Raw genomic sequence first — 114020 nt, forward strand, 5'->3', positions numbered from 1 at the left:
TCCATTGACCGCCCCCGCGGCATGGACATCACCGTCGTTACCACAGCCAAGACAGATGACGAAGGCCGCGCGCTGCTCAAGGCGCTTGGCTTCCCGTTCAAATCCGAAGATAAATAATCTACGTAACAGGTCCGTTCGGCGGGCATGAAGTGTTGAAATCTGATTTCACCCCTTCAGTGCCACGCGAAGGAAACCGTTACGAGGAAGGGCAAGCGCCCAAATGACAATGACAGATCCTGTCGCAGACATGCTTACGCGTCTGCGCAACGCAAACTCGGCACACCACGACACAGTGTCCATGCCGTTCAGCAAGCTCAAGGGCCACATCGCCGACATCCTCAAGGCACAGGGTTACATCACTGCCTGGAAGGTTGAAGACGCTGAGGTTGGCAAGAAGATGACCATCGACTTGAAGTACGGACCTGCACGCGAGCGTTCAATCGCCGGCCTGCGCCGCATTTCCAAGCCCGGACTGCGCGTTTACGCAAAGTCCACAAACCTCCCCAACGTGTTGGGTGGGTTGGGTGTCGCCATCCTGTCGACGTCTTCAGGTCTTTTGACCGACCGTCAGGCTGCCAAGAAGGGCGTGGGTGGGGAAGTCCTCGCCTACGTCTGGTAGTAGAGAGAGAAGGGAAAGAACTATGTCACGTATTGGACGTCTCCCCATCTCCGTGCCTGCCGGCGTCGAGGTCAAGGTTGATGACAACCTGGTTTCCGTCAAGGGCCCGAAGGGAACGCTGGAACTCACTGTTGCCAGCCCCATCACGGTTGCACTCGAAGAAAGCACCGTCACGGTCAGCCGCCCCAACGATGAGCGCAACTCGCGTTCACTCCACGGTTTGACTCGCACCCTCATTGACAACCTGATCATCGGTGTCACTGCTGGCTACGAGAAGAAGCTGGAAATTGTTGGTACCGGTTACCGTGTAGTCGCCAAGGGCAAGGACCTGGAGTTCGCTCTTGGTTACAGCCACCCGGTTGCCATTCTGGCACCCGAGGGCATCACACTGACAGTCGAGAGCCCCACTAAGCTCTCCGTGTCAGGCATTGACAAGCAGCAGGTGGGCGAAGTTGCTGCCAACATCCGCAAGCTGCGCAAGCCCGACCCGTACAAGGGTAAGGGCGTACGCTACGCCGGCGAAATCATCCGCCGCAAGGTCGGAAAGGCTGGTAAGTAACATGGCACTGTCCGTAAGAGGAAAGTCCAAGGCCGCAGCACGCGGCCGTCGTCACCTGCGCGTTCGCAAGCGCGTCAGCGGCACCACTGTACGTCCGCGTCTCGTGGTCAACCGTTCAGCCCGCCACGTATTCGTGCAGGTCATCGATGACACCCAGGGGCTGACCCTGGCGTCGGCATCGACCCTGGAAGCCGATCTGCGCGCCTTCGACGGCGACAAGACCGCCAAGGCCAAGCGCGTTGGTGAGCTCGTTGCAGAGCGTGCCAAGGCTGCCGGCATTGAAGCTGTTGTCTTCGACCGTGGCGGTAACCGCTACCACGGCCGTGTCGCAGCCATTGCTGATGGCGCACGTGAAGGCGGTCTGGCACTGTGACCGAGAACATTAACAAGGAGAACACTGTGTCAGAAGCAACTGCAACTGACGGTGCAGCCGCGAAGACCGAGACAGCTGCAGGCGCCGATAACGCCCGTGGCCGTGGCGGCCGCGACGGTGCTCGTGGAGGCCGCGAAGGCGGTCGCGACGGTGGCCGTGGCCGTGGGCGCGACGGTGGACGCGAGGCTGAAAAGAGCCAGTTCATCGAGCGCGTTGTCAACATCAACCGCGTTGCCAAGGTTGTCAAGGGTGGTCGTCGCTTCAGCTTCACCGCGCTCGTCATCGTTGGTGACGGCAACGGCCTGGTTGGCGTCGGCTACGGCAAGGCCAAGGAAGTTCCCGCAGCTATTGCCAAGGGTGTTGAAGAAGCCAAGAAGTCCTTCTTCCGCGTTCCCATGATTGGCAAGACCATCCCGCACCGCGTACAGGGTGAAGCCGCTGCCGGCGTCGTTCTGCTGCGTCCGGCTGCTGCTGGTACAGGTGTTATTGCCGGTGGCCCGGTCCGCGCCATCCTGGAATGCGTTGGCATCCATGACGTGCTGTCCAAGTCACTGGGTTCCTCCAACGCCATCAACATTGTTCACGCAACTGTTGCTGCCTTGAAGGGCCTGGAAGATCCCAAGGCTGTTGCGGCTCGCCGCGGCCTGCCTTTGGACGAAGTTGCTCCGGCTGTGCTGTTGCGCAATATGCAAAAGGCAGGTCTGTAATGACTACACCGAAGAATGTTCAGGTTTCCGAAAAGAAGCTGGAAATCACTCAGGTTAGGGGCGTCGTTGGCGCCAAGCAGTTCCAGAAGGATACCCTTCGCTCACTGGGTCTCAAGCGCATCGGTCACACTGTTGTCCGCTCGGCTGACGCAGTGACTGTTGGCATGATCAACACGGTTCCGCACCTGATCAAGGTTGAGGAGACGAAGTAAAGTGGCTGAGAAGACTACTGAAACTGCTGAAAAGCAGAACGCACTGAAGGTCCACCACCTGCGTCCCGCACCCGGTGCCAAGACGGCTAAAACCCGTGTCGGCCGTGGTGAAGGATCCAAGGGTAAGACCGCTGGTCGCGGTACCAAGGGTACCAAGGCCCGCTACCAGGTCAAGGCTGGCTTTGCCGGCGGCCAGTTGCCGCTGCACATGCGCCTGCCGAAGCTGCGTGGCTTCAAGAACCCGTTCCGCGTTGAGTTCCAGGTTGTAAACCTGGACAAGCTGAACGAGCTCTTCCCCGAAGGTGGCGTTGTCACCGTCGAGGCATTGGTTGAAAAGGGCGCGGTTCGCAAGAACCAGCTCGTGAAGGTGCTCGGCACCGGCGAAATCACCGTCAAGGTTGATATCGCCGCCGACGCGTTCTCCACCAGCGCAGTACAGAAGATCACTGCTGCAGGTGGCACCACCACTGAACTGTAGAAAGTTCACAATTGCGCACATCTAGCGACTAGACTCTTGGTGGGCGGAGCTCATGTTCCGCCCGCCAGGGGTCTTTCGTTTTGTTGGGCGTGTGTCATTTTGGGCGAGTCTTCGGGTTTGTTCGACGGTCACAGTTTCAAAGAGAGTCAGATCACCCACTAGACTCTTTCCTTGGGCTTCATTTCAGAAGCCAACGCCATTACTAGACATCAGGAGGACGCTTGCTATCCGCATTTGGCCGCGCCTTTCGCACGCCTGATCTGCGACGCAAGTTGTTGTTCACGCTGGGAATTCTTGCCATCTTCCGCCTGGGTGCTTTTATCCCCTCGCCTGGAATTGATTACCGAAATGTCCAACAGTGCGTGAATGCTGCTGACACAAGCCAGGGCATCTACCAGCTCGTCAACTTGTTCAGCGGCGGCGCCTTGCTGCAGGTTTCCATTTTTGCCTTGGGCATCATGCCCTACATTACGGCGAGCATCATCGTGCAGCTGCTGCGTGTTGTGATCCCCCGCTTCCAGGAACTGCACCTTGAAGGTGCACAGGGCCAGGGACAACTGACCCAGTACACGCGTTACCTGACCATTGCCTTGGGCTTGCTCAACGCCACAACCCTGGTGACACTGGCACGGTCCGGGCAACTCTTTTCCGGCTGTGGTGCCGCTGGAAGTCCTGGCGCGTTGATCCCCAACGACAACTTGGTCACGATCCTGCTGCTCATCATCACCTTGACCGCCGGTTCCGGCTTGATCATGTGGATGGGCGAGCTCGTCACCGAAAAGGGCGTCGGCAACGGCATGTCCCTGTTGATCTTCGTTGCCATTGCGGCAATGTTCCCTACCTCCTTGGGCGCCATCCTGAAGACCCAGGGTTGGGGCACCTTCCTGATGGTCATGGTCATCGGTCTGTTGGTTGTGGCGCTGGTCGTCTTTGTTGAGCAGTCCCAACGACGGGTTCCTGTTCAGTACGCCAAGCGCATGGTCGGCCGCCGCACCATGGGCGGAACCAGCACCTACATCCCGATCAAGGTCAACATGGCCGGCGTTATCCCGGTCATCTTTGCCTCCTCGATGCTGTACCTGCCGGCTCTCGTGGCCCAGTTCGCCACACCGGCAAACGGGGCAGATGCACCGGCCTGGATTGAATGGGTCAACAACTACCTCACCCGTGGTGACCACCCGATCTACATGTTGATGTACTTCCTGCTCACCATCGGGTTCACCTACTTCTATGTCGCGATCACCTTCAACCCCGAAGAAGTCTCCGACAACATGAAGAAGTACGGCGGGTTCATCCCCGGCATCCGTGCGGGACGTCCCACACAGGACTACCTCCAGTACGTTATTTCACGCATCACGCTCCCGGGCTCGATGTACCTGGGCATTGTCGCCTTGATTCCGCTCATCGCCCTGGTGATGGTCGGAGCCAACCAGAACTTCCCGTTCGGCGGCACCTCCATCCTCATTGTTGTTGGTGTTGGTTTGGAGACGGTCAAGCAGATTGATGCGCAACTACAGCAACGTCACTACGAAGGGCTACTGCGATGACAAGAATGCTGATTATTGGACCTCCCGGGTCAGGCAAAGGCACACAGGCCGAACGAATCTGTGGGGAGCTTGGCATTGTTGCCATCTCCACCGGCGATATTTTCCGCGCCAACGTCAAGGGTGAAACACCGCTTGGCCTGGAAGCGAAAAAATACATCGACAACGGTGACTTCGTCCCTGACAGTGTCACCAACCGGATGGTCCGTGATCGGCTCGCCCAGGATGACGTTGCTGACGGGTTCCTCCTGGACGGCTACCCGCGCACCTCACCCCAGGTGGATGAACTCGACGACATCCTGGCCGCCGCTGAGGCAAGCCTCGACGTCGTCGTACAGCTGACTGCCGACGACGAAGAACTCGTCAAGCGCCTGTTGGGGCGGGCACTGGAGACGGGTCGCAGCGATGACACCGAAGCGGTCATCCGCCACCGCCTTGATCTTTACCGTGAACAAACCGAGGTTGTAGTGTCCCGCTATGCGGAGCGCGGCATTCTGGCCAAGGTTGACGGTTTGGGCGAGATGGACGACGTGACGGCACGCCTTATGGACGCCATCAAAAACGTCTAGCCTGCCCCACTTGGCAGGAAGCAATATCAACGGTGCCGCACAGGTGCCGGGTTGTGAAGGAGGGCTCCTTCCCGCGTTATTGGGGAGGAGCCCTCCGGCATTTTGACGAAAGGGTTCTTACATGGCGTTTGGCCAGCAAAAAATTGAATACAAGACCATCGACCAGATGCGCATCATGCGCCGCAGCGGGCTCATTCTTGACGCTGCGCTGAACACCACCATTGCTGCCGTCGCCCCGGGCGTCACGACAGGTGAATTGGATGCCATTTTCGCCGCGGAGCTAAAGAAGGCCGGGGCCACCTCAAACTTCCTTGGCTACTACGACTTCCCGGCAACCATCTGCACCTCCGTGAACGAAGAAGTGGTCCACGGGATCCCCGGCCCGCGTGTCCTCGAGGCCGGTGACGTGATCTCCATCGACGGCGGCGCCATCGTTGAAGGCTGGCACTCCGACTCCGCCCGCAGCACCATTGTTGGCGGCCCCGCAGCCGAGGACCCGGCCGACCGCCGCCTCAGCGACATCACCGAGGAAAGCATGTGGCGTGGCATTGCCGCCATGGCCACCGCCAAGTACGTTGGCGACATTGGCGATGCCATTGACGAGTACGTCACCTCCCAACCTGGCAAGGAACTGGGCATCCTGGAAGATTACGTCGGCCACGGCATCGGCTCCGCCATGCACATGCCCCCGGACGTGCTGAACTATTCGTCCAAGCACCGCGGCCCCAAGCTCAAGCCCGGCATGTGCCTGGCCCTTGAGCCCATGTTGGTGCGCGGGGGGCTGGAAACCATCACGCTGCAGGACGACTGGACAGTTGTCACGGCTGACAAGGCCCGCGCGGCCCATTGGGAACACTCCGTGGCTGTCCACGCCAAGGGCATCTGGGTCCTGACAGCGGCCGACGGCGGTGCGGAGCGGCTTGCGCCGTTGGGCGTCACCCCCGTGCCGCTGGACTAGGCACCAGCCCCCTCTGTTCTGGGCCTCTGCTCTGGCCCACTGCTCTGGCCCACCCTTTTCTGCAACCAACCAACCCGCAGTTGTGGTCGCAAAACACCTCGAATTCAAGTGTTTTACGACCACAACTGCGGGTTGGTTTGTTTTTGGGCGGGCACTCCTCGAAGGTGCGCAGGGGCCCGGCCCCTGGACGGGGTTGGCAAGGGGCTGAGTGGCTCAGTTTTGATGTGGCACAACAATTTTAGGCGTGTTTGCCTGCCGTCCACCTTGCCGCCACCAAAATGGACATTGCACTCCGTAGTTTGGTCACTGAAGCCGAAGGGACACACGCCGACAGGGTGTGGACTGCCCCTCTGACCACCATTGCAAGGAGTGCCAACATATGCGCATCTATGCCCACCGAGGGGTTTCAGCGCACCTCCCGGAGAACACGCTGTCCGCTTTTTCCCGTGCCGTTGAACTGGGGGTTGACGGCATCGAACTTGACGTCCACCTGTCGGCAGACGGGATCCCGGTCGTCATTCACGACGACACAGCCGACCGCACCACCAACGGCACGGGCAGCATTACGGAGTTCACGGCCCGCCAGCTGGGCCTGTTGGACGCAGGCGGCGGGCAATATGTGCCCACGCTCGCGCAGGTGCTGAAGCTGGCCGCCGGCAAGGTGCGTGTCAACATTGAACTCAAGGACGCGGCCTCTACAGGGCCGGTCGCTGAGGTCGTGGCAGGCATTGCCGGACTTGACTGGTTTGCCTCATCAGCGGACTGGAATGCCCTGGCCGAATTGGTCGGGAAGGTTCCCGAAGCAACGGTGTACCCGCTCTGCATCGGCAGGCTCGACAAGCTCCGCGCGCTCCTGCCGGGTGACACGGGGGAGGAAGAATTTGCCGCGCGCGGCCTGCCCGAAGCCATTGCCTTTGCCTTGAACAACAACGGCGAAGGCGTCTCGATCTGGGAGGGCGGGCTGGACCAGGAGGACATTGAAACCATCCACGCTGCCGGTCTCCTGGCCTGGGTCTGGACAGTCAATGACAGCGAGCGTGCGCGTGAGTTGTTTGACATGGGCGCGGACGGGATCTGCACCGATGATCCGGAGCTGATCCAGGCCGCCAGGGCTGCGGCAGCGGAGGCAGTGCAGGCCTCGCAACGCCCGGTTTCGGTGGGCAGCTAGGGACATGGCGCAACTGGCCACCACAGCCCTGACGCCGAATCCCGGCGGCAGCCAACAAAAGAGCGGGGGAGTGGTCCTGCAGCGCAAGCGCCGCAGGCCATGGAAGTCGTGGCTGTTGTTCCTGCTTTTTGGGGGGCCCAACGTGGCCCTGTTGATCATCTTCACGTACAAGCCGCTCGTGCAGTCGCTGCAGTACTCACTGTTGCAATGGAACATCGGATCGGCAACCGCGCGCTTCGTGGGGATTGGCAACTACGTCAACTGGTTCACGGATCCAACCACTGTCAACGTGGTCAGGGTTACGGTGGTCTTCACCCTGGTGACAGTTGGGGGAGGCATGGTGATCGGTCTCGCCGTGGCCCTGTTGCTCAATAGAAAGCTGCGCGGCACCGGGCTCGCCCGCACAGTCGTTGTGGCACCCTACGTCCTGTCCGGGATCGCCGTCGGCCTGCTTTGGCTGTTCGTGTTTGATCCAAATTTTGGTGTGATTGGGGCTGTCCTGGGCGCCTTAGGGATTGCTTCACCTGACTGGTACAACGACCCGCAGTGGGCACTGCCCATGATCATCATCGTGTACCTGTGGAAGAACCTTGGCTATGTGGCCTTGATTTACCTCGCAGCGTTGCAGGCTGTGCCGCGGGACCTGCTCGAAGCCGCCAACTTGGACGGTGCCGGGGCCTTCTCCACCTTCCGCAACGTGGTGCTGCCGCTGCTGGGACCGACAACGTTCTTCCTCTCGATCACAACCCTGCTCAGTTCGCTGCAGTCCTTTGACATCATCCAGGCCATGACGAAGGGCGGCCCGCTGGAGGGCACCACCACCATGATGTACCAGATTTACCAGGAGGGTTTCGGGGCCGGCCAGGCAGGATATTCCTCGGCCATCGCAACCATCTTGTTCCTCGTCCTGCTGGCGGTCACGGCTGTGCAAATGCTGTATGTCCAGAAGAAGGTGCACTACTGATGAGCCTCGATGAGAGAGGGAAAACCATGGTGACGCCTGCTGACATGCGGCCGGGCACGGCCGGCAGCGGCACGGCCGGCAGGGATGCCCGAAGGTCGGCTGCGGCCAAACCCCGCGTCGGCGGCTACCTGTTGATGCTGCTCGCCGTCGCAACCATGATTCTGCCGCTTGTGTGGATGATGCTGGCAAGCTTCAAGGAACAAACGGAAATCTACACGGTCCCGATCCAGTGGTTGCCGGAGAGCTTCGACCTGTCCAACTACATTGGGGCCCTGGATGCGGTCCCCTTTGGCAACTTCTTCATCAACTCCCTGATCACCACGATCGTCGGTGCCGGCTTGAAGATCATGCTGGGTCTGACCACCGCCTACGCCGTCGTGTTCCTGGACTTTCCGTTCAAGAAGTTTGTGTTTGGCCTGGTGGTCTTTGCACTTTTGGTGCCCCAGCAGATCGTGATCATCCCGAACTACACGCTGATCTCGGACCTTGGCTGGATCAACACCTACCAGGGCTTGATTGTGCCGGGACTGGCCAGCGCCTTCGGCACCTTCTTGTTCCGCCAACATTTCCTGACCCTGGAGGTCTCCATCCTGGAGGCCGCCGCCTTGGACGGTGCCAGCCACTGGACCAGGCTGTGGCGGTTCGTGGTCCCGATCTCGGCGCCCACGATCGCCGCCGTGGCGCTGGTCTCCATCGTTGCCGAATGGAACGAATACCTGTGGCCCCTGCTGGTCGTGGACAAGGCCGAAATGATGACACTTCCGGTGGGCCTTACCCTGTTGCAAAATAACGACGGCGTCACCAACTGGGGTGTCCTCATGGCGGGCACCGTGCTGATCACCGTTCCCGTTCTGATCGTGTTCTTCCTGCTGCAGCGCCGCATCGTTTCCGGCCTCACCGCCGGCTCCGTGACGGGCTGAGGCCCCACAGCTTTCATTTGCCCCGACGTGGCCTGCAAGCGCAGGCGCGTGTCAACTACGCCTGGAAATCGCAACAATCATGCGGACAGGCAACCTCATCAAGGAGAGAATCATGACCGCTTCACCGTTTGCAAACCTGAACCGGCGCCAACTGCTGCAGCTTGCGGCCCTGGTGGGCGGCACGGCGGCACTGGCCGCCTGCGGCGGGCCCGCCGTGGGCGAGGCTGGGGGAGCTGCCAGCGATGAGGCTGTCGATTGGGCTTCCATCACCCCGGCCACGGAGATCACCTGGTGGTCAAACCACCCCGGCACGTCCAAGGACCTCGAAAGTAAAATGATTGCGGACTTCACCAAGGAGACCGGCATCAAGGTCACTTTGGTCACTGCCGGTGCAAACTACGACGAGGTGGCCCAGAAATTCCAGGCTGCATCGGGATCCAGCAACGTCCCCGACCTGGTCATTGCCAGTGACGTGTGGTGGTTCCGCTACATGATCAACGGCCAGATCCTGCCGCTGGACCAGTTGGCCAAGCACCTGGAGTTCGGCACTGACGACTTCAACACCACCCTGTACAACGACTATGAGTACTCGAGCTCGCACTGGGCCGTGCCCTACGCACGTTCCACGCCACTGTTCTACTACAACAAGTCAGTGTGGGAAAAGGCCGGTCTGCCCGACCGTGCGCCGAAGACCTGGACCGAATTTGATGAGTGGGCGCCGAAGATCCAGGCCGCCGGCGGGGTAACGCCGCTGGGCTTGGGCAAAGGCACCTCATGGACTGCCTGGTGGTTCTGCAACATGCTGTGGGGCGCCGGCGGCGCCTACTCCAAGGACTGGACCATGACCCTGGACACGCCCGAAGCGCTCGAGGCGGCCGGCTACCTCCAGAAGATCATCTACGACGACAAGAGTGCCGTGGTCACAGCCAAGGACCAGGTAGCTGACTTTGGGGCAGGACTCACGGGTTGCACCATTGCCTCCACGGGTTCCCTCTCCGGTATCATCGAGTCCGCCCAGTTCGGCATCGGCACGGGCTTCCTGCCCGAAGGCCCGCAAGGAGCCGCCTGCCCCACCGGCGGTACCGGATTGGCCATCCCCGCCGGCAAATCGCCGGAGCAGCAGCTGGCCGCCGGCATGTTCCTGAAGTTCCTGACCAATGCAGAGAACACGGCGTACTTCTCCTCCAACACCGGCTACATGCCGGTGCGCACCTCGGCGCTCGAGGGCGATACCATGCAGGCCGTCTACGCCAAGACCCCGCAGTTCCGCACGGCAGTGGACCAGCTTGCCACAACCCGGGTCCAGGACTGGGGCCGCGTCTTTGTCCCCAACGGCGACAAGGACCTGACCACGGCGCTGGAACAGATCCTGCTGGCCAAGGCGGACCCGGCAACGGCGTTCGCCACAGCGTCGGCCTCAATCACCAAGTCCTACGAAGACAACGTCAAGCCTTACCTCTAAGGGCCACAGCGCCGCCGGCGGCTGATCCGGCCGATCCCGCCGGTGCCGCCGCACACGCTGCACGAAACAGCGCCTGCCCCGCGAACCAGCTGTTGGGCAACAGCTGATTCGCGGGGCAGGCGCTGTTTCGTGCAGGGCACCTGTTTGCGGATGTGGTGCCCGGGCCCGGACGCGGACATAATCGAGGGACACGGCGTCCGGCGGCAGCGAAGGAGCACGGCAAATGTCCCACGACAACTCAGCACACGAATTTCCGGCAGCACGGAAGCATCCGGCGGCAGGGGAGCCGGCGGGCTCTTCCCGCGGCACTGCCGGAGCAGTTCCCCCCAGCCACACCGTCGGGTCCATCACTGATGTGCCGGGCATCCGCGTCGGACAGGCCCAACGCCGCGGCGGCGGATGGCTCACGGGCGTCAGCGTTGTCCTGCCGCCGGCGGGCACCATCGGGTCCGTTGACGTCCGCGGCGGCGGACCCGGAACACATGAGACTGACGCACTGGATCCCACAACCATGGTGCCCACCGTGGATGCCGTGGCACTGACGGGCGGCAGCGCCTATGGTTTGGCAGCCGCCGGCGGGGTGCAGCGCTGGTGCGAGGAAAATGGGCGCGGCTTCCCTGTGCCCGGCGGGGTTGTGCCCATAGTTCCCGCCGCAGCCATCTTTGACCTGGGCCGCGGCGGCGACTTCTCAGCCCGGCCCAACGCCGCGATGGGCTACGAAGCGGCGCTGGACGCTGCGGGCTCAACTGAAGGGGCCGACGTCGTCCGCGGGAATGCAGGTGCCGGGACCGGAGCGGCCATTGGGGCCGGCCGGTTCAAGGGTGGCCTGGGTACGGCATCCGTCCACCTGACAGGGGCGAACGGACACATCGTGGTGGGAGCCCTTGCCGTGGTGAATGCTGCCGGCATCCCGTGGCGGCCCGGTGCCACCGCACCCGTGGCGGGGGAGGGGCTGAACACAACGCTGGTGGTGGTGGCGACCAATGCCGTGCTCACGGTGGCGGAGGCCAAGCGCACGGCGACCGCAGCCCATGCGGGCATGGCCCGGGCGCTCAATCCCGTCCACACACTGGCGGACGGTGACACGATCTTTGCCCTGGCCACCTGTGCCAACAAACTGGTGCCCCATCCTGACGTGCCGATTGCCGCGCTCATCGAACTCCAAAGTGCTGCGGCTGAGGCTGTGCGCCTGGCCATTCTCGACGGCGTCGCGCAGGCGGAACCGGTGTCGACTCCAACGGGCACGCTGCTGCCGTTCCCGGGACCGGCGCCTGAGGGGTCAATTTAACATATTTGCCAGATTGCACTAGAGTAGGTTGTTGGTTGTCTGTGCCTGCTCTATTGTGGGGTGCCCGGCGGGACTTGGCGTTGAGCCATTCGCTCCGGATGCATGCGGACAAACAATAATTAGTAGCAATCGAACGCCGATCTGAAACCAGTCCCTACAGGGGCTGCCTACGTCGGCGCAACAAAGTTAGCGGAGGATATGGCCAAGAAAGACGGGGTCATTGAGATCGAGGGCGTTGTGACTGAAGCGCTGCCCAACGCGATGTTTCGTGTTGAGCTGACGAACAAGCACATCGTTCTTGCCCATATCTCAGGAAAAATGCGCCAGCACTATATTCGTATCCTTCCTGAGGACCGAGTTGTGGTGGAGCTGAGCCCGTACGACCTTACCCGTGGTCGTATCGTCTACCGCTACAAATAACCACAACTGCAATCACGCAAAGGAATGCCATGAAGGTCAAGCCGAGCGTCAAGCAGATCTGCGATAAGTGCAAGGTGATTCGCCGTAACGGTCGAGTCATGGTGATCTGCGAGAACCCGCGCCACAAGCAGCGCCAGGGCTAATCCTTCCTCTCTGAGGCAGGACCCCGGGCTTTTGCTCACGCAAGTAAATTAATAAGGCAGCACAAGTTGGACGAAGGCGGAGTAATCCGCAACCGTTTCAATGGACCCCTGGTCGGAGGCCAGGGCCGCATCGATAAAATGTGCGGGTGTACTGTCTACGACCTCCGGTTTACACATAGGAGCAGCCAAATATGGCACGTCTCGCTGGCGTAGACCTTCCCCGCGAAAAGCGGCTGGAAGTAGCGCTTACATACATCTACGGCGTGGGCAAGACCCGTGCAAAGAATGTCCTGGCCGAAACGGGTATTTCCCCGGACGTCCGTGTCAAGGACCTTTCTGACGCTGAACTCGTTCAGTTGCGTGACAACATCGAGGGTAACTACAAGGTTGAGGGTGACCTTCGCCGCGAAGTAGCAGCTGACATCCGCCGCAAGGTGGAAATTGGCAGCTACCAGGGTATCCGCCACCGTCGTGGCATGCCCGTGCATGGCCAGCGCACGAAGACCAACGCACGCACCCGCAAGGGTCCGAAGCGTACCGTCGCAGGCAAGAAGAAGGCCGGCAAGTAAAACCCGCCAGCCGGATCCGAAAATGCTCAAGAGCACTTTTCACCCATCTGGCAAGCGTGGGTTTTAGCTTATGCCGACCCCTCATTAAACTTTAGTAGGAGAATAAAATGCCCCCAAAGACTCGGGGCGCGGTTCGTAAGCCGCGTCGCAAGGATAAAAAGAATATTGCGCTGGGCCAGGCGCACATCAAGAGCACCTTTAACAACACCATCGTTTCCATCACGGATCCCAATGGTGCAGTCATTTCATGGGCTTCCGCCGGTGAAGTTGGCTTCAAGGGCTCGCGCAAGTCAACTCCGTACGCTGCACAGATGGCTGCTGAAGCAGCTGCCAAGCGCGCACAGGAGCATGGACTGCGCAAGGTTGACGTTTTCGTAAAGGGTCCGGGCTCGGGCCGCGAAACGGCTATCCGTTCGCTGCAGGCTGCTGGACTTGAGGTTGGCTCCATCTCGGATGTCACCCCCAGCGCCCACAACGGCTGCCGTCCGCCCAAGCGCCGTCGCGTATAACGAGAATTGATGCATCAGAGTTGGCCTTCACCTTGGTGGGGGCCAACTCCGACGCCGTTAAGTCTCGTCAGCTGCCATTTCCACTACCTGTGTTGCGTCATATAGCGGATGCTCGCTGAAAGGAAAACCCAGTGCTCATTGCACAGCGCCCCACCCTATCTGAAGAAGTAGTTTCCGAGAATCGCTCACGGTTTGTTATCGAACCGCTGGAGCCGGGCTTCGGTTACACCCTGGGAAATTCCCTGCGTCGGACCTTGCTGTCCTCCATTCCTGGCGCTGCTGTCACCAGCATCCGCCTCGATGGTGTTCTGCATGAGTTCACCACGGTTCCCGGTGTCAAGGAAGATGTCACTGAGATCATCCTTAACATCAAGGGACTCTCCGTGTCTTCGGAGCATGACGAGCCCGTCGTCGCCTACCTGCGCAAGCAGGGCCCCGGCGTTGTCACGGCCGCTGATATTGCTCCTCCGGCCGGTGTGGAATTCCACAACCCCGACATGCACATTGCCACGCTGAACTCGAAGGGCAAGTTCGAACTCGAACTGACCATCGAGCGCGGCCGCGGCTACGTTTCGGCAGCCCAGAACAAGAACGTTGATCAGGAGATTGGCCGCATCCCGGTCGACTCGATCTACTCTCCCGTTTTGAAGGTGACCTTCCGCGTGGAGGCCACCCGTGTTGAACAGCGCACTGACTTTGACAAGCTGATTGTTGATGTAGAGACCAAGCAGGCCATCTCCCCGCGGGATGCCATTGCCTCTGCCGGCACGACGCTGGTTGAACTGTTCGGCCTGGCCCGCGAGCTGAACACCGCGGCTGAAGGCATCGAGATTGGCCCGTCCCCGACGGATGCCGCTCTTGCCGCCGACATGGCCCTGCCGATCGAGGACCTGGACCTGACGGTTCGTTCCTACAACTGCCTCAAGCGTGAGGGCATCCACTCCGTGGGTGAACTCGTTGCTCGCTCAGAGGCTGACCTGATGGACATTCGCAACTTTGGTGCGAAGTCCATTGACGAGGTAAAGGCAAAGCTGGTTGAGCTCGGTCTGTCCCTGAAGGATTCCCCTCCAGGATTCGATCTGGCCGCCCGTGCCGCAGCACTTGATGAGAACGACGACGCGTTCAGCGACGACGAGCTCTAAGCCGAACAACTATTTTTAAGCCGACCGGGCGGACACAGCTGATGTGTCCGCCACGGTTCGGCGACACTTGAGGAGAAACACCATGCCTACACCCGCCAAGGGTCCCCGCCTCGGAGGCGGAGCGGCTCATGAGCGCTTGATGCTCGCGAACCTGTCCGCCTCGCTTTTCGAGCACAAGCGGATCACCACCACCTTGACCAAGGCCAAGCGCCTGAGCCCCTACGCAGAGCGACTGGTAACTTTCGCCAAGCGTGGGGACCTGGCCTCACGCCGCCGCGTTCTCGGCCTGATCAGCGACAAGGGCATTGTCCATGAGCTGTTCACCGACATCGCCAAGGCTGTGGAGAACCGCGACGGCGGCTACACCCGCATCACCAAGATTGGCAACCGCAAGGGCGACAACGCTCCCATGGCTGTCATCGAGCTCGTTCTGGAGCCGGTCAGCGCCAAGCAGGCCGTTGTGAAGGAAGCCACCGCTGCTGCCGCCAAGGCTGCTCCGGTTGAAGAAGTTGTCGAGACCGAAGTTGTCGAGACTGAAGTTGTGGCCGACGAAGCTGCTGCTGAAGAGACCAAGTAGGGTTTCAGCCAAAGCTGACATTTTGCCGTGAAGGACCCGTCACCCCCTGGGGTGGCGGGTCCTTCTGCATGCCGGCGGCTTCCCTGCGACCGGTAGAATCGGTTCCATGCACAACCCCAAACTGACACCGGAATATCAAGGCCTGGTTCGCGCGCGCCTGGACATAGCGTACGACGGCGGGCCCTACAGCGGGTGGGGCATCCAACCGGTTCAGCGCACCGTCCAGGGCGTGATTGAGCAAGCCCTTGCCGTGATTGTGCGCCGGCCCATCCGGCTTACTGTCGCCGGCCGCACCGACGCCGGTGTGCATGCCCGCGGCCAGGTGGCCCATTTTGACGTCACGCCGGAGGAATGGGAAGGACTGCTGCGGGGTCACGATGTGTTGCCGGAGAACTCGCTCAGGCGCCGCCTCAACGGGGCCCTGGGCATGGTCCTGAGGGAGCTGCGCGGCACCGTAGAGGTTACCGCCGCCTCTCGGGCGCCCGTTGGCTTCGACGCGAGGTTCTCGGCCCTGTGGCGCCGCTACAGCTACCGGATTGCCGATGGCTCGACCCGGAAGGATCCGCTGCAGCGGGCGCTGACGCTGTGGCACGAGCGTGATCTTGATGTCTCCCGCATGAACCAGGCTGCGGCACCCTTGTTGGGGCTGCAGGATTTCCGGGCATTTGCGAAACCACGGGACGGCTCCACCACCGTGCGAACCCTGCAAAGGTTTGACTTCGAGCAGGACGACGACGGTGTGATTAATGTCAATGTCCAGGCGGACGCGTTCTGTCACAACATGGTTCGGGCATTGCTCGGCGCGTCCCTGCGCATAGGGGAGGGGCAGGAAGCCCCCGAGTGGATGCAGGAGCGTTTAGTCGCGGGAATCCGGGACGCAAAGTCTGTTTTGGCCGCTCCACACCCGCTCATTTTGGAGGAAGTCCATTATCCGCACGAGACGGCAATGCATGAACGTGCCGTTCTGACGAGGACCAAGCGGGCTGTTCCTGAAGCCGTTCCTGAAGCCGTTCGGTGATGAAAGCGGAGGAGCCATGCATCCCGCTTTGACCCGGCGGCAGTATTAAAGGTATCGTTGATAGTCGTTGTGCGTGTCCTATCTCGATACCACGCGCCCGTTTCAGGTCCGGTTGCAGGACTACCACTGAGCGGGCGTCATCGGGAAGTGTAAGGATGACTGGTGTTGGAGCCCTCACCTCTGTTCCGGTAAACGCATAGATAGCAGGTGTCAACCATCTGTGACACCACCTAGAACAAGAAACGAAGGCAAAAACCGTGCGTACGTATACCCCGAAGCCCGGCGATATCAACCGTCAGTGGCACATCATCGATGCCAATGACGTTGTCTTGGGTCGTCTTGCCAGCCAGACCGCAACACTGCTGCGTGGAAAGCACAAGCCGACCTTCGCTCCCCATATGGATATGGGCGATTTCGTCATCATCATCAACGCCGAGAAGGTTGCCCTCACCGGCGCCAAGCTCGAACAGAAGCGCGCATACCGCCACTCCGGTTACCCGGGCGGTCTGTCCAGCATGAACTATGCCGAACTGTTGGAGAAAAACCCGGTTCGTGCAGTGGAGAAGGCCGTCGCCGGCATGCTCCCCAAGACCAAACTGGGCAACGCCCAGATCAGCAAGCTGAAGGTCTACCGCGGCTCCGAGCACCCCCACGGTGCACAGCAGCCCCAGACGTTTGAAATCACCCAGGTCGCCCAGTAGTCCTGGCCACCACCTAAATCATTAATCAAGGAGAATCGTGGCTCAGAACACTGAAGAGCTGAACACCGAGGCCGTCGTGGCCGAGGAAGAAGTTTTGACCAGCTACACCAGCGAAAGCTCGGCTGCAACAGATGCAGCCCCCAAGAAGGAACGCCCGGCACTGACCGTCTCAGGCGCAGCTGTTGGCCGTCGCAAGCAGGCAATTGCCCGCGTCCGCGTCGTACCCGGTACCGGCAAGTGGGTTGTCAACGGCCGCGAGCTGTCCAACTACTTCCCGAACAAGCTGCACCAGCAGGAAGTAAACGACCCGTTCCGCATTCTTGACCTGGACGGCGCCTACGACGTGTGGGCCCGCATCCACGGTGGCGGCCCCTCCGGCCAGGCCGGTGCATTGCGTCTGGGTGTTGCTCGTTCCTTGAACGAGATCGACACCGAGAACAACCGCGCCATCCTGAAGAAGGCAGGCTTCCTGACTCGTGACGCCCGCGTCATCGAGCGCAAGAAGGCTGGTCTCAAGAAGGCCCGTAAGGCTTCGCAGTACTCCAAGCGTTAATTTTATTGCGCTTCACAAAAATCCCCGGTCGCCATGCGGCCGGGGATTTTTGCGTCCGCCCCCAGCCCCTCCGAAACCCCCTGCAGATCTGGGGGTGTTCTCCGAAACGCTCCTACAGATCTGGTGATTTCGTTTCGGACACTCCACGCGCGCTTCGAGGCGGCAGTTCCGCCTGAGCGCAGGAGCGTAGGCCGAAAGGGCGGATTACCCTGCAGGAGCGTTGCCATAAAAGGTCCCATATCTGCAGGAGTGTCAAGGGGGGTGGAGGGTGTGGCCGAGGGCATGATCCCCGCTGGGCAATTTTTCCAGCTTCATGATTTAGAATGAACTTGATGTCAAGATTATTTGGAACAGACGGTGTCCGCGGTTTGGCCAATGGCCTGCTGACGGCTGAATTGGCCTTGTCACTCGCCCAAGCCGCTGCGGTGGTCCTTGGACACGAGCAAATGAGCGAGGGAAAACGGCCCCGGGCCGTGATTGCCCGCGACCCCAGGGCCAGTGGTGAGTTCATTGGAGCTGCCGTTGAGGCGGGCCTTGCCAGTGCCGGCGTGGACGTTTACGACGCCGGCGTGCTGCCCACCCCGGCCGCCGCATTTCTCATTGCCGACCTCGGCGCGGACTTTGGCGTGATGATCTCCGCCTCCCACAACCCGGCGCCCGACAACGGGATCAAGTTCTTCGCCCGGGGTGGGACCAAGCTTGCCGACCACGTCGAGGACGCCATCGAAGCCCAGCTGCAACTGGACGCCTTCAGGCCGGTGGGTGTCGACGTCGGACGCATCCAGCGCTTCTCCGACGCCGAGGACCGTTACGTTCTGCACCTGCTGGGCACCCTGCCGCACCGCCTCGACGGGTTGAAAATCGTTCTGGACTGCGCCCATGGAGCGGCGAGCGGGTGTTCACCGCAGGTGTTTACCGATGCCGGTGCCCAGGTGACAGTCATTGGTGCCGCACCTGACGGGCTGAACATCAACGACGGCGTCGGGTCCACCCACCTGGAACTGCTTCAGGAGACCGTGCTCGCCATCGGTGCCGACCTGGGCATTGCCCACGACGGTGACGCAGACCGCTGCCTGGCCGTGGACCATGAAGGCAACATCATCGACGGCGACCAGATCATGGCCGTCCTGGCCCTGGCCCAGAAAGCTGCCGGTGAACTCAAGGACAACGTCCTGGTTGCCACCGTCATGAGCAACCTCGGATTGAAGATTGCCTTGCGCGACGCGGGCATCACGATCCGTGAAACCGGTGTTGGCGACCGCTATGTGCTGGAAGAGATGCGCCGCGGGGACTACACGCTCGGCGGAGAGCAGTCGGGGCATGTGATCTTCTCCAAGTACGCCACAACGGGTGACGGCCTGCTCACGGGCCTGCAGCTGGCCGCGCAGGTGGCTAAAACCGGCAGGACGCTGAAGGACTTGGCCGGGGCCATGACAAAGCTGCCCCAGATCATGGTCAACGTCAAGAACGTTGACAAGAACCGTGCGTCACTGGTGCCGGCCATCAACGCAGCCGTGGCCAAGGCTGAGGCCGAACTCGGCGACACCGGCCGGGTGTTGTTGCGCCCCTCAGGGACGGAAGCCCTGGTGCGCGTCATGGTTGAGGCTGGAGACATCGCAACGGCGGAAAGAATCTGCAACGACCTGGTCAGCGTTGTGACAGCGGAATTGTCGCTCTAAAGCTATTCAGGAATCAAGAAGGCTTCAAACATAAATAAGGCGGCGTCCCCGTGGGGGACGCCGCCTTATTGGATCTTAGCGAATGATTAGTGTTGGCCGCCGGTGGGACGGGCCCTGAGTGAATCACGGATTTCGGTCAGCAATTCAACTTGCGGATCAACCTCGGGCTCGTCTTCCTTGATTCCGAGTTTGGCATTGCGGCGGGCGATGATGTGGTTCATGGGCACTACAACCATGAAGTAAATGGCGGCGGCCACAATCAGGAAATTGACCAGGACGGTGAGGAACACACCGAACTTGATGTCAACGCCATTTATCGTCAACAGGGCAAATGTGTCGAAGTCGGCGGAGCCGAACAAAGCTGCAATAAGCGGCATCAGAATATTCTCCACCAGGGAGTTTACGACTGCCCCGAAGGCTGCACCAATGACGACGGCGACGGCAAGGTCAACGACGTTGCCCTTCATTATGAAATCTCTGAATCCCTTTAACATGTCACTAAGGTACCGCATTTGTGGCCATTCATGGGGAAACTTCAGGTGACGTGTTTGGAAATATTACGCGTTCCTGGATGCACTCTTGAAAATTGGATGTGCTATTCATAACCGGGCGCGCCGGGCAGCCCCACATATTCTTCGTAACTGTGGATGCCGCGTGCATTCATGTCCCGGGCAACTTCAGTCCCCAAATAGCGCAAATGCCACGGTTCGGCCAGATAGCCCGTGACCGCTTCCTTGCCGGGGACGTAACGGACAGCGAAGCCATGCTCGGTCCCATGCGCGGCGACCCATTGCCCGGCGGCAGTGTCTGCAAAACATGAGTTGAAGTCGCATTCCGTGCCGGCGTTGGCGTCGCCAATGTCGATGGCCAATCCGGTTTGGTGTTCCGAGTAGCCGGGGCGGGCCGAGGTTGAGTCCGCTGCGGCTTCGCCCTTGCTTGCCACATAGCCGTTGTAGACGACAACCTGGGTGTCGAAGGAGCGGTAGCTGCTCTTGACCGTGATGGCGACGCCGTCGGCGGCTGCGGCTGCAAACATGCGTTCGGCGGCTGCCGCCGCCTCGGCGCGGACGAGGACAGGTTCGGCCGAGCCGGACAAGACGGCAGGCGTCACCAAATCCGCCGGCGCGTAGTCCTTCGGCGCCAGGAGGCGGTGCTTGTTCACCAGGACCAGCGGACTGCCCGGGTTGTCAATGTCCCACAGCCGGGTGTCCTTGGGGGAGCCGCTGCCTGTGGCGAAGAGTTCTTGAATGGGCGCATCGGCGGCGGCTCCGGCGACCGGGGCAGCCGCGGCAGTGGTGGCGGGCGGAATGGGCGCCGCGGAATTGCCCGACACCGACAGCGTCGGCGGTGCACCGGAAGGCGCCGCAGTGGCGCTCTCCTGCGCCGCCGGGGAAGCCGAGCTTGGCGCCTGGGTCGTGTCCGCCGTCGTACCGGGCAGGGCAGGAGCCGCCGCGACAGGTGGCGGCGGGGCCGTGGCTGCCGGGCTGAAGAACAAGGCGCCGGAGAAGATCAGGGCCGCCCCGGCCACGGAGACGGCGATGCCGCCTGGGCGCGGCCAAGCCAGCCCCTGCCGCAGCCGGGCTCCCGGGGCCAGTCTGGGCCGGCGGGCCTGGTGGAAGCCCACAACCGGCACTAGACCTTCCTCAGGAGCATGCGGCGGATGGAGTGGTCGGCATCCTTCGTCAACACCAGCTGGGCGCGGCCGCGGGTTGGCAGCACATTCTGCAGCAGGTTCGGTTCGTTGATGTTCTTCCAAATCTGTGATGCCGTGGCAGTTGCCTCGGCATCGGAAAGGTCTGCATAGCGGCGGAAGTACGAGTTGGGATCGGCGAATGCGCCCGTGCGCAGTGAACGGAACCGCTCCACGTACCACTTCTCAATGTTGCTGGTCTTGGCATCGACATAGATGGAAAAATCGAAAAAGTCACTGACAGCCAGGCCGGAGCGGCCATCGCTGCGGGGGCGGGCGGCGGCAAGGACGTTCAGTCCCTCAACGATGAGGACGTCGGGGCGGCGCACCACAACCTCCTTGTCGGGGAGGATGTCGTAGGTCAGGTGGGAGTACATGGGTGCCCTGACTTCCTCGGCGCCGCTCTTCACGGCACTGACGAAGCGCAGCAGTCCTCGGCGGTCGTAGGATTCCGGGAAGCCTTTGCGGCCCATGAGCCCACGGCGTTCCAGCTCCGCGTTGGGGTAGAGGAAGCCGTCGGTTGTGATGAGTTCCACATTGGGCGTGTCGGGCCAGCGCCGGAGCATCTCACGCAACACGCGGGCTGTGGTTGACTTCCCCACGGCTACTGAGCCCGCCACACCAATCACGAACGGTGTGCGGGAGCCGTGCTCGCCAAGGAATGTGGTGGTGGCGTTGTGCAGGTGTCCGGCGGCGCCCACGTAAAGGTTCAGCAGTCGCGACAGCGGCAAATACACGTCATGTATTTCGCGCATGTTCAGCTGATCGCCCAGCCCCCGCAGGCGCTGGACGTCATCTTCGTCGAGGGGCTGCTCAATTTTATTGGCTAGGCGCGACCATGTCTGTCGGTCCAGTTCCACAAAAGGGGAGGCACTGACGCTGTTGCCGGACTCGGTTCTTTGCGCTGTCACAATCTCAATTCTGCCTTGTTTGGGGCGGGGTGGGAAACGACGGGGTCCTGACGCGTGCGAAACCATGGTTTGTTTTCAAGGCATCCGCCGCGGCAGGACGTAGAACGTCCTGTAATGCCCTCTGGGTTTATGATTGATATTCATGTGTGGAATTGTGGGATACGCCGGTACCGCCCCGGCTCAGGGAACTAGTTCGTCAGCCAATCACCGTGCCCTGGAGGTGCTGGTGGAGGGGTTGCGCCGTCTGGAATACCGGGGCTATGACTCCGCGGGTATTGCGGTGGTTGGTGCCGGTGGCATAGAGATGCGCAAAAAGAGCGGCAAGCTTGTGAATCTCCTGGACGAACTTGAACGGAACCCGCTGCCTGCGGCCGCCACGGGCATTGGCCACACGCGCTGGGCCACGCACGGGGCCCCCTCGGACGCAAACGCCCACCCGCACGTAGTTGACGGCGGTGCACTTGCCGTGGTCCACAACGGCATCATTGAAAATTATTCGGCTCTCAAAGCCGAACTGCTTGGACGCGGACACAGCTTTGCCTCCGAGACCGACTCCGAAGTTGCCGCCACCTTGTTGGGCGAGATCTACAGGAGCCTGGCGGGCGCCGGAACCGGCAACACCGACGGACAGGGCGCCGGGAGCCGTCTCGCCAAGGCCATGCAGCTGGCAGCGCAACAGCTTGAAGGCGCATTCACACTGGTGGCCACACACGCGGGGGAGCCCGGCGTGGTGGTGGCTGCCCGCAGGAATTCCCCCCTCGTGGTTGGTTTGGGCGATGGCGAGAACTTCCTGGGCTCAGACGTTTCAGGATTTATTGACTACACCCGCAGGGCTGTGGAGCTGGGCCAGGACCAGGTCGTCACCATCACCGCCGACGATGTTGAGATCACCGACTTCTACGGCGTTCCCGCCGAAGGCAAGGAATACCTCGTGGATTGGGATGCCGCGGCCGCAGAGAAGGATGGCTACCCCTCGTTCATGGAAAAGGAGATCAACGACCAGCCCAACGCCGTGGCGCAAACGCTGCTGGGCCGTTCAGACCTGGACGGCAACCTGATCCTTGACGAACTGCGTATTGACCCGGCTGTGCTAAAAACCATCAACCGAATCATCGTGCTGGCGTGCGGCACCTCCGCCTATGCCGGGCAGGTGGCGCGGTATGCCATCGAGCACTGGTGCCGGATCCCCACCGAGGTGGAGTTGTCCCACGAGTTCAGGTACCGGGACCCCATTGTGGACGAGCACACCTTGATTGTTTCGCTCTCGCAGTCTGGCGAAACCATGGACACGCTGATGGCCGTCCGCTATGCCCGCGAGCAGGGCGCCAAGACCATCGCCATCTGCAACACCAATGGCTCAACCATCCCGCGCGAATCGGACGCCGTGCTGTACACGCACGCCGGGCCCGAGATCGCCGTGGCTTCCACCAAGGCCTTCCTGGCGCAGCTCGCCGCAGCGTACTTGCTGGGACTTTATTTGGCACAACTGCGCGGCAACCTGTTCCAGGGCCAGATCAAGGACATCCTGGCGGAACTGGCCAAGACGCCGGCCAAGATCGCCACCGTCCTGGCCAATGCCGATCAGATCAAGGAACTGGCCGTCAGCATGGCCGACACCCGCACCGTGCTGTTCCTGGGCCGCCACGTCGGCTACCCCGTGGCCATGGAGGGCGCCTTGAAACTCAAGGAACTGGCCTACATCCATGCCGAGGGATTTGCGGCCGGGGAACTCAAGCACGGCCCCATCGCCCTGATCGAAGAGGGCCAGGCCGTCATCGTGGTCGTGCCCTCACCCCGGGGCCGGGATTCCCTGCACGCGAAGGTGGTCTCCAACATCCAGGAGGTTCGCGCCCGCGGGGCCAGGACCATCGTGATTGCGGAGGAAGGCGATGAGTCCGTGCGGGAACACGCCGAGCATGTGTTTTACATTCCCGAGACGAGCACCCTGCTGGCTCCGCTGCTGACCACGGTTCCGCTGCAGATCTTCGCCCTCGCACTGGCCACGGCCAAGGGCTACGACGTTGACCAGCCGCGCAACCTGGCCAAGTCGGTCACGGTCGAATAAAGCGGGCGCACGGCACCGTCAACGGGCCACGGGATAGGCTGGGGTCATGATTATTGGCATTGGCGTGGACATTGTTGACATTGAACGCTTTGGCCGCCAGCTGGAGCGTACCCCGGGGCTGCGTGACAGGCTCTTTGTGCCGGCCGAACGCGGCCTGAACACGCAGTCGCTGGCGGCCAGGTTTGCTGCCAAGGAGTCAGTGGCGAAAGCCTTGGGCGCTCCCGCGGGAATGAACTGGCAGGACTGCTGGATCGGCCTTGACGAGCACGGACCCACCATCAACGTCAAAGGCACCGTGGCAGCCGTGGCCGAGGCAAAGGGCATAAAGCGCTGGCACTTGTCCATGAGCCACGACGGCGGCATTTCCACGGCCATGGTCATCGCCGAAAGCTGACATGCTCAGCGCCCACTCAGCCGCCGCCGTGCGCGCCGCCGAAAAACCCCTGCTGGCTGCCGGGCGCGGCCCGGAACTGATGCGCGCGGCTGCACACGGGCTGGCCATGGGCGTCGTCTCCATCCTGCGCAACCGCGGCCACGGGGTATACGGCGCCCGCGTGGTGCTGTTGATCGGTTCGGGCAACAATGGCGGTGATGCACTCTACGCCGGCGCCTATTTGGCGGCCCGTGGAGCGCGCACGACGGCGCTGCTCACCAGTGCCCGAACCCACCCGGAGGCGCTGGCGGCCTACGAAAAAGCTGGCGGGCGGTGCCTGATGCTGGACGGCAATGCCGCGGATGCGCCGTCAGCGGCCGGCCGGACGCCCGGGGCCCTGCCCGGGGCGGGCTTCTTCGCCGAAGCCAGGGCGGCCGACGTCGTGGTTGACGGGCTGCTGGGCACAGGCGGCCGGGGCGGACTGCGGGAGCCGGCTGCCGGGATTGTTGCGCAGTTGGACAGCCTTGCCGGCCGGGAAAGGCCCGCTGTGGTGGCTTGCGACCTGCCCAGCGGGGTCGACGCCACCACGGGTGCGGTGCACGGGCCGGTCCTGAGGGCGGATCTCACCATCACCTTTGGTGCCCACAAAACCGGGCTGTTGACAGCACCGGGTGAGCAGGCTTGCGGCACCGTGCGGCTTGTCGACATTGGAATCACCGGGTTCCTTGGCGGTGCTGGGCTGTTCAGGCTTGAGCCCGCGGACCTGGCCGCCCTGCTGCCCAGCCCGACGGCGGCAGACCACAAATACACGCGCGGGGTGGCCGGGATCATTGCCGGCTCCGAGCAATTCCCCGGTGCGGGGCTGCTGGCTGCGGCAGCGGCATCGGCGTGCGGGCCCGGCATGGTCCGCTACCTTGGACCGCGGGACGTCGCTGCTGCCCTGCATGTGCGGAACCCCGAAGTTGTCTGTTCCGAAGCTGCACCCGGGAATACGCGGGTGCAGGCGTGGCTCGCCGGGCCCGGCATTGACGGGGATGCCGCACAGCTCAACCGGGCCCGCGAGGCCGTCGCGGCAGGGGGCGGAGTCCCCGTGGTGCTGGATGCCGCAGCGCTGGCCTTTGCCGTCCCCGCGAGTGGCAGTGAAAACGCCCATTTGATCCTCACCCCGCATGCGGGCGAGCTCGCAGCATTATTTGCCCGACATGGGGCGGCGTTGGACCGGGCCGGCATTGAAGCGGAGCCCCTGGCAGCTGCCCGGAGGGCGGCCGCCCTGTTTGGTGCAGTCGTGCTGCTGAAGGGGCCGACAACGGTGGTGGCGTCGCCCGGCGGGCAGGTCTTCACCCAGTCCAACGGCACGTCGCGGTTGGCCACGGCGGGAAGCGGGGACACCCTGGCCGGGATCCTGGTTGCCCTGCTGGCCATGGCCCCTGACCTGGACGGCCTTGCCAGAACCGCTGCACTCGCGGCCGCTTTGCATGGTGAGCTGTCGCGGCAGGTCCCGGAACAGCCACTGAACGCGGGGATGCTTGCGGCACGGATTCCAGGCGTTTGGGAGCAGCTTGCCACCGGAGCTGCGCAGGCACCGGCTGGACGCCAACGTTAGCCACCAGATAACAGCAAACACATAACAGCAAGCCAAGGGGAATCATGGAATTATGGCCGGGCCGGGACCATCCGCTGGGTGCCCACGTCGATGCAGATGGCACCAACTTTGCGTTGTTCAGCGACGGCGCCGAGTCGGTGCAGCTGTGCTTGTTCGACCATGACGGGCACGAAACCCGCCTGCAGCTGACGGAGGTGGACGGCTATGTGTGGCACGGCTACGTTCCCGGCATGGGCGCGGGGCAGAGGTACGGCTACAGGGTTGACGGGCCCTGGGACCCTGCCAACGGCTTGCGCTTCAACGCCGCAAAGCTGCTCCTTGACCCCTACGCCAAGGGGATCGACGGCGCGGTCACATGGGGCCAACCAGTGTTCGCGTACGAGTTGGGCGAACCGCTGGCCCGCAACGATGAGGATTCAGCCGCCCACACCTACAGGAGCGTGGTCGTGGATGACCACTTCGACTGGACGGACAGGAACGGCCGGCCCGACCAAAAACCCGCCATTCCCTACCACCAGAGCGTCATTTACGAAGCCCATGTCAAGGGTCTGACGGCCCTGCACCCGGACGTCCCCGAGGAGCAGCGCGGCAGCTACGCAGCCGTTGCCCACCCGTCAGTGGTCGCCCACCTGAAGAAGCTCGGCGTCACCGCCGTGGAGCTGATGCCCGTGCACCAGTTCGTTCAGGACGAACGGCTGGTGGAACAGGGCCTGCGTAACTACTGGGGTTACAACACCATCGGCTTCTTTGCCCCGCACAATGAATACGCGGCCAGCACCGACCCCTGCGATCAGGTGCTTGAGTTCAAGCAAATGGTCAAGGAACTGCACAACAACGGCCTGGAAGTGATCTTGGATGTTGTCTACAACCACACGGCCGAGGGCAACCATCTGGGCCCCACACTGGCGTTCAGGGGTGTCGACAACGACGCGTACTACCGGCTCCAGGATGAGAACAAGGAACTGTATCTGGACTACACGGGCACGGGAAACTCCTTCAACGTCAGGCAGCCGCACTCACTGCAGCTGATCATGGATTCGCTGCGGTACTGGGTGACCGAGATGCACGTTGACGGCTTCCGCTTTGACCTGGCCGCCACGCTGGCCCGCGAATTTTACGACGTCGACAAGCTCTCCTCATTCTTTGAAATGGTGCAGCAAGACCCGGTTGTTTCGCAGGTGAAACTCATTGCCGAGCCGTGGGACCTGGGCCCCGGCGGCTACCAGGTGGGAAATTTTCCCCCGCAATGGACCGAATGGAACGGGAAGTTCCGTGACACGGTCCGGGACTTCTGGCGCGGGGAGCCGTCCACGTTGGGGGAGTTTGCCTCCCGCCTGACGGGTTCCTCGGACCTCTACGGGCACTCCGGACGCCGTCCCGTGGCCTCCATCAACTTTGTGACGGCCCACGACGGTTTCACGCTGGCCGACCTGGTCAGCTACAACGACAAGCACAACGAAGCCAACGGGGAGGACAACCGCGACGGCGAATCCCACAACCGTTCCTACAACCACGGAACGGAAGGACCCACCGGTGACCCTGCGGTGCAGGAGCTGCGGGCCCGGGCGCAGCGGAACTTCCTCACCACGCTCATGCTCTCCCAGGGAGTGCCGATGCTGCTGCACGGGGATGAACTGGGCCGGACGCAGGACGGCAACAACAACGCCTACGCCCAGGACTCGGCGCTGACCTGGATCGACTGGGAACACGCCGACGCCGGGCTCATCGACTTTGTTTCCCGGCTGGGACGACTGCGGGAAGCGCACCCGGTGTTCCGCCGTCGCCGGTTCTTCGACGGGCGCCCTGTGGAACGGGGCGACGACGAAGCCCTGCCGGACATTGTGTGGCTGCGCCCCGACGCGGCTGCCATGACGGCGGCGGACTGGGACAGCGGTTTTGGCCGCAGCATCGGTGTGTTCCTGAACGGCGGCGGGCTCCCGGAGTGTGACGCGCGGGGCAGGAAAGTGATTGACGACTGTTTCCTGCTGTTGTTCAACGGCGGGGACGACGACGTCGATTTCACCTTGCCGGACGACGGATACGCGGCACGGTGGGTCGTTGAGATCCACACGGACGGGGTGACCGCCAACGAGTTCGCCGCCCGGGACGTCGTGGCCGTGACATCACGGTCGGTGCTGGTGCTGCGCGCCCCGGACCGGAACTGAAGCCGGCCGGAACGGGCCCGGCCGGCGCAGGGTGCAGCGCGGCGGCGAGGGTGTGTCTGGCAGGGCCACCCAGTTGGCGGTTTGCAGTGCGTCCGTGGTGGCAAGATGAGTGGTATGACTTTTCACGCCGCGGAAAACCGCTATGAAACCATGCCCTACCGCAGAGTCGGCCGAAGCGGGCTGAAACTGCCCGCCATCTCGCTGGGTCTGTGGCACAACTTTGGGGACGACAAGCCGTTCGAGGTGCAGCGGGCCATCCTGCGCCGCGCCTTCGACCTGGGGGTCACCCACTTTGACCTGGCCAACAACTACGGCCCGCCGGATGGCACAGCGGAAACCAACTTTGGCCGGCACTACAAGGACGACTTCGCCGCCCACCGCAATGAACTGGTCATCTCCACCAAGGCCGGCTACTACATGTGGCCGGGCCCGTACGGCGAGTGGGGCTCACGCAAGAGCCTGCTCAACAGCCTCGATGACTCGCTCACCCGCATGGGCCTTGACTACGTGGACATTTTTTACAGCCACCGGCCCGACCCGGAAACACCGATGGAAGAGACCATGGGTGCGCTGGACCGTGCTGTCCGCTCAGGCAAGGCGCTGTATGCCGGCATCTCCTCCTACACGCCGGCCCAGACACTTGAGGCCGCCCGGATCCTGAAGGAAATGGGCACCCCGCTGCTCATTCACCAGCCCTCCTACTCCATGCTGAACCGCTGGACCGAAGACGGCGAACCGAACCTCTATGAGACGCTCGACGCCGTCGGAGCGGGTTCGATTGCCTTCTCACCCCTGGCGCAGGGCATGCTGACGGACCGCTACCTCAACGGTGTGCCGGCGGATTCCCGCGCAGCCAAGGAGCGCTTCCTGCACGAAAATGACCTCACCGAAGAAAAGATGGCCCGGGTGCGGGCCTTGAACGAGCTGGCCGCCGGCCGCGGGCAGTCGCTGGCGCAGATGGCCATCGCCTGGGTCCTGCGCGAACAGGCCAAGGGCAGCCCTGTCACCTCTGCACTGGTCGGCGCCTCAAGCGTGGCCCAGCTGGAAAACAACGTGGCAGCGATCAACAACCTGGACTTCAGCGCCGCTGAACTGCGCTCCATCGACGAGTACGCCGTCGAATCCGCCATCAACAAGTGGGCGCAAAAGTAACACGAAGTCATACTTGTGTGACAAAAAGACGGGACATACCTGCGCCGAGGGAACAAAATCGGCGCAGGGGGAGTTGACTAGAATGGTTAAGGGCGCCGTTGGGGCGTCAAGTCCGGTCAAACAGCCGTGCGTCGTGTCTTTATGGAATCCGTGAAGGCGTGCGTCGACCCATCACCGCAAAGTGAGAGCCGGACCAGTGTGAGTTTTTATGAAGGAGTTCCGTGTCCAATCATCCTATTCGGGTTGCCGTCGTAGGCGTGGGAAACTGTGCCTCATCTTTGGTGCAGGGTGTCGAATACTATCGAAATGCTGATCCAACCGTCAAGGTTCCGGGCCTGATGCACGTTAATTTCGGCCAATACCACGTCAACGACGTGCAGTTTGTTGCAGCTTTTGACGTCGACAGCAAGAAAGTCGGCTTGGATCTCTCCGACGCCATTGGCGCCAGCGAGAACAACACCCTCAAGTTTGCCGACGTACCGAACCTGAACGTTCCCGTGCTTCGCGGCACCACACTTGACGGACTTGGCAAGTACTACCGCGAGACGATCGTTGAATCCGATGTCGAGCCCGTTGACGTTGTTGCGACGCTGAAGGCCGCCAAGGTTGACGTCCTGGTTTGCTACCTGCCCGTCGGCTCCGACTCGGCGGCAAAGTTCTACGCCCAGTGCGCCATCGACGCCGGCGTGGGCTTCGTCAACGCCCTCCCCGTCTTCATCGCAGGCACCAAGGAGTGGGCCGACAAGTTCACGGCCGCCGGTGTGCCGATCGTGGGCGATGACATCAAGAGCCAGATCGGTGCCACCATCACGCACCGCGTCATGGCCAAGTTGTTTGAAGACCGCGGCGTGGTCCTGGACCGCACCTACCAGCTCAACGTTGGCGGCAACATGGACTTCAAGAACATGCTCGAGCGCGAGCGCCTGGAATCCAAGAAGATCTCCAAGACCCAGGCCGTCACCTCCAACACCTCAGCGGTGCTGACCGAGGACGACGTCCACATCGGGCCGTCCGACTACGTGGCCTGGCTTGACGACCGCAAGTGGGCCTTCGTCCGCCTCGAAGGCCGCAACTTCGGTGACGCTCCCGTTTCCCTGGAATACAAGCTCGAAGTATGGGATTCGCCCAACTCGGCAGGTGTCATCATCGACGCCATCCGCGCGGCAAAGATCGCCATGGACCGCGGCATTGGCGGCCCCATCCTCTCGGCCTCCAGTTATTTCATGAAGTCCCCGCCGGAGCAGTACGCGGATGACATCGCCCACGAAAAGGTTGAGGCCTTCATCCGCGGCGACATCTAGCCAACTCCCGACGCTCTCGCAGCAATGGTGTGTTTTTTCGGGACGCTATCGCAGCAATAGCTGAATAAGACAGAACGCTCTCTCAGTTGTGAGGGGGCGTTCTGTGTTTGCGGGAGGGCAGGCCAAGAATTAGTTTTCGGCGACGAATCCGGACGCGACGGCTGGGTCCACCCAAGCGTTCCGCAAGGCGTCCTTGATGCGGCGAGCGGCCTTGTCGAAACCGTCCGCAAGGTCATCTTGAGTGAACAGTAAAACGGTCCATCCGGCTGCTTCGAAAGCCTTGTCCCTCCGCCTGTCGCTGTGCTTTTGAACCTCGTCAAGATGATGGGTGCCGTCGTACTGCAGTGCAATGTACCGTACACGGTAACCGGCATCCGCTGACGGAGCCTTTGGCCCGTCCCAAAGTTTCAGTTGCAGGTCCGGCTCCGGCAGACCGGCGTCGAGCATGGCAAGGCGCAAGAGGGTTTCCGGTGCGGAGTCGGATCCGACCCGCATGAGCTCGAGGGCTTCACGGGCACGGACAATGCCCTGGAAGTTTCTGTGCCGATCCAACATTCCACGGAGCTGTTGGAGCGTGGCGTACGGCTTGCTGCGGTCCTCGAATTCCGGCCGCGGGATGCGAATGAGCTGGTCGCCCATGCACACCAAGTCTCGTAGCGGCAGAATCCTTGCCACATCCAGCCATGTGCGGGCCTTAGTGCTGATGAGCAACCCCTCGTCGGCCTCAACTTCGTCCGGGAAGAAGAGCATCTTGTGTGCAGTGATTCCCTGTCGCCGAACCTCGGGCGTGCGCCGGGGCTTGCTCAGATGCAGGTCATTGGAACCGTCGAGCCAAGGAGGAAGAATTAGCTGGTGCAGCCTTGCCGCCGTTGAATGCGATATCCACGCCCCCGGCGACGCTGCGCACAGGGCGCGGGCGGCTTCCCGCAGCTCGAAGTCCCAGTCGGACGGACGATACAGTCCGTAGCTGACACCTTCTACGCCCTTTCCGCGGAGCTGCTGACGCGAAATTCCACGTGCCTGTGCCTCGCCCAGCGTGAACGGGGTTGTTGGGATGCCGGACGCGTCGGGGGACTCCATGAGGACAGTCTGGCGCAAAAGCATCGGCCTTGCGCAAAGTTATCCACAGACTGCACGTCACCTCCGCGGCCGGGTGTGGAGCCCGTGCGCGGAGGTGCGACAGCGTCATGAAAAACCCAACCATTGCTGCGACAGCGTCATGAAAAACCCAACCATTGCTGCGACAGCGTCGGGGTTAGGGGGCGAGCCAGAGGGTTGTCTCGGCCCCGATTGTCCCCCCTGTAGCCGCTGCACCGGAGCTGAGGACCAGCTTGCCAAGGTCGACGCCGGATGGCAGCTTCGCCGGGGCGGCACCGAAGTTGGTGAGCACCTCCCAGCCGTTGGGGCGTCGGTAGTGCACCACTTCCGCTACAGGGGAAGCCAGCCATTCCAGCGACTCCTGCGACTGCAGCTCGCGCCGCAGCGCCAGGGCGGCACGGTACATTTCCAGTGTGGACCCGGCGGCCCCGTCCTGCGCGTCGGCCGCCAACGGACCAAACCATGCGGGTTGCGGCAGCCATGGCATGCCGCCAAAGCCAAAGTTGGCAGCGGCGGAAGCGGACCATGGAATCGGCACGCGGCAGCCGTCGCGGCCCTTGACAGTGTTGCCGGTGCGGAACCAGGTGGGGTCCTGCAGCGAATCCAAGGGGAGGTCGGCCACCTCAAACAGGCCCAGCTCCTCACCCTGGTACAGGTACGCGGAGCCCGGCAGGCCGAGCATGAACAGTGTCGCGGCCCGGGCGCGGCGCAGGCCGCGCGCCAAATCCAGTGCGGGCGACGCGCCGCCGGCCATCAGCCAGGCGTCCAGGTCCTTTTCCGTGCTGCCGTCGGGAAACGCATAGCGGGAGGCATGGCGGACAACGTCGTGGTTGGAAAACACCCAGGTGGAGGAGGCCCCGGAAGCGGCGGCTTCCGTGAGGCACTTTTCGGCGATGGAGCGGAACTCGGCGGCAGTGAAGGGTGCCTGGAGAAGGTCGAAGTTGAACGCCTGGCCAAGTTCCGTGGGGCGCGCGTACTTCAGCCGGCGCTCGGTGAACGGCACCCAGGCCTCGGCCACGGCGGTCTTGGGCGGGTTGTATTCATTGAGCACGGTGCGCCATCCGGCGAAGATCTCGTGGACGTCGTCGCGGTCAAAGAGCGGATCGGAGCCGTCGTCCACGAGGATCTCCAGTACCGTCTTGGAGCGCAGCGGCAGGGTCATGTCCTTGGCCAGCCCGTGCGCCACGTCGATGCGGAAGCCGTCGACGCCGCGGTCCGCCCAGAAGCGCAGCGTGTTGTGGAAATCCTCGCGCACCTCGGGGTGGTCCCAGTTGAAGTCGGGCTGCTCCCGGGCGAACAGGTGCAAATACCACTGGCCCAACCGGCCGGCGCGGGGACCGGCCGCCTCGACCACCCGCGTCCAGGCAGCCCCGCCAAAGTGGGAGGGCCAGTCGGAAGGCGGCAGGCCGCCGTCGTCCCCCAAACCATCCGGCAGGCCCTCGAGGAAGTGGTAGCGGGCGCGCTCCGGGGAACCCGGCGCAGAGGCGAGGGCGGCCTTGAACCACTCGTGCCTGTCGGAGGAGTGGTTGGGGACCACGTCCACGATGATCCGGATGCCCGCAGCGTGCGCGGCTGCAGCCATGGCATCGAAATCGGCCAGCGAGCCGAGCCGGGGATCGACGTCGCGGTAGTCGTCCACGTCGTAACCGCCATCGGCCAGGGCCGAGGGATAGAACGGGCTGAGCCAGATCGCGTCAATGCCCAGCGACGAGAGGTAGCCCATGCGCGACGTGACACCGGGGAGGTCGCCCATGCCGTCGCCGTTGGCGTCGGCGAAGCTGCGCGGGTAGATCTGGTAAACAGCAGCCTGGCGCCACCAATCGGCGTCGGGGTGCACGGGGGCGGCAGCGCCTGAAGCGGCAGGGCCGGGCGTGGCAGTGCCGGAAACGGGGGAAACTGTGGCAGTCATTACTTGATGGATCCTCTCATGACGCCGGAGATGACCCAGCGCTGGGCAAACAGGTAAACAAGGAGCAGCGGCGCCAATGCCATCAGGTACGAGGCGAAGGCGGTGGTGTAGTCGGTGTTGAACTGGCCCTGGAAGACGTACTGGACCAGGGGCAGCGTGCGGGTGTTGGGATCGGAGAGGATCACCAACGGCAGCAGAAAATCGTTCCAGGCCCACATGCAGGTAAGAATACCCACTGTTGCGTTCATCGGGGTCAGGATCGGAAAAATGACCTTCCGGAACGTGGTCCACACGCTCGCGCCGTCCATGATCGCGGCCTCCTCAAGTTCCGGCGGGATGGATTTGATGAACGCCGTGTACACAAACACGTTGAAGCTCAGCCCGTACACCGTGTACAGCAGGAACAGGCCGACGGGGTTGTCGAGCCCCAGCACCGCCATCTCCTTCGTCACGGGCAGCATGATGATGGGGAAAGGCACAAACAGGGCGGCGATGAAGAAGTAGTACAGCGCCTTGAAAAACGGCCGGTGCATGTTGCGGGCAATCGCGTACGCCACGAGCGAGTTCGTGATGAGCGTGAGCACCACCGCGCCCGCTGTCACGATCCCGGAGATGAGCAGCGCGTGCGGGAAGTTCGTCAGCTCCCACGCCTTGGCGAAGTTCTCCGGGTGGATGCTGGTGGGCAGTTCAAAGCCGGTGCCGCCAAGCTGGTCGGGCGACTTCAGCGCCGTGACAACCGTGAAATACAGCGGCACCAGGATGGTCAGGGACAACACCGCCACGAGGGCTGTGAGCGGAATGCTCACTGAGGAACGACGTCGTCGCTTGTGTTGGGTGCCGGGCCGGCCGCGGGTGCCGGGTCCGGTTGCGTCCCTCGGGCTGGGAATGGTTGTGGGTGCACTCATCAGATATCAACTTCCTTGCGTTGGAGGACGCGCATTTGCAGGAGGGACAGCACCACGATCACCACGAGGTAGACCACGGAGTTGGCCATCTGGTAGCCGTACTCGCCGCCCTGGAAGCCGCCGCGGTAGATGACCATGGCCACCGATTCGGTGGAGGTGCCGGGGCCGCCGTTGGTCAGTGCCACAATCTGGTCGAAGGCCTGCAGCAGGCCCTTGAGTGCCAGGACCATGTTGATGGTGAAGAAGCCCGAGATCAGCGGGAAGGTGATGGACCAGAACTGCTTCCAGGCGCTGGCACCGTCAAGGCTTGCCGCCTCGTACAGTTCCCCGGGCACGGTTTGCAGCCCGGCCAGGTAGATGATGACGCTGAAGGCGATGGACTGCCAGGCGGTGACGCCCACAATGCCCAGCCAGGCCAGGTCCGGGTTGGCCAGGATGGAGGTGGAGAGCCACTCGATGCCCAGCCATTGGCCCACGAGCGGCAGGTTGTTGGAGAGCAGGTAGTTGAAGACGTAGCCAACAATCAGCACGGAGAGGATGTTGGGGATGAAGAAGATGCCGCGGAACGACGTCTGGAACTTGATTTTGGCGTTGAGCAGGATGGCGATGAACAAGGCGCCGACGTTGACCACAATGGTGGTGGTGACGGCGAACAGGAACGTAAAGCCGTACGAGGACAGGATCCGGTCATCCTTGAACAGGTTGGCGTAGTTCTTCAGGCCGACAAAGTCCCATTCACCGTAGCCGGCGTAGTTGGTGAGGCTGAAGAACATCCCTGTAAGGGTGGGCAGGGTGTGCAGGATCAGGAACAGGATGAGTGCCGGGACGACCATCCAGTAAAACGTGCGGCTGGTCCGTGAGACCGTGCGCTTCTTCCTGGCTCCGGTGTTCAGCCCGGGCCTGGTCCTGTTGCGCTTGATGATGTTGGTCGCCATGGTCATTTACCTTCCTTGGTCAATGTTCGGGCGGCGAGCTTTTCAAATTCGTGGTCCATCCGGGTCAGGTACTCGTCCTGCTTGCCGTCGAGAATGAACTGCTGCAGGAGGGCGTCCAGGGGGATGCTGGGCGGGACGTGGTGGTCAAAGTAGCCGATGACGCGGCCGTCGTTGAAGAAGTCCTGGATGCCGGCCAGGGCGGGATCGTCGCTGGGTGCCCCGCCCGCCACGGGGATGAGTGCGGACTGCGCCTTGGCGTAGCTGTTGAGCACCTTGGGGGTCATCAGGTATTCGATGAACTTTTTGGCCTCTTCGGGGTGTTTGGTGTCCTTGCCAACGGCCAGCGCAACGTCCACGCCGGAGACCAGGACGTTCTTGGCGGGGTCATTCGAGGTGGGGTAGGGGAAGGAGGCCACCTTTGCATCAGGGTTCGACGCGCGGATGGCCGGGATGGCGAAGCTGCCCTGCAGGTACATGGCCGACTTTCCGGCACCAAAGGCGGCGTTGCCGTCGTCGTACCCTGCACTTTCGGCGCCCTTCTGGGCGTAGCTGAACAGCTTCTTCAGCTTTGTGGCGGCCTCGCCGCCGTCCTTTTCGAAACCGTATTCACCCGTGGCTGCTGTCCAGCCTGCCGAGCGGACATCGGCGAAGAAGTCCTCCGGCATGAGGTTTCCGGCCAGGTTCACATAGGAGGGCAGCACCGTCCAGCCGTCCTTGAGCGTCATGTAGAACGGGTTCACGCCGTTGGCCTGGAACGCATCTGCTGCGGCGATGAGCTCGTCCCAGGTCTGCGGGACCTCCACACCGTTGGCGGCAAAGATGTCCGGGTTGTACAGGATGCCGCTGGCGTTGTTGGCGAACGGCAGGCCGTTTGTTTCGCTGCCGCGGCAGGTGCCGAGCCCGTCCAGGATGTCCTGCACGGCCGGGATGGTGCGCTTGGCCGCCGGGTAGTCCGACAGGTCGGCAAATACGCAGGCCCCGGCCAGGTCGCCAAAGTTGCCGTTGCCGTTGAGCGTGAGCACATCGGGTGTCTTGTCCTTCACCAGCAGGGTGCGGATGGCCGTGTCGGGGTCCGGGACGGTGTTGATGACCACCCGGATGCCCGGGTTTTCCGCCTCAAAGTCCTTCACAATCTTCGTGAACTGGGCCACGGCCTCGGGCTTGAACTGGAAAAAGTCCAAGGTGACGCGGCCGTCGTCGTTCGGTGAACAGCCTGTCAGGGACAGCCCCAGGGCCAGCGCGGCGGCGGTGCCGGCGGCCAACAGGCTGCGGCGCCTGATGGGCGGGGGTGATTTTTGTTCGTGGTGCATGGGAACTCCTTAGTTGGCCTGATCAACAGTGATCAATACGGCTTGTTCGGGGAAGAGCACGGGGGACTGCAGTCCGGTGGCGGCGAGCAACCTGCCGGAGAGGATGGTTTCGGCGCCTGCCCAGTCAAGCGGCGACTGGCCATTGCCGACGTCGTCGTTCAGGGGCTCGGAGAGCCGGACCCGGTACAGCGTGTCCGGGGCCAGGCCCGGCAGCGTGATGCGCCCCGAGGGGTAGGTGGTGGAGGCTGTGCGCTGGGTGAGCGAGTACACGGCGCGGTGCCCGTCGCGGGCCACGACGCCGCGCACATCCAGTGCCGGGTCGGCCAGGTCCGCGTGGACGCTGGTCCCTGAGTGGAACAGCTCCCTGTTCGCCTTGTGGAACGCCACCCAGCCGGCCAGCTCCGCCGTGTCTGCCGCCGAGATGGCGGAGATGTCCCATTCGATGCCGAAGTGGCCGAAGATGGCGGTGCGGGCCATGAAGCCCAGGCTGTGCTGGCGGTGTGTGGAGTGCGACTTCGGCCCGCCAATGTGGGCGCCCATCAGTTCGTACGGGACGAGAAGGCCGGTGTTGGCCTGGTTGTCGAGGCGTTCGAGCGGGTCGATGCAGTCGCTGGTCCAGATCCTGTCCGTGTAGTCGAGGATGCCCAGGTCCACACGTGCCCCGCCGGAGGCGCAGCTTTCAATCTCCAGCTCTGGGTGGCGGGTCTTCAGCTCGGCGAGCAGCCGGTACAGGGCCAACGTCGATTCCCTGACTGCCGGAGTGCCGGTGCGCGGGTCCGCAGCGTCCAGCAGGTCGCGGTTGTGGTCCCACTTGATGTAGCTGATGGGGTATTCGGCCAAGATGGCGTCGAGGCGCCCCAGCAGGTAGTCAAAACAGTCGGGGTGGGCCAGGTTCAACACCTGCTGCTGGCGGGCGGACAGGGGCCAGCGGCCATCGGTGTGCAGGATCCAGTCGGGGTGGTTGCGGCCCAGCTCGCTGTCCGGGTTCACCATCTCCGGCTCAAACCACAGCCCGAACTCCATGCCGAGGCCGCGGACATGGTCGATGATCGGGCCGAGTCCGTCGGGCCACACCGAGGCGTCCACGAACCAGTCGCCCAGGCCCGCGGTGTCGTCGCGGCGGCCCAGGAACCAGCCGTCATCCAGGACAAACCGTTCGACGCCGACACTCGCGGCAGTATCGGCAAGAGTTTTCAGCGTGGCAAGGTCGTGGTCAAAGTACACCGCCTCCCAGGTGTTCAGCGTGACCGGACGCGGGCGGGCAGGGTGCTGCGGGCGGGCGCGCAGGTCCTCGTGGAACCGCGCCGAGAGCTGGTCGAGGCCGTTGCCCCAGGAACCCAGAGCCCACGGGGTGGTGTGGCTCGCACCGGGAGCCAGGACGACCTCGCCGGGCAGCAGCAGCTCCCCTGCTGCCAGGAAGTTCTCGCTCGTGATGGTGCGTTCGGCCGAGAGGCTGTGGTTGCCGCTCCAGGCCGTGTGCACGCCATGGACCAGGCCGCTTTGGAAGCCGAAGCTGTCCTGTCCCGCCAGCATGAGGAGCGTGGCGTCCGCGCCGGGACGGCCGCGGCGGCTTTCGCGCACATGGGCGCCCACTGTCAGCGGGCGGCGCTGCGCGGTGCGCTCCTTCAGGTGCCTGCCGGTGAGGTCCTGGACAGTGGTGGCGCCCGCCGGCAGCGGGAAGACGGCCGTGAGCCGGTGGAGCTGGTAGTCCGAGGTGCCGGTGTTGTCAAGGGTGTGGCGCTGTCGCAGGACGCCCGCCGCGGTGAGCTCCAGTTCGGTGACCAGGCGCAGTCCCCCTGCCTGGTCTTCGGCGGTGATGGTGAGGGCGGAATCGGTGGCGCCTGCCGCCGTCGTGATTAAGGCGCTGGCCCATCCTCCGGCGGCGCGCTGGCCAACGAGGGCGGGCGAGCCCTGCCAGCCAAACACTTCCTGGGGCAGGATGGCCAGGCGTGCGGGGATGTCGATGCCGCCGGAGACGCGCTGGGGGCGGGCCGCGGTGGCCAGGGATGCCAGTTCGGCGGGGGAAAGTGTGCCGGTGGCCGGGCCCCAATGAATGATGGCGGGGGTGCCTGCCGTGGTCAGGTCGACGATGACCGAGGTGCCGCCGCGGTGCAGCTGGACGTGTGCGGGGAATGAAGGGGATGCTGAGCTCATTGAATAGTTTTACCGCAAAAGTAATTAGCGTGTCAAGGGTCACGTGTTGGCACGATTATCGCCGAATTGGGGGATGTTGAACTGGAATTATCTTTGAACTGCAATAAAGTAGTGTCATGAACACCGTCCATCCACTGTCTGCCGTGCACGCCGGGCAGCCCCGGAATACCGCTGCGCTCGCAGATTCGGCGCTGGACCTGGCCCGCCTCGTCCTGGTCCGCGGCCCCATTTCACGTGGCGAGCTGGCCAGGGAAATGAAGCTCAGCGTCGCCAGCCTGACCCGGTTGGGCAAGCCGCTGCTGGATTCCGGCCTGCTGCTTGAAGGTGATCAGCTTGCCGACGGTGCCGTGGGGCGGCCTGTCAGGCTGCTGGATGTGAACAGCGGCAGCGCCCACTTTGTCGGCGTCAAGGTGACAGGGGACCTGCTGCAGGCCGTGCTGACGGATTTGCGTGCGACAGTCCTGGCTGAGGCGTCGCTGCCGCTGGCAGACACCTCGGTGGCGGCCGTGGTGGACGGAATTGCCTCGCTGGCCGGGGATCTCAGCGCCGGGGCCGGTGTGGTGCTGACGGGCATTGGCGTGTCGCTGGGCGGCCAGGTCCGTCCCGACGGGGTGGTCCACCGGGCGCCGTTCCTGGCCTGGAGTGAGGTGCCGCTGGGTGCGCTGCTGGCCGCGCGGCTTGCGCTGCCGGTGGTTGTGGACAATGACGTCACCGCCTTGGTTGCGGCCGAGCAGTGGTTTGGTGTGGGCCGCAATGTTGCTGATTTTGCCGTGATTACGATGGGGGCGGGCGTGGGCTACGGGCTGGCCATGCGCAACCATGTGATCCGCACGGCAGACACGGGTCTCGGCCTGGGCGGGCACTTCCCGTTGGATCCGAATGGCCCGTTGTGCATGGAGGGCCACCGGGGTTGTTCCACCGCCATGCTGTCCATCCCCAGCATTTGCGCCCAGATTTCGGCGGCCCTGGGTGGACCGGTTTCCTTTGACCGCGCGCTCGAGCTGGCGGCGGGCGGCAACCGCGTGGCCGGGGCCGTCTTTGCTGCTGCCGGGACATCGCTGGGGAAATTGATTGCCGCAGCGGCAAACCTGACCATGGTCAACACGGTTGTGCTGGGAGGCGAAGGCGTGGCCTTGTTCGGAGCCACGGAGGCAACGGTGCAGGCCGCCCTGGCTGCTGACAGGGACCCCGAGGCAGAGGCCGTCACGCTGCGCGTGGCCTCCTCAGACTTCACCGAATGGGCCCGCGGCGCTGCGGCAGTGGCCATTCAGGCACAGGCCTTCGTGGTCTGACCCGGCACCCCTCTTCATCTGCGGTGCAGAAGCGTTTGGGAAAACACAACCGTTGCTGCAGGAGCGTCTGGGTGGGTGGGTTGGACATCTTGGCCACCGGGGCTGTTGCTCAGCCCCAGGTGCTGCGAAACTGGTGGACATGAAGGCACATTTCCGTTTCGTCGTGGCCGCCCTGCTTGTCCCGCTGCTGGCACTGGCCGCCTGCGCGCAGCAGCCCGGCCCCACAAGCCCGACCGACTCAGTGCCCGGCTCCCAACAGCCAAGTGCCGCGACCACGGCGCCGGGACAGCCGGCCCCGACGGCGACGGGCGCGGCGCCCGCGGCGGGCATCATCGACCTGTCGATCACGCTCACGGAGTCGCCCGGGGCCGAACCACACCAGTTCCGGCTGGTTGCGGACGCCCCGGAGCCTGCCGCCGCGCCGACGCTGACCGAATCCAGCCTGCCCGACCCGGCGGCCGCGCTCGCAGCCGTCGAAAGCCACGGCGAAAAAATGTTCTTCCCCGTCCCGGATCCAAAGCGCATCTGCACCCAGCAATACGGCGGCCCGGAGATCGCGGTGGTGACCGGCTGGTTCAAGGGCAAGAAAGTCAACGCCACCTTCAAGCGGACCGACGGCTGCGAAATTGCTCGGTGGCGGGCCATGGCCCCGCTGTTTGGCGCGCTGGCCGGCGGCACCGGCGACGTCTAGCGCCCCGCCCCAACGGCCTGGCGTCCCCAACGCCCGGCCCAAAGACTACCCACGCACGACGGCGGCCATCCAGCAATTCTGGATGGCCGCCGTCGTGCGTGGCTGCTGAAAACAGGGGCAGGCCCTACATCTGCAGGTCGGTGGGGGGCTGGGCGTCAGGGAACAACGACAGCGCCTTCTTGTCCTTGATCGGCTTGCCCTTGTGGGGGCTGTCCGCATCGGGAACGACGACTGTGCCGCTCGGCGAAATGATGACGGAGACGAACGTTGCGGTGCCGCCGTCGCCGAAGGAAATCCGGCCCAGATAAGAGCCCGGTTCCAGGCCCATCCAGCTCAGTGTCACATCGCCCGATTTGCCGTTTTGCAGTGTCAGCGGGTTCGGTGACACCGTGGCGTTTCCGACGTTGGCGCCCAGTACGGCAGCATCAACAGTTGCCTTCACGGCTGTGTTGCCGGTGCTGGAGTACAGGTTCGCCAGCACTGTGTACGTTCCCGGGGCAGGGTCGGACAGCGACAGTGTTTCGCTCGATGAGCCCGTCCTGACATCGCTGTACTGGCCCTGTGGATTGAACACGATCATGTCGAAATCGGCGTTCGGATCGGAGGAAAGCACCTGGAACTTCGCCAGCGTGGTCCCCTCCGGAACCGTCACTTCCTTGACGAAGTTGGACTGGTCAGTGCCCACAACAAGCGGGCCGGGGACCAGTTCGATGGCGCTTGAATCCGCCTTCGACAAGCCGTCCAGGGTCATGTTGACTGGATTGCCGGTGCCTGAAACCACCGGGATCTTGCCGCTGTCAGTGGCCTTGGCAGACGTCAGGGCAACCTCCGGGGCAACGATGACGGGAAGCGGGCGGACGGCAACGGGTGAGGTCACGGTGGCGCCGGCTCCCTGCCAGGACAGGCTGCCCATCGCGAACTCGCCCAGGGCGGCCGTGGCATTTTCAAAGGTGACCTTGAAGGTGCGCTTGTCGCCGGCAGCGGCGAAGTTCAACACCGAGGGTGTGACCTTGACGTTGACGCCGGGAACGTTGGCCGTGGCACGGTACACGCCCGGTGTCAGCGCCGTGACGGTGCGGGTGACGGTGACTTTTCCGGCCAGGGAGCCCACGGCAAACGATGCCACGTTCATGTCCCGCGGCGCGGTGCTGCCAAGATCGGGGATGCCCAGGTCGACGCCGGTGCCTTGAATGAACTTCAAGTACTCGGTGTCGCCGGCGTCGTACGCCAGCCCGGGTGAGAGCGCCTGGGCTACGGCGGCCTGGCCGGCGCCCGTGGCGAACAGGTCGGGGTTCTTGCTGCCGTCGGCGTTCACCACATTGCCGGCCGTGGTCATCATGGCTGATTTCACCGTGGCGGGGGACCATGCGGGGTTCTTGGCAAGGAGAAGCGCGGCAAAGCCGGCAACATGCGGGGACGCCATGGACGTTCCTGACATCATGCCAAACTGGTCGCCCCCGGTGGCAATGGGTGAAACTCCTGCGAGCACGGCCACGCCGGGTGCGGCGACGTCGGGCTTGAGGAGGTCCGATCCCGTGGCGCCCAGCGGCCCGCGGGAGGAGAAGCCGGCGATCTGCGGCTGCGGGTCAACGGGCAGGCCCGTGGTGTCGTGGTCGACCAGGGCGACCAGGATGTCCGGGTTGGCCGTCACCTTGTCCTTGATTTCCTGTGAGGCAGGCGGGTTCACGTGGACTGTGGGCACTGCGTGCAGGTCCACGTCCTCGGATGAGGGAGTGACGTTCACCAGGATCATGCCCACGCCGCCGGCACGCTTGACCTCGGCGCTCTTGGCGGTGCGGTCGATCACGCCGCGGTCACACACCACAACCTTCCCGGCAACCAGGGCGGGGTCCAAAACGTTGGGGCCGCACAGTTCGGGGTTGGCTGCGCCTGCGGCGGCGGCCGTTGTGGCCAGCACCACCGGGCTTTCCGGCAGGTTTGCGCCCATCATGCTGGCTCCGCGGAACTTGCTGCCGTCGGCGAATTCCGCCGTGCCCTGCAGTTCGGAAGAGAAGGACGTGGCGGCCACGGTGGTCACCCAGGGTGCGCCGTGGTTGACGGTCCCTGCGGCGGGGCCGGAGTTGCCCGCCGAGGCGGCAACGAAGATCCCGGCCGAGGTTGCCGACAGGAAGGCCAGCGAGACCGGGTCCGTGGTGGTGTCGGTGCTGCCCGAGATGGAGTAGTTCAGCACGTCCACGCCGTCGAGGATGGCCTGGTTGATGGCCGCAACAGCTGCGGAGGAATAGCAGCCGCCGGTGTCGGCGTCGTCGTCCTCCCAGCAGATCTTGTAGACGGACAGCTTGGCGGCCGGTGCCACGCCTGCCGTGACGCCCATGTCGCGGCCGCCGATGGAGGCCTGGACGTTGGCGTTGCCGGCGGAGGTGCTGGCGGTGTGCGTGCCGTGGCTGGCCACGTCCACGGGGGAGAGTACCTCTTGCGGGGCGCGATGTTCCGGCGCCACGTACTTGGTGAAGTCGTCCGCAAAGTAGTGGGCGCTGAGCACCTTGGAATTGCAGGCGGTGCCGTCAAAGTCGGCACCCGACTCCACGCCGGCCTGGCATTCGCCGGAGAAGGTGTCGCCGTTGGCCTTGAGCATAGCGATGTTGCCGTCGTCGGTGCGGTAGGGGACGCCAACCTGGGGTTCCCCGGTGAGCGGGGCGACCTCGTCGCCGGCAAAGAACGGGCTCGACGGCGTGTAGCCGGTGTCGATGACGCCCACCACCACGCCTTCGCCGGCCTTGTCCTGGCCGCCAAAGGAGGTGTTCCAGCTGCCTTTTTCACCGCTGAGGCCCAAGAAGTCGGTGCTTGAGTAGTCCGGCGCATTCTCGGTGTCGGGTGCCACCGCCAGTACGGCCGGATCCTTGGCCAGCGCCAGGGCCTGCTCGGCCGACAGGTCCGCGGAGAAGCCGTTCAGGGCTGCCGTGAACGTGCGCTTGACCTTGACGTTTTCGGCGTTGGCGACAGCGGCCTGCTTGGTCTCGAGGTGGGCCTGGTACTGCTTGACCTCGGGCCGCGTGGCGTCGAGCTTCTGGCCGGCTTGCGGTTTCGTGGGCGCAAGTCCGGCAGTGCCGCCGTCGTACATGGCAATGGGCTGCTCGGCCAGGACCACAATGTAGCGCCCCGCCTGGTACAGAAGGGGATCGATGTCAGTTGGGGCGACAGTGGTTGTGGTGTGCCCGCCCGGGTTGGCCGATGCCGGCAATGCCCCGATTGAGACCAGAAGCAGCGGCAAACCGGCGCACACTGCCGCAGCCCTCCGCAGTCCCGGGCTTCGAAAGAGAGTTCTTCCCGTTCGTTTCATGGTGCTTTGAACCTTTCAACAGGATCCCGTCCCGGCGTCGTTGCCCGGCGGGTGCAACATGGCGCGCCTGTCGGGAAACGCGTGCTGAAAAGTGCATTTACCGTCGTGCAGCCACCCGAGACATAGTAGCGAGACACGCCTAAAATGTGGCCCGGAACACAGTCGAAAGAGTTAGAACTAGCTAAAAGGTCAGTGGGACTGCCCCACCCTGGTCCGAAAGTACGACGGCGGGAGGCCGCCGGCCGCTGCCCGGGGGAGCAGGCGCTCAGCAGCCGGGCGGGGCGAGGTACTGGTATGTGAGCGACAAATCGTAGCTGTGGATTGTTTGGGTGGCCGTGTTCTCCCACCCAAAAGCCTCGGCAAAAACCGAAGCCGCCCGGCCCATGTCGGCCCTGGTGTCGCCAAAGTCGTGCAGGGAGGCGATGGCCGCGGCCCACAACTTCGGTGACCGGGAATCCACGAGCAGGCCCGTGCGCCCGTCACTGACAGCGCGCGGCAGACCGCCAACATTGGTGGCGATGACAGGGGTGCCGCAGGCCTGGGCTTCCAGGGCGACCAGGCCAAAGGACTCGCTGGAGGAGGGGACGGCGACGACATCGGCGCTGCGGTACCAGTCGGCAAGCTCTTCGGGACCGACGGGAGGGTGGACGGTGGCGGACGCTGCGAGTCCGGAACTGTCAATCAGCTGCACCAGGTCATACTTTTCATTGCCGCTGCGGGCGCCCAGAAAGGACAGCTGCAAATTGATGTCGGGGCGCTCCGCGCGCAGGATCGCAGCGGCCTTGACCAGCACGTGCGGACCCTTCAGCCGTTGCAGGCGCCCGGCAAACATCACGTGGAAGCGCCCCGGCGCGATGCCAAGTTCCTTGCGGGAGCGGTCGCGGAAGGCCGGCTTGAAAACCCTCAGGTCGACGCCGGGGGAGACGACGTCGATGCGCTGCTCGCAGCCGTCGTAGTGCCTCTCCAACTCGGCGGCCTCGGCAGTGGTGTTGGCGATCAAGCGTGTTGCCGCGGCCACGATGTGCTGTTCGCCGTCTTCACGGATGCCGGGCTCCGCTGTCTGGCCCGGCGGCAGGTGGTGGTTTTTCACCCGGGCCATGGTGTGCATGGTGTGCACCAGCGGCAGGTCCAGGCGTTTGGCCACCAAAATCCCGGCCATGCCCGAGACCCAATAGTGTGAGTGGATGACCCGGGCAGGCTCCCCGGGCAGGGCCGCAACATGCTCGGCGACGGCGTCGGCCATCTCGTTGACGAGTTCCGGAAGCTCCTCCTTGGAGACCTTGGCAAAGGGCCCGGCCGCAATGTGGTGGACGTTGACGTGCGCGGCCAGTTCGACGCTGTCGGGCTGTGCGGCGGCAGTTCGGCGGGTGTAGATGTCCACGGCCACGCCCGTGGCGGCCAATTCCAGGGCAAGGTGGCGGACATAGACATTCATGCCCCCGGCGTCGCCGCCCCCGGGCTGTTCGAGGGGTGAGGTATGCAGGGAAAGCATGGCGACTCGCCGGACCTGGTGCACAGTTTCCCTCCTGACAGGCTTTTTGATGCAACACACAAATGGACATTGGACCAGCAGACTCCTGGCGCAGCGGCCTGCGGGTGCCGCACCTGGCGCCCGGACCCGCCAGCCGCCTGGTGCAGCGAAAGCACCAATAACTGAATTTATCTTCCCACTGCTTGGGCGCTGAACCTAGCCCGAACGGGCACTCGCGGGACGGAAAAAACAAGCTGCCCGGGCCGTGACCGGCTTCACTGCCGGCCGGCATCCTGAAAACTTCCAGAAAAGAGGCCTAAAATGGGCGGGTGAGTCCCTTCGCTGCAGCCGTTCCAGAGCAGATTCCCAGCCTTGAACGGCAAGCCATAATTGACCTGTCCGCAATCGCCAACAATATCCGCCATCTTCGCACCATTGCCGCACCCGCCAAGTTCATGGCCGTGGTCAAGGCCGACGCCTACGGCCACGGCATGATCCCTGTGGCCCGGACTGCCGTCGACGCAGGCGCCCACTGGCTCGGAACCGCCCACGTCAGCGAAGCCTTGGCACTGCGGGGCGCCGGGATTGAAGCACCGGTGCTGTCGTGGCTGCACACGCAGGCAACCGACTTCGAGGCCGCCGTGGCGCACGACATCGACCTTGGCTGCTCCGGCTGGGAGCTTGGCCACATTGTTGCCGCCGCCAAGGCCCTGCAACGTCCGGCCCGGATTCACCTGAAAATTGACACCGGGCTGGGCCGCAACGGCTGCTCCCGCGAAGAATGGCCGGCCCTGGTTGCCGCTGCCATGTCTTGCCAGCAGGAGGGTCTGTTGAAGGTGGTGGGTGTGTTCAGCCACCTGGCAGTTGCCGACGAACCGGAACGCCCCGAAACGGATGAACAGCTGGCACGCTTCCGTGAGGCGGTGGCAGTGCTGGAGGCGGCCGGTGCGGAACTCTCCGTGCGCCACATCGCCAACACCCCTGCCACCTTGTCGCGTCCCGACACGCACTTCGACATGGTGCGGGTGGGCTTAGGCGTGTACGGGCTCTCACCGTTTGCCGACCGCACCTCGGCACAGCTCGGACTTGTCCCGGCCATGACGTTGCAAACCCAAATCGCCTTGTGCAAGGACGTGCCCGCCGGCCAGGGCATCTCCTACGGACTCAACCACGTCACCGGCGAGGCAACCACCCTGTGCCTGGTCCCGCTGGGATACGCCGACGGGATTCCCCGCATTGCCACCGGCGGCCCCGTTCACGTCAACGGGGCCACCTACCCCGTGGTGGGCCGGATCGCCATGGACCAGATGGTGATCGACCTCGGCCCCGGCGGGCGCCGCCGCTTCTCCAGCGACGGAACTCCGGGCACGGCCCTGGGCGCCCCCGCCGTGTTGTTTGGCAACGGGGCCGACGGCGGGCCGCTCGTTGAGCAGTGGGCTGCAGCCGCCGGGACGGTCAACTATGAAATCGTGACCCGCATCAGCCAGCGCGTGCCGCGCAGCTACGTGGGCCAGGCTGACACGTCGGGCGGCGGTGGACTGTGAACGGCTGGGAATTTGCCACCGGCACTGCTGCCCAAACGCAGCAACTCGCTGAACGGCTGGCCCGGCTGCTTCGGGCAGGGGACCTTGTCATCCTCAGCGGCGGGCTCGGCGCCGGAAAAACCACTTTCACCCAGGGACTGGGCCGCAGCCTCGGCGTGCGCGAAGGCATCATCTCGCCCACCTTCGTGCTGGTGCGCATCCATCCCAACCTGCCGGACGGGCACAACCCCGGAGGCCCGGATCTGGTCCACGTTGACGCGTACAGGCTGGCGACGCCCGGCGAAATCGACGACATCGACCTGGAAAACACGCTGGACTCCTCTGTGACGGTGGTGGAATGGGGTGCGGACAGGGTCGAACACCTTGCCGCCAACAGGCTGGAAATTGAACTTGTGCGTGCAGTGGGCGGCCGTGCACCGGCGCCCGGGACGGCTGCCGGCGGCACCGCCCAACACGCAGGCGGCCCCCTTCCTTCGGGCACCTTGGACTTTGCCGACAGTTTTGACACCGACGAGGACGACGACGAACCCCGCACCTTGCGCCTGCAGGCCATCGGGCCACGCTGGGCCGGCATCGACTTCTCGATGCTGGGCCGGCCAGTGAACACGACAGAATAGACGTAAAATACGTGCGAATCCTCACCATTGACACCTCCGCCGTGGCCAGCGCCGCGCTGCTGGATTTTGACCCGCTGAACCATGTTCGAACCACAGAAGTGGTGGCCAACTTTGCCACCGCTGACACGCGCAGCCATGCCGAGGTGCTGGCCCCGGGCGTGAAATCCCTGTTCACCGACCCGGTCGCGGAGGGCCCCGCCCTTGACGCCATTGTCGTCGGCACCGGCCCGGGCCCGTTTACCGGCCTGCGCTCGGGCATCGCCATGGCACGCACGCTGGCGTTCACCTGGGACGTTCCACTGTTTGGGCTGATGAGCCTGGACGCACTGGCGCACCAGGTCTTTGACGCGCCGGCATACCGGGACGGCCGCGCCGTCGGCCCCCTGGCCATGGGTGAGTTTGTGGTTGCCACCGACGCGCGGCGCAAGGAAGTTTATTGGGCACGGTACAGCGCCGGCGCCAGCCTGCTGGACGGCCCGCATGTCGGCCCTGCCGCGGAAATTACCGGCGGGCAGGTCTTTGGCGCCGGTGCCGGACTGTACAGGGACGTCCTCGAGGCCAACGGCGCCAGCGTGTACCCCCTGTTTGCCGATGCCCAGCCGACGGCGCTTGAGCTGGGACGCGCAGCCGCGCGCAGGATCACCGCCGCGGGGTCTCTCGAAGGGGCCGGCTTCCTGGACTCAACGCCGCTGTACCTGCGTGAGTCGGACGCCAAGGTGCCAGGGCCCCGGAAGCGGGCCCTGTGATGGCCAAACCCGAAGCTGGTGGCCCGACGGCCGCCGTCCAGCCCGCGGCCCCGACCGCCGTGCTGCGCGACATGGTGGCCGCTGACATCGACTTCATCACTGCCTTGGACAAGACGCTCTTTGGGATTGATTCGTGGCCGCGGCAGATGTTCGTCGATGAACTTGCCCAGCCCGAAACCAGGCGGTACATCATCGCGGAGCTGCCGGCCGCCGTCGACCATGGCGGCGGCCGTGCCGTGGGATATGCGGGCTTGATGTGTCTGCCGCCCATCGGCGACATTCAGACGATCGGGGTGCTGCCCGATTTTGAGGGCCGCGGCATCGCCCGGGCCATGATGGATGAACTTATCGCGGAGGCGGTCCGCCGCGGCGCGGGCGAAATCATGCTCGAGGTCAGTGCCACGAACCCGCGGGCGCAGCGGCTCTACGAACGCTACGGCTTCACCCACATCCACACCCGGCGCAGGTACTACCGGGACGGCTCGGACGGGCTGATCATGCGCCTGTCCCTGCCGGCACCCGGCCCCTCCACCACCCCAAAGGACCACTCATGAACCCCGCCAACCCGCTGATCCTGGGGATTGAATCCTCCTGCGATGAAACCGGTGTGGGCCTGGTGCGCGGCACCGATCTGTTGACCAACACCGTTTCCTCCTCCATGGAGGAGCACGTCCGCTTTGGCGGCGTCATCCCCGAGATCGCCTCCCGCGCACACCTGGACGCGTTTGTGCCGACCCTGGCGCAGGCACTGAAGGATGCCGGGGTGGCCCTGGCCGACGTCGACGCCATCGCCGTCACAAGCGGGCCCGGCCTGGCCGGGGCGCTCATGGTGGGCGTCAGCGCAGCCAAGGCGCTGGCCCTGGCCACGGGCAAGCCGCTCTACGCCATCAACCACCTCGTGGCCCACGTGGGTGTGGGACTGCTGGATGAATCCATCGCCGCCGCCACGGCAGGCGGCGCCCTGCCGGAAAACCTCGGAGCCCTTTTGGTGTCCGGCGGGCACACCGAGATCCTGCGGGTGCGCAGCATCGCCTCCGACGTTGAGCTGCTCGGTGCCACCATCGATGACGCCGCGGGGGAGGCCTTTGACAAGGTCGCCCGGCTGCTTGGCCTGAGCTACCCGGGCGGGCCCGCCATCGACAGGCTGGCCAGGGACGGGAACGCCAAGGCCGTCAGGTTCCCGCGCGGGCTGACCATGCCCAAATACATGGGAACGGCCGAAGAGCCCGGCCCGCACCGCTACGACTTCTCCTTCTCCGGGCTGAAGACAGCTGTCGCCAGATGCGTCGAAGGTTACGAGGCCCGGGGTGAAGACGTGCCCGTGGCCGACATTGCCGCCTCATTCCAGGAGGCAGTGCTTGACGTCATCACGGCCAAGGCGGTCCTTGCCTGCACGGAAAACGGCATCACCACACTGCTGCTGGGCGGCGGAGTGGCCGCAAATTCGCGACTGCGGGAGCTCGCGCAGCAGCGCTGCGCAGCGGCCGGGATCGCCCTGCTGGTGCCCAAATTGTCGCTGTGCACCGATAACGGGGCCATGGTTGCGGCCCTCGGGGCGCAGCTGGTGATGAACGGCATTGCGCCCAGCGACCTGGCGTTCGCCCCCGATTCCTCGATGCCCGTGACAAGCATCAGCCTCTAGGACGACGTCGGAGCCTGGCCCCGCGGTACACGAACCCCACCGCGAACATCGCCAGCCCGGCAAGCACCGCTTCCAGCGGGAGCGTGGCCACCAGGAGCACGCACGCGGCTGCGCCCACCAGTTGAAGGGTCTTGGGGTAGCGGCGGTCGGCCGCGGGCTGGGTGAACGCGGCAACGTTCGCCACCAGATAGTAAACCAAGACGCCGAAGGATGAGAAGCCAATGGCGCCGCGCAGGTCGGCGAAGGCAATGATCACGCAGATCACCGCGCCCAGGACGAGTTCGGCGCGGTGGGGCACCAGGTACTTGGGATGGATGGCGGCAAACCAGCGGGGGAAGTCGTCTTCCCGCGCCATGGCCAGCGTCGTCCGCCCCAGCCCGGCAACCAAGGCCAGCAACGCACCCAGGGATGCCAAAGCTGCGGCAACCCTGACCACCGGGGCAGCCCAACTCCACGTCCCGGCTGCCACCGCATCGGCGAGCGGAGCCGCGGTGGAAGCAACGCCGTCGGCCCCTAAAACAGCAAGCAGCGTCAGGGCCACACAGGCATACACGGCGGCCGCGATGGCCAGGGACAGGAGGATGGCGCGCGGAATGGTCCGGCGCGGATCCTTGACCTCCTCACCAAGCGTGGCGATCCGGGCGTACCCGGCGAAGGCAAAGAACAGCAGCCCGGCCGACTGCAGGATTCCGTACCACCCGTGCGCGAGCAGCCCGCCGTTCGGAAACATGTCCGTGCCGGCCCCGGGAGTGCCCGCCCACGCGGCAGCCACTGCCAGGGCCAACGCCGCCAGGACGGCCGCCACGATGATCCGGGCCAGCGCTGCTGTCCGGCTGATGCCCCGGTAATTCACGGCCACGAGAAGCACGACGGCGGCAATCGCCACCGGGCGCTCCCACCCGGGAGGTGCGGCGTAGGCAGCAAAGGTCATGGCCATGGCGGCGCTGCTGGCCGTCTTGCCGATCACAAATCCCCAGCCGGCCAGGAAGCCCGGCCACGGTCCCAGCCGCTCGCGCCCGTAAACGTACGTGCCGCCGGAGGCAGGGTAGGCCGCAGCGAGCTGGGCGGTGGAGCTGGCATTGGCGTAGGCCACGAACGCGGCGACGGCCAGCCCAATGAGCAGGCCTGAACCGGCTGCCTGCGCTGCCGGTGTGAATGCGGCGAAAACACCGGCGCCGATCATGGAGCCCAGGCCGATGACGACGGCGTCGAAAGTGCCCAGCCTGCGGGCCAGGCCCGAAAAAGTGCTCATGGGGTCGTTGCCTTTCGCCCTCCGTAGTTGATCAGCTGCGAGGCTAGCGGACGCGAGTGAACACCCGGTGAACAGGCGCGCTCACAGCACCGGCTGGATCCCCACAAACGCCCGAGCGCGCTGCTGCCCGTCGGGGCCCTTCTCGGGCTCCTGCATCAGCTGCGGGAGCGTTGCCGGAAATCCCGCCATTGCTGATGGAGGGTTCATTTTTAGGGGGAGGCGGGCAGCGTGAGCACCATCGTGGTGCCGGCGGGGCCCGTGGACGCTATCTCGATGCTGCCCCCGACAGACACCGCAATCTCTCGGACGAGCGCCAGGCCCAGGCCGTGGCTGCGGCGGCCGCCGGCAGACGGCATGGTGGTGTGCGCGAAACGGTCAAACACCCTGGCAGGGTCAATGCCCACGATGCCGCTTCCGGTGTCGCTGACAGTGATCAGCACCTTTCGTCCGTTGCGCACGGTGGCGACTGTGATGAGCCCGCCCTCGGGTGTGTGGTTGAGCGCATTGTCCAGCAACCCGAGAACGGCCCGGCGCAAACTGTTGGCCTGGATGCGGACTCGCGGGGCGCCGTCATGCGTGGTCTGAAGCTGGATTCCCCGCGCAGCGGCCAGGCCCTGCAACCCTGCGGTGACCTGGTCCACCATGGCGCCGACACCCAGCGGTTCGGCCGTGGCCTCCGCTTCCCCAGTGGCTGCCACGAGGAGTTCCTGCACCGTGGCCGACAGTGCTGTGGTGTCCTGTCGGATCTGGCCGAGCAGCCGGGCCGCGTCGCTGCCCGGTTCCAGCTTTTGTTCGGCAAGCTGCACCCGGGAGTCCAGGATTGTCAACGGCGTGCGCAGTTCGTGGCTGGCGTCCTGGACGAAGCGGCGCTGCAACTCCAAGGCCCTGCCCAATGGGCGGATGGCGCTGCGGGCGCTGAGCCAGCCGATGGCTCCGGCCGCAAGAATCCCGACGAAGCCGGCCACGACCATGGCTTTGATCATGTCGTTGGATTCAACGTAGACACGGGCGGAAGTGTCGGCGGATGCCACATCCGGGTGGTGGGAAAGGTAGAGCATGTAGAGGGAGGCTGCGATGATGACAGCCACCACCATCAGGGCGATGGCCACGGCAATGCGCAGGCCCACCGTGACGGCGGCGCGGCGCAGCTGGGGTGCGTCGACGCTCGAGGGGCGGGCTGCTGTGAACTTGGGCATGGACCGTGGGAGTTTCATGCGTCGTCGCCAATTTGATAGCCCATGCCGTGCACAGTGCGGATCACGCCTTTGGACAGTTTTTTGCGCAGGTAGTGGATGTAGGTGTCGATGACGCTTGGTGAATCATCGGGGTGGGACAGGCCCACCAGCAGTTCCGTGCGGGTGAACACGCGGTCAGGTTCGGTGGCGAGAAGGGCCAGAAGCTCGCTTTCCTTGGCTGTGAGGCCAACATGCTGGCCATAGCTGGACTGCAGGGAACGGTTGACGGGGTCGAACAGCCAGTCACCCACACTCAGCTGCTTCGGGGCAGGTGCAACGACGCGGGTCATGGCACGCAGCCTTGCCCTGAGTTCGCCCGCGTCAAAGGGTTTGGTCATGTAGTCGTTCGCCCCGGCGTCGAGCCCGGTGATCTTTTCGGCGGTGCTGCCCAGCGCGGTGAGGATGATGGCCGGGGTGGTGACGCCCTTGCGGCGCAGCGCCGCCACCAATGCCAGCCCGTCCATGACCGGCAGTCCGCGGTCGATGACCATTGCAGCCCATCTGGCGGTAAGGCCCAGGTGCAGCCCGGCTTGGCCGTCGGACGCCAGGTGGACCTCGTAGTCCTGGGCCAAAAGCTCTGCGATCAGCGGTCCCAGGACGGGATCGTCTTCAACGAGCAGGAGCCGCGGCCGATCAACGTTGTGCATGCTCCCTATTGTCCCCCGTCAGGCCCTGCTTGCCGGGCAGCGGTCCCGGTGGCGGCGTGCACCGGAGTCCGGGCCGCGCGGCGCTTGTTTAGGATGCTGAAGAGACCGGGGAGCACCGAAACCAGAACCAGCAGGATCGCGATGATGTCGACGTTTTTGGCGATGATTTCGTAGTGGCCCAGCCATGTTCCCAGCATGACGATGGAGCCAGCCCAGCCGACGGCACCGGCAATGTTCCACAGCGTGAACTTCTTGTAGCTGTAGTTCGCCACACCCGCCACCAGCGGCGCGTAGGTGCGGACCACGGGGACGAAACGGGCCAGCACAATGGCCCAGCCGCCGCGCTTGGCGAAGAATTCCTCCGTCTCGTGCAGGTACTTGGTCTTGAGAATGCGGGCGTCGTCCTTGAACCAGCGGCGACCGAATTTGCGCCCCAGCATGTAGCCCACCTGGTCGCCGGCAATGGCGGCCAGCACCACGACGCCGATAAGCACCGGCAGGGAGAGGTTGAGCTGCTGGTGCAAAAGCCCCGCAGTGAAGAGGAGGGAGTCCCCGGGGAGGAAGGGAAACAACAGGCCGGATTCGATGAACACGATCAAGGCCACAACCGCGAGGGTTGCAGGCCCCAAGCCACTCAGGAGTGCGGCCGGGTCAAGAACCGAGAACAGGCCCGCGGCCTGGGCGCGCCCGGGGAGTGCGCCGTGGACTGTGGCGAGGCCTTGCATTGAAGGAACTAAAAGGTGCAGCAAAACGGTGCCTCGATCAGGAATTTGGGTTGGCGGCAGCAGCGGAAGGGCCTGACTTAACAGTAGACCCGTCAGCTGCCCGGTCAGCGGCAGGGTGTGCAATGCCACGGGATCCAGCGACACGGGACGCAGTGACAGGCCCCCACCGGGCAAGCAGTGGAATGCGGGGCAGGACCTGCCCCTGAAACCTGTTCCACACGGCTGCGAACAAGAAGACGGAGGCGCTCGCGGCCAGGAACGACGCAATGACGTCGCTGGGATAGTGCACACCAACATAGAGCCTTGACCAGGCCACCACCACGGGCACAGCCACGGCAAATAGTGCGGCAAGCCGGGCCCACCGCCCGTTTCTCAGCAGGAACCAGAAGGCCCAGGCCAGGCCAACTGCCAGCGCAACGTGGCCGCTGGGGAAGCTGTTTGACCCTGTTTCCGGGGCAAGCGGGTCAACGAGCAGCACAGGGTTGGGGCGTTGGCGCTCCACGACGGCTTTGAAGAACTGGCTTGAAAGCCAGCCGGCAGCCGCCACTCCGCCAAAGGCGAGGGCGTTGACGGGCGCGCGGCGCACAAGCAGCAGGAACAGGCAGACCACGGCTATCAGGGCAAGGCCGCCAATCGGTGAGAATACCTTGTCCAGCACCATGGCCAGGGCTGTCAGCAGGCCTTCATGGCTGCGGCTCAATTCCTGGTCAATGCTGAACTCGCCGGCACTGAAGTCGGGTGTGCCGACCGCGTAGAACCCGAGGGCCAGCACCGCGACAGACAGCACTGCCACCCACAACCCCCAAAATGCCGGCTGCGGCAGCACCGCCAGCCGCGTGCGGCGGTCCGGCCCGGGGTCGGGCGGTGTGGTGTGAACAGGATTCATGGCTAAACTCCCAGAAGAGGTGCGGAAGGTGTGCTTCCACTGTCCCGCACCCGATCTAAGAATTTTCCAAGAACCGCCCCTCCCGCCGAACCGCCCTATCCGCTGCCTTCACTTTGGGGCTCTTTTCCGGCAACGTTCCCACGTTCGTTGCGGGAGCGTTGCCGGAAAATCAGCCAGAGGTGAGCGAGCGAATCGGTTTAAACCCCCAGAGGTGAGAGAGCGTTTGGGGTTAGAGGGCGGCGATTCTTAGCACCAGCGTCCTCGCTTCCGGCCGCAGGGCAAAGTCCGGCCACACATCGGGACCGCAGGCGCGCGAACCCAGGCCGTGCTGTGCGGCATCAAGGTACAGGTAGCTGTGGCTTGCGGCCGGCAGCTCGTGCGGGTGGCCGGCGCCGGCAACTTCCTGCGCCGTGTGCCGCGCCAGCGAGAACCCGGGACGCCGACCCAGCGCATCCGGTTCGGCCTCAATGCGAAGCCACGGGGCCCCGCCCCGGGACAGTTCCAGCTCGCGCAGTTCGCTGTGGTGTCCGGTTTCCTGCGGGCGGGCGTAGGGAACATTCAGCTCATCAAGGGAGCCGCTGTGCCGTCCCACGACTGTCGCCCGCATGCTGTCCGCATAGGATTCCCTCGGTCCGGCACCGAACCAGGAGGCACCGTCAACGTCCGTGGGCAGGTCCAGGCGCACACCGATCCGTGGAAATGCGATGTCCCAGCCCGCGCTGGGCGTGATGTCGAGGCGCAGCCACAGCTCCTCGCCCGCCAACTGCCAGTTCTCCTCCACCGAGACGCTGTCGCCGCTGTCGGCAGCGGCATAACGCGTCCGCACCCGCAGGCCGTACGGCAGTGCGGCAACGTTTTCGACGCGCCGGGTCAGCCGGTCCAGTCCGGCCTGCTTCCACACGGTCTCCGACGACGGCGCCGGAACGCCCCGGCCGCTGTTGAGCCACGGATCCTCCGGACCGTAGCTGCCAAACCCGGCGCCCTTGTCATTGTCGGTGGGCGCCCGCCACAGCTCGAGCCGGGGACCGGACACAGGCAGGCCTGCGAGCGCAACGAGCGATCCGGCGTCGAACGTGGCAGGGCCCAGCGCAATGGGGGCCGCCCCGCTGATGGGCGCGGCCGGGCGGGGTGCGCGCGGCGCAACGCGCGGTGCCGAGAGGTCGAGCTGGGTTTCGGCCAGCGGATGCCCCGCGGGAGCCCACCCGGTGGCGTCACGCAGCACGGCCTCCACCGCCAGCCACGTTTCGCCTTCGGCAGCGGCAGCGACGGGCGGCAGCGCGAGGGTGGCGGATTCGCCGGCCCGCAGCGGACCGTTTGCGCCGTCGGCAGTCAGCTCGCCCGCGGCGGCAGGGATGCCGTTGTGCTCCACCCGCCAGCGCAGCACGACGTCGGACGCGTCAGCCGTGTGCCGCAGGTTGGCAATCGAGAGGGCCGGCTTGCCGTCGGCTCCCAGGGCCAGCGACAGGCGGATGGGGGAGACGATCTGCTTGTACTCGTACAGGCCCGGGGTCGGCGTGGAGTCGGAGAGGACCATGCCGTCCATGACGAAGTTGGAGTCGTGGACCACCTCATCAAAGTCGCCGCCGTAGGCAAAGAACTCCGTGCCGTCCGCGGTGCTGGTGCGGATGCCGTGATCGCGCCACTCCCACACAAAGCCACCATGCAGGCGTGGATATTTGTCCACCAGCTCCTCGTACTGGTCCATGGCGCCCGGGCCGTTGCCCATGGCGTGGACGTACTCGCACAGGATGAACGGCCGGGTGCGCTGGCGGGCCGATTCGGCGGCATCGCAGCCCAGAAGCAGCGCATGGGAATCGTTGCGCCCGATCGAATCCGTCTCGGGGATGGAGGAATACATGCGGGAATACACATCCGTGTATGCGCCGGTGTAGTCGCCCTCATAGTGGACGGGCCGGGAGGCATCCCGGGCGTGGGTCCAGGCCGCCATGGCCGCCAAGTTGGCTCCGGTTCCGGATTCGTTGCCCAGGGACCACATGACGATGGAGGGGTGGTTCTTGTCCCGCTCCACCGTCCGTTCCATCCGGTCCACGAAGGCGTCGCGCCAGGCGGGGACGTCACTGGGGTTGTCCACCCAGCCCTGCCTGTGGAAGCCGTGGGTTTCAAGGTCGCATTCCAGGATGACCCAGAAGCCCAGCTCGTCGGCAAGGTCCAGCAGGCGGGGGTGCGGCGGGTAGTGGCTGGTGCGGATGGCATTGACGTTGAAGCGCTTCATGAGGGCCAGGTCCTCGCGGGCACCGGCCTCATCAAAGACCCGGCCGCGATCGGGATGGGTTTCATGGCGGTTCACGCCGTGGAACACGACGCGGCGGCCGTTGACGAGGAACTGGTCGCCCACGATCTCCACGGTGCGGAAGCCCAGGCGGAGGGAGATGCTTTCCGCGGCGCTGGACACCGTTGCCTCGTACAGGCGGGGGAGCTCGGCTGACCAGGGCTCCACGTTGTCCACGGACAGCGGTGCCACGTCGGCGGCCGAGTGCCAGATGACGTTGATGCCCAACTCCGGCACGGCCAGGGTTACGGGGTAGGCGTCAGCGGCGGCGGTGATTTCCGGATCGATGCTGCCGGCGCCGGTCCCCGCACCGGCGGCTCCCGGATCGGCGCCGGCCCATCCGGTGCGCAGCCAGACGTCGGTGATGCCGCCGGCGGGACGGGCCTGCAGCGTCACATCGCGGAAGATGCCCGGCAGCCACCACTGGTCCTGGTCCTCCAGATAGCTGGCGGCCGACCACTGGTGCACGCGGACCGCCAAAACGTTGGCGCCGGGGCGCAGCGCCGCTGTGACATCGAATTCCTGGGCGAGCCGGCTGCCCGAGCCCACCCCGATTTCCTGCCCGTTCACCCAAAGCTTGTAACGCGATTCGACGCCGTCAAAGCGCAGGGTCAGTGCCGTCGTCGTGCTTTCAAACCAGGCTTCGGGGACATCAAAGCTGCGGCGGTAGTCACCGGTGGGGTTGGCATCGGGGACAAAGGGCGGATCGAGGGGGAAGGGGTATTGGACGTTGGTGTAGATGGGCCGGCCGTATCTGCCGTCCTTCTGCAGCACCCAGTGGGAGGGGACGGTCAGGGTGTCCCAGCCGGCGTCGTCGTAGGACTCGGCCGCCACGCCGTCCACGGCTTCCCCGGCAGGAAGAATGCTGCCTGCGCCCGGGGTGCCCGGTGCGGCGGGGAGCAGGCGGAAGCGCCAATCGCCGTTGAGGGAGAGGGCGGGTGCGTCGCTGTGCAGCCGGGACCGGGCCGGCACACGCAGCCCGGAGCCGGGGCCCTGGTCGGTGATGTACGAAACGTCGGAGATGTACGAAACGTCGGAGGGATGCGTATTTGCGGGAGTCATTACTTGACTGATCCTTCTGTGAGGCCGCCGCGCCAAAAGCGCTGCAGCACGACCATGGCGATTCCGAGCGGGATGATGGAGAGCAAAACCCCGCCGGTGGTGAGTTCGTAGAATTCGGGCAGCCTGTCGACCTGGCTGAGCCAGTTGTTCAGGCCAAGGGTGATGGGGTACAGCTTGACGTCCGAAAGCATGACCAGTGGCAGGAAGTAGTTGTTCCAGATGCCCACCAATTGGAACAGGAACACGGTGACAAGTGCCGGTGTCAGGACCTTCAAGCCAATGGTGTGGAAGATGCGCAGTTCACCGGCGCCGTCAATCCGGGCGGCCTCAATGAGCGCCGTGTCCACAGTGCTTTGCGCGTAGATGCGGCACAGAAAGATTCCAAACGGTGACACCAGCGAGGGGATGAGCACCGACCAGTAGGTGTTGGCGATGCCCATCTGGCTGAAGAGGAGGAACAGCGGCAGCGCGGTGGCCGTGCCGGGAACGAGCACGCCGCCAAGGATGGTGCCGAAGACGAGATTCCTGCCGCGGAAGTCGTACTTCGCCAGTGCGTAGCCGCCGGCCGCCGCAAAGTAGGTGGCCACCAGTGCACCGACCCCGGCATACAGGACCGAGTTCAGGAACCAGCGGACAAAAATTCCGCCGTCGTAGCTCAGGACCTGGGAGATGTTGTGCCACAGGGAGAATGTGGGGGCAAACCAAAAACCGTTGGTTGCGAACAAGTCAGCGGTGGATTTCGTGGATGCGACCAGCACCCAATACACCGGGGCAAGGAAGTACAGGGCCACGACCAGGAGCAGGCCTGTGACGATGATGGTGGACGAGCGGGCCCGTCGTTTGGACTTGGCCGAGGACGTCATGTCTGCCGGTGCCTTCGACAGGGCCGGCCTCGAATCCTTGAGAGTTGTCATGAGGATTTCCTGTTCGAGAATTTGAGGAAGACAAAGGACAAGATGAAGGCCGCCAGGGCAATGAGGACGGCTTGGGCGGCAGCGACGTTGTAGTCGTTGTAGGCGAACGCGGTGCTGTACGCGCTGAGGTTGGGCGTGTATTGGCTGTCGATGGCGGGGGCAACAGTTTTCAGCACCTGGGCCTCGGCGAACAGCTGGAGTGTGCCGATGATGGAGAAGACTGTGGTCAGCACCAGGGCGGGGCGAATGAGCGGCAGCTGAATGCTGCGGGCGATCCGCCAGGTCGTGGCCCCGTCCACCCGGGCCGCTTCATAGAGTTCCACGGGAATGGTCTTGAGCTGCGCCACGATGATGAGCATGTTGTAGCCGGCATAGCTCCACAGGACAATGTTGGCGATGGACCAAAGCACCGTGTTCGGTCCCAGGAAATCCGGTTCCAGGCCGACCATGCCGGCGATGTCGATCAAGGGGCTCAGCCCGGGAACATAGAGGAACGACCAGAGAATGGTGGCAATCACGCCGGGCACCCCGTAGGGCAGGAAGAAGGCTGCACGGAAGAAACCGGGACACCGGGCCGAGGCCGATTCCAGCATCAACGCCAGCACTGTGCACAGGGCGATCATGACAGGCACCTGGACAATGCCAAAGAGCAGCATTCTGCCAATGGAGGCGATGAAGTTGCCGTCAGCCAGGGCTTGGGCGTAATTGCTGAACCACGCGAATTCACTCGTCACGCCGGCTTCGCCGAACAAGCCGCCGCGTGTGACCTTGGTGAAGCTGGAAGCGATGGCAACAAGGATGGGCAGGATGAAGGTCAGCAGGAACAAGGCCAGGAAAGGTGCCAGCAGGATCCACGGGGCCCGGGACTGGGCGCCTGACCGGCGTCGCGCTCGCGGTTGGGTGGTGCCGTGTGCCGGAGGTGCGCTGGCCTGCTGGAGGGAGGGGGACGTGGTTGTCATGATGCTTCCCTTCGAATGTTCAGGCCCTTGTTCTTGAAGACGGTCATGATCTGGGCCTCCGCGATCGACATGGTTTCGACAAGTGAGGTGCCGGTGGCCTTTTTGCGGAAGCCGTCACTGAGAATGTTCAGCGACTGTGTGGTGGTGGGCCACCAGGACCAATCCGGGTTTTGTGCCAGCGTGGCCGGTTCAAGGACTTCCTGGTTGTAGTTCTGGCCGCTGAAGAACGTGGAGGGTTTCTGCCGGGAAGAGCCTATGAAATCAGGGGCCGGCGACCAGCCGATGCCGCTGTTGTCGATCATGGCGTCGATTCCCTCCTTGGAGGTGGTCATCCAGACAGCGAACTCAAGCGCCTCCTTGGGGTGTTTGCTGTTCGCCAGGACAGCAGCAGTTGAGCCACCCAGATAGCTGGATCCGTACCCCTTGATGCCGTCCCAGGTGGGCATGGGCGCAACCCGCCAATTCCCCTCGCCGCCGCTGACGCCTTCGATGAGGGCGTCAGCCCAGCTCCCCGACATCACGGATGCCAGCTGGCCCTTGGCTGCAGCGGCGAACCAGCCCGGAGTGAAAGCGCCGTAGGCCGTCTGCACAAGGTCCTTGTCAATCGCGGCGTCGAAGAATTCAGCGGCCTGCAAGGTCGCCTCGTCTGTCATGTTGATGACCCAGCCGTCCTCTTCGGCGCGAAACCACCGGGCGCCGGCCTGGGTCGCGAATGCTGCGAAGACCGACGCGTCGCCAAGGGGGAAGCAGTCGATGTAGGCGTCGGCCTGGCGCAGTTCGACGGCCACTTCGGCCCATTCCTTCCAGGTGGCCGGCGGCTCTGCGCCGACCTTTTCCAGCACGGCAGGTTGGTAGAACATGCCCATGGGGCCGGAATCCTGGGGCACGCCGTAGACGCCTCCCGTAAAGCTGACCTGGTTCCACAAGATGGGGTCGTAGAGGTGCGCGGATTCCTTGGCGCCGTAGCGGGTGAGGTCGACCAGGCCGTTGACGAGCATGAACTCAGGGATGGACCGCATTTCCACCTGGGCCAGATCCGGCCCGCCCTTGGTGGCCAGGGCGGAGAATATCTTTTGGTAGCCGCCGGAATTTCCTCCGGGTATCCAGGACGTTTCGACCTGGACGTTGGGATGGGATGCGTTCCAAATGTCAGCAACCTTTTGCAGGTCCTTCAACCAGGACCAGTAGGTCAGGGTGATCTTTTCCCCGGATGCGGCCGGTGGAACTGTGGGTGCGACGTTGACGGATGCCGTGCCCGGAGTGGCGCATCCCGCCAGCATTCCCAGGGCCGCGGTGCCGAGACCGGCGCCGAGCAATTGTCGTCGGGTGAATTGTGTCATAAGCCTTCACTTCGTCGTAGAGGTCGGGACGCCAGGTGTTCGCGGGGCGTCGGCATCACCCGGCGGGCCGAGTAGGAAGGACGCTAACACAAAGATCGAGTAGCTACTCGAAATTCGCAAAATGTGACGCAGGACTCAGGTAGGCTCCCTATTTATGACCACCAAGAAAACCCGGGGCACGGGGCCGCGCGGACCGTATGCAAAGACGGCACAACGCCGTGCAGCCATCGTTGAAGCGGCCCACCGGGTATTTGCGGCCCGGGGGTACACGGGCGGATCTTTCCAGGATGTGGCTGATGACGTGGGCATGAGCCAGACCAGTCTGCTGTACTATTTTCCGACAAAAAGTGATTTGTTGATTGCGGTGCTTGACCGCCGGGACGCCATTACCGAGGACCTCAGCCAGCACCTGGTGCCGGGGGAGAGCTTCGCCGAACGTGTCGTCCGCCAGGCCGGCTTCAACGAACGCATCGCCGGGGTGCTCCAGCTGTACACGGTGCTGTGCGGGGAATCAGTGACTGAAGACCATCCGGCCCACAGCTATTTTGTTGAGCGGTTCAGGCGGTTGCGGGAAGACTACACCGCCGAGTTTGCCGACCTGGCGCAGCGGGGCCGGCTGCGCCCCGGCGTCGATCCCGGGCGGGCGGGCGCCTCCCTCATCGCGCTGTGGGACGGCATCCAGACCCAGTGGCTGCTGGCTCCGGAGCACATCGACATGGCCGGCTGCCTCCGCGACTATCTCGAGTTGGTCATCCTGCCGGAATAGTCCGCCACGCACTCCCCGGACGGTGATGCCGCGCCGGGGCAGCGGGCTAGTTTGCTGCCATCTCGGCCACAAGTTCACGCACGACGGCGCGAAGGTCGCCATTGTGGGCGGCGGCGACACGGCGCTGGCGTTGGTAGCTGGCCCCGTTGGTGATGATTGTTTCGACGCTGGCAAGCTCGTCCGAGCACCCCAGCCTGGCCGCAATCGGTTCGAGCTTGTTCAGCAGTTCGAGGGTGTGCTCGGTGACAAGCTGTTCCTTGCCCGCCGCGTCTAGGATGATGATGGCCTCCAAGCCATACCTGGCCGCGCGCCACTTGTTCTCCTGGATGTGCCACGGCGGCATCGTGGGGATGGTGCCGCCGTCGTCCAGGGTGTTGGAAAAGTCCTCAACCAGGCATTGGGTCAGTGCGGCGACGGCGCCAATTTCCTCAAGCGTGGACATGCCGTCGCAAATGCGCATTTCGATGGTGCCCAGGCTGGCCACGGGCCGGATGTCCCACCGGATCTCGTTGGGCGCGTCGATGACACCTGTGGTGAACATGTCCTGCACATAGGATTCGTAGGCGGCCCAGTCGGGGAACTGGAACGGCAGGCCGGCCGTGGGCAGCTGCTGGAACATCAACGCCCGCTGGGAAGCGTAGCCGGTGTCCTCGCCGTTCCAATACGGTGAGGAGGCGGAGAGCGCCTGGAAATGCGGGAAGTGGTTGACCAGCCCGTCAAGGACCGGCATGGCCTTGGAAACATGGTCCAGGCCGACGTGGACGTGGACGCCGTAAATGAGCATCTGGCTGCCCCACCACCGGGTCCTGTCGACAAGCTTGGAATAGCGTTCCTTGTCGGTGACAGCCTGGGTGCGCGGGTTGCTGAAGGGGTGCGAACCGGCGCTGAGCAGGTCAAGGCCCAGCGGCGCCGAAGCGGCCCGCAGGACGTTCAGGTTGCGGCGCAGGTCTTCGGTCCCCTCGGACACGGTGTGGCAGACGCCTGTGACCAACTCCACTGTGTTTTGCAGCATCTCACCCTTGATATGGGGATGCTCGCCGTCCTTCATGACTTCCGGGTGAGCTGCTGTGATGTTTTCGAAGACAGCATCGGCCCGGGCATCCAATTCGCCCGAATCCCTGTCAACAAGCGCAATTTCCCACTCCAATCCCAGCGTGGATTGCTCGGATTTCGCGAAATCAATCTTCACTGGGGCGCCTCCTTGGCAGTGCTGGAAAGGTGGCAGCACTGCGGCAAAGTGCCGGCTGCATTCTGATTGTAGTTCAGGATCTCAGGCACAATGGATGCATGCCCATCCTGAATAAAGACATGACCTTGTGCATTTCCCTCGCCGCGCGGCCCAGCAACATCGGCACCCGATTTCACAACTACCTCTACGACGCACTGGGCCTGAATTTCATTTACAAGGCGTTCGCGCCGGTCGATCTGGCGCAGGCCGTTGCCGGCATCCGCGGACTGGGCATTCGCGGCGCCGCGGTGTCCATGCCGTACAAGGAGGATGTCATCGCCATGGTCGACGCCATGGACGCCTCGGCCACCGCCATCGATTCCGTCAACACCATCGTCAACAACGACGGGGTTCTCACCGCCTACAACACCGACTACCTGGCCATCGCCCGCCTGCTGGCCGCAAATACCATTGACCCTGCCACCACGGTTTTCCTGCGGGGCTCCGGCGGCATGGCCAAGGCGGTTGCCGCAGCACTGCACGACGCCGGATTCGCCCAGGTCACGATTGTGGCCCGCAACGAAGAGCGGGGCAGGGCCCTTGCCGCGCTGTACGGCTTTGCCTGGCTGCCCGAGGTGGGCGGGGCTTCCGCCGACGGCGTTCCGGGGGACGGCGGCGCCGGGATGCTCATCAACGTCACACCGCTGGGCATGGGGGGTGCCGACGCGTCGGTGCAGTCCTTCACCGACGACCTGGTGGCAAAGGCGCAAGTGGTGTTCGACGTCGTCGCGCTTCCAGCTGAAACCCCGCTGGTCATGGCGGCCCGGGCGGCCGGGAAGCAGGTCATTTCCGGAGCCGAGGTCATTGCCATCCAGGCCGAGGAGCAGTTCGTGCTGTACACGGGAGTGCGGCCCAGCCCCGAACTGGTGCGCGAAGCCTCCGAGTTCTCCCGGCAGTAGTCCCCACGCCCTCCCACCACTCGCAAGCTCGCGGCGGGTCCCTCGGGCGTGTGGGCCCAGCCACGCCCCGGGCCACTCGCAAGCTCGCGGCGGGTCAGGGGCTGGGGGCGGTGATTCGGGCCCGGATGGTCATCCTTCTCAGCCTCGGGGGCCGTTGCGGTGATTCGATGGTGGCCGGCCACGGGCGAAAGTCCGCAACAGCCCCCTGCACTCCGTGATTTGTCCGTACCGGCGGCGAATGTCCGCGAGGGCCCCCGCTTCAGCCCGAAGAATCACGATGCGCCAGCGTTGAGGGCCGGCTCAGACCCCGCCAGCTCACATCCCAGTTAGAGGGCGCGCGGGGCGTCCACCGGGCCATGGGGTTCCACCACGACGGCGACACGGTCGTCGCCAATCCGCGTCAGCACCAGCGTGGCCTTGTTGGGGCCCTTGCCTGAACCAGTGAGCAGTTGGCGGCGCAGTTCCTCGGGCGTGACGGAAACGCCGCGCTTCTTGATTTCCAGCACGCCGATCCTGTTGGCCTTCACCCAGCTTTTCAGGGCCTTCACGTTGAACGGCTTGACCTCAACGACCTTGTAGCGGCGGGCAAAGGGGGTGTCGATGGGCGCCTCCGAGCACAGGTAGGCGATGTGCTCGTCGAGGAGGTGCGCACCCATGCTCCTGGCCAAGTCAGCCACAAGCCCCGCCCGGATCACAGCACCGTCCGGTTCATAGAGGTAGCCGCTGATGGGCCCAAGCTCTGCGTTTTGTTTCAGCGGCTGGTATTTTTCATTGCTCGTCAGCTCCGCACTGCCGTGCCGGCCGATCACAAGGGCCGACCTGCGCACTCCCGGCCGGGCCAACTCGTTGAAATACAAACCTGCCTCAACCACGTCGCCATTAACTGAGATCCACTGGGCCTCGGCGGTATCGGGGACGGCGTCGTGGGGGATGCCGGGGCCCATTTTCACGCCCACGGCCAGTCCCTTGTCGGCCAGCTGCTCCACAAATGACAACGGCGGGGAGAAGGCCTCGGGGTCAAAAAGCCTGGTCGTGCCGGAGGTGCTTGTGGTGCGCCGGGCCGGATCAAGCCATACACCGCCAATGCCCGCGAGGTCCACGTCCTCCGCCTTGGCGCACAACACCGTGGCGTGCGGGAACGGCATGAGGTTCACAGTGGTGCACGCGGCGGTGACCTCATCCATCTCCACCGCGGTGACGTTGATGTCAAGGCTGGCCATCGCCAGGGAATCGGCGCCCAGTCCGCAGCCGAGGTCGGCCACGGACGTGATTCCCGCCGTCGTAAATCTTTGTGCATGCAGGGCGGCAATGCTCAGCCGGGTGGCTTGTTCCAGCCCCGCCTGGGTGAACAGCATTTGGTGGGCGAATTCGCCAAACTTGGCTTCCGCCTTGGCACGCAGCCGGGCCTGGGTCAGTGCCGCTGCGACCAATTCCGGGGAGTGGCCCGCCTTGCGCAGCGATTCGTTCAATTTCAGGGAATCTGCTTCGCGGTAGGGGCCAAGGGATGACAAAAGTTCCCAGCCGTCAAGTGTGAGCAGGGGGGAAATCGCATCGTGGGCCATGTGTTAACCCTATCCTCCGGATCTCTGGCTCCCCTGCAGGAAAGGACAAGCCAATTACGTGATTACAAATTACGCTATTACAAAGTTGCGTAATTCACTTAGTGTGTACTAACTTCGAATGCAACGCCCGCGCCAAATGGGACTTCCGCCCTGGTGTGATCGAGGCAACAGCAATTGGGAGGCATTTAAACTTAGGTTAGGCTAAGCTAAGTTTAGGACCTGATCCGGTCCACGGCCGCACAAACACGAAGGAAAACATGCCCTCCCTGAAGCTTCGCTTTGTTGCACTCATTGGCGTTGCCGCCATCAGCCTGACGGCTTGTGGCGCACAAGCTCCCACCGCCTCTGACGCCAACAGCGAATCGGCTGCCACTGTCACGGTTGAAGACAACAATGGCTCGCACACCCTCTCCACTCCGCTGAAATCGGTGGTCGCCACCGACAACAGGACCTTCCAGACCTTGTCGGACTGGGGTGTGGAGCTCACGGCAGGCGCAGTTGCGCTCATGCCGGCGAGCAACCCCTACAAGACCGACAAGTCCATCGTGGATCTGGGCAGCCACAACGAACCGAACCTCGAAGCTGTTGTGGCCGCGGCTCCTGACGTCATCGTCAACGGACAGCGCTTCACCCAGTACCACGACGACCTCGTCGAGCTGGCCCCCGACGCTGCGGTGCTGGAGCTGGACCCCCGGGACGGCGAACCGTTCGACAGTGAGCTCAAGCGCCAGATCAGCGTTCTGGGCGAGGTGTTTGGAAAGCAGGCCGAGGCGAAGAAGCTCACGGACGACTTTGATGCAGCCGTGGCCCGCGCCAAGAAGGCCTATGACTCCAACGACAAGGTCATGGCAGTCATCACCTCCGGCGGCAACATCAACTATTCCGCGCCAAGCACCGGACGCACACTGGGCCCGGTCTACGACATGCTGGGCCTGACCCCGGCACTTGAAGTCGAGGATGCCAGCACGGACCACAAGGGTGACGACATCTCCGTCGAAGCCATCGCAGCGTCCAACCCGGACTGGATCCTGGTCATGGACCGCGACGCTGCGGTTTCATCCGCCGACGCCGAATACACGGAGGCGAACAAGCTGATCGCCTCCTCCGAGGCGCTGCAAAACGTCCCGGCCGTCAAGGACGGCAACATCGTGTACATGCCGGCTGACACGTACACCAACGAGAGCATCCAGACGTACACGAAGTTCTTCAACAGCATCGCCGACGCTTTCGCTGGCTAGTAACCACCAGTTTGCAACAGCACAGTGGCAGGCGCGGCCGTGCAGGCTGGGTCTGCCACTGGTATTTCCACAAAAAAGATTGAAGGGACCAACGCACGGTGACCACCACGCGCGCACCAGCCAAGGGCAGGCTTTTTGAGCCGAAGCTGCTCATTGGGACGGCAGTAGTGGCTTTGCTGCTGGTCCTGTCCCTGTTCACAGGGGTTTATGACATCTTTGGCGGCGACGACGGCGTGGAAATGTTCGCGATCACGCGCATCCCACGCACCATCGCCCTGGTTCTGGCAGGCGCCGCCATGTCGATGTGCGGCCTCGTCATGCAGCTGCTCACCCAAAACCGTTTTGTCGAACCGACCACCACGGGCACCACCGAATGGGCCGGTCTCGGCCTCCTTGCGGTGATGATCCTCTTCCCCGGTGCAAGCCTCATGGCCAAGATGGGCGGGGCCGTCACCGCTGCCTTCATCGGCACCTTCATCTTCTTCTTGTTCCTGCGCCGGGTTTCCCTCAAGGCCTCCCTGACGGTGCCGATCGTGGGCATCATGCTGGGCTCCGTGGTCGGGGCATTTTCCACTTTTATTGCCCTGCAGACAGACATGCTCCAAAGCCTGGGCATCTGGTTCGCCGGCAGTTTCACCTCGGTCCTGCGGGGACAGTATGAGCTGCTGTGGATTGTGGCAATCGTGGGCATCGTGGTCTTCCTTGTCGCAGACCGCTTCACGGTGGCCGGGTTGGGTGAGGAAATCGCCACCAATGTCGGCTTGAACTACAACCAGATCATGCTGCTCGGCACCGGGCTCATTGCCATAGCCACCGGCGTTGTCACGGTGGTGGTTGGCAACCTGCCGTTCCTGGGCTTGATTGTGCCCAATGTTGTCTCCATGTTCCGCGGCGACGACCTGCGCAGCAACCTGCCGTGGGTTTGCCTGCTGGGCATTGCCATTGTGACAGTCTGCGACCTGGTGGGAAGAACCATCATCATGCCTTTTGAGGTCCCCGTTTCCTTGATCCTGGGCGTCGTCGGCGCCGTCGTCTTTGTCGGACTGCTACTGAGGCAGCGCCGGAATGCTTGAATCGACAACAGTGAAAACCGCGCCCCGGACAACCGCCAAGGCAGCCTCCCGGCACAACCCCTCACGCCAGTCGGGATCCCTGGCCACCGGCCGCGTGCGCAGGCGCTATTGGATCGTGCTGGGCATTCTCATTGTGCTTGCCCTGGGTTTCGGCATCGGCCTGATTGTCTGGGACAACCCCATGCCACCGGGTTCCAAGGGTTTTTGGCTGATCTCCAAGATGCGCTCGACCAACATCCTCATCATGCTGCTCGTGGCGTTCTGCCAGGCAGTCGCCACAGTCAGCTTCCAGACGGCAACGAACAACCGCATCATCACACCCTCCATCATGGGCTTTGAATCGCTGTACGTCGCGGTGCAGACATCGGCCGTGTTCTTCCTTGGGGTGGCGGGGGTGACGGCGATCCAGGGGGTCACGCAGTTCGCCCTGCAGCTCGTCCTCATGGTCGGTTTGTCCATGGCGCTTTACGGGTGGCTGCTGTCCGGCAAGAACGGCAATCTGCAGATCATGCTGCTCGTGGGCATTGTCCTCGGCGGCGGGCTGGGCGCGCTGTCCACGTTCATGAAGCGACTGCTGTCGCCGAGCGAATTCGATGTGCTGACGGCCCGCCTCTTCGGGTCGATCTCCAATGCCGACACAAGCTACCTGCCCGTCGCCGTACCGCTCGCCCTCGGTGCAGGGGTGTTGCTGCTGCTGAATGCCAAGCGCCTGAACGTGATTGCACTGGGCCGGGACACCAGCATCAACCTGGGCCTGAACCACCGCTTTGAGACCATGCGGGTGCTCTTCCTGGTCTCAATCCTCATGGCCGTCTCCACCGCATTGGTCGGACCCATGACGTTTCTGGGCTTTTTGGTCGCCACCCTCGCCTACCAGCTGGCCGACACCCACGACCACCGCTACGTGTTCCCGGTGGCCGTGCTCACAGGGTTCGTGGTCCTGTCCGGGGCGTACTTCATCATGAAGAACGTGTTCTACGCCCAGGGCGTGGTCTCGATCATCATCGAGGCCGTTGGCGGCACCGTCTTCCTCATCTTCATCCTCCGAAAGGGCCGTTTGTGATCACACTCTCCCAAGTCCACAAGAACTACAGCAGCGACGTCGCGATCGGCCCTGTCGACCTGCAGATTCCCGTCGGCGGCATCACGGCAATGGTGGGTCCCAACGGGGCGGGGAAGTCAACGCTGCTGACCATGATCGGGCGCCTCCTGGGGCTTGACTCCGGTGCCATCGAGATAGCCGGGTACGACGTGGCAAGCACTTCCTCGAAGGACCTGGCCAAGATTGTGTCCATCCTGCGCCAGGAAAACCATTTCGTCGCCCGGCTCACGGTGCGCCAACTTGTCGGCTTCGGCCGTTTCCCGCACTCAAAGGGCAGGCTGACCGCGGCCGACGAGGAACTCATCTCCCGCTCCATCGACTTCCTCAACCTCGAGGAGCTCGAAAACAGGTACCTCGACCAGCTTTCCGGCGGCCAGCGCCAACGCGCCTACGTGGCGATGGTGCTGGCCCAGGACACCGACTACGTCTTGCTGGATGAGCCGTTGAACAACCTGGACATGAAACATTCGGCGCAGATGATGCAGCTTCTGCACAGGGCCGCCGTGGAATTGGGCCGCACCGTGGTGATCGTGCTCCACGACATCAACTTTGCCGGCCACTACGCCGACCATATTTGTGCCGTCAAGGACGGCAAGGTCATTGAGGTCGGCACGCCGGCACAAATCATGACCGATGAGGTGCTGAGCCGGGTCTTCGACACCCCTGTGCAGGTCATTGCCGGGCCCCGCGGACCGCTGGCCGTTTACTACTAGCCTGCCGCTTTCCACCATAAGGAAGCCCCGGCGCCTCCGTGCAGGGTCTCAGCTGTCCTTGCGGATCCAGCGGAACGTGATGCGGCACAGGATCAGGCCCACCACCAGCCACAACCCCATGACCAGGGCCACGAGCCCCAGATCCCATGCGCCGCCGGGCTCGGCCGCCTCAAACGACCCCGGCAGGAACACACTGCGCATGCCCTGGGCCATCCATTTCAGCGGGAAGATGCTGGCAATGTTTTGCAGCCACACCGGCAGCTGCGCAAAGTTCAGGTACACCCCTGAAATGAACTGCAACAGCAACACAATCGGAATCACCACGGCCGTGGCGCTTTTGCCGGACCGGGGGAGTGCCGAGAGGGCGATGCCCAAAACGCAGCTGGTGATCACCCCGAAAAGGAACACCCACGCAAAGGTGAGCCACTTGGCCATGTCGGTGGGCAGTGAGACGTCGAAGGCAAAGCGGGCCACCAGCAGCAGCAGGATGACCTGAAACACCGAACTGACAAGCACCATGCCGACCTTGCCCATGAAGTACGAGAACACGGGCAGGGGAGTGCCGCCGAGGCGCTTGAGCGTGCCATCGCCCTTCTCCCCGGCGATGTCCACGGCCAGGTTCTGCACCCCGCTGAGCAGCAGGCCGGCGGCCACCATGCCCGGCACATAAAAGGCGGCAAAGGTGATGCCGCCGCTGCCGTCGGGCGCCGCGCCGATGTTGCCGCTGGTGCTGAAGGCGACGGCAAAGATCGAGAGCATCACGATCGGGAACAGGAACGTGAAGAACACCGAATCGCCCTGGCGGAAGTACAGCCGCAGTTCGTAGCCAATGCGGGAGGTGCCCAGCTGCAGGGTTTTCATGCGGCATCCCCCGCAGCCGCCTGGGCAGCCGAAGCCTGGGCCGCCGAATGGTTTCCGACCATGTCCAAATAAATGTCCTCGAGGCTGGGCCGGGTGATTTCCAGCCCCGGCACCTCGCCGCCGTGCTCCGCATGCAGCCGTGCGGCCAGCGCGGCCGGCGTTGTGGTCCGCTCAACACGGACGACGCCGTCCTGCCGCCACCGCACGAGGGGCACCTTTGCTTCCTCCCCGCCAATGTCATCAATGGGCCCAATGTCCACCAATTTGCCGCCGATGATCACCCCTGCCCGGTCGGCAAGGGTTGCCGCCTCATCCAGGTAGTGCGTGGTGAGCAGGATGGTGGTGCCTTCGTCCTTGAGCTGATTGACCAGGCCCCAAAATTGGCGGCGGGCCTCCGGGTCGAAACCGGTGGTTGGTTCATCAAGAAACAGCAATTTGGGCCGCCCGATGATGCCCAACGCAACATCCACCCGCCGGCGCTGCCCGCCGGAGAGCTTGCTGATCCGGGTTTTGGACTTGCCGGCCAGGCCAACGGCCTCGATCACCTCGGCAACGCTGCGGGGGTGGGGGTAGTAGCCGGCAAAGTGGTTCAGCTGTTCCAGGACCGTGACGTTGCCGCTCTCTCCGGTGGATTGCAGGACTATGCCCAGCTTGGCTTTCCACTCCAGCCCGCCGTGCTGCGGATCTACGCCCAGAATCCGGACGTCACCGCTGGTCCTGTTCCGGTAGCCCTCCAGGATTTCGATGGTGGTGCTTTTCCCCGCGCCGTTGGGGCCCAGCAGGGCGAACGTCTCGCCCTCGTGGATGTCGAAGCTGATGACATCAACCGCGTTGAAGCTGCCGTACGTTTTCTTCAGCTCGCGCACCTGCACAGGACTCGTGGTCATGGCATCATCCTTGCACCCCCGCAGCCGTCTGAACAGGGAACCGTCCGCCGGCCTGCCCCTGATGGGCCGCCCGCACCTGCGCAGGGAGTCACAGGGGTGCGCCGTGAGCGAAACCCGGCCCGCCGACGTCGTACATTTCAGCTCAAATCTGGCACTCGCCTTGACCGAGTGCTAATCGATTCCATAGAGTCGACTTAGCACTCTCGTCCTGAGGGTGCTAACTGCTTATCTTTTTGGCCATGGGAGCACCACCGGCACCGCGACGACGGTTGGGCTCCATAAAACATGGCCAGGAAGACTGCCAGCCATCCATAGAATTTACGCATGTGAAGGGGAGGTCCGAGTGTCGGTCTCTATTAAGCCTCTTGAGGATCGTATTGTTGTTCGCCAGCTCGAAGCAGAGCTGACCACCGCTTCCGGTCTGGTTATTCCGGACACTGCCAAGGAAAAGCCCCAGGAGGGCGAAGTAGTGGCAGTTGGACCCGGCCGTGTCGATGACAACGGCAACCGTGTCCCGATCGACGTTGCCGTTGGCGACGTCGTCATCTACTCCAAGTACGGTGGAACTGAAGTGAAGACCGGTGGCGAAGAGCTGTTGGTTCTCTCGGCCCGCGACGTGCTGGCCATCGTCGTTAAGTAACGACTGTCGTCTAGTAACCACTTTGTAAAGCCCCCGCGACCGGGACCGTTCTTGGGTCACGAGCGCGGGGTCTTTGCGTGAAAGGACATACACCGCATGGCTAAGCAGCTTGCATTCAATGACAGCGCCCGGAAGGCCCTTGAGGCCGGTATCGACAAGCTGGCGGACACCGTCAAGGTGACCCTCGGCCCGCGCGGTCGCAACGTAGTACTGGACAAGAAGTGGGGTGCTCCCACAATCACCAACGACGGCGTGACAATCGCCCGTGAGGTGGAGCTGGAAGACCCCTACGAAAACCTTGGCGCACAGCTGGCCAAGGAAGTTGCCACAAAGACCAACGATGTTGCCGGCGACGGCACCACCACCGCCACCGTTTTGGCACAGGCACTGGTCAAGGAAGGCCTGCGCAATGTTGCTGCAGGTGCGGCTCCCGGCGAGCTCAAGCGCGGCATCCAGGTTTCGGTTGAAGCCATTGCCAAGCGCCTGCTGGAGAACGCCCGCCCGGTTGAGGGTGGACAGGTGGCAGAAGTTGCTGCCATCTCCGCACAGAGCCAGGAAATCGGCGACCTGCTCGCCGAGGCGTTCGACAAGGTCGGCAAGGATGGTGTCATTACCATCGAAGAATCCTCCACCACCTCAACCGAACTGGTCCTCACAGAGGGCATGCAGTTCGACAAGGGCTACCTGTCCCCGTACTTCGTCACCGACGCGGAACGCCAGGAAGCAGTCATGGAAGACGCACTGGTTTTGATCAACCAGGGCAAGATCTCCAACCTGCAGGAATTCCTGCCGCTGCTGGAAAAGGCACTTGCTGCCAACAAGCCGCTGTTCATCATTGCCGAAGACGTTGACGGCGAGGCTCTCTCCACGCTCATCGTCAACCGCCTGCGCGGCACGCTGAACGTAGTTGCCGTCAAGGCTCCGGGCTTCGGCGACCGCCGCAAGGCCATGCTGCAGGACATTGCGATCCTGACCGGTGCCCAGGTTGTCTCCCCGGAGATCGGCCTGTCCCTGGACCAGGTTGGCCTTGAAGTACTGGGTACGGCTCGCCGCATCACGGTCACCAAGGACAACACCACCATTGTTGACGGTGCCGGCACGGCTGACGACGTGTCCGACCGCGTGGCCCAGCTGCACGCTGAACTCAAGCGCACCGACTCCGACTGGGACAAGGAAAAGCTGCAGGAACGCCTGGCCAAGCTGGCCGGCGGCATCGGCGTGATCAAGGTTGGCGCAGCCACCGAGGTCGAGCTCAAGGAAAAGAAGCACCGCATTGAGGACGCTGTGTCCGCAACGCGTGCAGCCTTGGAAGAAGGCATTGTGGCCGGTGGCGGTTCCGCACTGGTCCAGGCCGCCAAGGCCCTTGACGACGACGCTTCGGTTCTGGCATTGACAGGCGACGCGGCTACGGCCATCGAGCTCGTTCGCAAGGCTGTTGCCCAGCCGCTGCGCTGGATCGCCCAGAACGCCGGCCACGACGGTTACGTTGTCGTCCACAAGGTTGGCGAACTTGAAGACGGCTTCGGCTTCAACGCTGCAACCGGCGAGTACGAGAATCTGGTTTCGGCCGGAGTCATCGACCCCGTCAAGGTCACCCGTTCAGCCCTGCGCAACGCTTCCTCCATCGCGGCTTTGGTGCTCACCACCGAAGTTCTCGTGACGGACAAGCCTGCCGAGGACGAAGAAGCAGCGCACCAGCACTAACCCCCAACGCCCTCCCGACGGTCAGCCGCTGTTGCGGCTGACCGTTGGGGCTCTCGGGCGCGTGGGCTCAACTGGTACCAGTTTCAAGAAATGCCGCCGCTCGCGCAATTTGCCACCGATATACCGGTGGCTTTTTGCGCGAGCGGCGGCATTTTCCGTTGCTGAGAGGCGCCCGCTGTGACGAACCACTCGGGAATAGGGCATCGGCAGCTTTCGTTTTAGACTGTAACCAACGCACAGGCCAGCTTCGTAATCACGGAACAGGCCATCGGATGCACACCCCCAATGGTTCTACCCCCGCCAAGGAGCCTTCGTGTCCCAGTCTGAAATCCATGACCCCTTCGCCTTTGTTGGCCTGACGTACGACGATGTCCTGCTCCTACCCGGGTTTACCAACGTCATCCCCTCCGAAGCGGACACCAGTTCACAGGTGTCCAAGCGCATCAGCGTGCAGACCCCGCTGCTCTCAGCCGCGATGGACACGGTAACCGAATCACGGATGGCCATCGCCATGGCCCGCCAGGGCGGTTTGGGTGTTGTCCACCGCAACCTCTCCATTGAGCGCCAGGCTGAAGAAGTTGACCTGGTCAAGCGCAGCGAGTCGGGCATGATCACCAATCCCGTAACTGTGGGAGCGGATGCCACACTGGCTGAACTCGATGTGCTGTGCTCCCGCTTCCGCGTCTCCGGACTGCCAGTGGTTGATGAAGCCGGCCGCCTCATGGGCATCGTCACCAACCGCGACACCGTGTTCATTCCGGAAAGCGAATACTCCACCCGCCTGGTCCGTGACGTCATGACCCACATGCCGCTTATTACGGGCAAGGTGGGCATCAGCCGCGAAGACGCCTCGGGCCTGCTGGCCAAGAACAAGATTGAAAAACTCCCGCTGGTTGACGACGCCGGTGTCCTGCGCGGCTTGATCACCGTGAAGGATTTCGCCAAGGCTGAGCAGTATCCGCTGGCCACCAAGGACGACGAAGGTCGCCTGCGCGTTGGTGCAGCCATCGGCTTCTTCGGCGATGGCTACGAGCGCGCCATGGCCTTGGTTGACGCCGGTGTTGATGCATTGTTCGTCGACACGGCAAACGGCCACAGCCAGGGTGTGCTGGAAATGATCCAGCGCCTGAAGAGTGAAAAGTCCGCTGCGCACGTCGATGTCATCGGCGGCCAGGCGGCAACCCGCGAAGGCGCCCAGGCCCTGATCGATGCCGGGGCCGACGGCATCAAGGTCGGCGTCGGCCCCGGCTCCATCTGCACCACCCGCGTCGTCGCAGGCGTCGGTGTCCCGCAGATCACCGCCATCTACGAATCCGCCAAGGCCGCCATCCCGGCCGGTGTGCCGTTGATCGCTGACGGCGGCCTGCAGTACTCGGGCGACATCGGCAAGGCACTGGTTGCCGGTGCCGACACTGTCATGATCGGTTCGCTTTTGGCCGGCACCGAGGAGTCCCCGGGCGACACCGTGTTTGTCAACGGCAAGCAGTTCAAGGCCTACCGGGGCATGGGCTCGCTGGGTGCCATGCAGACCCGCGGCAACAACACGTCCTACTCCAAGGACCGCTACTTCCAGGCTGACGTGTCCGGCGATGAAAAGCTCATTCCCGAGGGCATCGAGGGCCGTGTGGCTTACCGCGGTCCGCTGGCTTCTGTTGCGTACCAGCTGGTTGGCGGGCTGCGCCAGACCATGTTCTACGTTGGCGCCCCGACCATTCCGGAATTGAAGGCCCGCGGCAAGTTCGTCCGCATTACGGCCGCCGGATTGAAGGAATCCCACCCCCACGACATCACCATGACCGTGGAAGCACCGAACTACAACAAGTAATTTCAGCTTAAGCACGACGGCGGCCGGACACCTTTCGCAGGAAGGGTGGCCGGCCGCCGGTCTGCTTTAACCCCGGGGGCTGGGTGCGGGCTGGGCTTCCAGTGTTGCCTTGAACTGGGCCATGGCTTCGGCTGCGGGGTGGCTGTGCTCGGTGAATTCCGACTCGGTGCCGCTGCGGAGCACCCATTCGCCGGCCTCCACGGCCGTCAGCTGGGCCACGACAGGCTCGGCGTCGACGCGCAGGCGCCGGATTACGGCTGTGGCGGGCAGGCCCTCGGCGGCGCCTGTGAGGTACTCATTGCCGAGGTGGATGCCGAGTTCGAGCATGGCCGGGCCGGATTCGATGGGCTGGATTTCGTGCACGCCGTGGGGACTGATGCTCAACAACACGGCGCCAACGTTGGATCCCACGGCGAAGAGCACATGGCTGCTGGTCGGTGTGGTCAGCGAGATTTCAAGCCATTCCTGGGCTTGGGAAAGGACTGAACCCACGACTGCTGCCTTTTCGACCGGTACGATTTTCTCGCCTTGGGGCTCGGCCATTCCCCTCACCATCAAGGTGGTGAGGCCCGCGTTGTGGAGCAGTTCGTTGTCTCCGTGCTGGTCGAGACGGAGCAGGCCAAGCGTGACGGCGGCGGACTCGGTGGGGGTCATGGACAACAAGGTAAGCAGCTCGTGGTCCGTCATGCGAAGTTCAGTGTCAGTCATGGACTAAGCGTAGCGGCCGAGGGGCCCCGGCCGAGCGAAGCGAGGGTTGGGGAGGACGCAAGCGGTAGCGGCCGAGGGGCCCCGGCCGAGCGAAGCGAGGGTTGGGGAGGACGATTTTCGGCGGCGGGGATTTCGGAGTTACAGCGGACCGAAACATTTGTCCGCGTACGGGTCCCGCCAAGAGCTGGAAAGTGCCTCAAGCTCCTCGCGGAGCGCCGGGTTTTTATCGATGCAGGCGCGGAAGTTCCGTCGTGCATGTTGGGCGAAATAGGAAGGCACGGCGAAGGCGCTGGCCGCGCCGAGAACCAGAAGGCCAAGGACAGCGAAAAATGCGAACGTCGGACCGGGACCTTGTCGGAGCCAATCAGCAAGTGCCAGGGCCATGGGTGCTCCCAGAGCCACGGACATGAAGGCGGCAAGACCCACGCCGGAGGCCAAGGTCCCCGGGGCACGGGATAACGGCGGCTGCTTTAGCTGCGCGATCTTGGGCAGCTTCAGTCTGCGAACCAGCACTCCTGTCGTCAACAAGGCAAGGCCCGCCGCGATCAAGCACAGCCACAAGGCGGGGAAACCGTCCAGCATGGCAAGGGATAGCAGCCCGCCCCCGAGCAGCGTCAGCCCCAAACCTGTGCATGTGCCGGCAAGGCCCTGCCACTGGCCGTATGCCCAGGCCATGTCGCGCAGGGCCGACGGGCCCTCCGCCGGCGCCATGCGGGCCGCGTCCGAGTTCAGCCAGTAGTAGAGGGGACGCACAAAAGCGGCCGGCTGCACTGGTACCGGCACACGGTGGACTGCTGCGGCCGGGGTGTGAACCCGGCATGCGGGCTCCTGCGGGGCGGACTGAAACGTCATGTCCCCAGTTTATGGGCGGGGCCGTGAAGCCGCGATGGGGAGGGCCCCCACTCCGACCCACTCCGACCCGGCACCACTCACGGCTAGAATCAACGCATGCCTGCCGCCCATGACCTTCCTGACTATGCTGCCCACACCGAATATGCCCATTGGGACGCGGGCCTGTGGACCAGGGTGCTGGCCGCGTCCGGCGTGCGCAGCCCCTTCACCAGCGCCCCTTTCACCGAGGCGATGCTGGCAGGGTTGGCCGGCGGCATCGGCTTCATGATCTTCACCTTTGAATACAAGGACACCACCACGGCGTCGGCCGTCACCCGGTTTCATCCCGGACCGTACACCGAGAACCTGTTGCAGCGCTGCGGTGCCGCCGTCACCATCCAGCAGACCGGCAGCGTCTCCCTGGCCCGGGGCAGGCTGGATGCTGCGCTGGAAACTGGGGTCCCCGCCGTCGTGCGTGTTGTGCGCGGCAAGCTGCCGTGGGCGGCTGAGGACCCGCTGGCCGACATGGACTCGGTCGATGTGGCCATTGTCTCCCGCGACGGCGGCGATTACCTGCTGGACGACGGCGGCGGGCGGCTGGAGCGCATCAGTTCCGCCGCGCTGGCGCAGGCGCGCGGCTCACGCAAGGCGGACAAGCACTGGCAGGCCCACGTGGTGGCAGGCGGCGAGGAAACCGGCGGCGGTGACTGGGACAGCGGTGCCGAGCTGACCCTTGGAGCGCTGCGGCAGGCCATGACCCAAACCTCGCAGGAACTGCTCTCGGAGCAGGCACCGCCCGGAATCCCGCCCGGCTACGCAAAGAACTTTGGCATTCTGGGGATGCACACCTGGGCCCAGCGGCTCACCGACAGCCGTTCCAAGCGGGGCTGGTTGCGGATCTTCGCCGACACCGAACGGGCCCGGTCCGGCATGGCCATGCTGCACGGGCTGCTGGCCGGGCGGCGGTACAGCGGACCCGGGGCGCTGCGTCCGTTGTATGCCCAATTCCTGGAGGAGGTGGCGCTGGCCGGGGACGGTTTGTCCGGCGTCGAACGTGCAGGGTTGCAGGAGACGGCCGCCCAGTACCGGGCCCTGGGCGAGCACTGGGACGCCCTGACGGCGCTGGTGGGGACCGCGGCCGAACCGGATTTTGCCGCCATGGCCCTGCGGGTTGAAGCGATCGCGGTGCTGGAAACCACTGCGGCCCAGGCGCTGCAAACGGCTTCCGACGGCGGATATTAGCACCGTATGACCCGTTTTTAATGGCTCGGGCCTCCGCTGCGATAGGGTGGGTGGCGTGACTTATGAGATTGAGATTGGCCGTGGAAAGCGCGGACGCCGCGCATATTCGTTGGATGAGATTGCGATTGTGCCCTCCCGGCGTACCCGCGACCCGCAGGATGTGTCAGTGAAATGGCAGATCGACGCGTACCAATTTGATATTCCCGTTCTCGGTGCGCCGATGGATTCCGTCATGTCCCCGGAGACTGCCATTGCCCTCGGCAAACTCGGCGGACTGGGCGTCCTTGACCTGGAAGGACTGTGGACCCGGTATGAGGATCCGCAGCCGCTGCTTGATGAAATCGCGATCCTGCAGGCTTCGGTCATGGATCCCGAAACCACTGTGCGTCTCCAGCAAATCTACAATGAGCCCATCAAGGCCGAGCTGATCACAGCCCGCCTGGCCGAGATTCGTGCCGCCGGCGTGACGGTGGCCGGTTCCTTGACGCCACAGCGCACGCAGGAGTTCTACAAGACCGTCATTGCCGCCGGCGTTGACATTTTCGTGATCCGCGGGACCACCGTTTCAGCCGAACACGTCTCCAAAACCACCGAACCGCTGAACCTCAAGCAGTTCATCTACGAGCTCGACGTCCCCGTCATTGTTGGCGGCGCGGCCGGCTACACCCCGGCACTGCACCTGATGCGCACTGGTGCCGCCGGCGTCCTTGTGGGCTTCGGTGGCGGGGCTTCCACCACCACGAGCCGCGCGCTGGGCATCCGTTCGCCCATGGCCAGCGCCATTTCTGATGTGGCTTCGGCCCGCCGTGACTACATGGACGAGTCCGGTGGACGTTATGTGCACGTGATTGCCGATGGCGGCATGGGCTCAAGCGGTGACATCGTCAAGGCCATCGCCATGGGCGCCGACGCCGTGATGCTTGGGGCCGCACTGTCGCGTGCCGCCGAGGCTCCCGGACAGGGCTGGCACTGGGGTGCCGAGGCACACCACCAGGAACTCCCGCGCGGGCACCGTGTGAACATGGGAACCGTGGGGACGCTGGCAGAGGTGCTGCACGGTCCCGCCCGCAACGCCGACGGTTCCGCCAACCTGGTCGGTGCCCTGCGCCGCGCAATGGCCACGACCGGATATTCGGACCTGAAGGAATTCCAGCGGGTAGAGGTCATCGTTTCGCCCTAGTTTCCAGTGACTGCCCTGCTGTCCCCCAAGCGCCCCGTCCCCTGTGGACAGGGGCGCTTGGGGGTTGGCGGAGGTTCGGACCAGCCCCAGGCGGCTCGAGCCGTGCGGCTAGACTGGGGGATGGGGCAAGACTTTTTAGGCAGCGGAAAGGTACTAATGACATCGGGTTCACTGGAACGCTACGACACGGAATTGACCAACCCCGGGTTGGTGATTTTGGAGATGGAAGCAGAGTCCAAGGAAGACGCGGCCGCCCAATTGGCAGCCAAGCTGTTTGAACAGGGCAGAATCTCGGACCTGGAAGGCTTCCTGAACGATGTCAATGCCAGGGAACACCAGATGGCGACAGGCCTGCCTGGCGGGGTCGGATTGCCACACGCCAGAAGCGTGCACGCCAAGGAAATCTCCATCGCCGTGGGCATCACAAAATTCGGCTACAGCCTTGATTTTGGGGCGGTCGACGGACCCGCAACAGTGATCTTGCTCATTGCCACCCCGGACAGCTCGTTCTCCGCGCACTTGGAAGTGCTGGCCACCCTGGCCCGATCCTTGTTCAAGGAAAACTTCCGCGAGTCCCTGCGCCGGGCCCACGATGCCGAGGTCATTACCGAGTTGATCAACTCCACCCTGGTGTTCTTCGACCACTAGGCACCGGTTCCGCCGCATTGCCGGTTCGCGGACGAACCGGCAATAGGGCACCTCGGAGCCGTCGGCCCAGCGCTTCCCCTGCGCTGGCAAGCCCTGCCAGTTTCCGGGTGCATTCGTTGTTCTACGCGATTACGAAGTACCGTTGAAGGGTGTTGAAAACTGCCCTCAAGCCCAAATGGATAGCCGCGCTGGTGTTTGCGCTTGCCGTGGCCGCCGCCTTCGTTCTTCTGAGCCAGTGGCAGTTCTCCCGTTCCTTGGAGAAGGATGTGGCTCCGCCGTCGGTGACGGGGCAGGTCCAGCCGCTGCATGACATCATGGATCCCGGCGAACCCATGCTCGGCAGCGCCGAAGGCCAGCTTGTCACGGCCCAGGGCCAATTCGATCCAAGCAAGCAAGTGCTGGTGCCCTCGCGTTTGCAGGACGGCGCGGAAGGGTACTGGGTTGTTACGGCGTTTGAGGTGGACGGCGCGGTCCCGCCCGTTGGATCCGCAGCCACCAAGGAGGTCGTGATCCCGGTGGCCAGGGGATGGATCGCATCCCCTGACAACGTGCCAACCGCGCCGGCCGGGCACCTCTCGCTTGAAGGCAGGCTGCTCAACTCCGAAGGGCCGGAACTGGCCCAGGACCTTCCCGCTGGCCAGGTCAAGGCCCTGTCATCGGCCGAACTGACAAACATTTGGTCCGTCACCACCTACGCAGCCTTCATTGTTTCCCACAGTGAAGTCCTTGACGGCAAGGACGCGGGTGCGGCCGGGCAGGCCGGGGACTTGGTCCCGATCACCGTCACCGCGACCGACCAAAACGACAAGATCAATTGGCTGAACATCTTTTATTCGGTTGAATGGGTGCTGTTTGCCGGCTTTGCCGTGTTCCTGTGGTGGCGTCTGGTCGCAGACGACTATCGCCGCGACCAGGACGAACTGTTCGACATCGACGCCGAAGACGAAGATGATGAAGACGATCCCGACGGCGGAGACCACAGTGAGGGTCCCCGGGCGGGAATTGGCACCAACTAGTCATTGGCACCAACTGAGAATTACCACCGACCAAGAATTTGCCCAGGCTGGATTTTTGGACAGTCTGAAGCCCAGCACAGAATGAGGAGAGCCGGCACCATGACCGAGCCCAGCAACAACGAGTCCAAGAACACAGCGTCCGGGAACACGGCACCAGTCACCGCACAGGCGGCCAACGGTTCGGGGCAGGCCAAAGCCAAGGCCACCCCGAAACGCCGCTTTGGCGGCACCCCGGCGCAGATCCTCAGCGCCTTGAAGTTCTACAAGGTGCTCGCGTACGCCACCGGAACCATGCTGCTGCTGCTGGTCGTTGAACTCGTGCTGCGCTACGGCTTCCAGAGCGTGCTTGTCGCCGGCGGCACGGACACCGCGGGCGCTCCGCATGGCCTGGGCCTTGTCAACATTGAGGAAGGCCTGATGGCGGTCACCGGCGGCGTGAACCTGTCAACCATGGTCTTGATCGTTCACGGCTGGATGTACGTGGTGTACCTGATTGCCGACTTCCGCCTGTGGACGCTCATGCGCTGGCCCGTTGGCAAGTTGATCCTCATCGCCCTCGGCGGCGTGGTTCCCTTCCTCTCATTCATTGTTGAAGGCAAGGTCCACAAGGAAGTGCTGGCCGAGGTTGCCGCCAATCCCAAGGCCGGAAAGCGCTACTGAGCCCAGCTGCCGTGTGAAGCACGACAGCGGGAGGTTCCGTCCGCCGTCTCTGGAAACGCTCGCGCAGCAATGGTGGGTTTTTCCGAAACGCTCGCGCAGCAATGGTGGTTTTTTCCGAAACGCTCGCGCAGTCACTGCGCGAGCGTTGTTCAAGACGGCCGGTTTTGAGTAACTGGTCACTGAAAGGGCAGCGCCGGGACCGGGCGGCTGCAGCGTGGGTTAACATTGAACCGTGACTAATCCCGCTAAGGCCCAGACTTCCCAGAAGCCCGTCCTGGTTGTGGACTACGGTGCCCAGTACGCCCAGTTGATTGCGCGCCGCGTGCGTGAGGCAAATGTGTACTCGGAAATCGTGCCGCATACCTATACAACTGCGCAGTTGCTGGCTAAAAACCCAGCTGCCATCATCCTCTCCGGTGGACCCTCGAGTGTCTATGCGGAGGGTGCCCCCAAGGTGGGCGCCGACCTGTTTGAAGCCGGCATCCCGGTCTTGGGTATTTGCTATGGCTTCCAGGCCATGGCAGCGGCCCTGGGCGGAACTGTCGCCCAGACCGGCCAGCGCGAATACGGCTCAACCCAGGTGCAGCTCCTCGGCGAAGGCCGTTCAATTCTTGCCTCAACCGCGGCAGAGCAAACCACGTGGATGAGCCACGGAGACAGCGTGCAGGAGGCCCCCGCGGGCTTCGACGTGCTGGCATCCTCCGCCGGCGCCCCCGTTGCCGCGTTTGCCAACGAGGAAAAGTGTCTCTTTGGTGTCCAGTGGCATCCGGAGGTCAAGCACTCCGCCTTCGGCCAGAAGGTGCTGGAGAACTTCCTGTTCAACGGTGCCAAGCTGGAGAAGAACTGGACAGCCACCAGCATCCTCGACGAGCAGGTGGCGCTGATCCGTGAGCAGATCGGCGGCGCCCGGGTCCTCTGCGGGCTCTCCGGCGGCGTTGACTCAGCCGTTGCCGCGGCACTTGTGCAACGCGCCGTGGGCGACCAGCTCACCTGCGTGTTCGTCAACCACGGCCTGCTGCGCCAAGGTGAAGCCGAGCAGGTGGAGCTCGACTTTGTGGCGTCGACCGGCGCCAACCTGTACGTTGCCAACGAGCAGGACCGCTTCCTGAACGCCCTGGCCGGTGTCTCCGACCCCGAGACCAAGCGCAAGATCATCGGCCGCGAATTCATCCGTGCCTTTGAGGAAGCCGAACGTGCCATCATGGCCGAGGCGGCCTCCGAAGGTGAAGAGATCAAGTTCCTCGTCCAAGGCACCCTGTACCCCGATGTTGTGGAGTCCGGCGGTGGTGAAGGCGCAGCCAATATCAAGAGCCACCACAACGTGGGCGGTCTGCCCGAGGACCTGCGCTTCGAGCTCGTTGAGCCGCTGCGGGCCCTGTTCAAGGACGAGGTCCGTGCAGTCGGCGCCGAATTGGGCCTGCCGCCCGAGATCGTCGGCCGCCAGCCGTTCCCCGGCCCCGGCCTGGGCATCCGCATCGTCGGTGAAATTACCGGCGAACGCCTCGAGCTGCTGCGCAACGCCGACGCCATTGCCCGCGCCGAACTCACCGCAGCCGGCCTTGACGACGAAGTGTGGCAGATGCCCGTGGTGCTGCTGGCGGATGTCCGCAGCGTGGGAGTCATGGGCGATGGCCGCACCTACGGCCACCCGATCGTGCTGCGTCCGGTGTCCTCCGAGGACGCCATGACCGCCGACTGGTCGCGCCTGCCGTACGACCTTCTCGCGAAGATCTCCAACCGGATCACCAACGAGGTGGAGGGTGTCAACCGTGTTGTTCTGGACGTCACGTCCAAACCGCCGGGAACGATTGAGTGGGAGTAACTCCCTCAGGGACGCTGGAGGGTGCCCACACCTGTGAAAACAGGGAAATGTGGCGCCCTCCAGTGTGCCGAACAGGCATTGGCAGGCTGGGAGCGATAGCCTGAATTACATGTCAGTATGGTCAAGACCGTTTCGCTCAAGTGCAGAGAAGAAGGCACCCGTGTCCGAAGTTGCAGGCCCCAATGAGAGTTCAGTGGAACTCCAAACCTGGCTTGCTGGCTTGGATTCGTATTCAGGCGCGGACACAGCTCTTGCCTTCGTAAAAACCGAGCATGGCAGCATCGCTCTCACGCACGCCCACCCTTCGGGGCTGGCCCAGCTTTTGGCCGGCCGCAAAACCCGCCTGTCCACGTTGATTCGCGAGCCCGAACACTATTCAGCCGCGAAGAAGGCTGCCGCCGCCCTGCGCGCCAAAATCTTTGAATTAAGCACCGACCGCGGGATCGACGTCGGCTACCTCGGCGCCGGGATGGCCCGCTGGTCTGCTGTGGCCGGGCCAAACAGCGAGGACGTTTGCGCACCAGTGCTGCTTGCCGCCGTCGCACTGACAGTCCGCCCGGGTCAGGACGACTACGAGCTCCAGCTCATGGAGCAGGCACAGGTGAACCCTGCCCTGGTCAAGCACCTGGCCCAACACGCCAACATCCATGTTGACGCCGCTGCCCTGGGCCGGCTGGCCTACAGCACGGCACGTTTTGACCCGGCCCCCGTGCTGGACAGGATGCGGGCCCTGCTTGCGCCCCTGCCCGGGGCCGTCGTGGAACACGAACTTGTGGTCTCCACCTTCGCGTTCCTGGCCGAGAACCTGAACGATCCGGCACTGTCGGTCGGCAATGAGCTGCTGGAAATGCTGCAGCGGCACAGCGGCGACGACGTCCTGCCCGTCGAGCTGGAACCGGACTTCGCCCGTTTTGTCCCCTTGGATGACCGCCACCCCAACGACGAGCTGTTGGTGCTGGACGCCGATCCGCAGCAGCAGTATGTCCTTGACCTGATCCGCAGCGGTGAATCGGTGCTCGTCTCCACCCCGCCAGGCACCGGCCAGACGCAGACGGCCATCAACGCCGTCGCACAGCTTGTCCATGACGGCAAGAGCGTCCTGGTGGTGGGCGAACGCCGCGGAACACTCAATGAACTGGCGCAGATTCTCACCGAGCACGACCTTGACTCGCTGCTTCTGCAGCTCAGCGCCCATACAGGGCCTCAGCAAATCAAGTCCCAGCTGATCCGGGCCATCACCCGGAACGAAAAGGCCGTCGAACCCAAGCTTGACAGCCTGCATGAGACGCTCGTCGACCACCGCCACCAGCTGGTTGACCACGTCGCCAGCCTGCACAATGTGCGCGACCGCTGGGGCTGCTCGCCGTACCAGGCCATGCAATCGCTGGCGGAGCTGACCTCGATCCACCCGGCACCGTCCACCACCGTGCGGCTCAAACGCAGCGTGCTGGACAGCATTCGGGACCGCAAGGAGCTGACGTCGCGCCTGCGCCGGGCCGCCGAACTGGGTGCGTTCAGCCAGGTTGCCGTGAGCAGTGCCTGGCACGGCTCCCGCATGGTCACGCGCAAGGAAACCGAATCGGCGTATTCGCTGGCAGAGCAGTTGCATGCCCAGGTGCCCGGATTTGCCGTGAAGATGCGTGAAGTGGCCGAGTTTGGCCAGATCCGCCAAGGCCATTCCTTTGCCGAGTGGGGCCGGCAGCTGACCATGCTGGTGGCGATTCGCGAAAGCCTTGACAAGTTCAACGCCGACATTTTCGACTGGTCCACCGACGAGATGATCGCCGCCACGGCAACCGCAGCCTGGCGCCGGGAGCGCGGCGTTGACATGCCCGCCCTGCAACGTGCACGGTTCCGCCGCAACGCCAAGGACCTGGTCCGCCCCGGCGTGCACATCTCCGACCTGCACGCCTCATTGCTGCTGGTCAACGAGCAAAGCACCTTGTGGGCGGAAGCTGCCACGAGCAAGCGCCACCCCACCGTGCCGTCCGGCCTGGCCGAGCTGAGCCGCACGTACATGGGCTTGCGGGAGAAGCTAGTGACACTGGGCGCTGTTTTGGAGCGCACAGTCGATGGCGGGGACCTGCTCAATTTCAACTCCGGCGAGCTCGTCGGCCGCCTGGAGGCGCTGGTTGCGTCCAAGGAATCCCTGGAGACGCTGCCGGAGCGCACGCTGCTGCTTGAGGGCATGCGCGAGCATGGCCTGGGCGAGCTGCTCGAGGACCTGGCCCGCCGCGAGGTGCCCGCCGGGCAGACCGGCTCCGAGCTTGAGCTGGCATGGTGGCAGTCGGCGCTGGAAGCCATGATCAGCGGGGATGAATACCTTGCCATGTCCGACGGCGACAACCTGCGCCGCCTGGAAGCCGAGTTCCGCTTGGCGGACCAAACTCACCTCGCCTCCGGTCCGGGGCGGATCCGCTGGCGGCTGGCCCAACAGTGGACAGAAATCGTTGCTGGACGCAACCGCCAAGGCGAGATGCTCCGGAATGTGTTGAAGGACGGCCGGGTGTCCCTGACGGCACTGGGCGCGCAGGCACCTGACCTGCTGCGGAACCTGGCTCCCGTCTTTGTGCTGAGCCCGCTGGTGGTGCCCTCGGCCATCCCGGCAGATTTCCACTTTGACGCGGTCGTGATTTTGGATGCCGAATCGACCTCGCTGCAGTCAGCACTGCCGGCACTGGCCCGGGCCGGCCAGGTGGTTGCCTTTGGCGACGAGCAAACGGCCTGCCCCAAGAGCTTCAGCGTTGCCGTCGGCGCCCCGGGGGACCGCGGTTCCGGGCAGCACCCCCTCGAAAGCGTCTTTGGCGCACTCTCAAGGGTGCTTCCGCGGCACCGCCTCACTGTTTCCTATCGAGCCGTTGATGAGGACCTGGTGCGCCAGCTCAGCAGCGGATTCTACGACTCGCAGCTGGAACGGCTGCCTGACGGCAGGGCCGTGACAGGGCTTGAACGCGCCCTCACCGTTGACTACCTCCCTGACGGCAAGGGCCTGCCCGGTGCCGGCGACGGTGGTGTTGAGTCGGTGGTGGCTGAGGTCAACCGGATTGTTGACCTGGTCTTCGAGCACGCCAGGGTGCGGCCCCGCGAATCGCTGGCCATCATCACTGCCAGCGAGCGACACGCGGTGAGGGTGGCCCAGGCCATCCGCCTGCAAATGGCCAACCATCCGCTGCTGGCTGAATTCTTTGCCTCGGGTCCTGAGTCGTTCCGTGTGGTCACCGTGGACAGGGCGGCGGGACTTGTCAGGGATCGGGTCATCTTCTCCCTGGGCTTTGGCCGCACCCCGCATGGTCGCGCGCTGCACGGCTTCGGGCCCTTGTCCGAGCCTGACGGCCGTGCCAAGTTTGCCTTGGCCATGACCCGGGCCCGGACCCACATTCACATTGTCACGTGCTTCCGTCCCGAGGATTTGGACGAAAGCAGGCTGAGTTTTGGTGCCGTTGATTTCTTCGAACTCCTTGACCGTGAACTTGCCGGGAACTCCTTGCTGGGCACACCGGCAACACGCGCCCTCGACAGTGAGCGCGACACCGGTGAGGATCCCCTGGTGGCAGATTTGGCTGACAGGCTTCGTGCCCGTGGTGCGCGTGTGTGGCACCATTACGACGGCGCCCTGGACATGGCAGCTGCCCCGGATCCCGTCCAGCTGCTTGGCCGGGAAGACCATGAAATTCCCGACCCGGTGGCTGTTGAATCGGATGGCACGGCCCGATACCAGAACATGAGCGTGCGCGAACGAAGCCGGTTGCGGCCGCAGATGCTTGAGCGGTTGGGCTGGCGGTATGTTCCGCTGTGGACGATTGAAGTCTTTACGGACCCGTCCAGCTGTGCCGACCAGATTGGCAAGTATCTGAGACTGCCTGCGACCAGCGGAGATGCTGAGCTGGCATCCCTGCTGGGCACATCCGATGACGCGTCAATGACAGCCGTGATCGATTCGCCCCGCTCACGGCACCGCACCGGCGCTGCCCCGGAACGGGCCGCAGGGGACAACGCAGCCTCAGGGGACGCTGCAAACGTGCCGTCGGGCGAGGTGGCCGTAAACGATTCGCGGCCCGCCAAGGATGCAGAAATATCAAGGACCAGTGAAGAGAGCGTGACAGCAGTGAGTGGGGCCCAAGAGACGCCGGCCGGCAATGCAGCTGACGATGCCCCGACGTCAACGTCGTCAATGACGGCACCGGCAACGGAGTCGACCTTGCTGCCCAAGGTGGCTCCCAACGACGCCGACCACACATGGGGCGACGCGCCCTCCGACCGCGGCCATGACGCATGGCTGCGCGAGAACAAGCCCCCGCATTGGGGCTGAGGACGGGCGTGGCCACACCACCGAAAATACCGGGCATGGGCGCGTTCAAGGACAAGAACACCGGGACACCCAAACCGGCAGCTCCACGACCGGTGGCTGTGGCCGCGTGGTTGCTGGTTGTTGCCGCAGCAGTGCAGGTAGTGGCCTCGATCATGGCAGTGGCCTACGCAGTGTCGCCTGACCGCCTCGTGTCGATTCAAGCCCAGATCGACACCATGAGCGGATCCGTGCCGAGCCTTGAATCCATGCGGAACATGGGTGTGATCACAGTGCTCCTGGCCGGTGTTGCCACCGTGTGCGCGTATTTGCTGTTTGCCTTCTTTCTGCACAAGGGCCGGACCTGGGCCAGGGTTGCGGTGGGCGTGCTGGTGGTGCTGACCTTGACTCAGCTGGTCGGATTCACCCTGCCGCAGGGCCTGACCACCGCGGCACAGCTCGTACTCGGTGGCATCGCCGCCGGCTTGTGCTATTTGCCTGCGCCAAACAATTACTTCGCGGCCGTCAAAGCCGCCAGGAACTAACCGGCCGCCAGCCGGGCGTCTGCGCATCAATTCAGCAGGATCAGGAATACCTTTCCGCGGTTGATGGCGCCTGCCAGCTGGACGGACTGGCTGGCTGACGCCGCCACGACGACAATTCCCTCGTTTTCCTGTGCCGGGAGCAGCCCTCCGCCCGACCGGGCCAGGGAAGGTGTCCACAATACAGGCACATTTTCTGCCAGCACCTCATTGCTGACGGGCCCGTCCATGCCTTGGGTGCTGCTCAACACAACCGTGACCAGCTGGCCCTGGTGCAGCAGGGCGAGTGTGGACGGATCGCTCAGCCGCAGGGGCACGGCCTGGCTGCCGGAAGGGGACCCAATCAGCAGGCCGTTTCCCAGCAGCGATGCATCCGTGAGCACTTCGCCGCGGCGGACGGGACCGGACACCTGCCCTCCCTCCCAGCTGCCGGGCACGCCGGTACCAGTCGCAGACGCGGCCGTGCCAGCGGCCGGGAGCAATGCGCCGTCGGGCACCATGCGGGGACTCACCGTGGCGGCGAGCACGTCGTCCTTGGCAAGAATGTGGCCTGCCGGCAGATCACGGGCCGCAACCAGCACGGTGGTGGTGGCAGGGCTTGCCGGGGTGAGCTGCTGGACGGCAACGGCCGCCGCAACGCAGAGCAGGAGGGCCGCGAACAGCCGCCGGCGGCGCGCCATGAGCCGAAGAATCCTTTGGAGGGGCGACGGCGCCGCAGCACGTCCCGACCAGGAACGGGAGCTCCAGGCGGGCCCCGGATAAACGGGCGGGCTTGGGGGAGTGCGTGCGGGCTTCATGAGCCAACGCTAGGCCCGCCTGGCGGGCCCGCAACAGGGGTGCTCAACTGAATGTGGACAGCCTCGGGGCCAGCTGGGCCTGTGGGGGAATTACTGGGGAAATGCGATGGCCCGTGCACGGACCTTGCAGCGGCGGTCCGTTGTTAGCTGGACACGCCGGCGGTTGCCGGGCTCTTGGCCCCTTTGCTGCCTGAATCAGAATTGCTTGAAGTCGCGCTGCTTGACTCCGAGGACTTGGCCGCAGCGGAGCTGCCGGCCGACGCACTTGCGGAGTCGGAAGCGCCTGCGGCGGAAGCTGCCGGAATCGAGCTGGCGGCAGAGCGTGAGTCAGTGCGGTAGAAACCCGAGCCCTTGAACACGACACCCACCGAATTGAACTTCTTGCGCAGGTTTCCGCGGCATTCCGGGCAGACAGTCAGGGAATCGTCGGTGAACGACTGCTGGATGTCAAAGGCGTGGCCGCAATCTTTGCAGGCGTAGGCGTACGTGGGCACTGAATTTCCTCCTGGATACATGCGTCGGGACCCTGTGATCACCAGTCGCGTGGCTGGCAGTCCATGGTCCCAAGTGCTGATTCTACCATCTGCAGCTAAAACGCCCGCCGGAGCCTGGTCATTCCCGACGCTTCAGTGTTGCAGACGCCGGGGCTTCATTGAAGACTGTCGGCACCGGATCCCACCAGGATGTGTCCGGCCGGGGTGATCAGGCAATCAACAGGCACATCCAAGGCGTCGTGGGGGAGCAGCCCCGCTGCCAGAACTTCATGGTCATGGACGACGGCGGCGACGGGAACCGAGGCGGCCCCCGCCAAAAACCTGTCATAGTAGCCGCCGCCCTGTCCCAGCCGCACCCCTGAGTCGTCCGCGGCGAGTGCCGGGACGAAGATCGCCTGAACGGAATCCAACCGGTTGAAGGGGAGCCGGGGCCCTGGTGGTTCCATGACAGGGGCAAGGCTGCTTCGGACCAGCTCCACGCCCGCATGCCAGCGCGTCCAGCTGAGCTGCTTGCCGGGTTCACACACGGGAACATAGACGGTGTGCCCGGCAGCCGCCAAGGCCTCCAGGAGCGCATCTGTCGGCGGCTCGCCACCCGTGGAAATGTAAGCGCACACGGCAGTTCCGGCGGCGTGGCCGGAACCCGCATCGCCACCCGCACGGCCATCCGCGCCTCCGGCCGCATCGGCGAAGGAACCGAGAGTCCCCAGCCATCGCAGTGCCGTCCGGGACAAGTCCACGCCAAGTGCAGCCCACGCGGCGGCCGAAGTGTCGGAGCGGGCTTCCGTGCGGCGGGCACGCAGCGTGGCGCGCCACGCTGCCTTCTCAAGTGTGCTCATGCTGGTCCTGTCGGGGCTGTGAAAACTATCGCTGCTGCCATTATCCGTGGTTTTCGGGCTGTTTCAGCTAACCTAAGGGCATGACTTCTGCAAAAACTGTACGCAAGGCCGTAATTCCCGCTGCAGGCTTGGGAACACGTTTCTTGCCCGCAACCAAAGCAATGCCCAAGGAAATGCTGCCGGTCGTGGACAAGCCTGCCATCCAGTACGTGGTTCAGGAAGCCGTCAGTGCCGGCCTGACCGACGTGCTGATGATTACAGGGCGCAACAAGCGAGCCCTGGAAGACCACTTTGACCGTGTTCCCGTGACGGAGCAGCTGCTGGAGGAAAAGGGCGACACCGAGCGTCTCAACGCGATCCAACACGCTACCGAGCTGGGCGAAATCCACTACGTCCGCCAGGGCGACCCCAAGGGCCTGGGCCACGCAGTGTTGCGTGCCAAAACCCATGTGGGCGACGAGCCGTTTGCCGTGCTCCTGGGTGATGACCTGATCGACGAGCGCGATGAGCTGCTGACCACCATGATCGAGGTGCAACAACGCACCGGAGGCTCCGTCATTGCCTTGATCGAGGTTCCGCAAGACAAGATTTCCTCTTATGGCTGTGCCGACATGAGCGTTGTCGAGGGCGAAAACTATGTCCGCGTCAACCATCTCGTGGAGAAGCCCTCAGTTGAGGAAGCACCCTCCAACCTGGCCGTCATCGGCCGCTACGTGCTGCACCCGGCCGTATTCGAGGTTCTCGAAAACACGCCTCCGGGACGTGGCAATGAGATCCAGCTGACCGACGCCCTGCAGACCCTTGCCACCATGGAGGGCGAGGGCGGCGGCGTGTACGGCGTCGTGTTCTCCGGCCGTCGATACGACACCGGTGACAAGCTCAGCTACCTGAAGGCAGTCGTCACCCTCGCCTGCGAAAACGAAGAACTCGGCGATGACCTGCGCGACTGGCTGAGCGGGTTCACAGCCGACTTCAAGGGCTAGTTGCGTGTGGGGGCAGGCTATCTGGCCGGTGACCTTGGAATGTGGTGATTTGGTCCTGCGCCCCATCAAGCTTCGCGACAAGGCCGAGTGGACGCGCGTACGCAACCGCAATTCAGCCTGGCTGCAGCCGTGGGAGGCCAGCAACCCCGCCGGGCAGGGCGAGCTGCCCACCTATTCGGGGATGGTGCGGGTCTTGAACAGGCAGGCCCGCGAGGGCTCGGCCCTGCCGTTCATCATCACCGAGCGGATGCCCGACCGGCCCAGGCCGGCCATTGTGGGCCAGCTGACGGTGTCATCAATCATGTGGGGCTCCGCCATGTCGGCAACCCTGGGGTATTGGGTTGACCAGGGGCGTGCAGGGCGCGGCATTGTCCCGACGGCGGTGGCCATGGCCACCGACCACTGTTTCCAGCAGCTGGGCCTGCACCGGATGGAAATCAACATCCGGCCGGAAAACGCGGCCAGCCTCCGGGTGGTGCAGAAATTGGGATTCCGGGACGAGGGTCTGCGCCCGCGGTACCTGCACATCAACGGCCAGTGGGCCGACCACCGCAGTTTCGCGCTCACCGCTGAGGAAGTTCCCGGGGGAATCCTCAACCGATGGCTGGCAGCGCGGTAGCACCAGCGAGCCCGCCACACGTCAGCCGCCTCAGGGCAGCCGGCCCCGGCGGCGGGTGGGCCGGCCCGACGTCGGGCATCAGAAGACACGGATTTCTTCCCTTACCTGGCGACACACCGCCAGTAATGCCAGTAGGGACATGTTTCCCCTTTAGGGTTGAAATGTGGCCGGACACGAGTTGCCAGTCCACTCAATCCAGCAGTTGCAGGAGACGTCAATGGAAAGCATTACTTCCGACGCCCACACCCACGTGGAGCCGGGACCTTCAACGGCCATGCCCTCGGCTGCTGGGAATTCGCTGAGAATTCGTTGGAGCAGGACTTTTATTGCCCTTTTGGGCTTGATTGCGCTGTTTACTGCGGGCATCTCGGGCGCGCTCAATGTGTTTTCGATGGGGTCGGCAACGCTGTCCTGGACGTCGCTGGCAGTGTTTGCCGCCGTCATCGCCGGGCTGCGCGTGCTGGCCGTCCGTGACCAGTCCGCCCGCCGTGCAGCACGCCTTGGTGCAAGTGCGACGGCGAACCAGGCAGCCCGGGAATCGACAGCTGACGCTGTGGAGCTGAAGGAGACGACGCTCTTCGACGGTGCCGAGGGCCGCGAACCGGCTCCCGCGCAGAAGCCGCTGACGGCCGAAGAGCTGCGTGCCGCCGCGCTGCGTGTGGCCGCCAAGGGAACTGCCGACGCCAAGCTGGCACACACCCAGACCCTGGCCGAAGGCAAGCTCGAAGTTGAAACGTGGGAGCCCGTTGAGGTTCCTGTCCCCGGCTACGTGACGGCCAACCGTGCACTGACCTTGGAGAAGCCGCTGGTGCTTCCCGAGGTCCCGAAGTCCGCCGGCACCTCGATCAGGGCTGACCAGGCAGGCGTTGGCGTCGCCGGTGAAAGTGAAGGTGTCGTTGCCGTTCCCGACGCTGCCGTCGTTTCGGGCGGCAAGGTTGAGAAGGCCGCCAAGCCTGAAAAGCATGTGGCCGCGTCGGAACGCGGAACCCATGCACTGAACAACCTGGACGACGTCCTGCAGCGCCGCCGCGCCTAACACTCATTTGCCCGCAGTGCCCCGCAGTGCCCCGCACGGCTCTCCGGGCGGGGCCTTTGCTTCCCAGTGTTCTTTTGTCCCCACGTCAGGCGTAGGGTGAGCTTCATGGTGTTGATTGCTGTGGCAGGTGGGACTGGGCTGGCCGGGCGTGCTGTTGTGGAACACGCGGTTGCGGCGGGCCACCAGGTGCGGTCATTGAGCCGTCACCTCCCAGTCGGTGCAAAGCGGGTGGCAGGTGCCGACTACCTTCAGGCCGACTTTCATTCAGGACAGGGCGTTTCTGCCGGTCTCGACGGCGTGGATTGCCTGATTGACACGCTCGATGCCCGCTCCGGTGCCGCACTGCGGGCCCTTCCCGCCATGTCCGTCAGTGTCCTGGCGGCTGCGGAACAAGCAGGTGTTGCCCGCTGCGTGCTGTTGACGATCGTTCGCGCCGGAGAGTGCCCCGCAGGTTATTACCAGGCGCAGGCAGCCAGGGCACTGAGCTATGAAGGGGCAGCCATGCCCACGACGGTGGTCTATTCCACGCAATTCCACAACCTGCTGGCAGGAATTTTTGCCGGGGGAGCCAAGGTGGGAATCGTGCCTGCGTTCAAGGGAGTGTCCGTCCAACCAATTGCGACGGCGGACGTGGCACGTGTGCTTGTTGAGGAAGCCCTGGTGGGCGGCAGGGAACACAATAGCATTCATATTGGCGGGCCTGCTGTGCAGACCATGAAAGACCTGGCCCAGGAATGGAAGACTGCCGCCGGAAGCAAAGCCATGGTTACCGTCATGCCGCTGCCGGGAGCATTTGGTGCGTTCCTGCGGGCAGGCAAGAATCTGGTTCCCGAGCACAAGGTGGGGACTGTCGCATTCGGAGACTGGTTGGCAGCGCGCTCGGGCGTGGGCTCCGCCTGACCGGCCGTGGCCGGATGAACGCTGGGGCATCCGGGCTTCACTGCGGTCAAGGCGGCGTGCCAACGTTTTGGTTTGGGAATCCGCGCCTTGCGGGTTTATTCTGGAAAAGTGACGGTGCAGGCAGCGATGCTGGCGCCGGCACGGGGCTATGGCGCAGTTGGTAGCGCGCCTCGTTCGCATCGAGGAGGTCAGGAGTTCGAATCTCCTTAGCTCCACCTGAATACCCCTCTGGCTTGGAAAAACTTCCGGTCAGAGGGGTTCTTCTTTGCCCATTTTGGGCCCCAACGACAAGGAAATATCACGGGTTGGGGTCAATCAGGGCCTATGGTTCCGGGGCCGAAGGACCAGATTCATCGTCGAGCCAGTCCGGGGCTGCCGTCAGCCTCGCGGCGTCCGGCAGCCCGGCCCGTTCCGCGGCAGGCAGGGAGTCGTAGGCGTAGGAAGTCACAGCCACAGCGGCCACTCTCGCCGGTACGCAGAGCTCCGGCACCGTGAGGGGCTGCACCCGGTTACATCCTGTTCGCCGATGGAATCGCGTCGATAATCGAGCCAGGCAATTGCACCGACCGGACGTGCCTGATCGCCCCCACTGATGGCGACGCTGTGGCGACGAATCTGAACATTTTTACCGTCAATGGGGCGTCACGTCTGGAGTTTGCACAGCCTCCTCCATTGAAGATGAAAGCGGGCAGCCGCGTTGTGCGCAGCCACCCGCCAAAGGTTTGCCTTGTCCGTGCCCGTCCGGTGTTAGCCGAGGCGGGTGGTGATGGGAACCGGGCTGGCCAAGGTGTCGCGGATCGGGGACGTGGCTTCCAGGGCGCCGATCAGGTCTTCCAGGTCCTCGCGGGAAGTGCCGGGGCTGTCGACTTCGACGTCTACGTTAATATGCTGGAGGCCTTTTCGAACATTTTTGTCAATGCCAAGGAAACCGCTCAGGTCGATGTCCGCTTCGAGGGTCAGCGCGACATGCTTCAGCGGGATGTTCCTGCCTGCAGCCAGGGAAGCCAGAGTTACCATGTAGCAGCCAGCCAGGGCTGCGAGGATGTACTCAGCGGGGCTGATGGCTGTGTCGGTCCCCAGCAGGGAGACCGGCTCGTCGCTGTGGAGCGTGAACTTCCCACGGCGCGATTCGTCGGCAATGCCTGCTTGGGTAAGTGGGCCTGTGACGGTCTTGGCGGTCAAACCGCCAGCGGAATCGCTGAGCATGCTGAAGGTGACCTTGCCCAGCTCGCGCTGCTCGGTGACGGCTGCCACTGTCGCTTCGATGGCCTCGACGTCAGCGTAAGCCTCCGTGCTCAAGGTATTTATGTCGGTCATGATGTTCCTTTCATTTGTTTTTGGTGAGAAAACCCAGGCTTCACTTTGTTGAAATGCGATGCCGGGAAGGCTGTCGGGGTTTGATTCCGAGATGAGTCGAGCGTGTCAGGGGCGCCCAGGTGTGGCAGTGGAATGCTGCTGGGAACTTCGAAGATGAAATAGCCGGCAATGCAAAGGATCGGCACTTAGCCCGTAGGCGGCTGAGCTGAGCCCAAGGACGTCCCTGTCCTTGATTGCTGCCGGCATGGCTGTACCTCCTTGGCCGGGGATGTGCCGCTGTGTTGGATTCCGGGGGTAGCGACGATCGCTGTGCGTGAGCTGTTCCGCTGTGCTGCGGATCACAATCGGATACTTCATAGGAAAGCACCGAAACAAGGCTCGCGTCAAGGGAAAAGTTCCGAAGAGTGAAACTTTGTTCCGAAATAACGTTTATGAAATTGAAGGCCGTTGATAAGCTGGGGCAATGACAAACGACGACGTTTCACTTGATTCCGCAGATTCCGCCGGCGGGATACGCAGTGTCGAACGCGCGACCGCGGTCGTCCAGGAAATATCGGACGCAGGCCCCGACGGACTCCGCCTGGTGGACATCGTTGTGAAGACAGGGCTGTCCAAGACCACCGCCCACCGGCTCGTCAGTACCTTGGTCAATGTCGGCTGGATCGACCAGGATGAAGAAACAGGGACCTTCTATCTCGGAGTTCCGATGGTGGGATTCGGCATCACGGCGTCCAACCGCCACGGACTTCTGGACCTTGCCCAACCCCACCTTCAGCGTCTGGCGGACCTCACCGAGGACACCGTCTACCTCTCCGTCCGTGTCTCCGACCGGGCGCTTTGCGCAGACCAAGTCAACGGAGCTTTCCCGATCCGCGTCCTTGATCCCAATGTGGGCGACCGCCGGCCACTGGGATCATGCGCAGGCAGCCTGGCCCTGCTCGCATGGATGGATGACGATGAAATCGACGAAATACTGGCACGGGAGAGGCGCAGTGCCGGCCGCGACCCACGCGTGCCGGAGCCTTCTGCGCTCCAAGGCATGATCGCCACGTCACGCGCACAGGGTTACACCGTCTACTCCGGTCACCTCATCCCCGGCTCCATGGGCGTCGGCGTTCCCGTGTTCGGCGCGGGAGGGACCCCGGTGGCTTCCCTCAGCGTGGCCACCATCGAGTCCCGAATGGCCGAGGCGCGACGAGCCCGAATCATCGAATGGCTCAGCCGTGAATCCCAGGAACTCTCCGAGGCCCTGCTGCGATTGAATCGCAGATTCAACCAAAACGATGTCCGGCGGCTCCTCACTGTGGATGGCCTGTCATAGCTCCGATTGGCTTCGGAAGGCTGAACTGCCCGGCGCAGTTCGCCTGTGCGAGCGGGAGGAGAGCGGCGGCCGTCCGCGCATGGCCCCGGCGCGGTCTGAGGTGGAGGAATTGTACGCAGTGGCGCCTCGGCTGCGTCCCGGCGAACCATTGCCATAGCCTTCACCGGGGTATATCGTTAGCTATCGTTGGGTATCGTTAGTGATTGACTGAGGAGAGCATGATGCATAATTCATTTCCTGCAGGCGGATTCATGGGCAACAACCTCGACGGCATGTGGCAGGCAGTTGAGGAGTTCAGGTCGCGGTTCGAAAAGCGCGCCGGCACCCGTGCCGGCCGGGGTGAGTTGCGCTCGGCGGTGCTGGCCCTGCTCGCGGAGCGCCCCATGCACGGTTACCAGATCATCCGGGAAATCGAGGAACGCAGCGGCGGCAGCTGGAAGCCGAGCGCCGGCTCCATTTACCCCACGCTGCAGCTGCTGGCCGACGAAGGACTGGTCAGCGCTGAAGAGTCCAATGGCCGCAAAAACTACACGTTAACCGAGGCAGGCCGCGAAGAGGTTGCAAATGCCGAAACGTCGGCTCCCTGGGACTCTGCAGCGCAGGCATCCGGTCCGGGGTTCTCGGCACTGCCCAAGGCAGGTGTGGAGCTTGCCCAGGCCGCAGCCCAGGTAGGTCGCACGGGGACGACGAAGCAGGTTCAGGAAGCTGTGACGGTGCTTGAAGAGGCACGCCGCCGGCTGTATTCGATCCTCGCGCAGGACTAACCAGGATGGCGCCGGCTGGACGCGGCAGGGCGGAGCCGGTGCCAGGCGCCGGGGACACCCGGGCCCGATACCGCCGGATCCTGCGCTTCGCCGCGTGGCATCTGGCGGTCACCTGGTGGTTTGAGTTGCTCCTGCCCCGCATCGGGCTCGGCAAAGTGGCCGAACGAACCCGGGCAAGGCGGATGCGGCGGTTCGCACAGCGCTTCCACGCACTCGCGGTGGAGCTGGGCGGGCTGATGATCAAGGTCGGTCAGTTCATGTCGTCCAGGCTCGACGTGCTCCCGCCGGAGATCACCGCCGAATTGGAGGGCCTGCAAGATGAGGTGCCGCCCGTACCGTTCCCTGCGATCCGTGCGCTTGCCGAGGCCGAGCTGGGTGCAGCGCTGGAGGCGGTGTTCGCGTGGGTCGAGGAAGTGCCCATCGCGGCGGCATCCCTCGGGCAGGCGCACCGGGCGCAACTTCTGCCCGGAAACGCCGCAGACACCGGGCTCGGCAGCGTGGTGGTGAAGGTGCAGAGGCCGGGCATTGCCACGATTATCGACGTCGATCTGGCCGCGCTTCGAAAGGTGGGCGGCTGGCTCGGCCGCCTTCGCTTCGTGTCCAAACGTGTCAACGTGCCAGCGTTGGTCGAGGAATTTGCGAAGACCAGTCTTGAGGAAATTGACTACCTCAACGAAGCGGCGAATTCGGAACGGTTTGCCGCTGATTTCGACGGCGATGACAGGGTGACCGTGCCCGGCGTCGTATGGGAGCGGACGACTCGGCGGGTGCTCACGCTCGAGGATGTCACGGCCATTAAAATCACTGATTCCAAGGCGCTGCTGGCTGCCGGGATCGATCCTGCGCAGGTGGCCCCGGTTTTTGCGTCGGTCATGTTCGACCAGCTATTCGCCAGCGGTTTCTTCCATGCCGACCCGCACCCCGGCAATATCTTCATCACTCCGCATGTCGACCCGGCCGGGGAACGGCCGTGGAAGCTGACATTCATCGATTTTGGCATGATGGGCGAGGTGCCGGCGAGCACGCGCAGCGGCCTCCGGAAACTGCTGATCGCGGCCGCCTCGCGGGACGGAAAGGGCCTGGTGTCCGCGATCGGTGATGTCGGTGTGCTGGTGCCGTCGACCGACACGACGGAGCTTGAACGGGCGATGACGCAGCTCTTTGCCCGCTTTGGTGGGATGGGTTTCGCCGAGCTTCGCGAGGTTGACCCGCGCGAGTTCCAGGATTTTGCCGGGGAGTTTGGCGAGGTGGTCCGCTCGCTGCCGTTCCAGTTGCCGGAGAATTTTCTGCTCATCATCCGTGCCATGTCACTGACCTCTGGAGTGTGCAGTTCCCTGGATGCCCGATTCAATTTGTGGGACTCGGTGGAGCCCTATGCGGCGCAGCTGCTGCGGGACGAGCGCGGCAACCTTGTCAAGGACGTGGCAACCCAGGCGCTCGACGCCGCAGCGGTCACCTTCCGCCTGCCGAAACGTCTGGATGGACTCCTTACCCGCCTCGAGTCCGGTTCGCTGCCGGTGGCCAGCCCCAGCCTCGAGCGGCGGTTGGCACGGCTGGTCCGCGCAGCGCAGCAAGTGGCATCCGCACTAATCTTCGGTGCACTCCTGATCGCCGGCGCCGTGGTTCGATCCGGGGACGCCGTGTTTGGCAACGTGCTGATGATCGTGGCGGCGCTTCCGCTGCTGCATATGTTCTGGATGGGACGACGACGCCGCTGACGCCCGGCAACGGCTCATAACGCTACAGGTGATGAGGCTAACAGTTGTTTTGAGTAACTAAAAACAACTGTTAGGATGGAGGCATGGCATTGGACGCGCAGCAAGAGGCTCTGGCGGGACGACTCAGGTCGGCCCGGCTGAAGGTGACGGCACCGCGCGTCGCAGTTCTTGGTGTGCTCTCCGGCCAGGGGCACCTGGATGCGGAGACAGTATTTTCCGCAGCCGCAACGCACTTGCCGAAGACTTCCCTGCAGGCTGTCTACGGAGTGTTGGCTGCGCTGGTCTCTGCAGGACTGGTGCGCAAGATCGAACCTGCAGGCTCAGCGGCGCTGTACGAGACCCGGGTGGGCGACAACCACCACCACCTCGTCTGCCTCAACTGCAAGGCAGTTGAAGATGTGGATTGCGTCATCGGCGAAAGCCCGTGCCTGACGCCGTCGAACGTGAATGGCTTCGCCATACAGGTTGCAGAGATTACCTTTTGGGGCATCTGCTCCGCGTGCCAACTGGCCACGGCTGACGCCTAGCCCGCCGCACAAGCGGCAAACGCAAACAACAAACCCACTGGCGGGTTGAATCAGCAATGCCGCCACCCACCACATGACGTGGCGCCATTTGCCGCGCCCCTATCAAGCAACCCCAGAGGAGCTATCTTGAACAACTCATTTGAATCACCCAGCCATCCCTTCATGCGCACTTTCCTGACGGAATCAACCGAAGGTGGGGCAGCCATGCTGGGCGGCTCGCCGGCACCACGCACCGCTGCCGCCGGAACATACGTAACGACAGACGCAGCCCGAACCGGGCAGGCGGGAACGTACGTGACGACAAGCGCAGACCGATCCGGGCAGATGGGAAGCTATGTGAGCACAGCCGCCAGTCCCGCCGGGCGTGCAGCTTCCTACGTGACAAGCGAATTCCGTTCCTCGAAATAATCGCCGGGTGCTGGCCGCCAGGCCAGCCCACTGAACTGGTATTATCCGACGAATGATCGGGTCCCCGTCGAATGCGGCGGGGACGGCACCAAGGAGACAGTTGAACCAAATGACGCACCTGCGGATCAACGGCGCAGAACTGTACTCGGAGGTGGCCGGTTCCGGGGAGCCCGTCCTCCTTCTGCATGGGGGCTTCTGCTCGCTGGAGTCCCTGCGGAAGATCTCCGACGCGCTCGTCCCCGACTAGCGGGTGCTCGCCCTTGAACGCTCCGGACACGGACGCTCGGCCGACATCGCTGAAGAGTACAGCTATCCGCGCGGAGTCGCAGATGCCTTGTCCTATCTCGATGCCCAGGGCCTCGATTCGGTGCACCTGGTCGGCTACAGCGACGGCGCCATCATCGGCCTGCTGCTCGCGCTGGAACATCCGGAGCGGGTGCGGTCATTGGTCGCCATCAGCGATGCGGGCTCCGACAAGCCCGTGCCGTTTGTTGTCCATCCCGACGAGGAGAACCCGGCATTGGGTGTGCGGGGCATCCGGCTCGGGCAGGGGGATCCGGGACTGCTGGCGCGCCAGCTCGACGCCGTGGCCCTCGCCGCCGAACAGCAGGGCGTCACCGCGGCCAAGGTCATGGCGCCGATGGTTGCCACGATCGATGAGGCCCGCGACTTCGCCACCGCCTGCCGTTCACGGAAGCTTTCGCCCGGCATCATGGTCGAGGTGCCTTCCGTCGCCCTGCTGGCCGGGGCGTTTCTGGCTTAGGTGGACTTCATGTCCATCGGCACCAACGATCTCACGCAGTACACCATGGCCGCCGACCGCATGGCACCCTCCCTTGCCGCCCTGACAGACCCGTGGCAGCCGGCCGTGCTGCACTTGATCCACTTCGCGGCTGCGGCCGGCGTCAGCGGAGCCAAGCCCGTCGGCGTGTGCGGCGAGGCAGCGGCGGATCCGTATCTCGCCTGCATCCTGGTGGGCCTCGGGCTGGGCAGCCTGTCCATGGCACCCAACGCTGTGGCCGCCGTCGGCCTGCAGCTGGAGTCCGTGACGCAGGAGCAATGCCGGCAGGCCGCAACGGCCGTGCTCCGCTGCACCACTGCGGCCCAGGCCCAGGCCAGGGCCACTGCCCGCGAGCTGCTTTCCCCATCCACCCCGGAAATGTTCCAAGGAGTGAAGAAATGACCACGCAAACTGTTGTAGTTGGCTCCCCTGTGGGCCTGCACGCCCGCCCCGCCGCCATGATTGCCACGGCCGCAGCGGCCTACGACGACGAGATCCTGCTCAGCATCGACGGTGCCGACGAGGCGGATGCCACCTCGGCACTCATGATCATGACCCTCGGCGCCGACTTTGGTGCGTCCGTGACCGTTGAGTCGGAGAACGCCGCAGCCGTGGCGGAGATTGCGGCCATGATTGCCAAGGACCTGGACGGCTGACGGTTCTTCCCACCCAAGCAAAAGCACCTCGACCTCCGGGTCGGGGTGCTTTTTTGGCTCCACCATTGCCAGCACCAGCGGACGCCCGGCGGGATCCTGCAACACACCGGCCGCGGCGTTGGTCCACGCTTGGAGATCCGCAGCCAGTGATCAGGTGTAGCTCATCTTCACTTCGGCCAGGCGAATGTGTCCGGCTCAGCTGCGCGTACAGGCGGTGAGCCTGGCATGGGGCGCCCGTGGTGCCAGGATCAACGGTGTCAGCCCGGGCGTCGACTCCACCTGCACGGGCCGGCAGGGTGTCATCCGCCCGAAATTCCTGCCAGAAACCGGCTGCTGCGCCTAAATTCACGGACCAGGAACCCCATTGCGAGTATCGCCGCAACGACAGCAATCGCCATGACCCAAAAGAAGGACGTATCCCGCCCGGCCCAGTTCGCCGCCTGGGCAGCAAACAGGAATACGTAGGCAGGAAAGAAGATCAATTGTGTGGCCAGGCTCTTTCGAAGTTGAACGGCACCCGCCCGTACGACCGGCAGATGTTCGTGATCCAGCGGTGCCTTGCCTGCAATTTGGCGGTTAATGTATTTTCGCTCTTCGTCAGCCAACGGAAACAGGACGTCAACGGTGTTCAACCGTACCGTGGGCGCAACTTTTTTGGTGTTATAGACGAGTCCGCCAATAAAGATGCCGGCCGTGGCAAAGATAAACCCGACACTCAAGTACGCTGCCCAGGCGGGCGGGGAAGCTCCAAGAATTAGAATCCCGGCCCCGGTTCCGGCCGCCATCAAGGCGAGGACGCCAGCGGGAAAATATCGTGTGTAATAGCTTTTCACGGCTGGGCCCAGTCCGATGTCTTCGACACCTTGCGCTTTTTTCATGGCCCGAGACCACCGGTCGTCGGACGCTGCCAGGAGATCATCAATTCCGCCCATTGCATTCTTCCCAAAAGTCCGGCAACTCCGGCCGCGCCGATGTGCCACCGTGCAGGCGCCTGAACTGATGATTACATCCTGACCCATTCCCGCCCGTAAGCCAATGGTTCCGGGGCGCAACTTACGGGAGTGCTTCCCCTGCGAATTCTGCCCAAACCCTGTTGGCGGGCGGGCCTTCGGCGTAGCGTGTCCGGCATGGACTGGAAATTGGAACTCATATTTGTGCCTGTCTCCGACGTGGACAGGGCCAAGGATTTTTATGTGAACAAGGTGGGCTTCAACGCCGACTTCGACGAGCGGCCCGGCGGCGGCATCCGCTTTGTGCAGCTGACCCCGCCCGGCTCGGCCTGCTCCATCTGCATCGGTGAGGGGCTGACCGACGCCGCACCCGGGACCGCGCCCATGATGCAGATCGTTGTCGGCGACATTCAAGCAGCCCATGACCAGCTGGCGGCCAACGGCGTGGACGTCAGCGACGTCGACGTCCAGGCCTGGGGCCACTTCGTGAACTTCGCCGATCCGGACGGCAACAAATGGGCGCTGCAATACCTGCCGAACCGCCCGACGGGCTGATCCCGCGGGATCGTTGCGGGCACGGACTGTGAACCCACGACGGCGGGACGCCGGCCCGGGTGCCGCCGCACAAGCTGGCTAGAGCGCTGCGACGAGCCAGCGTGCGTCGTGGCGCTCGCCGTGGGCAAGAATGACAAGGTCGTCGCCTGAGTTGAACGCGTCGGGAGGGCAGCTCATGGGTTCCACGGCCAGGGCGATCCGGTTCAAGTCGGGTTCGGGACGGTCGGCCGTGTGGATCTGCACCCACGGCAGGACGGCAGGGTTCCAGCGCATGAGAACGCCGGATCCCCCGGCGGAGAACAGCCGGACTTCAACGTCCCCGCAGCCCTCATTTTCGGAGGTGTCCCGGACCGGCGCCAAGCCTGTGTAGGCATGGTCGATCTCCGTGCTGCCCAGGGCCCGTGGCTGCCGGAAGTCGAAGCGGCCGCCGTCGTGGTTGTCGACAGCGGCAAGCGTGGTGGGCAGCAGCCTGTCGGCGGTGACACCCAGAACCTGTGCGGCCGGCAGTTCCAGCGTCCACTCGTCCACCGGTCCGCTTCCCGCGACCAGGTAGGGGTGCGGCGCAACGCCGTAGGGGGCCGGTTTGGTTCCGGGGCCCGTACCCACATTGCTCGCCGAGATGTGCCAGTCAAGGCCTGCTTCGCTGAGTGTGTACTCCACCTGGACCTCCAGCCGGTGCGGGTACCCGGCCTGCGGCTCGATCACGGTGCCAAGGACGACGCCCGAGGGCGCCTGGTCCAGCGGTTTCCAGTCGTTCCAGAGCACCAGGCCGTGGAGGGCCGTCATCCGGTCCGCCTCATTGATTCCCAGCTGCTCATTTTCGCCATTGAAGGTGTAGGCGCCGTTGGCGATGCGGTTGGGCCAGGGGACAAGATTGGCTCCCCTGTAGCCGGGCCGGATCTCCCCGGCTTCAAAGGGCACCACAAGGTTGCGTCCGTCGTGCGTGAGTGAGCGCAGTGTGGCACCCACCGATGCGATCACGGCACGGTAGGGGCCTGATTCAAGGGTGAACTGGACGCCTGACGCCGGCTGGCTGAAAATGTTTGACATGCGTTTTCCTCTGCGAGAATGAGTGTGAGTGTCTTACGGTTTTAGCACGATTGAAGTTGGACACGCCGCCGGGGACCGATTCCCCGGCGTCAACCATGCCGGGCAGTGCCGGAGAACAGGCTGACAATGACTGACCATGTTTCGTCGAACGACCGTCCTCCCGTCATGGAGGACGTGGCTGCCAGGGCAGGGGTGTCGCACCAAACGGTCTCCCGGGTGATCAACAACCATCCCAATGTCAGCGCCAAGACGCGCACGCTGGTCGAAGCCGCCATCGCCGAGCTTGGCTACCGGCGCAATACAGCGGCACGGCAGCTGGTGACCCGGCGGTCGGAAACTTTTGGCGTGGTTGCCCACAGCATGGAGCATTACGGTCCGGCGCACATCCTGCTGGGCATCCAGGAAGCGGCCTACGCCGCCGGCTACGCTGTCAACACCGTGGGGCTGCCGGACATGAGCGAGAAAGCCATCAACGAGACGGTGGAATACCACCTCGCACATCAAGTTGACGCGCTCGTGGTCATTGCCCCGCAGGAAGAAATTGTGCGCACCATCGAACGCCTGCGCCCGGGAGTTCCACTCGTCGCCATCGGTGACATTGGTGCAGCGGGAGTGCAGAGCGTGGGAGTCGACCAACAGCGCGGCGGGTGGCTGGCAACCCAGCACCTGATCGACCAGGGACACCGCAACATTGCCCACATCATGGGCCCGGCCGACTGGCTTGACGCCCAGGCCCGGCGCCGCGGCTGGGAAGCAGCCCTGGCCGGTGCAGGACTGGAGCCGGGCCCCCTGCTTGTGGGGGACTGGAGCGCCGAGTCCGGCTACCTTGCCGGGAAACAGCTGTTGGACAACAGCGAATGTTCTGCCGTTTTTGCCGCCAACGACCAGATGTCCCTTGGCGTGATCCGTGCCGCGTATGAGCGCAATTTGCGGCTTCCGCGCGACCTGTCCGTTGTTGGTTTTGATGACAGCCCCGAATCTGGTTTTTATTTCCCGCCACTGACGACAGTGCGGCAGGACTTTGCCGAACTGGGGCGCCGCTGCGTTGGCATGATCCTTGACGGCATTTCCGGCAATGACCCGTTGTTCTCGGTGCGCATCCAACCCCACCTGATACTGCGGGCCAGCACCGGGCCGAAGCCTGTGGCACTGACCCGCAGTTAGGCCGGGCGGGGCATCCTCGACAGTGCATCGGACAGAAATGACGGCCCGATTGTTAGCGCTCACAGATTTCATTTCAAATTGCCCGTAAAGTGGTGGTCGTCGATCCAAGCCGCAGAACACCGCGGTGACGTCCGAAGAATCTTGCCACGCGGGCCGGCGACCGTGCGGTTTCAGGCTACTGTACCGAGTCAAGCCCCGGTCGGCGCATTTTTTGGTGCCACCCCTGCGGTTTGCCCGGACAGCTGGGTATGCGACGGCCGGTGTCCATATCGATGAACAACCCTTGACTTGGCTGGATGAAACGGTATTGTTAGCGTTCACAAGTGCATTTATTTTGGCCGCCATCCATGGCGTGCCGCAAACATCAGCTGAGAGGAAATTATGGGGACGCAGGAGTCTTACGTAATTGGCATTGATTACGGCACCCTGTCCGGGCGTGCAGTCGTGGTGCGCGTGCGGGACGGGGCAGAGCTGGCCTCCGCCGTCGTGGAGTATCCGCACGGTGTCGTTGAACGGTCACTGCCAGGTGCGGCGGACAGGCTGCCGCCTGAATGGGCGCTGCAGGTTCCCGAGGACTACCGCCAGGTGCTCAAGCAGGCAGTTCCGGCTGCCATTGCCCAAGCGGGGATCGACCCGGCCGATGTGAAAGCCGTCGGCACCGACTTCACCGCCTGCACCATGGTGCCCACCACGGCCGACGGCACCCCATTGTGCGAACTGCCGGAGTGGTCAGCCGAGCCGCACGCCTTCGTCAAGTTGTGGCGCCACCATGCAGCACAGCCGCAGGCCGAGCGCATCAACGAGCTGGCCCGGCAGCGCAAGGAAAGCTGGCTGCCGCGCTACGGCGGGCTGATTTCCTCCGAATGGGAGTTCGCCAAGGGCCTGCAGCTGCTGGAGGAAGCCCCGGAAGTTTACGCGGCCATGGACCACTGGGTGGAAGCCGCCGACTGGATCGTTTGGCAACTCACAGGCAACTACGTACGCAACGCCTGCACGGCCGGCTACAAGGGCATCCTGCAGGACGGCCGATACCCGTCGGAAGATTTCCTGTCAGCGTTGAACCCGGATTTTGCCGGTTTCGTTGCGGACAAGGTTGAGCACCCGATCGGCAGCCTGGGGGATTCGGCTGGCGGGCTCAGCGCCGAAGCCGCCACCTGGACCGGCCTGCCCGAGGGCATCCCGGTTGCCGTGGGCAATGTTGACGCCCATGTCACGGCGCCGGCGGCAAAGGCCGTCAAACCCGGCCAGATGGTGGCCATCATGGGCACCTCAACCTGCCACGTCATGAGCTCCGATGAGCTCCGCGAAGTGCCAGGCATGTGCGGAGTTGTCGACGGCGGCATCATCCCCGGCCTGTACGGCTACGAAGCCGGCCAAAGCGGCGTCGGCGACATCTTCGGCTGGTTCATCAAGAACTCCGTGCCCGCAAATTACCTTGCCCAGGCGGCCAAGAAGGGCCTGGGCATCCACGAATACCTGACCTCGCTTGCCGAGCGCCAGAACATTGGCGAACACGGGCTTGTAGCCCTGGACTGGCACAGCGGCAACCGTTCTGTCCTGGTTGACCACGAGCTCTCCGGCGTCGTGGTGGGGCAGACGCTTGCCACCACACCCGAGGACGGCTACCGGGCGCTGCTGGAGGCAACAGCATTTGGCGCCCGGGTCATCGTGGAGACGTTCAACGCCGCCGGGGTTCCCGTCACGGAATTCATCGTGGCCGGCGGGCTCATGAAGAACCAGCTGCTCATGCAAATTTATGCCGACGTGCTGAACCTGCCGCTGTCCACGATCGGCTCAAGCCAGGGCCCTGCCTTGGGATCCGCCATCCACGCAGCAGTGGCGGCGGGACTCTATCCCGACATCATGGCAGCCTCCGAGGCCATGGGCAGCGTGAACCGCGCAGTTGTCAGCCCCATCCCGGAAAACGTTGCCGCCTACAACGAGCTTTTTGCCGAATACCGCCTGCTGCACGACTACTTTGGCCGCGGCGCCAACGACGTCATGCACCGGCTCAAGGCCCTTGCCCGCGGCGCACGCACCAAGGGTGCGCCGGCCCCGGCTGACGACTCGTCAGCCGGGCCCACGACCTTGGTCCAGTCAGGAGCGACAGCATGAGCTATTCACCCGAAACAACAGCCGCCGTCGCAGCCCTGCGCAGCGAAGTCTGCCGCCTCCACGCCGAACTCGTCCGCTACGAACTGGTGGTCTGGACTGCCGGCAACGTCTCGGCCAGGGTGCCCGGCGAGGACCTGATGATTATCAAGCCCTCCGGAATCGACTACGACGCACTCACCCCCGAATCCATGGTCGTCACCGACCTGCATGGAACCCCCGTCGACGGCGGGTGGGGCAACCCTGAGCTGGCGCCCTCGTCCGACACGGCAGCGCACGCCTACGTGTACAGGCACATGCCGGAGGTGGGCGGGGTTGTACACACCCACTCAAGCTACGCCACTGCCTGGGCTGTGCGTGGCGAGGCAATCCCGTGCGTGCTGACCATGATGGGCGACGAGTTCGGCGGCGAAATCCCCGTCGGCCCGTTCGCCCTGATCGGTGATGACTCCATTGGCCGCGGCATCGTCGAGACGCTGGCGGGCTCCCGCTCGCCCGCCGTGCTGATGCAAAACCACGGCCCCTTCACCATCGGGGCCACGGCCAAGGCCGCGGTGAAGGCGGCTGTGCTGTGCGAGGAAGTTGCCCGCACCGTGCACCTTTCACGCGAGCTGGGACCCATGATTCCCATCGACAGCTCCCACATCGACAGCCTGCACCAGCGCTACCAAAACGTCTACGGACAGTAACCCCCAACCCGCCTCCTGTCTCGAAGGAATGAAAATGTCTTTGCAGTTGAACAACTCCCTGTCCGGATACGAAGTCTGGTTTCTGACCGGAAGCCAGAACCTCTACGGCGAGGAAACCCTGCGCCAGGTCGCCGAGCAGTCGGCCGAAGTGGTCAAGACGCTGCAGGAATCAGCAGAGATTCCCGTCCGCGTTGTCTTCAAGGACGTGCTGAAGGATTCCGAGTCCATCCGCCGGGCGGCCATTGATGCCAACGCCGACGACAAGGTCATTGGGCTCATCGCCTGGATGCACACCTTTTCACCGGCCAAAATGTGGATCCGCGGGCTGAGCGAGTTGAACAAGCCGCTGCTGCACCTGCACACCCAGGCCAATGTGGCACTGCCGTGGGCGGAGATCGATTTCGATTTCATGAACCTGAACCAGGCAGCACACGGTGACAGGGAATTTGGCTACATGCAATCACGCATGGGCGTCAGCCGGAAGACAGTGGTGGGCCACGTGTCCAACCCGCTGGTGCGTGAAAAGATCGGCACCTGGACGCGTGCGGCCGCTGCAGTGGCCCAGGTCCGGACCTTGAAGGTGGCCCGTTTTGGCGACAACATGCGCAATGTGGCCGTCACTGAGGGCGACAAGACCGAAGCCGAAATCCGGTTTGGCGTCTCCGTCAACAGCTGGTCCGTGAACGAACTGGCCGAGGCCGTTGACGCCTCCTCCGAAGCAGATGTTGACGCTCTCATTGCCGAATACCTGCGCCTGTACAACGTGGCTCCCGAACTCCACCCGGGCGCCGCACGCCACGATTCCCTGCGCTACGGGGCAAAGATTGAACTTGGCCTGCGCAGCTTCCTTGAGGCCGGGGACTTTGGTGCGTTCACCACCAACTTTGAGGACCTGGGCGGACTGCGCCAGCTCCCGGGCCTGGCAGTGCAGCGGCTCATGGCTGACGGCTACGGCTTTGGCGCCGAGGGCGACTGGAAGACGGCAGTGCTCATCCGCGCCGCGAAGGTGATGGGGGAGGGGCTGCCCGGCGGGGCCTCCCTCATGGAGGACTACACCTATCACCTGGTTCCCGGTGAGGAAAAGATCCTCGGCGCCCACATGCTTGAGGTGTGTCCGTCGCTGACAACCACCAAGCCTTCACTGGAGGTGCACCCGCTGGGCATTGGCGGCCGCGAGGATCCTGTCCGCCTGGTGTTCGACGCGGATCCGGGCACCGGAGTGGTTGTGGCACTTTCGGACATGCGTGAACGCTTCCGTCTCACAGCCAACAAGGTCGAGGTTGTGCCGCTGGACGAGCCGCTGCCCAACCTGCCCGTGGCCCGGGCCGTGTGGAAGCCGCTGCCCGACTTTGCCACCTCCGCCGCCGCCTGGCTGGAAGCCGGGGCCGCCCACCACACAGTGATGAGCACCGCCGTCGGCATTGAGGCGTTCCAGGACTTCGCGGACATCTTCGAAGCCGAACTTCTTGTCATTGACGAGGACACCACGCAGCGTGGTTTCGTGCGTGAGATCCGCTGGAACCAGGCCTACTACCGCCTGGCCCAGGGGTTCTGAGCACGGATCCCGGCCTGACCCGGCCGGGATCCGTGCTCAGGACTGGTCTTTGAGGATCCTGACGTGATCCGGTGTCAGCTCGGCGATGGTGGTGACACCGAGCAGTGCCATGGTGCGCCGCATGTCCGTTTCAAGGATCTCCAGTGTGCGGTCCACCCCGGCCCGGCCGCCGGCCATCAGGCCGTACAGATAGGCCCGCCCAATCAAGGTGAAGTCCGCCCCCAGGGACAGTGCCGCGATGATGTCGGCACCGCTCATGATGCCTGTGTCCAAAATGATTGCGGGGCTGCCTGCACCGGACTTTAGCGCCGCGGAAACTTCCGGAAGGAGGTGGAAGGGGATGGGCGCCCGGTCCAATTGGCGCCCGCCGTGGTTGGAGAGCACCACACCGTCGGCCCCGTGGTCAACGGACTTCCGGGCGTCGTCGACGGTCTGGATCCCCTTGACCACCAGCTTGCCCTTCCATGTTTCCCGCAACCAGCTCAGATCCGCATAATTCAAGGTGGGGTCGAACATCGAGTTGATCAGCTCGGCCACGGTGCCCGAGTGCCGGGACAGCGAGGCAAAAGTGAGTGGTTCGTGGGTCAGGAAGTTAAACCACCAGGCAGGTCGGTAGGAAGCGTCAAGCACCGTCTTGATGGTCAGCGAAGGCGGGATGGTCATGCCGTTGCGCACGTCCCGCAGCCGCGCCCCGGCGACGGAGGTGTCCACAGTGACCATGAGCGTGTCATAGCCGGCACGGGCGGCGCGTTCGATCAGTTCAAGGGAACGGTCCCTGTCCTTCCACAGGTAGAGCTGGAACCAGTTCCGCCCATTCGGGGCTGCGGCGGCAACATCCTCGATGGAGGCCGTGCCCATCGTGGACAGCGTGTAGGGAATGCCCGCCGCCTCGGCAGCCTGGGAGCCGGCATACTCGCCCTCGGACTGCATCATCCGGGTGAACCCGGTGGGGGCGATGCCCACAGGCATCCTTGACGGCCTGCCCAGAATCTCCATGCCCAGGCCGATGCTTGAGACATCCCGCAGGATGCCCGGGCGGAACTCAATGTCAAGGAACGCTGCACGCGCCCGGCGGAGGGTGATTTCCGCTTCGGCGGCACCATCCGTGTAGTCGAAGGGCGCCTTCGGGGTCCGGCGCTTTGCCATGTCCCGCAGATCCCAAATGGTGTTGGTGCGTCGCAATTTGGCGGCCTGGCTGAACTCAGGCTTCTTGAACTGCATCAACGGGGCCAGCTCCGAATATTTGGGCATCCGGCGCCTGAGTGCGGCTGGCAGGACAGGAATCCCCGGCAGCGCGGCGGGCGCGTGCTGCACGGCCGGCACGGCAGAGGTTGCGGCGCCGGGTGCCGGCGGCATTTCAGGGTTGCCGGTTTCGCTTCTTTGCGTCATTGTCGCCTCCATGCTGGGGGAAGGTGGATTTCTCCGTGGTCTCCCACACTAGGGGCTAAGGTCCAACCACACTAAGTGGCAATGTCACATGCGCACCCATCAACTTGTTTTGAGCTGGCTGGAGCACCAACTCTCCGCCTGAACGGTGGCCGTCGTTCCATCGCCGAGCCAACGATGGCCATGGGGGCTCCCGGAAATGTCGGCGTGAGTGCGATGCTGGGCTCGCTGCGGGAGGCTGTCAAGGGCGACGACGGGCCAGGAGCGGCAAGTCTTGTCACTGCCCACATCGAGGGGTTTTACAAGGAAGCCGGGCCCGCCGGCTGAGGGCGGGTTACGACATGAGCCGGTTCCTCGCTGTGGGTGCCGCCCGGTACTGTTAATCGAATGGATCTTTCGCTCGTCCCCTACGTGGAATACACGGATCTCAGAAGCCTTGTCGGCCCCGCAGCGGTGCATCGCGGGCTTGGCTATGCCAGCGCTGGCAATGTCAGCCGGGTCCAGTGGGTGGAAAGCCGGCTCGAACTGCAGGCCCTGGTGTCGGGCAGCGGAAACCGGGTCTACGAAACCACCGCCATCTTCCTTGACAAACCGAAGGGCGCGGCTCTTGTTGACGGCAACTGCAGCTGCCCCGTCGGCGGAAACTGCAAACATGTGGCTGCGCTGATTTTTACCACCAACCGCTTGCTGGAAGAAACTGAAGCTCCCGAAACGTCAGGGATTCCCGGGGCTCGTGAAGTTCCTGTGGCCGGCGCAGCAACCCCATCCGCAGCAGCGGCGCCGGCCCGGTTGATGGCGCCCAAGGCGCCGGCAGCGAAGAGGCCGGCACCCAAAAAGCCAGCAGCCAAAAAGCCGGCGCCCAAGAAACCGGCGCCCTGGGAGCAGCAGCTTGAGGCGATACTCAATCCGCCAGTGGTGGCGGCTCCGGCCTATTGGGGCCGGGAGCTGGCACGCAACGCGGCCGTGGCCGTCCCGACACCCATGGCGCTGCAATTTGAGTTGCTTGAGGAACCGCAGGATCCGTACGCGGCCCGCTCCAAGCCGAGGAAGAATGCAAAGGCACGCGGGGCCAAATCCGTGGAGACGCAGCGTGTCCGTCTCGGCGTCCGCCCGGTCATGCGCAACGACGCCAACAAATGGGTTGTCGGCAACCTCGCCTGGGACTCCATGCACCAGCTGTACTACATGGACGGCTTCAACCCGGAACACAAGAAGTGGCTGCAGGTCTTTCACGCCCTCTTCAAGTCCACCAGGACCGGATACGGCACCGGCAAGCGGATTTGCCTGGATGATTTCAACTCTCCGCTGCTGTGGAACCTGCTGACACAGGCGGCCGGGATCGGCCTGGAATTTGTCACGTCCAGAAAGTCCAACAGCATCACGTGGGCCGAATCAGTCCATGTCAGCACCAACATCGCCGCCGCTGCCGACGGTGGCATCACGCTGGTCCCGCAGGCCGTCGTCAACAGCACCCCGCCCGGCAGCGCAGCATCAGGCACGACAATTCTCGACCCGGCGACGATGGGCACCCTCGGCGCACCCGTCCACGGCCTTTTCTGGTGGAGCGGCGGAAATGAACAAACTGCCCTGGCCCAGCGGAACATCAACTTTGCACCCGTCACGGAATCCGTCGGGAAAGCCCTGAAGCTGCTGATCGACACCCGGACCCCGGTGGAAATCCCTGCTTCCGACCGGAAACAGTTCCTTGACAGCTACTACCCGCAGTTGCGCCACAGCATGGACCTGCATGCCCGTGACGGCAGCGGCGGGCTGCCGGAAATCCAGGACCCGGAACTCGTGCTGACGGCCGTGCACATTCCTCCGGTTGCAGCGCCGAAGGTTGACCGGCGCCGCAAAACCGCCAACCAGTCCCACAAGGCCTCCGGACCCGCGATGGAGCTGCATTGGCACTGGGAGTACGCTGTCGGCGACTCACTGACCAGGTATTCGATGGTCAGCGACGGGGCGGGGCACCGCGACGACACCTTCGAGACGCGGCTGCTGAAGGCCGTGGCGGAGACGCTCGCCGAATTCCCGGCGGCCACCCGGGAATCCTTTCCGCACGCGGCCAGCCTGCATCCTGGCAGCAACGAGCCCGTGCATCTGAAGGATGTCGCAGCAGCCCGTTTCAGCACCGAAGCGCTGCCCGCACTGGCCGAACTCGAGCACGTGCGCATCGACACTGCCGGTTCGGCCCCCGACTACACCGAGCTGACGGGCACCCCGCAGATTGGCATCAGCACCAAGGGAACGGGCGACGGCGACTGGTTTGACTTGGGTGTCTCCGTCACCTTGGACGAGACAGACATTCCGTTTGGCGAGTTGTTCCTGGCGCTGGCCTCCGACGAGGACCACCTGATGCTGCCCAACGGACATTACTTTGCGCTGGGCCAGCCCGAATTTGAGCAGCTGCGGCGGCTCATTGACGAGGCGCGGAGCCTGCAGGAGCCCGGCGGCTCCCTGAAAATCAGCCGCTACCAGGCCGGGCTTTGGGAAGAACTCAAGGAGCTGGCCACCACTGCCGAGCAGGCCGACGCCTGGCAAAAGTCAGTCTCGGGGCTGCTTGAGGTCCAGGAGGTTGCGGCGGTTCCAGTCCCGGCGGGGCTTGAGGCTTCGCTGCGCCCGTACCAGCAGGAGGGCTTCAACTGGC

The 114020-nt window shown here is 63.9% G+C and carries 108 protein-coding genes, 1 tRNA gene and 1 pseudogene (2 of these 110 running past the window's edge); 76 read left to right on the forward strand and 34 right to left on the reverse strand.

The window, feature by feature from the left end; translation table 11 throughout:
* The 25 genes from rplE to glmM all read left to right on the forward strand — a co-directional run.
* Window positions 1–117, forward strand: partial view of a 50S ribosomal protein L5 gene (gene rplE, locus AC1L6K_RS05385; RefSeq protein WP_480951690.1) — the 3' end only. The gene continues 462 nt to the left of window position 1, outside the view; only the last 117 of its 579 coding nucleotides appear in the window; its start codon lies beyond the left edge, outside the window; it ends in the stop codon at window positions 115–117.
* A 103-nt stretch (window positions 118–220) separates the two neighbouring features.
* Entirely contained in the window at window positions 221–619 is a 399-nt protein-coding gene (gene rpsH, locus AC1L6K_RS05390) for a 30S ribosomal protein S8 (protein WP_038464673.1), read from the forward strand.
* Window positions 620–641: 22 nt separating this feature from the next.
* On the forward strand, window positions 642–1178 hold the full coding sequence (rplF, locus tag AC1L6K_RS05395; RefSeq protein ID WP_480951691.1) for a 50S ribosomal protein L6: 537 nt from the start codon (window positions 642–644) through the stop codon (window positions 1176–1178).
* A gap of 1 nt (window position 1179) precedes the next feature.
* Window positions 1180–1551, forward strand: coding sequence for a 50S ribosomal protein L18 (gene rplR, locus AC1L6K_RS05400; protein WP_444529739.1), 372 nt, complete (start codon window positions 1180–1182; stop codon window positions 1549–1551).
* A complete protein-coding gene (rpsE, locus tag AC1L6K_RS05405) occupies window positions 1548–2258 on the forward strand; it encodes a 30S ribosomal protein S5 (RefSeq protein ID WP_480951692.1) in 711 nt (236 codons plus the stop codon). The genes rplR and rpsE overlap by 4 nt, the downstream gene beginning before the upstream one ends.
* The gene (gene rpmD / locus AC1L6K_RS05410) at window positions 2258–2470 is read left to right on the forward strand and encodes a 50S ribosomal protein L30 (protein ID WP_480951693.1); all 213 of its coding nucleotides are present in this window, start codon (window positions 2258–2260) and stop codon (window positions 2468–2470) included. Before rpsE ends, rpmD begins: the two co-directional genes overlap by 1 nt.
* Before the next feature lies 1 nt (window position 2471).
* The gene (gene rplO, locus AC1L6K_RS05415) at window positions 2472–2948 is read left to right on the forward strand and encodes a 50S ribosomal protein L15 (RefSeq protein WP_480951694.1); all 477 of its coding nucleotides are present in this window, start codon (window positions 2472–2474) and stop codon (window positions 2946–2948) included.
* A 221-nt stretch (window positions 2949–3169) separates the two neighbouring features.
* Entirely contained in the window at window positions 3170–4495 is a 1326-nt protein-coding gene (gene secY, locus AC1L6K_RS05420; protein ID WP_480951695.1) for a preprotein translocase subunit SecY, read from the forward strand.
* A gap of 5 nt (window positions 4496–4500) precedes the next feature.
* The gene (locus AC1L6K_RS05425; RefSeq protein ID WP_480952700.1) at window positions 4501–5061 is read left to right on the forward strand and encodes an adenylate kinase; all 561 of its coding nucleotides are present in this window, start codon (window positions 4501–4503) and stop codon (window positions 5059–5061) included.
* A 121-nt stretch (window positions 5062–5182) separates the two neighbouring features.
* A complete protein-coding gene (gene map / locus AC1L6K_RS05430) occupies window positions 5183–6019 on the forward strand; it encodes a type I methionyl aminopeptidase (protein WP_480951696.1) in 837 nt (278 codons plus the stop codon).
* A gap of 379 nt (window positions 6020–6398) precedes the next feature.
* Window positions 6399–7187 (forward strand): glycerophosphodiester phosphodiesterase, encoded by a 789-nt coding sequence (locus AC1L6K_RS05435; RefSeq protein WP_480951697.1) that lies wholly within the window; start codon window positions 6399–6401, stop codon window positions 7185–7187.
* A 4-nt stretch (window positions 7188–7191) separates the two neighbouring features.
* Window positions 7192–8151, forward strand: coding sequence for a carbohydrate ABC transporter permease (locus AC1L6K_RS05440; protein ID WP_480951698.1), 960 nt, complete (start codon window positions 7192–7194; stop codon window positions 8149–8151).
* Window positions 8151–9071, forward strand: a complete 921-nt coding sequence (locus tag AC1L6K_RS05445) for a carbohydrate ABC transporter permease (protein WP_480951699.1) — start codon at window positions 8151–8153, stop codon at window positions 9069–9071. Before AC1L6K_RS05440 ends, AC1L6K_RS05445 begins: the two co-directional genes overlap by 1 nt.
* A gap of 112 nt (window positions 9072–9183) precedes the next feature.
* Window positions 9184–10533, forward strand: a complete 1350-nt coding sequence (locus AC1L6K_RS05450; protein ID WP_480951700.1) for an ABC transporter substrate-binding protein — start codon at window positions 9184–9186, stop codon at window positions 10531–10533.
* Between the two features lie 223 nt (window positions 10534–10756).
* Window positions 10757–11821, forward strand: a complete 1065-nt coding sequence (locus tag AC1L6K_RS05455; RefSeq protein ID WP_480951701.1) for a P1 family peptidase — start codon at window positions 10757–10759, stop codon at window positions 11819–11821.
* 198 nt (window positions 11822–12019) lie between these two features.
* On the forward strand, window positions 12020–12241 hold the full coding sequence (infA, locus tag AC1L6K_RS05460; RefSeq protein ID WP_009358723.1) for a translation initiation factor IF-1: 222 nt from the start codon (window positions 12020–12022) through the stop codon (window positions 12239–12241).
* Between the two features lie 29 nt (window positions 12242–12270).
* Window positions 12271–12384 (forward strand): 50S ribosomal protein L36, encoded by a 114-nt coding sequence (gene rpmJ / locus AC1L6K_RS05465; protein WP_011775570.1) that lies wholly within the window; start codon window positions 12271–12273, stop codon window positions 12382–12384.
* A 191-nt stretch (window positions 12385–12575) separates the two neighbouring features.
* Window positions 12576–12953 carry a 30S ribosomal protein S13 gene (gene rpsM, locus AC1L6K_RS05470; RefSeq protein ID WP_044576485.1) on the forward strand — a complete coding sequence of 126 codons (378 nt, stop codon included), beginning with the start codon at window positions 12576–12578 and terminating at the stop codon, window positions 12951–12953.
* Window positions 12954–13060: 107 nt separating this feature from the next.
* Entirely contained in the window at window positions 13061–13462 is a 402-nt protein-coding gene (gene rpsK / locus AC1L6K_RS05475) for a 30S ribosomal protein S11 (protein WP_038464649.1), read from the forward strand.
* A gap of 131 nt (window positions 13463–13593) precedes the next feature.
* Window positions 13594–14604 carry a DNA-directed RNA polymerase subunit alpha gene (locus AC1L6K_RS05480; protein ID WP_411805973.1) on the forward strand — a complete coding sequence of 337 codons (1011 nt, stop codon included), beginning with the start codon at window positions 13594–13596 and terminating at the stop codon, window positions 14602–14604.
* Between the two features lie 82 nt (window positions 14605–14686).
* The gene (gene rplQ / locus AC1L6K_RS05485; RefSeq protein WP_480951702.1) at window positions 14687–15181 is read left to right on the forward strand and encodes a 50S ribosomal protein L17; all 495 of its coding nucleotides are present in this window, start codon (window positions 14687–14689) and stop codon (window positions 15179–15181) included.
* Between the two features lie 106 nt (window positions 15182–15287).
* The gene (gene truA / locus AC1L6K_RS05490; protein ID WP_480951703.1) at window positions 15288–16199 is read left to right on the forward strand and encodes a tRNA pseudouridine(38-40) synthase TruA; all 912 of its coding nucleotides are present in this window, start codon (window positions 15288–15290) and stop codon (window positions 16197–16199) included.
* Window positions 16200–16456: 257 nt separating this feature from the next.
* On the forward strand, window positions 16457–16900 hold the full coding sequence (rplM, locus tag AC1L6K_RS05495; RefSeq protein WP_480951704.1) for a 50S ribosomal protein L13: 444 nt from the start codon (window positions 16457–16459) through the stop codon (window positions 16898–16900).
* 37 nt (window positions 16901–16937) lie between these two features.
* Window positions 16938–17453: a 30S ribosomal protein S9 gene (gene rpsI, locus AC1L6K_RS05500; protein WP_480951705.1), complete on the forward strand. Its 516-nt coding sequence runs from the start codon at window positions 16938–16940 to the stop codon at window positions 17451–17453.
* A 332-nt stretch (window positions 17454–17785) separates the two neighbouring features.
* On the forward strand, window positions 17786–19132 hold the full coding sequence (gene glmM, locus AC1L6K_RS05505; RefSeq protein WP_480951706.1) for a phosphoglucosamine mutase: 1347 nt from the start codon (window positions 17786–17788) through the stop codon (window positions 19130–19132).
* Window positions 19133–19218: 86 nt separating this feature from the next.
* Here the strand turns inward: glmM and mscL are convergent, their stop codons facing one another.
* The 3 genes from mscL to coaA form a co-directional block, all read right to left on the reverse strand.
* The gene (gene mscL, locus AC1L6K_RS05510; RefSeq protein ID WP_480951707.1) at window positions 19219–19626 is read right to left on the reverse strand and encodes a large conductance mechanosensitive channel protein MscL; all 408 of its coding nucleotides are present in this window, start codon (window positions 19624–19626) and stop codon (window positions 19219–19221) included.
* Between the two features lie 101 nt (window positions 19627–19727).
* Window positions 19728–20765 (reverse strand): M15 family metallopeptidase, encoded by a 1038-nt coding sequence (locus AC1L6K_RS05515; protein ID WP_480951708.1) that lies wholly within the window; start codon window positions 20763–20765, stop codon window positions 19728–19730.
* Window positions 20765–21733 carry a type I pantothenate kinase gene (gene coaA / locus AC1L6K_RS05520; protein ID WP_480951709.1) on the reverse strand — a complete coding sequence of 323 codons (969 nt, stop codon included), beginning with the start codon at window positions 21731–21733 and terminating at the stop codon, window positions 20765–20767. Before coaA ends, AC1L6K_RS05515 begins: the two co-directional genes overlap by 1 nt.
* Before the next feature lie 142 nt (window positions 21734–21875).
* On the opposite strand from coaA, the gene glmS reads away from it, so the two are divergent.
* The 6 genes from glmS (at window position 21876) to AC1L6K_RS05550 (ending at window position 30392) form a co-directional block, all read left to right on the forward strand.
* Complete coding sequence (gene glmS, locus AC1L6K_RS05525) at window positions 21876–23798, forward strand: glutamine--fructose-6-phosphate transaminase (isomerizing) (protein ID WP_480951710.1); 1923 nt, start codon at window positions 21876–21878, stop codon at window positions 23796–23798.
* Between the two features lie 46 nt (window positions 23799–23844).
* Entirely contained in the window at window positions 23845–24192 is a 348-nt protein-coding gene (locus AC1L6K_RS05530; RefSeq protein WP_444529758.1) for a holo-ACP synthase, read from the forward strand.
* A 1-nt stretch (window position 24193) separates the two neighbouring features.
* A complete protein-coding gene (locus AC1L6K_RS05535) occupies window positions 24194–25774 on the forward strand; it encodes an NAD(P)H-hydrate dehydratase (protein WP_480951711.1) in 1581 nt (526 codons plus the stop codon).
* A gap of 44 nt (window positions 25775–25818) precedes the next feature.
* Window positions 25819–27939, forward strand: coding sequence for a glycogen debranching protein GlgX (gene glgX, locus AC1L6K_RS05540; RefSeq protein WP_480951712.1), 2121 nt, complete (start codon window positions 25819–25821; stop codon window positions 27937–27939).
* Between the two features lie 114 nt (window positions 27940–28053).
* Window positions 28054–29091, forward strand: coding sequence for an L-glyceraldehyde 3-phosphate reductase (gene mgrA / locus AC1L6K_RS05545; protein ID WP_480951713.1), 1038 nt, complete (start codon window positions 28054–28056; stop codon window positions 29089–29091).
* 221 nt (window positions 29092–29312) lie between these two features.
* The gene (locus AC1L6K_RS05550) at window positions 29313–30392 is read left to right on the forward strand and encodes an inositol-3-phosphate synthase (RefSeq protein WP_480951714.1); all 1080 of its coding nucleotides are present in this window, start codon (window positions 29313–29315) and stop codon (window positions 30390–30392) included.
* A 129-nt stretch (window positions 30393–30521) separates the two neighbouring features.
* Here the strand turns inward: AC1L6K_RS05550 and AC1L6K_RS05555 are convergent, their stop codons facing one another.
* The 6 genes from AC1L6K_RS05555 to AC1L6K_RS05580 form a co-directional block, all read right to left on the reverse strand.
* Window positions 30522–31472, reverse strand: coding sequence for a DUF559 domain-containing protein (locus AC1L6K_RS05555; protein ID WP_480951715.1), 951 nt, complete (start codon window positions 31470–31472; stop codon window positions 30522–30524).
* A gap of 175 nt (window positions 31473–31647) precedes the next feature.
* Window positions 31648–33399, reverse strand: coding sequence for a glycoside hydrolase family 13 protein (locus AC1L6K_RS05560; RefSeq protein WP_480951716.1), 1752 nt, complete (start codon window positions 33397–33399; stop codon window positions 31648–31650).
* Window positions 33399–34304 carry a carbohydrate ABC transporter permease gene (locus tag AC1L6K_RS05565; protein ID WP_480951717.1) on the reverse strand — a complete coding sequence of 302 codons (906 nt, stop codon included), beginning with the start codon at window positions 34302–34304 and terminating at the stop codon, window positions 33399–33401. The genes AC1L6K_RS05560 and AC1L6K_RS05565 overlap by 1 nt, the downstream gene beginning before the upstream one ends.
* A complete protein-coding gene (locus AC1L6K_RS05570) occupies window positions 34304–35245 on the reverse strand; it encodes a carbohydrate ABC transporter permease (RefSeq protein WP_480951718.1) in 942 nt (313 codons plus the stop codon). The genes AC1L6K_RS05565 and AC1L6K_RS05570 overlap by 1 nt, the downstream gene beginning before the upstream one ends.
* On the reverse strand, window positions 35242–36549 hold the full coding sequence (locus tag AC1L6K_RS05575) for an ABC transporter substrate-binding protein (protein ID WP_480951719.1): 1308 nt from the start codon (window positions 36547–36549) through the stop codon (window positions 35242–35244). The genes AC1L6K_RS05570 and AC1L6K_RS05575 overlap by 4 nt, the downstream gene beginning before the upstream one ends.
* Before the next feature lie 9 nt (window positions 36550–36558).
* Window positions 36559–38703 (reverse strand): alpha-galactosidase, encoded by a 2145-nt coding sequence (locus AC1L6K_RS05580; protein ID WP_480951720.1) that lies wholly within the window; start codon window positions 38701–38703, stop codon window positions 36559–36561.
* Window positions 38704–38819: 116 nt separating this feature from the next.
* Here AC1L6K_RS05580 and AC1L6K_RS05585 point away from each other — a divergent pair, with 116 nt between their 5' ends.
* Entirely contained in the window at window positions 38820–39995 is a 1176-nt protein-coding gene (locus AC1L6K_RS05585; RefSeq protein WP_480951721.1) for an ROK family protein, read from the forward strand.
* A gap of 139 nt (window positions 39996–40134) precedes the next feature.
* Window positions 40135–40686, forward strand: a complete 552-nt coding sequence (locus tag AC1L6K_RS05590) for a hypothetical protein (RefSeq protein WP_480951722.1) — start codon at window positions 40135–40137, stop codon at window positions 40684–40686.
* Window positions 40687–40810: 124 nt separating this feature from the next.
* On the opposite strand, the gene AC1L6K_RS05595 is transcribed toward AC1L6K_RS05590, so the two are convergent.
* Both AC1L6K_RS05595 and mshA read right to left on the reverse strand, forming a co-directional pair.
* Window positions 40811–43987 (reverse strand): S8 family serine peptidase, encoded by a 3177-nt coding sequence (locus AC1L6K_RS05595; RefSeq protein ID WP_480951723.1) that lies wholly within the window; start codon window positions 43985–43987, stop codon window positions 40811–40813.
* 265 nt (window positions 43988–44252) lie between these two features.
* Complete coding sequence (mshA, locus tag AC1L6K_RS05600; protein WP_480951724.1) at window positions 44253–45503, reverse strand: D-inositol-3-phosphate glycosyltransferase; 1251 nt, start codon at window positions 45501–45503, stop codon at window positions 44253–44255.
* A 284-nt stretch (window positions 45504–45787) separates the two neighbouring features.
* Here mshA and alr point away from each other — a divergent pair, with 284 nt between their 5' ends.
* The 5 genes from alr to tsaD are packed head-to-tail and all read left to right on the forward strand — an operon-like array spanning window position 45788 to window position 50007.
* On the forward strand, window positions 45788–47002 hold the full coding sequence (alr, locus tag AC1L6K_RS05605; protein WP_480951725.1) for an alanine racemase: 1215 nt from the start codon (window positions 45788–45790) through the stop codon (window positions 47000–47002).
* A complete protein-coding gene (gene tsaE / locus AC1L6K_RS05610) occupies window positions 46999–47619 on the forward strand; it encodes a tRNA (adenosine(37)-N6)-threonylcarbamoyltransferase complex ATPase subunit type 1 TsaE (protein ID WP_480951726.1) in 621 nt (206 codons plus the stop codon). Before alr ends, tsaE begins: the two co-directional genes overlap by 4 nt.
* Before the next feature lie 11 nt (window positions 47620–47630).
* Window positions 47631–48365, forward strand: a complete 735-nt coding sequence (gene tsaB, locus AC1L6K_RS05615) for a tRNA (adenosine(37)-N6)-threonylcarbamoyltransferase complex dimerization subunit type 1 TsaB (RefSeq protein ID WP_480951727.1) — start codon at window positions 47631–47633, stop codon at window positions 48363–48365.
* On the forward strand, window positions 48365–48919 hold the full coding sequence (gene rimI, locus AC1L6K_RS05620; protein ID WP_480951728.1) for a ribosomal protein S18-alanine N-acetyltransferase: 555 nt from the start codon (window positions 48365–48367) through the stop codon (window positions 48917–48919). The genes tsaB and rimI overlap by 1 nt, the downstream gene beginning before the upstream one ends.
* Window positions 48916–50007 carry a tRNA (adenosine(37)-N6)-threonylcarbamoyltransferase complex transferase subunit TsaD gene (gene tsaD / locus AC1L6K_RS05625; protein WP_480951729.1) on the forward strand — a complete coding sequence of 364 codons (1092 nt, stop codon included), beginning with the start codon at window positions 48916–48918 and terminating at the stop codon, window positions 50005–50007. Before rimI ends, tsaD begins: the two co-directional genes overlap by 4 nt.
* On the opposite strand, the gene AC1L6K_RS05630 is transcribed toward tsaD, so the two are convergent.
* From AC1L6K_RS05630 to AC1L6K_RS05670, 9 genes are all read right to left on the reverse strand, one after another.
* Window positions 49997–51259 carry an APC family permease gene (locus tag AC1L6K_RS05630; protein ID WP_480951730.1) on the reverse strand — a complete coding sequence of 421 codons (1263 nt, stop codon included), beginning with the start codon at window positions 51257–51259 and terminating at the stop codon, window positions 49997–49999. The genes tsaD and AC1L6K_RS05630 overlap by 11 nt on opposite strands.
* A 209-nt stretch (window positions 51260–51468) precedes the next feature.
* Window positions 51469–52473, reverse strand: coding sequence for a sensor histidine kinase (locus AC1L6K_RS05635; RefSeq protein ID WP_480951731.1), 1005 nt, complete (start codon window positions 52471–52473; stop codon window positions 51469–51471).
* On the reverse strand, window positions 52470–53141 hold the full coding sequence (locus tag AC1L6K_RS05640; RefSeq protein ID WP_480951732.1) for a response regulator transcription factor: 672 nt from the start codon (window positions 53139–53141) through the stop codon (window positions 52470–52472). Before AC1L6K_RS05640 ends, AC1L6K_RS05635 begins: the two co-directional genes overlap by 4 nt.
* A 5-nt stretch (window positions 53142–53146) precedes the next feature.
* Complete coding sequence (locus tag AC1L6K_RS05645) at window positions 53147–53866, reverse strand: DedA family protein (protein ID WP_480951733.1); 720 nt, start codon at window positions 53864–53866, stop codon at window positions 53147–53149.
* 37 nt (window positions 53867–53903) lie between these two features.
* Window positions 53904–54752 carry a phosphatase PAP2 family protein gene (locus AC1L6K_RS05650; protein WP_480951734.1) on the reverse strand — a complete coding sequence of 283 codons (849 nt, stop codon included), beginning with the start codon at window positions 54750–54752 and terminating at the stop codon, window positions 53904–53906.
* Between the two features lie 229 nt (window positions 54753–54981).
* Window positions 54982–58104 (reverse strand): glycoside hydrolase family 2 TIM barrel-domain containing protein, encoded by a 3123-nt coding sequence (locus AC1L6K_RS05655; RefSeq protein ID WP_480951735.1) that lies wholly within the window; start codon window positions 58102–58104, stop codon window positions 54982–54984.
* Window positions 58104–59018 carry a carbohydrate ABC transporter permease gene (locus tag AC1L6K_RS05660; RefSeq protein WP_480951736.1) on the reverse strand — a complete coding sequence of 305 codons (915 nt, stop codon included), beginning with the start codon at window positions 59016–59018 and terminating at the stop codon, window positions 58104–58106. The genes AC1L6K_RS05655 and AC1L6K_RS05660 overlap by 1 nt, the downstream gene beginning before the upstream one ends.
* A complete protein-coding gene (locus tag AC1L6K_RS05665) occupies window positions 59015–59977 on the reverse strand; it encodes a carbohydrate ABC transporter permease (RefSeq protein ID WP_480951737.1) in 963 nt (320 codons plus the stop codon). Before AC1L6K_RS05665 ends, AC1L6K_RS05660 begins: the two co-directional genes overlap by 4 nt.
* A complete protein-coding gene (locus AC1L6K_RS05670) occupies window positions 59974–61317 on the reverse strand; it encodes an ABC transporter substrate-binding protein (RefSeq protein WP_480951738.1) in 1344 nt (447 codons plus the stop codon). The genes AC1L6K_RS05665 and AC1L6K_RS05670 overlap by 4 nt, the downstream gene beginning before the upstream one ends.
* 154 nt (window positions 61318–61471) lie before the next feature.
* Here AC1L6K_RS05670 and AC1L6K_RS05675 point away from each other — a divergent pair, with 154 nt between their 5' ends.
* On the forward strand, window positions 61472–62083 hold the full coding sequence (locus tag AC1L6K_RS05675; protein ID WP_480951739.1) for a TetR/AcrR family transcriptional regulator: 612 nt from the start codon (window positions 61472–61474) through the stop codon (window positions 62081–62083).
* Window positions 62084–62129: 46 nt separating this feature from the next.
* Here AC1L6K_RS05675 and AC1L6K_RS05680 read toward each other — a convergent pair whose 3' ends face one another.
* The gene (locus AC1L6K_RS05680) at window positions 62130–63272 is read right to left on the reverse strand and encodes a glutamate--cysteine ligase (protein ID WP_480951740.1); all 1143 of its coding nucleotides are present in this window, start codon (window positions 63270–63272) and stop codon (window positions 62130–62132) included.
* Between the two features lie 98 nt (window positions 63273–63370).
* On the opposite strand from AC1L6K_RS05680, the gene AC1L6K_RS05685 reads away from it, so the two are divergent.
* A complete protein-coding gene (locus tag AC1L6K_RS05685; RefSeq protein ID WP_480951741.1) occupies window positions 63371–64210 on the forward strand; it encodes a shikimate 5-dehydrogenase in 840 nt (279 codons plus the stop codon).
* Between the two features lie 326 nt (window positions 64211–64536).
* Here AC1L6K_RS05685 and AC1L6K_RS05690 read toward each other — a convergent pair whose 3' ends face one another.
* Window positions 64537–65772, reverse strand: a complete 1236-nt coding sequence (locus AC1L6K_RS05690) for a class I SAM-dependent methyltransferase (RefSeq protein WP_480951742.1) — start codon at window positions 65770–65772, stop codon at window positions 64537–64539.
* Window positions 65773–66029: 257 nt separating this feature from the next.
* Between AC1L6K_RS05690 and AC1L6K_RS05695 the strand changes: the two genes are divergently transcribed.
* The 4 genes from AC1L6K_RS05695 (at window position 66030) to AC1L6K_RS05710 (ending at window position 69898) form a co-directional block, all read left to right on the forward strand.
* The gene (locus AC1L6K_RS05695; protein ID WP_480951743.1) at window positions 66030–67010 is read left to right on the forward strand and encodes a siderophore ABC transporter substrate-binding protein; all 981 of its coding nucleotides are present in this window, start codon (window positions 66030–66032) and stop codon (window positions 67008–67010) included.
* Between the two features lie 98 nt (window positions 67011–67108).
* Entirely contained in the window at window positions 67109–68083 is a 975-nt protein-coding gene (locus AC1L6K_RS05700) for an ABC transporter permease (RefSeq protein ID WP_480951744.1), read from the forward strand.
* Window positions 68076–69146 carry an iron chelate uptake ABC transporter family permease subunit gene (locus AC1L6K_RS05705; RefSeq protein WP_480951745.1) on the forward strand — a complete coding sequence of 357 codons (1071 nt, stop codon included), beginning with the start codon at window positions 68076–68078 and terminating at the stop codon, window positions 69144–69146. Before AC1L6K_RS05700 ends, AC1L6K_RS05705 begins: the two co-directional genes overlap by 8 nt.
* Window positions 69143–69898 (forward strand): iron ABC transporter ATP-binding protein, encoded by a 756-nt coding sequence (locus AC1L6K_RS05710; RefSeq protein ID WP_480951746.1) that lies wholly within the window; start codon window positions 69143–69145, stop codon window positions 69896–69898. Before AC1L6K_RS05705 ends, AC1L6K_RS05710 begins: the two co-directional genes overlap by 4 nt.
* Window positions 69899–69946: 48 nt before the next feature.
* Here the strand turns inward: AC1L6K_RS05710 and AC1L6K_RS05715 are convergent, their stop codons facing one another.
* Both AC1L6K_RS05715 and AC1L6K_RS05720 read right to left on the reverse strand, forming a co-directional pair.
* Window positions 69947–70759, reverse strand: coding sequence for an ABC transporter permease (locus AC1L6K_RS05715; protein WP_480951747.1), 813 nt, complete (start codon window positions 70757–70759; stop codon window positions 69947–69949).
* Window positions 70756–71646 carry an ABC transporter ATP-binding protein gene (locus AC1L6K_RS05720; protein WP_480951748.1) on the reverse strand — a complete coding sequence of 297 codons (891 nt, stop codon included), beginning with the start codon at window positions 71644–71646 and terminating at the stop codon, window positions 70756–70758. The genes AC1L6K_RS05715 and AC1L6K_RS05720 overlap by 4 nt, the downstream gene beginning before the upstream one ends.
* Between AC1L6K_RS05720 and AC1L6K_RS05725 the strand changes: the two genes are divergently transcribed.
* From AC1L6K_RS05725 to guaB, 4 genes are all read left to right on the forward strand, one after another.
* Window positions 71645–71821 (forward strand): hypothetical protein, encoded by a 177-nt coding sequence (locus AC1L6K_RS05725; protein WP_480951749.1) that lies wholly within the window; start codon window positions 71645–71647, stop codon window positions 71819–71821. The two genes, AC1L6K_RS05720 and AC1L6K_RS05725, sit on opposite strands and share 2 nt — an antisense overlap.
* A 168-nt stretch (window positions 71822–71989) precedes the next feature.
* Window positions 71990–72286 carry a co-chaperone GroES gene (gene groES, locus AC1L6K_RS05730; RefSeq protein ID WP_038464523.1) on the forward strand — a complete coding sequence of 99 codons (297 nt, stop codon included), beginning with the start codon at window positions 71990–71992 and terminating at the stop codon, window positions 72284–72286.
* Between the two features lie 96 nt (window positions 72287–72382).
* Complete coding sequence (gene groL, locus AC1L6K_RS05735; RefSeq protein WP_480951750.1) at window positions 72383–73990, forward strand: chaperonin GroEL; 1608 nt, start codon at window positions 72383–72385, stop codon at window positions 73988–73990.
* 313 nt (window positions 73991–74303) lie between these two features.
* Window positions 74304–75815, forward strand: coding sequence for an IMP dehydrogenase (gene guaB, locus AC1L6K_RS05740; RefSeq protein ID WP_480951751.1), 1512 nt, complete (start codon window positions 74304–74306; stop codon window positions 75813–75815).
* 66 nt (window positions 75816–75881) lie between these two features.
* Here guaB and AC1L6K_RS05745 read toward each other — a convergent pair whose 3' ends face one another.
* Window positions 75882–76523, reverse strand: coding sequence for a hypothetical protein (locus AC1L6K_RS05745; protein WP_480951752.1), 642 nt, complete (start codon window positions 76521–76523; stop codon window positions 75882–75884).
* Window positions 76524–76661: 138 nt separating this feature from the next.
* Window positions 76662–77375, reverse strand: a complete 714-nt coding sequence (locus AC1L6K_RS05750; RefSeq protein ID WP_480951753.1) for a hypothetical protein — start codon at window positions 77373–77375, stop codon at window positions 76662–76664.
* Window positions 77376–77471: 96 nt separating this feature from the next.
* Between AC1L6K_RS05750 and AC1L6K_RS05755 the strand changes: the two genes are divergently transcribed.
* The 8 genes from AC1L6K_RS05755 to AC1L6K_RS05790 all read left to right on the forward strand — a co-directional run bounded on the left by AC1L6K_RS05755 (window position 77472) and on the right by AC1L6K_RS05790 (window position 88752).
* Window positions 77472–78596 (forward strand): BtrH N-terminal domain-containing protein, encoded by a 1125-nt coding sequence (locus AC1L6K_RS05755; RefSeq protein ID WP_480951754.1) that lies wholly within the window; start codon window positions 77472–77474, stop codon window positions 78594–78596.
* 55 nt (window positions 78597–78651) lie between these two features.
* Complete coding sequence (locus AC1L6K_RS05760) at window positions 78652–79776, forward strand: GuaB3 family IMP dehydrogenase-related protein (RefSeq protein ID WP_480951755.1); 1125 nt, start codon at window positions 78652–78654, stop codon at window positions 79774–79776.
* A gap of 156 nt (window positions 79777–79932) precedes the next feature.
* Window positions 79933–80424 carry a PTS sugar transporter subunit IIA gene (locus AC1L6K_RS05765; RefSeq protein WP_480951756.1) on the forward strand — a complete coding sequence of 164 codons (492 nt, stop codon included), beginning with the start codon at window positions 79933–79935 and terminating at the stop codon, window positions 80422–80424.
* A gap of 149 nt (window positions 80425–80573) precedes the next feature.
* Entirely contained in the window at window positions 80574–81440 is an 867-nt protein-coding gene (locus AC1L6K_RS05770) for an SURF1 family protein (RefSeq protein WP_480951757.1), read from the forward strand.
* Between the two features lie 99 nt (window positions 81441–81539).
* Window positions 81540–82100, forward strand: a complete 561-nt coding sequence (locus AC1L6K_RS05775) for a DUF3817 domain-containing protein (protein ID WP_480951758.1) — start codon at window positions 81540–81542, stop codon at window positions 82098–82100.
* Window positions 82101–82332: 232 nt separating this feature from the next.
* Window positions 82333–83922, forward strand: a complete 1590-nt coding sequence (guaA, locus tag AC1L6K_RS05780) for a glutamine-hydrolyzing GMP synthase (protein ID WP_480951759.1) — start codon at window positions 82333–82335, stop codon at window positions 83920–83922.
* 109 nt (window positions 83923–84031) lie between these two features.
* Window positions 84032–88231: an AAA family ATPase gene (locus AC1L6K_RS05785; protein WP_480951760.1), complete on the forward strand. Its 4200-nt coding sequence runs from the start codon at window positions 84032–84034 to the stop codon at window positions 88229–88231.
* Between the two features lie 35 nt (window positions 88232–88266).
* The gene (locus AC1L6K_RS05790) at window positions 88267–88752 is read left to right on the forward strand and encodes a hypothetical protein (RefSeq protein ID WP_480951761.1); all 486 of its coding nucleotides are present in this window, start codon (window positions 88267–88269) and stop codon (window positions 88750–88752) included.
* 26 nt (window positions 88753–88778) lie between these two features.
* Here the strand turns inward: AC1L6K_RS05790 and AC1L6K_RS05795 are convergent, their stop codons facing one another.
* The 3 genes from AC1L6K_RS05795 to AC1L6K_RS05805 all read right to left on the reverse strand — a co-directional run bounded on the left by AC1L6K_RS05795 (window position 88779) and on the right by AC1L6K_RS05805 (window position 90879).
* On the reverse strand, window positions 88779–89429 hold the full coding sequence (locus tag AC1L6K_RS05795) for an SAF domain-containing protein (protein ID WP_480951762.1): 651 nt from the start codon (window positions 89427–89429) through the stop codon (window positions 88779–88781).
* Between the two features lie 260 nt (window positions 89430–89689).
* The gene (locus AC1L6K_RS05800) at window positions 89690–90040 is read right to left on the reverse strand and encodes an FmdB family zinc ribbon protein (RefSeq protein WP_480951763.1); all 351 of its coding nucleotides are present in this window, start codon (window positions 90038–90040) and stop codon (window positions 89690–89692) included.
* 155 nt (window positions 90041–90195) lie between these two features.
* Window positions 90196–90879, reverse strand: a complete 684-nt coding sequence (locus AC1L6K_RS05805) for a 5-formyltetrahydrofolate cyclo-ligase (RefSeq protein WP_480951764.1) — start codon at window positions 90877–90879, stop codon at window positions 90196–90198.
* 80 nt (window positions 90880–90959) lie between these two features.
* Here AC1L6K_RS05805 and galU point away from each other — a divergent pair, with 80 nt between their 5' ends.
* The 5 genes from galU to AC1L6K_RS05830 all read left to right on the forward strand — a co-directional run bounded on the left by galU (window position 90960) and on the right by AC1L6K_RS05830 (window position 94632).
* Window positions 90960–91862 carry a UTP--glucose-1-phosphate uridylyltransferase GalU gene (galU, locus tag AC1L6K_RS05810; protein WP_480951765.1) on the forward strand — a complete coding sequence of 301 codons (903 nt, stop codon included), beginning with the start codon at window positions 90960–90962 and terminating at the stop codon, window positions 91860–91862.
* Window positions 91863–91866: 4 nt separating this feature from the next.
* Complete coding sequence (locus AC1L6K_RS05815; RefSeq protein WP_480951766.1) at window positions 91867–92481, forward strand: GNAT family N-acetyltransferase; 615 nt, start codon at window positions 91867–91869, stop codon at window positions 92479–92481.
* 217 nt (window positions 92482–92698) lie between these two features.
* The gene (locus tag AC1L6K_RS05820) at window positions 92699–93517 is read left to right on the forward strand and encodes a hypothetical protein (protein ID WP_480951767.1); all 819 of its coding nucleotides are present in this window, start codon (window positions 92699–92701) and stop codon (window positions 93515–93517) included.
* Between the two features lie 105 nt (window positions 93518–93622).
* On the forward strand, window positions 93623–94417 hold the full coding sequence (locus AC1L6K_RS05825) for an SDR family oxidoreductase (protein ID WP_480951768.1): 795 nt from the start codon (window positions 93623–93625) through the stop codon (window positions 94415–94417).
* 142 nt (window positions 94418–94559) lie between these two features.
* Window positions 94560–94632 (forward strand) — tRNA-Ala (locus AC1L6K_RS05830).
* A gap of 107 nt (window positions 94633–94739) precedes the next feature.
* On the opposite strand, the gene AC1L6K_RS05835 is transcribed toward AC1L6K_RS05830, so the two are convergent.
* Window positions 94740–94871 carry a hypothetical protein gene (locus tag AC1L6K_RS05835; RefSeq protein ID WP_480951769.1) on the reverse strand — a complete coding sequence of 44 codons (132 nt, stop codon included), beginning with the start codon at window positions 94869–94871 and terminating at the stop codon, window positions 94740–94742.
* Between the two features lie 293 nt (window positions 94872–95164).
* Window positions 95165–95734: an OsmC family protein gene (locus AC1L6K_RS05840; protein WP_480951770.1), complete on the reverse strand. Its 570-nt coding sequence runs from the start codon at window positions 95732–95734 to the stop codon at window positions 95165–95167.
* Between the two features lie 463 nt (window positions 95735–96197).
* Between AC1L6K_RS05840 and AC1L6K_RS05845 the strand changes: the two genes are divergently transcribed.
* From AC1L6K_RS05845 to AC1L6K_RS05880, 8 genes and pseudogenes are all read left to right on the forward strand, one after another.
* Window positions 96198–97055 (forward strand): IclR family transcriptional regulator, encoded by an 858-nt coding sequence (locus tag AC1L6K_RS05845; RefSeq protein ID WP_480951771.1) that lies wholly within the window; start codon window positions 96198–96200, stop codon window positions 97053–97055.
* 221 nt (window positions 97056–97276) lie between these two features.
* Window positions 97277–97819 carry a PadR family transcriptional regulator gene (locus tag AC1L6K_RS05850; protein ID WP_480951772.1) on the forward strand — a complete coding sequence of 181 codons (543 nt, stop codon included), beginning with the start codon at window positions 97277–97279 and terminating at the stop codon, window positions 97817–97819.
* A gap of 5 nt (window positions 97820–97824) precedes the next feature.
* Complete coding sequence (locus AC1L6K_RS05855) at window positions 97825–99537, forward strand: ABC1 kinase family protein (RefSeq protein ID WP_480951773.1); 1713 nt, start codon at window positions 97825–97827, stop codon at window positions 99535–99537.
* A gap of 83 nt (window positions 99538–99620) precedes the next feature.
* Complete coding sequence (locus tag AC1L6K_RS05860) at window positions 99621–100064, forward strand: Fur family transcriptional regulator (protein ID WP_480951774.1); 444 nt, start codon at window positions 99621–99623, stop codon at window positions 100062–100064.
* Window positions 100065–100190: 126 nt separating this feature from the next.
* On the forward strand, window positions 100191–100472 hold the full coding sequence (locus AC1L6K_RS05865) for a hypothetical protein (protein WP_480951775.1): 282 nt from the start codon (window positions 100191–100193) through the stop codon (window positions 100470–100472).
* Between the two features lie 109 nt (window positions 100473–100581).
* Complete coding sequence (locus AC1L6K_RS05870) at window positions 100582–100719, forward strand: alpha/beta fold hydrolase (RefSeq protein ID WP_480951776.1); 138 nt, start codon at window positions 100582–100584, stop codon at window positions 100717–100719.
* 3 nt (window positions 100720–100722) lie between these two features.
* Window positions 100723–101655, forward strand: a pseudogene (locus tag AC1L6K_RS05875) (alpha/beta fold hydrolase).
* Complete coding sequence (locus AC1L6K_RS05880; RefSeq protein WP_480951777.1) at window positions 101652–101909, forward strand: HPr family phosphocarrier protein; 258 nt, start codon at window positions 101652–101654, stop codon at window positions 101907–101909. The pseudogene AC1L6K_RS05875 and the gene AC1L6K_RS05880 overlap by 4 nt, the downstream one beginning before the upstream one ends.
* 299 nt (window positions 101910–102208) lie before the next feature.
* Here AC1L6K_RS05880 and AC1L6K_RS05885 read toward each other — a convergent pair whose 3' ends face one another.
* A complete protein-coding gene (locus AC1L6K_RS05885) occupies window positions 102209–102841 on the reverse strand; it encodes a hypothetical protein (RefSeq protein WP_480951778.1) in 633 nt (210 codons plus the stop codon).
* A 195-nt stretch (window positions 102842–103036) separates the two neighbouring features.
* Between AC1L6K_RS05885 and AC1L6K_RS05890 the strand changes: the two genes are divergently transcribed.
* Entirely contained in the window at window positions 103037–103414 is a 378-nt protein-coding gene (locus AC1L6K_RS05890) for a glyoxalase superfamily protein (RefSeq protein WP_480951779.1), read from the forward strand.
* Between the two features lie 78 nt (window positions 103415–103492).
* Here AC1L6K_RS05890 and AC1L6K_RS05895 read toward each other — a convergent pair whose 3' ends face one another.
* The gene (locus AC1L6K_RS05895) at window positions 103493–104464 is read right to left on the reverse strand and encodes an aldose 1-epimerase family protein (RefSeq protein WP_480951780.1); all 972 of its coding nucleotides are present in this window, start codon (window positions 104462–104464) and stop codon (window positions 103493–103495) included.
* A gap of 126 nt (window positions 104465–104590) precedes the next feature.
* On the opposite strand from AC1L6K_RS05895, the gene AC1L6K_RS05900 reads away from it, so the two are divergent.
* The 4 genes from AC1L6K_RS05900 (at window position 104591) to araA (ending at window position 109984) form a co-directional block, all read left to right on the forward strand.
* A complete protein-coding gene (locus tag AC1L6K_RS05900; protein ID WP_480951781.1) occupies window positions 104591–105628 on the forward strand; it encodes a LacI family DNA-binding transcriptional regulator in 1038 nt (345 codons plus the stop codon).
* Window positions 105629–106009: 381 nt separating this feature from the next.
* Window positions 106010–107743: a ribulokinase gene (gene araB / locus AC1L6K_RS05905; protein ID WP_480951782.1), complete on the forward strand. Its 1734-nt coding sequence runs from the start codon at window positions 106010–106012 to the stop codon at window positions 107741–107743.
* The gene (locus tag AC1L6K_RS05910; RefSeq protein ID WP_480951783.1) at window positions 107740–108429 is read left to right on the forward strand and encodes an L-ribulose-5-phosphate 4-epimerase; all 690 of its coding nucleotides are present in this window, start codon (window positions 107740–107742) and stop codon (window positions 108427–108429) included. Before araB ends, AC1L6K_RS05910 begins: the two co-directional genes overlap by 4 nt.
* A gap of 34 nt (window positions 108430–108463) precedes the next feature.
* Window positions 108464–109984, forward strand: a complete 1521-nt coding sequence (araA, locus tag AC1L6K_RS05915; protein WP_480951784.1) for an L-arabinose isomerase — start codon at window positions 108464–108466, stop codon at window positions 109982–109984.
* Between the two features lie 36 nt (window positions 109985–110020).
* On the opposite strand, the gene AC1L6K_RS05920 is transcribed toward araA, so the two are convergent.
* Window positions 110021–111373, reverse strand: coding sequence for an alpha-hydroxy acid oxidase (locus tag AC1L6K_RS05920; RefSeq protein WP_480951785.1), 1353 nt, complete (start codon window positions 111371–111373; stop codon window positions 110021–110023).
* A 75-nt stretch (window positions 111374–111448) separates the two neighbouring features.
* Between AC1L6K_RS05920 and AC1L6K_RS05925 the strand changes: the two genes are divergently transcribed.
* Both AC1L6K_RS05925 and AC1L6K_RS05930 read left to right on the forward strand, forming a co-directional pair.
* Window positions 111449–111697, forward strand: a complete 249-nt coding sequence (locus AC1L6K_RS05925; RefSeq protein ID WP_480951786.1) for a hypothetical protein — start codon at window positions 111449–111451, stop codon at window positions 111695–111697.
* Between the two features lie 60 nt (window positions 111698–111757).
* Window positions 111758–114020, forward strand: partial view of a DEAD/DEAH box helicase gene (locus tag AC1L6K_RS05930; RefSeq protein ID WP_480951787.1) — the 5' portion only. It continues 1367 nt past the right edge of the window; the window shows 2263 of its 3630 coding nt (coding positions 1–2263); the start codon lies at window positions 111758–111760; the stop codon falls past the right edge of the window.

Source organism: Specibacter sp. BI4, from assembly GCF_056680095.1.

What these genes read in the sequence shown, in the direction of transcription:
- AC1L6K_RS05435 (WP_480951697.1), top strand. Translation starts at nt 6,399, where the DNA reads ATGCGCATCTATGCCCACCGAGGGGTTTCAGCGCACCTCCCGGAGAAC.
- AC1L6K_RS05685 (WP_480951741.1), top strand. Translation starts at nt 63,371, where the DNA reads ATGCCCATCCTGAATAAAGACATGACCTTGTGCATTTCCCTCGCCGCG.
- mscL (WP_480951707.1), bottom strand. Translation starts at nt 19,626, where the DNA reads ATGTTAAAGGGATTCAGAGATTTCATAATGAAGGGCAACGTCGTTGAC.
- AC1L6K_RS05660 (WP_480951736.1), bottom strand. Translation starts at nt 59,018, where the DNA reads ATGACAACTCTCAAGGATTCGAGGCCGGCCCTGTCGAAGGCACCGGCA.
- AC1L6K_RS05590 (WP_480951722.1), top strand. Translation starts at nt 40,135, where the DNA reads ATGAAGGCACATTTCCGTTTCGTCGTGGCCGCCCTGCTTGTCCCGCTG.
- AC1L6K_RS05455 (WP_480951701.1), top strand. Translation starts at nt 10,757, where the DNA reads ATGTCCCACGACAACTCAGCACACGAATTTCCGGCAGCACGGAAGCAT.
- AC1L6K_RS05575 (WP_480951719.1), bottom strand. Translation starts at nt 36,549, where the DNA reads ATGCACCACGAACAAAAATCACCCCCGCCCATCAGGCGCCGCAGCCTG.
- AC1L6K_RS05790 (WP_480951761.1), top strand. Translation starts at nt 88,267, where the DNA reads ATGGGCGCGTTCAAGGACAAGAACACCGGGACACCCAAACCGGCAGCT.
- AC1L6K_RS05755 (WP_480951754.1), top strand. Translation starts at nt 77,472, where the DNA reads ATGCCTGCCGCCCATGACCTTCCTGACTATGCTGCCCACACCGAATAT.
- AC1L6K_RS05535 (WP_480951711.1), top strand. Translation starts at nt 24,194, where the DNA reads ATGCTCAGCGCCCACTCAGCCGCCGCCGTGCGCGCCGCCGAAAAACCC.
- AC1L6K_RS05900 (WP_480951781.1), top strand. Translation starts at nt 104,591, where the DNA reads ATGACTGACCATGTTTCGTCGAACGACCGTCCTCCCGTCATGGAGGAC.
- rpsK (WP_038464649.1), top strand. Translation starts at nt 13,061, where the DNA reads ATGCCCCCAAAGACTCGGGGCGCGGTTCGTAAGCCGCGTCGCAAGGAT.
- rpmJ (WP_011775570.1), top strand. Translation starts at nt 12,271, where the DNA reads ATGAAGGTCAAGCCGAGCGTCAAGCAGATCTGCGATAAGTGCAAGGTG.
- AC1L6K_RS05845 (WP_480951771.1), top strand. Translation starts at nt 96,198, where the DNA reads ATGACAAACGACGACGTTTCACTTGATTCCGCAGATTCCGCCGGCGGG.
- rplQ (WP_480951702.1), top strand. Translation starts at nt 14,687, where the DNA reads ATGCCTACACCCGCCAAGGGTCCCCGCCTCGGAGGCGGAGCGGCTCAT.
- AC1L6K_RS05425 (WP_480952700.1), top strand. Translation starts at nt 4,501, where the DNA reads ATGCTGATTATTGGACCTCCCGGGTCAGGCAAAGGCACACAGGCCGAA.
- araA (WP_480951784.1), top strand. Translation starts at nt 108,464, where the DNA reads ATGTCTTTGCAGTTGAACAACTCCCTGTCCGGATACGAAGTCTGGTTT.
- rplF (WP_480951691.1), top strand. Translation starts at nt 642, where the DNA reads ATGTCACGTATTGGACGTCTCCCCATCTCCGTGCCTGCCGGCGTCGAG.
- groL (WP_480951750.1), top strand. Translation starts at nt 72,383, where the DNA reads ATGGCTAAGCAGCTTGCATTCAATGACAGCGCCCGGAAGGCCCTTGAG.
- glgX (WP_480951712.1), top strand. Translation starts at nt 25,819, where the DNA reads ATGGAATTATGGCCGGGCCGGGACCATCCGCTGGGTGCCCACGTCGAT.
- glmM (WP_480951706.1), top strand. Translation starts at nt 17,786, where the DNA reads ATGTCAAGATTATTTGGAACAGACGGTGTCCGCGGTTTGGCCAATGGC.
- rpmD (WP_480951693.1), top strand. Translation starts at nt 2,258, where the DNA reads ATGACTACACCGAAGAATGTTCAGGTTTCCGAAAAGAAGCTGGAAATC.
- AC1L6K_RS05630 (WP_480951730.1), bottom strand. Translation starts at nt 51,259, where the DNA reads ATGAGCACTTTTTCGGGCCTGGCCCGCAGGCTGGGCACTTTCGACGCC.
- galU (WP_480951765.1), top strand. Translation starts at nt 90,960, where the DNA reads ATGACTTCTGCAAAAACTGTACGCAAGGCCGTAATTCCCGCTGCAGGC.
- AC1L6K_RS05880 (WP_480951777.1), top strand. Translation starts at nt 101,652, where the DNA reads ATGACCACGCAAACTGTTGTAGTTGGCTCCCCTGTGGGCCTGCACGCC.
- AC1L6K_RS05795 (WP_480951762.1), bottom strand. Translation starts at nt 89,429, where the DNA reads ATGGCGCGCCGCCGGCGGCTGTTCGCGGCCCTCCTGCTCTGCGTTGCG.
- AC1L6K_RS05555 (WP_480951715.1), bottom strand. Translation starts at nt 31,472, where the DNA reads ATGGAGTCCCCCGACGCGTCCGGCATCCCAACAACCCCGTTCACGCTG.
- map (WP_480951696.1), top strand. Translation starts at nt 5,183, where the DNA reads ATGGCGTTTGGCCAGCAAAAAATTGAATACAAGACCATCGACCAGATG.
- AC1L6K_RS05765 (WP_480951756.1), top strand. Translation starts at nt 79,933, where the DNA reads ATGACATCGGGTTCACTGGAACGCTACGACACGGAATTGACCAACCCC.
- AC1L6K_RS05565 (WP_480951717.1), bottom strand. Translation starts at nt 34,304, where the DNA reads ATGAGTGCACCCACAACCATTCCCAGCCCGAGGGACGCAACCGGACCC.
- AC1L6K_RS05705 (WP_480951745.1), top strand. Translation starts at nt 68,076, where the DNA reads ATGCTTGAATCGACAACAGTGAAAACCGCGCCCCGGACAACCGCCAAG.
- AC1L6K_RS05450 (WP_480951700.1), top strand. Translation starts at nt 9,184, where the DNA reads ATGACCGCTTCACCGTTTGCAAACCTGAACCGGCGCCAACTGCTGCAG.
- truA (WP_480951703.1), top strand. Translation starts at nt 15,288, where the DNA reads ATGCACAACCCCAAACTGACACCGGAATATCAAGGCCTGGTTCGCGCG.
- AC1L6K_RS05785 (WP_480951760.1), top strand. Translation starts at nt 84,032, where the DNA reads ATGTCAGTATGGTCAAGACCGTTTCGCTCAAGTGCAGAGAAGAAGGCA.
- AC1L6K_RS05635 (WP_480951731.1), bottom strand. Translation starts at nt 52,473, where the DNA reads ATGAAACTCCCACGGTCCATGCCCAAGTTCACAGCAGCCCGCCCCTCG.
- AC1L6K_RS05840 (WP_480951770.1), bottom strand. Translation starts at nt 95,734, where the DNA reads ATGACCGACATAAATACCTTGAGCACGGAGGCTTACGCTGACGTCGAG.
- AC1L6K_RS05645 (WP_480951733.1), bottom strand. Translation starts at nt 53,866, where the DNA reads ATGCAAGGCCTCGCCACAGTCCACGGCGCACTCCCCGGGCGCGCCCAG.
- AC1L6K_RS05850 (WP_480951772.1), top strand. Translation starts at nt 97,277, where the DNA reads ATGCATAATTCATTTCCTGCAGGCGGATTCATGGGCAACAACCTCGAC.
- AC1L6K_RS05720 (WP_480951748.1), bottom strand. Translation starts at nt 71,646, where the DNA reads ATGACCACGAGTCCTGTGCAGGTGCGCGAGCTGAAGAAAACGTACGGC.
- AC1L6K_RS05920 (WP_480951785.1), bottom strand. Translation starts at nt 111,373, where the DNA reads ATGACGCAAAGAAGCGAAACCGGCAACCCTGAAATGCCGCCGGCACCC.
- AC1L6K_RS05695 (WP_480951743.1), top strand. Translation starts at nt 66,030, where the DNA reads ATGCCCTCCCTGAAGCTTCGCTTTGTTGCACTCATTGGCGTTGCCGCC.
- AC1L6K_RS05805 (WP_480951764.1), bottom strand. Translation starts at nt 90,879, where the DNA reads ATGAGCACACTTGAGAAGGCAGCGTGGCGCGCCACGCTGCGTGCCCGC.
- AC1L6K_RS05650 (WP_480951734.1), bottom strand. Translation starts at nt 54,752, where the DNA reads ATGAATCCTGTTCACACCACACCGCCCGACCCCGGGCCGGACCGCCGC.
- glmS (WP_480951710.1), top strand. Translation starts at nt 21,876, where the DNA reads ATGTGTGGAATTGTGGGATACGCCGGTACCGCCCCGGCTCAGGGAACT.
- AC1L6K_RS05870 (WP_480951776.1), top strand. Translation starts at nt 100,582, where the DNA reads ATGACGCACCTGCGGATCAACGGCGCAGAACTGTACTCGGAGGTGGCC.
- AC1L6K_RS05665 (WP_480951737.1), bottom strand. Translation starts at nt 59,977, where the DNA reads ATGACAACCACGTCCCCCTCCCTCCAGCAGGCCAGCGCACCTCCGGCA.
- mgrA (WP_480951713.1), top strand. Translation starts at nt 28,054, where the DNA reads ATGACTTTTCACGCCGCGGAAAACCGCTATGAAACCATGCCCTACCGC.
- araB (WP_480951782.1), top strand. Translation starts at nt 106,010, where the DNA reads ATGGGGACGCAGGAGTCTTACGTAATTGGCATTGATTACGGCACCCTG.
- AC1L6K_RS05855 (WP_480951773.1), top strand. Translation starts at nt 97,825, where the DNA reads ATGGCGCCGGCTGGACGCGGCAGGGCGGAGCCGGTGCCAGGCGCCGGG.
- AC1L6K_RS05440 (WP_480951698.1), top strand. Translation starts at nt 7,192, where the DNA reads ATGGCGCAACTGGCCACCACAGCCCTGACGCCGAATCCCGGCGGCAGC.
- AC1L6K_RS05690 (WP_480951742.1), bottom strand. Translation starts at nt 65,772, where the DNA reads ATGGCCCACGATGCGATTTCCCCCCTGCTCACACTTGACGGCTGGGAA.
- AC1L6K_RS05745 (WP_480951752.1), bottom strand. Translation starts at nt 76,523, where the DNA reads ATGACTGACACTGAACTTCGCATGACGGACCACGAGCTGCTTACCTTG.
- tsaD (WP_480951729.1), top strand. Translation starts at nt 48,916, where the DNA reads ATGAACCCCGCCAACCCGCTGATCCTGGGGATTGAATCCTCCTGCGAT.
- rplR (WP_444529739.1), top strand. Translation starts at nt 1,180, where the DNA reads ATGGCACTGTCCGTAAGAGGAAAGTCCAAGGCCGCAGCACGCGGCCGT.
- AC1L6K_RS05775 (WP_480951758.1), top strand. Translation starts at nt 81,540, where the DNA reads ATGACCGAGCCCAGCAACAACGAGTCCAAGAACACAGCGTCCGGGAAC.
- AC1L6K_RS05530 (WP_444529758.1), top strand. Translation starts at nt 23,845, where the DNA reads ATGATTATTGGCATTGGCGTGGACATTGTTGACATTGAACGCTTTGGC.
- rpsM (WP_044576485.1), top strand. Translation starts at nt 12,576, where the DNA reads ATGGCACGTCTCGCTGGCGTAGACCTTCCCCGCGAAAAGCGGCTGGAA.
- AC1L6K_RS05670 (WP_480951738.1), bottom strand. Translation starts at nt 61,317, where the DNA reads ATGACACAATTCACCCGACGACAATTGCTCGGCGCCGGTCTCGGCACC.
- AC1L6K_RS05820 (WP_480951767.1), top strand. Translation starts at nt 92,699, where the DNA reads ATGGAAAGCATTACTTCCGACGCCCACACCCACGTGGAGCCGGGACCT.
- AC1L6K_RS05585 (WP_480951721.1), top strand. Translation starts at nt 38,820, where the DNA reads ATGAACACCGTCCATCCACTGTCTGCCGTGCACGCCGGGCAGCCCCGG.
- AC1L6K_RS05675 (WP_480951739.1), top strand. Translation starts at nt 61,472, where the DNA reads ATGACCACCAAGAAAACCCGGGGCACGGGGCCGCGCGGACCGTATGCA.
- rpsH (WP_038464673.1), top strand. Translation starts at nt 221, where the DNA reads ATGACAATGACAGATCCTGTCGCAGACATGCTTACGCGTCTGCGCAAC.
- AC1L6K_RS05640 (WP_480951732.1), bottom strand. Translation starts at nt 53,141, where the DNA reads ATGCACAACGTTGATCGGCCGCGGCTCCTGCTCGTTGAAGACGATCCC.
- infA (WP_009358723.1), top strand. Translation starts at nt 12,020, where the DNA reads ATGGCCAAGAAAGACGGGGTCATTGAGATCGAGGGCGTTGTGACTGAA.
- AC1L6K_RS05445 (WP_480951699.1), top strand. Translation starts at nt 8,151, where the DNA reads ATGAGCCTCGATGAGAGAGGGAAAACCATGGTGACGCCTGCTGACATG.
- AC1L6K_RS05560 (WP_480951716.1), bottom strand. Translation starts at nt 33,399, where the DNA reads ATGACTGCCACAGTTTCCCCCGTTTCCGGCACTGCCACGCCCGGCCCT.
- AC1L6K_RS05885 (WP_480951778.1), bottom strand. Translation starts at nt 102,841, where the DNA reads ATGGGCGGAATTGATGATCTCCTGGCAGCGTCCGACGACCGGTGGTCT.
- AC1L6K_RS05715 (WP_480951747.1), bottom strand. Translation starts at nt 70,759, where the DNA reads ATGAAAACCCTGCAGCTGGGCACCTCCCGCATTGGCTACGAACTGCGG.
- AC1L6K_RS05825 (WP_480951768.1), top strand. Translation starts at nt 93,623, where the DNA reads ATGGTGTTGATTGCTGTGGCAGGTGGGACTGGGCTGGCCGGGCGTGCT.
- AC1L6K_RS05860 (WP_480951774.1), top strand. Translation starts at nt 99,621, where the DNA reads ATGGCATTGGACGCGCAGCAAGAGGCTCTGGCGGGACGACTCAGGTCG.
- AC1L6K_RS05725 (WP_480951749.1), top strand. Translation starts at nt 71,645, where the DNA reads ATGGCATCATCCTTGCACCCCCGCAGCCGTCTGAACAGGGAACCGTCC.
- rimI (WP_480951728.1), top strand. Translation starts at nt 48,365, where the DNA reads ATGGCCAAACCCGAAGCTGGTGGCCCGACGGCCGCCGTCCAGCCCGCG.
- AC1L6K_RS05910 (WP_480951783.1), top strand. Translation starts at nt 107,740, where the DNA reads ATGAGCTATTCACCCGAAACAACAGCCGCCGTCGCAGCCCTGCGCAGC.
- AC1L6K_RS05570 (WP_480951718.1), bottom strand. Translation starts at nt 35,245, where the DNA reads ATGACCATGGCGACCAACATCATCAAGCGCAACAGGACCAGGCCCGGG.
- AC1L6K_RS05890 (WP_480951779.1), top strand. Translation starts at nt 103,037, where the DNA reads ATGGACTGGAAATTGGAACTCATATTTGTGCCTGTCTCCGACGTGGAC.
- AC1L6K_RS05655 (WP_480951735.1), bottom strand. Translation starts at nt 58,104, where the DNA reads ATGACTCCCGCAAATACGCATCCCTCCGACGTTTCGTACATCTCCGAC.
- AC1L6K_RS05580 (WP_480951720.1), bottom strand. Translation starts at nt 38,703, where the DNA reads ATGAGCTCAGCATCCCCTTCATTCCCCGCACACGTCCAGCTGCACCGC.
- AC1L6K_RS05895 (WP_480951780.1), bottom strand. Translation starts at nt 104,464, where the DNA reads ATGTCAAACATTTTCAGCCAGCCGGCGTCAGGCGTCCAGTTCACCCTT.
- AC1L6K_RS05750 (WP_480951753.1), bottom strand. Translation starts at nt 77,375, where the DNA reads ATGACGTTTCAGTCCGCCCCGCAGGAGCCCGCATGCCGGGTTCACACC.
- AC1L6K_RS05595 (WP_480951723.1), bottom strand. Translation starts at nt 43,987, where the DNA reads ATGAAACGAACGGGAAGAACTCTCTTTCGAAGCCCGGGACTGCGGAGG.